The sequence below is a fragment of the Natrinema sp. 1APR25-10V2 genome, from assembly GCF_031626495.1.
Lineage (GTDB): Archaea > Halobacteriota > Halobacteria > Halobacteriales > Natrialbaceae > Natrinema.
On the sequence record NZ_JAMQOJ010000004.1, the window covers coordinates 450,396 to 563,287 of the forward strand.

The window sequence follows — 112,892 nt, forward strand, 5'->3', positions numbered from 1 at the left end:
CGACGACGGGCAACCGCGACGTCATCGTCGAGGAGCACTTCGAGGAGATGGGGGACGGCGTCTTGCTCGCCAACGCGGGCCACTTCGACATCGAGATCGACCTCGAGGCGTTAGACGACCTCGCGGTCGACCGCTACGAGGCCCGCGACGGCGTCGAGGCCTACGAACTCGCGGACGGCCGCCGTCTCAACGTCATCGCCGAGGGTCGACTGGTCAACCTCGCCGCGCCCGTCTCGCTGGGCCATCCCGTCGAGGTCATGGATCAGTCGTTCGGTATTCAGGCCGTCTGCGTGCGCGAGATGCTAGAAAACGGCGACGCGTACGACGCGGGCGTCCACGACGTTCCCGACGAACTCGACAAAGAGATCGCCGAGATCAAACTCGAGGCCGAAGGCGTCGACTTCGACTCGCTGACGGACACCCAGCGCGACTACATGGGAAGCTGGGATCACGGGACCTGAATCCGTCGCCGTCGTTCACTCCTCGGGCTCTCTCTCCGCTGCCGATTCGACGACGAAGACGAGACTGCCGTCGTCGAGGCCGCCGAGCCGAAGTCGGACCGGGAACGACTCGCCGGTCGTCCGGCGGGCGGTACAGCCCCCGGTCCACTGCCAGCCGTCCGCGACGGTCGGGAGCGCCGCCGACTCGAGGCGGGCGACCGTTTCGTCGGTGAACAGCGCCTGCCAGGGCGTGCCGGGGAGGTCGCCGCGGTCCGCACCGAACTGCATCGCGAACGGACGGCTCGCGAACTGGAGTTCGCCGTCGGGGTCGACGATCGCGACCGCACCGCCGGCGAACTCGAGGCCGGCGAGCGACCGTCGCGACAGCACGGCCAGCCGACGGTGCTCGACGAGGTCTCGAACGCGGCTGGCGAGTCGATCGGGTGTCACGTCTCGCTGGACGATGGCGGCCCACTCGTACGACTGTACTGCGCTCGCGAGATCCGGGGTTCGCTCGTCGACGAGGGTGACGACCGGGAGGTCGGGGGCGTCGCTTCTGATCGTCTCGAGCAGGTCGTCGACCGCCGCGTGGGTGTCCCTGGTTTTGCCGTCGCCGCCGTCGCCGACGATCGCGTGCAGTGAGACCACGAGACAGTCGAACTCGTCGAATCGGCGCCCTGCATCCGGGAGCGCCGTCGCCGTCTCGAGAACGAAGTCACTCGGTCCGTCGTCGAACGCGGTTTCGAACCGGTCGCGTCGCTGCTCGTCGGCGACGAGTAACAGCCGCATTTCCGTCGTCGGGTTTCGATCGGTCGGCGTCGGGGCTGACGGTGGAATCAGCATTGGTGTCATAGTTGAGGTCCGTCGAGCCGATCGTGTGCCGGCCGAACTGGCCGGACGGGCCGGCGGCTCGCGGGTATCGAACGCATCGTAGCGGGCGGTTCACGATCCCGACCGTCACTCCATGACATGGACCGTTCCATCGATCGCGACGGTCCCGTCGCTTCGAACCTCGACTAGCGAGCCGTGGTAGCCGAATTCGACGCGAACGTCGGCACTCGAGTGAGACTGGAAGAGCTGGTCGAGTGCCTCGGGGTCGACTGCGTGGTACAGCGGGTCGAGTTCGTGTGGGTCGGTGCCGGTCGCGGCTGCGATCGCTTCGACGACGCGGAGACTGATAGAATCGTTCTGATAATCCAATGTCGTGCTGGTCATTCTGGTTCGTGCTACGGTGGCCGGTGGTATCCGCCTACCCGTTATATGCGTAATTTCACCGGCGAACCGACACTACATGTATAGTGCCCCGACGAATCGAGGCGCGCTCGTCGTCATCGGATACGCGTCTCGAGGCGTGAGGCCTCTGCATTCGGCCGACGATTCGTCCGTCTGCGCCTCGAGCGGAGGCCGTCCCGGTCGTACCTGTCAGTGAATCGTACCCTCTATTCAGGAAAGTAACCGCACAAATCATTGCGCGTCGTCGTCTACGGCGGTGTATGGTTGCCGCCGTGATTCAGATCGGGACACGCGTGGACGTCTGGACGGTGACGTTCGCGATACTGCTCGGAGCGGTCGGTATAGCGGTCGGCATCGGCGTCGGGACGCCCGTTTCGGGTCTCGGCGGTGTGGAACCGGGTGCGAGTCCAGGACCGGGGCTGCTCTTGCTGGGGCTCGCCGCCCGAAGCGGATCGGACCGGACGAGCGATATCGAACGACTCACCGACGACCTCCGCCAGTTCGTGGCACGGATCGACCGCGACGCGACGCCGGCGGACGACGACGCCGACGAACCGACCGACTTCACGATCGAACGTGACGACGAGATCGGCCGTCTCTCCGAGGTGGTCGACGAGTTGACGGAGGCGGTCCGCGAGCGCGAACGGCGACGCACGGAGAGCGAGCAGTACCGCCAGGAACTGTACCGGATCACTTCCGGAACCGACTCGCAGGGCGACGAGAAGATCCGTCGACTACTCGAGCTCGGCTGTGAGCGCCTGGGACTCGAGACGGGAATCGTCTCCCGGATCGACGAATCGGCCGACCGGTACGAGGTCGAAACGGCCGTCGGTCGCGAGGCGGAACTGGAAGGGGCGGAACTGGATCTCTCACAGATCTACTGCCAGGAAACGATCACCTCCGACGATATACTGGGGATCTACGACGCGAGGGAAACTGGGTGGGACGACCATCCCGCCGCTGACGAACTGGGCTTCTACTGTTACGTCGGCGGGAAGATCATCGTCGAGGGCGAACTCTACGGGACGCTCTGCTTTCTGAACCGAGAACCCCGCTCGGAGCCGTTCACGCCAGCTGAAACGTCGTTCGTAGATCTGATGTCGCGCTGGCTGAGCCAGTCGTTCGAACGGCGCAGATACGTCCGGACGATCCAAGAGCGCGAGCGCCGTCTCGAGCGTGCCCAGGCGTTCACCGACGACATGCTCGACGCCGTCGACGACGTCGTCTATCTCCTCGACGAGGACGGCGACCTCCGGCGGTGGAACGAGAGCCTCTGTGAGGTGACGGAGTATACGGACGAGGAAATCGAGTCGATGCACGCGCTGGACTTTTTCGACGAATCGGACCACGACCTGATCACGGACGCGATCGCGGAGGTGTTCGACGAGGGGGATGCACGCGTCGAAGTGGCCCTGCGGACGAAATCGGGCGACCGGATCCCCTACGAGTTCGTCGCGTCGTCGCTCGAGAATCCAGTGGGGGAGGAGATCATCGCCGGCGTCGGCCGTGACGTCAGCAAACAGAAGTCGAAGGAACGCCATCTCGAGCGGTACAAGGAGTTCACGAACGACGTGCTGGACGCCCTCGACGACGTGTTCTACATCCTCGACGAGGACGGCGACCTCCGGCGGTGGAACAGGAGCCTCTGCGAGGTGACGGGGTATTCGGACGAGGAAGTCGAGTCGATGCACGCGCTTGACTTCTTCGACGAGCAGAACCAGGGTGCGATCCGCGACTCGATCGAGGAGGCGTTCGAAACCGGCGAAACGCGCGTCGAAGCCGATCTGCGGACGAAGTCCGGCGATCGGATCTCCTACGAGTTCATCGCATCGGTGCTCGAGGCACCCGACGGCCGGCCGGTCGAGGTCGGTATCGGCCGAGACATCACCGAACGCAAGGAGCACGAGGCCCGCCTCGAGCAGACGACGCATATGCTCGAGCAGTCCCAGCGGTTGGCCAACGTCGGCGCCTGGGTGCTCGACGTGTCCGAAGAACCGTACGAACCCAGGTGGACCGCCGAAGTCCGCCGGATTCACGGGCTCGAACCCGACGAGGACGTCGCCCTCGATCAGTCGCTCGAGTTCTACCATCCCGACGACCGCCCGCGGATCCGCGAGGCGATCCAGCGCGCGATCGAGGACGGCGAGCCGTACGACCTCGAACTCCGCATCGTCACGGACGACGACGAACTGCGATGGGTCAGGACGATCGGCGAACCGGTCTATGCGGAGGGGACGGGATCGGACGACGGCGAAGTCGTCAGACTCCGGGGCTCGTTCCAGGATATCACTGACCGCAAGGAGCGGGAACGCGAACTCGAGCGCTACGAGACGATTATTCAGGCGCTGGACGAACTGGTGTACACGCTGGACGCGGAGGGGGAGTTCCGCTTCGTGAACGACGCGATCACGTCGATCGTCGGCTACGACCCGGACGATCTCGTCGGCGAACACGTCTCGACGGTGATGGCTCCGGAGGATCTCGAGACCGCTCAGGATCGGATCCGCGATCTACTCCGGGCTGACGAGGTCTCACAGACGTTCGAAATGGACATAGAGACCGTCGACGGCGACGTGATCGACGCGGAGAATCACATGGCGCTGTTGCCGATGTCCGACGGCGAGTTCGCCGGGACGGCGGGCGTCATCCGCGACATCTCAGAGCGCAAGGAACGCGAGCGCCGGCTGGAGACGACGAGCGCGCGGCTCGAGGCGCTCTTCGAGAACTCGCCCGACATGATCAACGTGCTCGATACGGGGGGGACGATCGTCGACGCTAACAAGCGGCTCGCCGACGAACTGGGCTATCCCGCGGACGAGCTGATCGGCACGAAAATATGGGAGCACGACCGTCTGGTCGACGCGGCCGACGTCCTGACTCAACTCGAGGAGATGTCGGTCGGCGAACGACAGAAGTTCGAAGGGGAATACCAGCGCCGCGATGGCTCCACGTTCCCCGTCGAAGTCCACCTGATCCGCATCGATCTCGAGGACGAGAATCGGTTTATCGCGATCAGCCGCGACATCACGGAACGGAAGGAACGCGAGCGGGATCTCCGGGAGACGAAACGCCGCCTCGAACTCGCACTCGAGGGGACCAACACGGGCGTCTGGGAGTGGGATCTGGAGACCGATCGGGTCGACTGGAACGAGACGTTCGAGGAACTGTTGGGTATCGAGCCGGGGACGTTCGGCGGAACGTTCGACGCCTTCGAGCGGCGCGTCCATCCGGACGACGTGGCCCGCGTCAAAGAGGAGGTCACTCGAGCGATCGAGAACGACGAGCTGTTTCAGACCGAGTTCAGGCTCCGACACGAGGACGGGGGCTGGATCTGGGTCGGCTCCCGCGGTCGGGTCGTCCACGATGAGGACGGGCACGAGCGCATGGTCGGGATCAACAACGACATCACCCAGCGAAAGGAGCACGAACGCGAACTCGAGCGGACGACGGAACTGCTGGAGCAGGCCGAGCGGCTCGCGGGAATCGGCGGCTGGGAACTCGACACGAGCGCCGACCCACCGAACGTGACCCTGACGGACGGGCTTCGCCGGCTCTACGAGCTGCCGCCCGACGTCGAGGTCGGTCCGGATCTGGCGTCGTCGTTCCCCCATCCGGACGACGAAGCGATGATTCTCGAAACCGTCGACGCGGCGCTCGAGGAGGGGGAAAGCTACGAGATAGAACACCGAATGCAGACGGCCGAGGGCAACGAGCGCTGGGTTCGGTCGATCGGCGAACCGATCTATCGGAAAGGCCGAGACCGGTCCGCTGCTGATCGCACTGACCGCGACGATCCCGCCGCCAGCGACCGGGAGTCGCCCCCGTCTGGCGAGGATATCGTCGGCGTCCGGGGAACGATTCAAGACGCTACCGAGAGAAAGAAACGCGAGTTGGCTCTCGAGGCGCTCCACAGCGCCGCGCGCGAGCTGCTCGGCACCGAGAGCGAACGGGAGGTCGCGGAACTGGTCGTCGAGACGGCAGACGACATCCTCGAGGCGTCGGGGATGGCCGTCTATCGCCTCGATCCCGCCGTCAATCGGCTCGAGTCCGTCGCGTCCACCGACGCGTTCGCGTCGCTCTGTGACGGAATGCCGTCCGTCGCCGTCGGCGACGGGGACTCCGCCCTCTGGAACGCGTACCTGACGGGTGACGCGACGGTCGTCGACGATCCCGCGTCGTTCGATCGCTCGCGGATCTTCGGGGCGGCCGTCGAGAGCGGTGTCGTCGTCCCGATCGGCGATCACGGCGTCTTCGTCGTTGCCTCGTCCACCGGCTCGATCGACGCCGAGGCCCGGCGACTGATCGAGACGCTCGTCGCCACGACCGAGGCCGCGTTCGACCGCCTCGAGAGCGAGGCCAGCCTCCGCGAGCGCGAGGCGGAACTCGAGGAGCGAAACCGACGGCTCAACCGTCAGATGGCGATCACCCAGCTCATCAGGCGGATCGACCAGTCGCTCATCGGGGCCGACAGCCGCGAGGAGATCGAGCGGACCGTCTGCGAACGGCTGCTCGAGGCCGACGCCGTCACGTTCGCGTGGATCGGCGACCTCGACACTACCGGCACGCGAATCGAGCCCCGCGCCTGGGCCGGCTCGAGACAGGAGTATCTGGACGACGTGTCGCTGTCGTACGACGCGGCGGGCGAACCGGCCGTCCGAACCGCCCGAACCGAGACGCCGACCGTCGTCTCGAACGTCGTCGAGGGATTACAGGACGAGGACTGGCGGCGACACGCCCTCGACCGCGGATTCCAGTCGGTCATCAGCGTCCCGCTGTCGTACGCCGAGTACTCCTACGGCGTGCTCACGGTGTACGCCGACGAGCCGGACGCGTTCGAGGACCTCGAGCGGACGGTCGTGACGGAACTCGGCGAGGGGATCGCGAACGCGATCACCGCCGTCAAAACGCGGGAGGCGCTCCACGCCGAGACGCTGCTCGAGCTCACCCTCCGAATCGAAGACTCGGACGATCTGCTCGCCCGCATCGCGTCGATGACGGGTGCCGACGTCGAGTACGCGGGGCTCGGGACCCACGCCGGCGACGAGACACTGCTGTTCTTCGAGACCAGCGGCGTCCCGGCCGACGACGTCAGAACGGCTCTCGAGGAGATCGTCTCTGTCGTGGACTACAGACTCATCGGCGACGCCGACGACGACTGCCGATTCGAGGCGACCGTCACCGGCGACGTCATCGCGTCGCACCTGGTCCGCCACGGCGGCAGTCCGCGCTCGATGCGCGCCGACGCGACCGGGACGGAGGTCACCGTCGACGTTCCCACCGGGACCGACGTCCGCGAGTTCGTCGACATGCTTCGGGAGCGGTACGCGTCGGTCGAACTGCAGGCCCGTCGGCACGTCGAACGGTCGATGCAGACGCGCCAGGAACTCGTGACGGCGCTGTTTGCCTCGTTGACCGATCGCCAGCGCGAGGTGTTGCGGACGGCCTACTTCGCCGGCTTCTTCGACTGGCCCCGCGGGAGCACCGGCGAGGAGATCGCCGACATGCTCGAGGTGAGCCAGCCGACGGTCAACCGCCACCTGCGGATCGGCCAGCAGCGGCTGCTGGCGCAGTTGTTCGAGGGCGAGTCCCTCGCCGCCGGAGAGTAAGCGGGTTACGGTCGCGCTGCCTCTCGTCTCGACCGCGCGCCGGAGCGTGCCTCGAGAGGAACGCACAAGGACGTGGTTCCCGTAGGGCGCTGCATGGCGACGACCTCGCAGCAACGAGAGGACGGTCCGATTCGGTCGACGCTCGTCGCGGTCGGGCTGGCGGCGTTCGGTATTCTCGCCAGTCAGTTCACCGTTCTTCCCGCCCTGCTGCTCGATCCGACAGTCATTACGTCACCGCTCGATGCATCGATCGCGAGCCGAACGCTGTTGCTGACCCTGAATTTCGTCGGCTTCGTACTCGCCGGCGCGATCTATCTCGCCGTGACCGAGCGCGGACGGTCGTACGTCGATCTCCGATTGCCGACGAAACGGGGCTGGCTGTACATCATCGCGGGCGTTCTCGGAAGCTTCGTCTTCTACGTCCTCGTCAGCCTGGTCGTTCAGTTGCTCTCCCTGCCGTCCGCGGAGAACACGGTCACGAGCTATATCGGCGACGATCAGACGATGATCCTCGTCATGATCGGAATCGTCTTCTTCTTCAACGCGCCGGCCGAGGAGTTTCTCTTCCGAAACATCGTCCAGAAGCGGCTCTACGATGCCTTCTCTCGAGGGCAGGCGGTCGTCATCGCCAGCGCCATCTTCGCTCTGATCCACGTCGTCTCGTACGCGGTCTCCCAGTCGCTGCTCGCGACCGTCGTCCCGGTCGTAGTCGTTTTCGGCGGCTCGCTCATCTTCGGATACCTCTACGCGAAAACCGACAACCTCTTCGTTCCGATCGCCGCCCACGCCGCCTTCAACGCCATCCAGTTCGGTATCCTCTACATCGCTCTCGAGTACGACCTCGAGACGGCTGAACCCACCACGTCGCTGCTGGTCGACCTCGCGGCAACCGTCCCGCTGTAGCCACGCCGGACGACCGCCGCGCTGGAGCCACGCCGGCCGGTCACGGTCGCCGCGTCGTCCGGTTATTTATTATCGCCGGCCGGTGAGGAAGGGGTATGTCCCAGGCGAAGGGCGACCGCCGCGAACGCGAACTCGTCAACGCGCTCGACGAGGCCGGCTTCGCGGTGATGCGTGCGCCCGCCAGCGGCTCCGCGACCGAACGCGAACTCCCCGACGTGCTGGCCGGCGACGGCGAGCAGTTCTACGCGATCGAGGCGAAATCGAGCTCCGGCGATCCGATCTATCTCACCGGCGAGGAGGTCGAGGCGCTGATCTACTTCGCGCAGAACTTCGGCGCGAAACCCCGGATCGGGGTCCGCTTCGACCGCGAGGACTGGTACTTCTTCCACCCCGGCGATCTCTACGTCACCGATGGGGGCAACTACCGCGTCAAGAAGGAGACGGCGCTCGCCGACGGCACCGACTTCGCCGAGTTCACCGGCCGCTCCGAGAAGGTCACCCTCGAGGAGGCCGCGGCCGCCGACGGCGGCGACGATGGCCCCGACGAGGACACCCTCCGCGTGCTCAACGCCGTCGAACAGGGCGTGATGGACGTCGACGAGGCCGCGGAGTTGCTCGAGTGACCTCGCTCCGGCCGTCGAGTGACCGGCGGCCCAACTAGTTGGGTCTGAACGGTATCCGTTTGGCTGGCTGTGTGTTTCCCGTGACCGATTCGACTGCGATCTCCCGAGGAACAGCGGTCTGCGAGGACTGCGGATCGGTATTCGCGGCTCGGATCTGGCCGGACGGTCGGATTCGACCGATCGGCTCGCCGAAGAACTGTCCCTGCGGGGCGACCGACTTCCGTCGACTCTCGTGAGTACGATCCCTCAAGGGTCGGCTCTCGCCGGGATCAGTCGTCAGCCGTGGCCGTTGCCGCGATGTCGTCCGGATCGACCGGCGCGTGGTGGACGATCGGCTCGAACGCCTCGAGGACGGATCGGTCGCCTCCCGTGATCCCCCGCGCCTCCCGATCCTCGAGTTCGGTCGCGACGAACCGCCGCGCGACCATCGCCGTCCGGCCGTCGCCGTCCTCGAGGTCGGCCTGTGCCTCCGCGAGCAACAGCGCGGCGGTGAACACCTCGAAGCAGTAGTGAGCGAGGCGCTTGGCCGAGAGCTGGACGTAGTCGGCGTCCTCGTCGGCCAGCGTCAGCAGCGCCCCGGTCAGGTCCTCGTACTCGGCGGCGACGGTTTCGGCCGCGTCTGCGAGCGCGGGGTGGGTGACGGCCTCGAGGCGCTCCTCGATCGCCGCCATGAACGGTTCGTGGGCCTCCTCGCGCTCGAGGGCGCGGACGGCGTCGAGCGACAGGACGTTCTCGGTCCCCTCCCAGATCGGCAACACCTGCGCGTCACGGAGCAAGCGATTGGTGACGAAGTCGTCGACGTAGCCGTTTCCGCCTTGGATCTCCATGGCGTATGAGGCGGTGTCGACGGCCATCCGGCCCGTTCGGAGCTTGGCGATCGGGGTCAGCAGCCGCAGCAGTCGGTACTCGTCGTCGATCTCGTCGCCTGCGTCCCCGTCCCGTCGCGCTCGCTCGCGCTCGGAGAACAGTCGGCCGACCTCGTGGACGTACGCCGTCGCGGCCTCGTAGTCGACGGTCATGTCGACGAGGTCTTCACGCATCAGCGGGAACTCGTCGATCGTCTTCCCGAAGGCTTCGCGGGTGGCGGCCTGTATATTGCTCTCGAGCAGGGCCCGGCCCATGACGCCACAGGAAGCCGCAGCGTTCGCGAGTCGCTCGAGATTGAGCATCTCCGTCATCTGCTTGAAGCCGGCCTCTTGCTCGCCGACGAGGTACGCCTTCGTATCGTCGAACTCGACCTCGCCGGTCGGGACGGCGATGGTGCCAAGTTTGTCCTTCAGCCGCCGGTACAGTTGATCGTTGAGCGCGTCCCCCGGCGGCGGTCCCTCGAACGCGCGCCGGTCGCCCTTGGTCAGGACGCCCTCGTCGGGATCGCCGTGCGGGACCAGGAACATCGAGAGCCCGTCGGTCCCCGCCGGCGCGTCCTCGGTCCGGGCGAGCGCGAGGGTCCCCTCGGCGTCGATGTTGGAACAGAACCACTTCTCGCCGGTGAGCCGCCAGCGGCTGGCCTCCTCGTCGTACCGCGCCGTCGTCTCGTTGGCCCCCACGTCGCTGCCGCCTTGCTCTTCGGTGAGGAACATCGCGCCCTCGATCAGGTCGTCGTAGTCCCGGCTGACCAGCGCCCGGTAGTAGGGCTCGAGGTCGCCGTCGTCGAAGCGCTCGAGGACCAGCGCCGAGCCGGCGGTCATCGCGACGGGGCAGCCGAAGCCGGCGTCGGCGTAACACAGCAGCTGTAGCGTCGCGAGGAAGTGGCTGATCGGCATCGGCTCGTCGCGGCCGGGCGGGGCCTCGAACGCGTCGGCCACGATGCCCGCCTCGTAGACCAGTTCGTCGTTTTCGAGCTGCTCGGTGGGGTACCGGACGAAGTTCTGCACGTCGCCGTACTTGTCGTAGGTCTCGAGTTCCGGCCCGTGGTCGTCGACGTAGTCCGCGTTGTCGGCGACGGTGTGGCCGATCAGTTCGCCGAACTCCTCGAGCCGCGGTTCGGCCCACTCGAATTCGCCGGCATCGTACACCCGGCGCAGCTCTCGCTGGAGCGTACGGTCGAGCTCCCAGTAGTTCACGTGTCGACCCTCCTCGAACGCGCCGTAATCGATGCCCGTGCTCATGGCTCGCTAGTCGATACCAGCACACAAGAAAACGGGCGATAGCAATGGGACGTGCGTTGCAAACGGTTGTCGCCCTCGATCCGGCGGTACCCTTCGGTTGGTTCCGTCCCGCTCACCTCGTCGGAGCGCTCGCATCAGCCTCGCGCCGCGCGCTCGCGGCTCGTTCCTCACCGCTCGTCACGCCGCGGCGCTCGCATCAGCCTCGCGCCGCGCGCTCGAGGCGCGTCCGCGGGAAGACGTAGACCCGCAGTGACGAGGGGACGACGCCGTTCCGAGCGACCCTGGCGTGCGGGTAGATCGCGCCGACGACGGGTACGTCGGCGTCGTAGCCCTCGTTCGTCTCGTACTCGGCGACCGTGGTGTCGGCCGCGCCGATCTCGACGGCGTCGGCACGCAGCTCCGAGACGTCGACGACGGTGAGCCGGTCGCCGGTCTCGCGGTCGACGGCGGCGTCGCCCGGGCGGAGCGCGTGGGCCTCGCAGTAGAACGGCTCGCTCTCGTCTTCGTCGACGAAGATCGTCTCGCCACAGTCGTGACAGTCGACGGCGACCTCGCCCGGCGGTGGGGTCCGCCCTTCGGTGATCTCGATCGCGACTCGACGGATGTGCTTGCAGCGCGCCTCGCGGAAGACGTGATCCGGACAGGTACAGCGGCCGCTCTCGAGATCGACGAGGTAGGTGTGGTCGCTCGCGGATTCGACCTCGTAGAGACCATCGCCCAGCGGCAACACCGACATCGGTTCGGTGCGGGCGCGACGCGATCGCTCCGTGAGGTGATCGGATGACGGTACTGGAAGCGGTGCTTTCGGTGACGCTGTTGTTTTCATGGGTGCGTCGAAGTGAACTCGCTGGTCGGCTGGCTATTCGACGTGGATAGGGGCTCGAACGAAATAACGGGCCTGCTTGCGTGCTCAGGGCCGCTGTTTATACGATTTCTTCGAGCGATCACCGACGAGAGGCCGCCGCTCGCCGGCCGAGGCCCCCTTCGAAGCGCTTTTCACCCGGCCGCCGAAACCGATCGGACAATGCTCGATCGCGAACAGCTTATCGAAATCGGCGTCTCCATCGCTGCCGTCGCCCTGATGGTGGCGGCGATGCTCGGCGTCGCCTCCACCTACGGAACTGCCGACAGCACGCTCTCGGTCGCAGGTGGCTGGATGCTCGTCTGGGTCATCGTCGGCTTCATCGTCTTGCTCACCGCGATCGGGATCGGACTGGCCTACATGCTGAACGATCCCGACGACGGCCTCGAGGCCAGCGACGACTCCGACCCGAACGGAGCGTTCTGAGGCCGGCGGTACGCTTTTGCAGTCGGGAGATTGACATCAAATATGGCGGATACCGATGGGACCACTGACGGGTCGTCTCGATCGTCACGGTGGCGGATCGCCGTCCCGATCGTCCTCGGGGTGCTCTGTATCCCGGTACTCCTCGGGCCGGCGTCTCTCGTCGCCGAACCGGACCACGCGTTCCTCGCACTGGTCGGAGTCTGCGGGCTGGCGACCGCGCTCCTGTGGCGACGAGCCGGAACCGACGGCCGGGCCGACGAGAGCGAGGCCGCCGACGGATCGACGGTCTGGAACGCGATTCCCTCCCGGCAGTACGACGGTCGACACGCCGAAGCCGGCGGCATCACTCGCGCCGAGCAGGAACGCGCGTTACGGGACATTCGGCAGCAGGCCGACGAACTGGTCGCGGAGCGACGGGAGTAACTCGGTCAGTCGCCGCTCGCGGCCTCGCTTTCGCCGTCGTCGGTTCGCTCTCGCCAGTCCTCGAGATCGTCGTCGTCGGCGTCGTCGATCCGCTCCTCGTAGTACGCCATCGGGTGGGGAATGCGCTCGCAGAGGTCGTCTTTGTTGACGCAGTCGCCGTAGGACTGCATCGTCGCACACGAGGGCGGCGAGTACTCCGTCGGTGAGCTCTCGCCGCGGATGTGGTCGGTCTGGTAGCGGGTCATCTCCTCGCCGAACGCGGAGTTCACGCGGTAGAGGTCGACGATCTCGTCGGTCGTCATCCCGATGCTCGCGAGGAACGCGGTGATCGCGAACCGCGAGTGGTGGGGCAAGTGCTCTCCCTTCTGAATTTGATCGAGCAGCGCCTTCATACACGGCGGGAACAGATCCGGGACGACGGTGTCGATCTCTCGAGTGAGGTCGAGGTCGGCCAGCACCTCGCGGATCTCGGCGGCGTCGTCCTCGAGCGCGGTCGCGATGGCGTCGGGGACCTCGAAGGGGAGACCGTCCTCGATGCGGCCGCGGATCGCCTCCCGGACGAGCGCGAGCAGTTCGTCCTCGTCGACGGGCACCTCGCCCGCCGAGAGCGGCCGGTTCACGAGCCGCCACTCGTCGTCCCACAGGTCTTCGGCCAACGGCAGGTAGGTGCCGACGTCGATCCGGTAGCCGTCGCCGTCTTCGCGGATCGCTCCTTGCAGGTCGAACTCGGCGAGCAAGTCCGCGAGCTCGAGCCCCGTCGACTCGACGCTCTTGAGTTCGGTCGTATCCGCCATGTCGGCGGTGAACCTGTCGTAGGCCGTCTCGGCCTCGGCGCGGGCGTACTTGCGGACGAGCACCTGCTCTTCGACCATCGAGACGAGGACGCGAGCGACGGGATAGGAGAGCAATTCGATCCTCGCCTCACGGTGTGGCTCGCCGGTTTCCCCCGCCTCGAGCGCGGTAATAACGCGTTGGCGCGCGCGGTCGACGACCGCCCGGTCCTGCTCGACGACGGTCGCTAGATCGACCGCCTCCGTCGCGACGGACTCGCGGGCGGCCTCGAGAAACGGGTACCGGGCGTGGCGTCGCTGCATCGGTAAAACGATTTTACTCCGGCGGGATAAACACGCTGGTTCCTCTAATCGTTCTTTATCAAAGATCGTCCGTCTCGACGATCGGATGCGAGAATCCGTTCTCACGGTCGCTGCGTTGTTCGGCGCTTGCGGCGGCGGTAATACGGTATTACCAGCGGCCGGCGGCGGGTCGGTCGCGGTCGCCGGCCGGCCGGCGTCGACTGCGTCCGCCTCGAGGATCGATTTCAAGGGCGTTCGACACGTCACGTCGAGTATGCCACAGGCGACGAGAGACGGTGTGTCGATCTACTACGAGCGCGAGGGTGGCGACGGCGACGGGTCAGCCCCGGTCGTCTTCGTCCAGGGGCTGGGATTCGGACGATGGATGTGGCGGTGGCAACGCGAGGCCGTCGCTCCCGGGTACGAGGTCGTCGCTCCCGACAATCGGGGGACCGGCCGTTCCGACGTCGGTCTTCCCCCGCTGGTGCCGCGGCTGCCGGGGACGCTCCGTGCGCTGATCGTCCTGAAACTCGCCGGCTACTCGATCGGCGGGTTGGCGGCCGACCTCGAGGCCGTCCTCGAGAACGCGGGGATCTACGACGCCCACATCGTCGGTGCGAGCATGGGTGGGATGATCGCCCAGCGGTACGCGCTCGAGTACACCCGGACGAAGTCGCTGACGCTGCTCTGTACGAGCCACGGCGGCCCTGACGCGGCTCCGGTTCCCGACGAGACGCAGGAACACATGTTCGAGACGCCTGACGGCGCGAACGAGCGGGAGACGCTCCGCCACCGCATGCGGCCCGCCTTCAACGAGCGGTTCACCAACCGGAACCCCCACCTGATAGATCAGATCCTCGAGTGGCGACTCGAGCAGGACGCCGACGACCCCGGCCGCGAGGCTCAGGCAGCGGCCGTCCAGAACTTCGACGTGAGCGACCGTCTCGACGGCCTCCGCGTGCCGACGCTGATCCTCCACGGGACGAACGATCAGGTCGTTCCCGTAGAGAACGCGCGACTGCTCGAGGAGAAGATCACGGACAGCCGCCTCGAACTCGTGGAGGGCGGCTCTCATCTCTTTTTCATCGAGGACGACGAGTACGTCAACGAGCGGCTCCTCGAGTTCCTCGACGAACAGGACTAGGAGCGATGCTCGACGCGGCGGCCGCGTCGGTGTCGAGCGACACGGAGCCGTTAGCTGGCCGCGGCGGCGTCCCGAATCCGGATCTGGCCGTCGCTTCGGACGCCGATGTCGAGCCCTTCGTAGCTGAACCAGATCAGGTGCGTTCCGTTCGTACCGGCCCGTTGGGCGTGGTCGACCAGGGAGTTGAGCGCGTCCGGATCGACGATGTCGTACAGCGGCGACAGCTCATCCGTCTCGGCCTCGAGAACCGCGGCGACCGCTGTGACGACGGCCTCGCTCGGCTGCTCGTCTGCGGGGTCGAACGTCGTGACGTATCTGTGCTCGCGCGACGCAGGTTCGTCCGGTGAATCGCTCGTGGAGGGCATGCGCTACCGCAGGGGTAGCAGTCCGGTAGCCGCTGCCCTGTTCATATCCTCCTTTTAAACGACGAGAACGAGGCCGTCGAACCGAATCCGCCCCAGACCGGCCAGTCAGTCGCTCTGAATGCGCGGCGCGAGCATGTAAGTGACCTGTCCCTGTCCCTCCGCGAAGCCGAAGTAGATCTTGACGGGGAACTCCTCACCGAGGTCGAGCGTGACCTCGGTATCCTTGGGGATCGCTTTGTTCATGTCCTTGAGATAATCCAGCGAGAACAGCGAGTGCGCGGGGCCGACCTGCAGATCGATCAGATCTTCCTGGGTGAGCTCGAGGTGGACGTCGTCGGTGTCGCCCTCCGCGTTGACGTAGAAGTACTCCTCGGTCTCGTCGACGCCCAGCGCGATGTGGTCGGAGACCATATCGGCGGCCGTCACCGATCGGTTGACGTCTTTCCCTTCGAGGACGACCTCTGCGGGCAGGTCGAGGTCTGGGATGTCGGGCTCCTGGCGGATCGAATCGGGGTCGATGAGCGCGAGCGTGTACTCGAGGCCGTCGATCTGGATGTGGAGCTTGCGGGTCTCCTCGTCTAACTCGAGCTGGACGAGCTGGCCGGACTCGGCCATGCCGGCGATGTCTTCCAGCCGCGAGAGGTCGACGCCGATCAGCCCGCCGTCAGCTTCGTAGGACTCGAACGCAGCCGCATCGAGCGAGAGGTCGACCATCCCGACGTTCGCGGGGTCGACGGCCCGGATCTCCAGTCCGTCTTCCTCGAGGTGGATCTTGCACTCGTCGACCAGCACGCTCACCGAATCGAGCGCGCTGGTGAGCGTTTCGGCGCTCACGATGGCCTTGAACATATAGGTCGCCGTACGGACGGTTGCCATAAAAAGCCACCCTTTACGCGCGAGCGAATGCCGTGTCACTCCAACCCACGAACCGCGTGGCGCCGGTCAGCGGTGAACGACACGTGTCTCCTCCTCGAACCGCTATCTGGCCCGGATGTGTCAAGGGGGTGGACATCGGTTTTCAGTGCCTACTACAACTGAGCGCACTTCTCCACGCCGAGTACCCCGAGTTACTCCTCCAGTTCTCGAAGCTTCTTCTGCACCCGCGCGTAGACTTTCGGGTGGAGATTCATTCCCTCGTCCACGAGATCGTACAGGACGTCGGTCGCCTCGTCGGCCGTCACGTCGCCCTCCTTCGTGCACTTGAGCAACAGCGTCGTCACCCACCAGCACTCGACACCGTGACTCCGGGCGACCTCGATCAACCCCTTGTCGTTGGCGAGGAGGATCGCCTCGTTATCCTCTGCGAGTAGGATCACCGACGCCTCGGTCTCCGCTATCCCCTCCATAGACGCCACCTCGGCGGCTCCGTCCGGCGTTTCGTGAGTGGTCACGTCTTCCAGGAACTCGTCGAGCGCAGCGGTGCCACGCTTGCCCTCGATGAGGACTTCCTCCCGAACATCTGCGGTCGTCCGAATATCGTCGAAGGCGGTCGAGACGAGGTCGAGTCGGCCGACCCAAGCGAGCGGAATCAGCGCGGAGGAATCAACGACGACCATCAGATTCGGTTGAGGTCACGTTCGAGGTCGTCGGTCGTGTACCCGACGTCGATACCCTCCTCGGCGGCGAGGGTCAGCATCTCCACGTACGAGACGTCCGCCAGTTCGGCCGCCTTCCGGAGCGTAATGGAGTGGTCTCGGAGCTGTTCGAGCGCCCGTTCCGTGCGCCAGTCGTCGAGCCCCTGTCGGATCAGTCGTCGGAGCACCTCCGATCGATCTGCACTCATTTCTGCTTCGAGTTCGGCGAGCGCCTCCTCGTCGTCCTCTGGGATACGTGTAGTGACTGTCTTCATCATTACGATCGGGTACGTTACGATACAGGATAGATGTAACGGAAGGGTGTATCGGACGGCGTCGTCGCCCACCACGACCGTACCATCGTCCCTCGATTGCTGTTGTTCATCGGGACAGACGACACGCGTCAAACAGCCGGCGAACTGATCTTCGAGGTGTACGCCGAGCGGGCGGAGTTGGTGTCGTTGTCACCATCCGATGTACCTTTCCGGGTCGACGGCTTCTTCCCTTGTATGAACGCAGATCCATCGGCGATCTCTGGGCTGGACGTAGCACGGCATTTGGTGAGGTAAGCATGGCAGGCAAAGACCACTACTACAACAAGGCCAAGCAGGAGGGCTATCGCTCTCGAGCGGCCTACAAGCTCAAACAGCTCGACGACCTCGAGAACGTCCTCGACCGAGGCGATACGGTCGTCGACCTCGGGGCCGCGCCCGGCGGCTGGCTCGAGGTCGCCGCCGAGGAGGTCGGCCCGCAGGGGCACGTGATCGGCGTCGACTTCCAGCGGATCAAGGACTTCGACGACCACGACAACGTCGAGACGCTCCGCGGGGACATGACCGAGGAGCGGACCCGCGATCGGGTCATCGACGCCGCCGGCGGCTCCGTCGACGCGGTCGTCTCGGACATGGCACCCAACATGTCCGGCGAGTACTCGCTCGATCAGGCCCGCTCGCTCCATCTGGCGCGGCAGGCCTTCGAGACCGCCCTCGAGCTACTCGACAGCGGCGGCGACTTCGTCGTGAAGGTCTTCGAAGGGCCGGACGTCGACGAGTTCCGGGCCGACGTCGAGGAGGAGTTCCAGTACGTCCGTGCGACCTCGCCGAAGGCCAGCCGCGACGAGTCCTCCGAGGTCTACTTCATCGGGAAGGGACGGCTCACTGCGCCGGTACGGCCGGGCGACGAACTCGTGGTCGAGATCGAAGACGTGGGGAGCGAGGGCGACGGCATCGCCTCGGTCGACGGCTACCGGCTGTTCGTTCCGGGAGCCGAGGTCGGCGAGACCGTGACGGTCCGCGTCGAGGACGTGAAACCGAACTTCGGCTTCGCCCAGCGACTCGAGCGGGACTGACCGGTTCTCCTCACTCTTCGTTCTCGAGGCGGTCGTGGCGCTCGTCGATCTCGTCTAGGATGTCCAGCGTCTTGCGGATCGAGGCGCGGATCGCGTCGCTGCGGTTGACGAACTTGCCGTCGTCGCCGACGTGGTCATCGAGGTCCTCGAGGAGCTCCTGCGGGATTTCGACGCTGATCTTTGGCATCGGTTAGGTAGCCGTTCGCACGTCCCTGACTTAAGGGTAGCTGGTCGGACAGTTCCCCGAGCGGGTCTCGAGATACCGACAGCCAGGATGGTGCCCTCAGCGGCGGCGTGTACCCACCGCGTATTCGTCGAGCAGTCGTGACGAAAAACGTCGTGATGTGGCCGTTACGGCCCGTCCGATTCCGCCAGAGTGACGTGTGCCTCGCTGTCTACCGTTACGACGTGTCCGGCGTATTCGAAGACGAGCGTGCCGCGCGACTCTTTGCCTTCGAACAGCGTATCTAACGCCAACGGGTCGATAGCTTCGAACAGCGGCGGACAGTCGACGGGGTCGATATCCATCGCGTTCGCGACGGCTCCGACGATTCGAAGACTGAGTAAGGACTCGTCCGCGAACGTCGCCCGATCGCGCTTCGAAGCGTGATTATTCCCGTTCACTTTTTCACCTCCTCAAATCGAGTACGCGCTCGACGGGGATAGCGTCGCTTCCCAACTAGTGCGTGTCTCGTCGCTCGGTGTTTCACCGCTCCGACTGCGAACCGCGGTCCCGTCGGCCGGGAGGGCGCGAATCGGCGGAACGCGCTATCGACCAGTCGTTTCCGGATCGCGCCGACGCGACCTCCGTCGACTCGTGAAGCGTCGGCGTTCTCACTTCGCCGCGGCGTCCTCGGCGTCGGGTTGCGCCGTCGAGCCCCCGCCACCGCCGAACAGTCGGCCGCCGGCGGTAAGGACGTAGAGGACGGCCAGCCCGATCAGATAGGTGATCGAGATCGGGATGGCAAAGAGCAACATCATGAGGATGCCCTCGGGGCTGAAGAAGGCCGCCAGGGCGAAGATCGCGACGACGACCGGCCGCCAGCGCTCGAGCATCATGCGGTAACTGATGATGCCGCCGACGTGGAACAGCGCCATCGTGACGACGATGTTCAGCAGGAAGCCGATGCCGACGGTCGTGAAGATCACGAGCCAGAAGAAGCTCTTGATCCGGTAGGAGATCTCCATCCCGTTGGTGAGCGCGTCCGAGACCAGATACGAGATGATCGACGGCGCGACCCAGAAGAATCCGAGGTAGGTCCCGACGGCGAAGCCGACGAGCAGGCCGCCGGCCCAGACGACGAACGTCCGCCGGTCGCCGTAGACCAGGCCGCGCTCCTTGGCCGCCGGCCAGGCGTAGAACAGCACTAGCGGGAGGGTGGCGATGAGGCCGACGAGCGCGCTCACCTTCGCTTCGAAGATGAGCACCTCGACCGGGTGCAGGGCGACGACGATGTCCATCTCCTGGACGAGTTCGGCGAGGGGGGCGTTCGGATCGACCTCTCCATCGACGACCTGTACCAGCACGTCGCGAGGAACCCTGTCGAGGAAGAGTCTGAGGATCTTCCCGAGGCCGTCGGAGTAGAGCCAGAAGAAGGTGCTGCCCATGACGATCATGAACAGTCCCACGATGCGGAACACCTTCGAGGTGAGACTGTTGAAGATAAAGGCGATGTCGTAGGCGTAGCCGCCGATGTCGTCCTCGGTCGTCTCGTCCTCGGTGAACGGATCGAGCATCCCGGCGGCGGTGTTCGCGAAGAGGTTCTCGTCACCGCCGGCGGCGCCCCCTGTGCCGCTCGCTGCGGCGTTTGCCGCTCCGCCCGCGGCCGAGCCGCCGCTCTCGGCCCCTTCCTCGAGTGCGTCGAACCGATCGAGGATGGCCTGCGCCTTCTCCCGGTCGTCGTCGTACATCGCCTGCCGGGAGTACTCGAGGGCCTGGTCTTCGCTCATGCTCAGGAAGACCTGCGTCGACACGTCGTCGATGTCCTCGGCCTCGAGCGTCTCCCAGTCGACGTCTTCGTGGGTGTCGGCGCGCCGAATGTCGTCTTCACGCGGATAGACTGGCCCCTGAAGGACTCGGATCGTGTACCCGAGGAGAATGACGAACCCGGCGACGAGGCTGACGATGGTCCCGACCGCAATCGCGCCGGCGAGGCCGTGGGTGTCCGCCGTCGTCTCGAGTCCGAGCGGTTCCGCGGGTCGGATCAGTTCGGGGAACGCGGGGAAGACCGCCTGGTGCAAGTAGTCGAACGCGCCCTGCTCGACGGCGACGGTGGCCGCGGCCGCGATGATAGCCAGAACACCGGCGAACTGGAGGAGGCGACGCTTGACGTGGGCCGTCCCCGACCCCTCGGATTTCGCCGCGCCGCGCCGTCGGGCGTTGGAGACGACCTTGGCCAGCCCGAGGCTGAAGACGTAGAGGACGACCATCGGCGTCGCCCACATGACCTGCGTGAACGGGTCCGGCGGCGAGAAGACGGCCCCGAAGACCACGATCCCGACGACGGCGTGTCGCCACTTGTCGCGGAACGTCTCGTACGGAACGATCTCCGTGTAGGAGAGCACGCCCATGATCAACGGCAGTTGGGCGGCGAGCCCGAACGACAGCGTCAGCAGCGCCATGAACTCGGTGAACTCGGTGATGCCGAAGCTGGGTTTGATCCCGGCGCTGACGGCGTTGCCCGCGAGGAAATCGAACGCGAAGGGGAAGAAGACGTTGTACGCGTAGATGACGCCCAACGAGAACAGCGATAGCGCCATCACCACGAAGCCGGCGATGTACCCCTTCGAGACCGGAACGACGCTGTCGTAGCCGCGCCGACGGATCGATTTCCGCGTGAAAAAGAGCAGGGCGGGGATCGCGACGATGGCACCGGTTATCATCCCGATCTTCGCCTGCAAGAGGATCACCTCGAACGGCGTTCGGGTGATCACGTCGGTCGAGCCGGCGAGATCGCTGCCCATCTGCGACGTCGCGGTCGCCTCGAGGAAGTCCCAGACGACAACGCGAAGCGCGTAAAAGGAGCCGACGAACCCGATGAGGAAGACGATGAACACCTTCTGGAGGTGCTGCTGGACACCCGAGAGGAGCGTGCCGATCGTTTCCCGGCCGCTGTTGATAGTGCGGGCGGTGTCCTCGTCGAGGGCAGAACTCATTGGGTTGGGGTAACTGACATCCAGTTATCAACCTTTCGAGTGGATACGGATGGTGAGGGTCGATCGAACGGCCTTCTCACTCTCTTCGGGTGGTCGTAAGAAAAAGGCCTATAACCGGTGGCCTATCACTAACCCCTAGATGTCGGACGAGCCGGCCGATGGACGCGACGTCGAGGGTCCCGACGAGCCACAGGACACCCCTGACGAGCGACAGCCAGCGCCCGACGACGACGCCGGTCACGATCCTGGTCTCGACGGGCCCGACCACCTTACTGAGGCCGAGCGCGAGGACTTCCCGAACCTCGAGACCGACGGTGAGGGCGTCGTCGGCGACCGACACGACCCCGAGCCGACGTATCCCGACCCCGACGACGACATCGGCGGTATCTCGACGCCGCCGGACGACGAGGAGATGCCGCTGGCCGACCACATCGAGGAGATGGTCCTCCGGCTGGCGGTCGTCCTCCTGTTCGGGGCCGGCGGGACGGCGATCGGCCTGCTGTGGGCGTCCGACGCCATCGAGTTCGTCTGGTTCAACGTCTTCCCCTACGCCGAGGGCGAGGTGCCGCCGCCGCACGTCTACCACCCCCTCGAGCTCTGGCTGACCCGGATCAAGATCTCGTCGCTGCTAGGAATCATGATCGCGCTGCCGGCGTTCGTCTACGAGTGCTATCTGTTCATGCGGCCGGGGCTGTACCCCAACGAGCGCAAGTACTACCTCGCGGCCGTGCCGACGAGCGTCGTGCTGGCGGCGATCGGGATGGTGTTCTCTTACATCCTCGTTCTGCCGGTTCTGTTCAGGTACTTCACCTACTACGCCGAGGAGAGCGCCCAGATCGCGTACGCGCTCGGCGAGACGTTCAACCTGATCATCACCCTGACGGGCTTTCTCGCGATCGTCTTCCAGATTCCGCTCTTTATCATGCTGGCGATCATGATGGGCGTGACGACCCGCCGCTGGCTCGCCCAGAAGCGACTGTACTTCTGGGCGGCGTTCGCCGGACTGGCGTTCATGTTCGCGTTCGATCCGACGGGGATGGCCCCGGTCATCGTCGCGGTCACGATGATCCTGCTGTTCGAAGGGACGCTGCTGATCCTGAAGTGGGTCGGCGTCGACTAGACCGGCTCGAGTCACGGTCCGTCTGCGCTTCCCACGTGTTCTCCCGCGGGCAGGGGTATCGCTCGTCAGCCCGTGGACGTTCGGTCGGTCGTTCCAGCCGGACCACCGCCGCATACTGTCCTTATATTCTCCCTATCCGTTCACATATTGCCGAGCCCGGCCGATTTGACGAAGAAAACCAACGGTTCGTAAACGATCACCGTTTTGTAGTTGCATATGTTCTCCTGAAACGTGAATATCTGAATGATGGTGTGGGAAACCTCTCCGATGGGTGTGATTGTAAATCACATTGCCTCGCTCGCACCGATTCCGTGGGGTGGGAGCCGTGACTGATCTCGTGCCGACCACGTGTATGCGGTGTGCAGTCGGCTGCGGCCACGTCCAGCAGGCCCCCGAGCGAGGCTACGGCCTCGAGACCGTCCGCGGCGACGCCGCCCATCCGGTCAATCAGGGACTGGCCTGTCAGCGCGGCGTCAGCGAGACCGCCGACCCCGACGGCGAGTGGCTGACCCGGCCGCTCGTGCGCAAGGACGGCGATCTCGTCCCGACGACGATGGAGTCGGCCCTCGAGCGCGCCGCGGAGGGACTCGGCACCGCACTCGAAGCCGGCGGCGACGCCGTCGCCGTGCTGGGCAGCGGCCAGCAGACCAACGAGGCGGCCTACGCACTGGGCAAACTCGCCCGCGGTGGCTTCGGGACCCGGTACTACGACGCCAACACGACGCTGTGTATGGCGAGCGCGGTGACGGCCTACTACGACGCCTTCGGCAGCGACGCGCCGCCACCGACGTACGACGACATTCCCGACGCCGAGAGCCACGTCGTCTGGGGAGCGAACCCGGCGGCGGCTCATCCGGTCATGTTTCGCTGGGTCCGCCAATCCGCGGACGACGACGATTCGGAACTGATCGTCGTCGACCCCGTCCACAGCGAGACCGCGGCGGTCGCTGACCACCACGTTCCACTCGAGCCCGGCGGCGACCTCGCGCTCGCCCGGGCGGTCCTCGCTCGCGTCGTCGAGACGGACCGCGTCGACGAGGACTTCGTCGCCGAGGCGACGACCGGCTTCGCCGAACTCCGCGCGGAACTGCCCGACGCCGCCGAGGCCGCCGAGATGGCCGGCGTTTCGATAGCCGACGTCGACAAACTCGCCGCCGCGCTCGAGGATCCCACCCTGCTGTACTGGGGGATGGGGATCAACCAGAGCGTCAACGGAACCGCGGCCGCTGGCGCGCTGATCGATCTCTGTCTCGCGACCGGCAATCTCCGGCCGGGCTCGGGGCCGTTCTCGCTGACCGGCCAGGCCAACTCGATGGGGACCCGCGTCTGTTCCTCGAAGGGTTCCTGGCCCGGTCACCGCCCGTTCGCCGATCCCGACCACCGCCGCGAGGTCGCCGAGACGTGGGACGTTCCCGTCTCGCGGTTCCCCGACGATCCGGGACCGGGACCGGTCGGCATCGTCGACGCGATCGGCGACGAGGTCGAGGCCGTCTACGCCGTCGCGACGAACCCCGTCGCGGGTATGCCGGACGCGACGAGCGTTCGCGAGAAACTCGACGACGCGTTCCTCGTCGTGCAGGATGCCTTCCGCAGCGAGACGGTCGAGTACGCCGACGTCGTCCTCCCCGCCGCGACCTGGGGCGAGTCCGAGGGGACGACGACCAACATGGAACGAACGATCTCGCGGGTCCGCGCCGCCACGGAGACGCCCAGTGGCGTCCGCACGGACCTCGAGCTGATCGACGACCTCGCCGACCGGCTCGTCCCCGACCTGTTCGACGAGCGGCCGGAGCCGGCAGCCGTCTTCGACGAGTTCGCCGCGTTGACCGCCGGCACCCCTGCGGACTGCTCTGGGATCAGCTACGAGCGCCTCGAGGCCGAGCGCGCGGTCCGCTGGCCGGCACCCGAACCGGACGTGTCGGCGGGGTACCGGTACTACGACGCCGAGAGCGCCGATCGCGACGCGGCTGACCGCGAGTCGACCATTGCCGGGCCGACCGACGAATCGTGGTCGTTCCCGACCGGCTCCGGCCGTGCGCGGTTCTCGAGCGGCGAGGCCCGCCCGCTCCCGGAGCCGACCGACGAGTCCTACCCGCTGACGCTGACGACCGCGCGCCGTCCGGACGCGTACAACACCGGCGTGCGAACGCGCGAGGACGAACCGCCGACGGCGCGAGTCAGCCCCGCGACGGCGGCCGCACTCGCGGACGAACTCGAGGGTCCCGCCGACGGTGGGGAGAGCGACGAGGACGCCACCTACGGCCGAGTGGTCTCCCGACGGGCGTCGGTCACCGTCCGCATCGAAACCGACGAGGCGATCCCCGACGGGGTCGTCTGGCTCCCGATTCACCACCCCGACGTCAACGATCTCACGCTGCCCGACGTCGATCCCCGCTCGAACGAACCCAACTTCAAGCAGTGTGCGGTCCGTCTCGAGCCGCCGCGAGAACGGGACGTGGGCGCGGTCGCGGAAGTCAGCGCTTGACCGTCTCTGCCTGCCGATACGACGAGCGACGGCACACCCCTGATTCGCGTGCCGACGTCCGTTCGTTCGTCACGAGGTCTCCCTTCCCTCTCAACTCCTATAGAGTGCGATTATCGACGAAACTGCTGCGAAAAGCGTCAAACCGGCGACGACGTTCTTTCCATCTCGAAACGCGGAGGCATCCAGCAGAACGAACGCAATCACCGTCAGACCCGTGCTCGTCGCCGTTTTCCCTCGTTTGCGGTATACGTAGAGGCCCGAAAACGCCACCACCAGCGACACCAGTAGGAACAGGCCGCTCGCATCTGTGAACGGCTGTCCGAGTGATTCGTTCGCCATCCGGCCTCCATTTCAGCCAACAGATCAATCTATCTATCGCTTCTTCCGTGAAACCATCCGGTTTCGGCCGTCGCTCGAGCCACTTTCGCCTCGAGCGTGTTTGTATTCGCTAGTTCTCCACCCTCTCACGAGCGACATACGTCCTAATATAGATCATATCTCATTGGAGATGCCACGCCTGAGTCCGAACGCGGAGAAAAAACAGATGATTGTCAACGATTACTGTTAAATAGTTTAGAACCATGTCCATGAAACGTGAATTACGACATGTTTGGAGAGGGAAATCGGATATTGGAGTCCGATCGTTCGGTCGGAGGGGTAAGCGACGATGGCGCATAAGAAAGAGGAACTCAAGGAGGGCTGTTACGGCGACGACGTCCGCAAGCACCTCCTCGAGTTCGCGGAAAACGGCGGCTACGAGGCGATTCCCGAGGACGAACGCGAGAAGTGGTTCACCCGGTTCAAGTTCTGGGGGCTGTTCCACCAGCGCTCGGGCCAGGAATCGTACTTCATGATGCGGTTGACCAACGCCAGCGGCATCCTCGAGCCAGACCAGTTACGGACCATCGGCGAGGTCGCTCGCGACTACGCCAAGGGCCCCGTCGAGAACCCAGAGTTCGGCAACGGCTGGATCGATCTGACGACCCGTCAATCGGTCCAACTGCACTGGATCAAACTCGAGGACGTCCCCGAGATCTGGGAGCAACTCGAGTCGGTCGGCGTCCACTCGCGCTCGTCTGGCGGCGACACGATGCGTAACATCTCGGGCTGTCCGCTCCACGGGAAAGCCGAGGAGTTCGTCGAGTCCGGGCCCCTGCTCGAGCGCTTCGAAGAGGAACTGCGAAAAGACGACGCGCTGGCGAACATGCCCCGGAAGTTCAACATCAGCGTCTCGGGCTGTACGGTCGGCTGCGCCCAGGACTCGATCAACGACATCGGGTTCGAGCCGGCGACCAAGGAGCTAGACGGCGAGGAAGTCCGCGGATTCAACGTGCGTATCGGCGGCGGGCTCGGCGGTCGCCAGCCCCGCGCGGCGACCCCGCTGGACGTCTTCGTCCGGCCCGAGAACGCATACGAGGTCGGCCGTGGTTTCGTCGAACTCTACCACGACTACGGGAACCGTCAGAACCGCTCGAAGAACCGTGCGCGGTTCTTCGCCGAGGACTGGGGCATGGAGAAGATCCGCGAGACCCTGCAGGACGAGTACGTCGACTTCGAGATGCACACGGCGGGCGAGGATTTCCGGTCGAAGTACACCTACAACGCCGGCCGCCCCGTCGAGGACGGCCAGCACGATCACGTCGGCGTCGGCGATCAGAAAGACGGTCGGAACTACGTCGGCCTGAGCGTCCCGGTCGGCCGCCTGCCCGCCGAAGACGCGATCGAGCTGGCCGACCACGCCGACGAGTACGGCTCGGGCGAGGTTCGGCTCACCCGCCGCCAGAACCCCGTTATCGTCGACGTCGGCGACGACGACCTCGAGGACCTGCTCGCCGAGCCGGTACTCGAGGAGTACCCGCCGGAACCGAGCCCGTTCGAGCGCGGCGCGATGGCCTGCACCGGCACCGAGTTCTGCTCGATCGCGCTGACCGAGACGAAAGGGCGGATGGCGCGCATGCTGCGCTGGCTCAACAGGAACGTCGAACTGCCCGACGACGTGGGGAAGATCAAGATGCATTATTCGGGCTGTACGGCCGACTGCGGGCAGGCGATGACCGCCGACATCGGCTTACAGGGGATGCGCGCCCGGAAGAACGGCGAGATGGTCGAGGCCTTCGACATCGGCGTCGGCGGCGGCGTCGGCGAGAACCCGTCGTTCATCGACTGGATCCAGCAGCGCGTCCCGGCCGACGAGGCTCCCGGCGCGATCCGAAGCTTGCTCGAGGCCTACGCGGCCCATCGTGCGGACGGGCAGACGTTCCGCCAGTGGGTCGAGGCGACGGCCGAAGAACAGCTCGTCGAGTTCTGTGAGCCCGAGGAGACGGACTTCGACGCGCCGTACATGGACGACGCCAAGCAGTCGTGGTACCCGTTCGCGGAGAGCGAGTCCGCGGCGGCCGCGACGGGCGAGGAATCCGCGGCTCCGTCGGACGACTGAGTCGAGTCGACCCGCTCGTCGGCAGGTCGGCCGATTACCCGCGCACTACTTATCAACTCGCGGAACGTACAGTCGCCTATGCCGGAAGAAGTACTCTTCAAATCCGAGAGCGAGCACAGCCGATCCGAGATCGCGTCGCTGCTCCGACGCGTCGCGGACAATCTGGACGACGGCGAGGCGATCACCCTCAAATCCGGCTCCGAATCGGTGACGCTCGAGCCGCCTGCGCGCCCCACCTTCGAAGTCAAAGCCGAGCGCGAGGGGCCGACGGACGCGCCCGGCGAACTCAGCGTCGAGTTCGAACTCGAGTGGGACGAGGCCGGCGGGGACGGCGGCGACGGCGGGAGTCTGGAAATCGAGTGAGTCAGCGGTGGTCGCGGGTCCGTTCGTAGGCGTAGTCGAGCGCGTCCTCGAGCGAGCCCGGACCGTCGTAGCTGGCCGAAAAGAGGTCCATGAACTCGGTGGCGATCCGCTCACAGCGTTCGAACGTCAGGACGGTTCTGACCGGCATCGTCTCGGAGAGATCCAGCCCGGGATAACTCGTCGCCGTCAGCGTGTACCCCGGGTGATCCTCGCCGTCGAGCGAGGCCGGGGCGACCTTCAGCCGGAGATCGCCCGACTCGTGTACGTACGTTCGATACTCCATCTCCCGGTCCGTGTTCGCCGGGGTGTAGGTCCGACACTCTTCGGTGTTCCACTCGAGCGGCACGTCGGCGTCCATCGGTCACTGATACCAACCCAAGCGCTACGTTCGTATCGCAATGCGCAATATTACCGGACGATGGTGCAGAAATACGAACAACGACAAATCCGCTCCACGAAATGCGATTATATTTTCCATGAACAGTCACCGAAAGGCGTGAAACGCGGACGAACGGCGAATACTGTTCCGAATGGCGGGTAGGTCTTCGCTCACGCCGTCGATCGCCGCTGATTCTTCGGCTCAGCCGTCGCTCGAGGATTCGACGTTCGGTGGCCGCGAGTCGAGCGAACGAGCGGGCCGACGACCGACCCAACGGGGAGGGAGGAGGCTTTTGATCGAAACTGAGCGGGATCGAAGATCCCGCGAGGTCCAAAAGAGCGCTTCGCGCTCTTTTGAAGATTTTGCCGAGGGCCGCCGAAGGCGGCCCGCAGAGCAAAATTTCGTTGTTAGTCGTCGCTCGAGGACTCGGCGTTGTCTGTCGCACTCTCGGGGCTGACGCTGCCGGTCCGGTAGCCGTGGAGGTCGAGCGTGACGTGGTCGAAACCGAGTTTCGAGAGTTCGTCCCGGACCGTCTCGACGAACTCGCGTTCCAGCGCGCGCTCCAGTTCGTCGGGCGAGACCTCGATGCGGGCGAGGCCGTCGTGGTCGCGGACGCGGAACTGGTCGAACCCCCACTGGCGCAGCAGGGCCTCGGCGCGCTCGATTCGGCCGAGTCGATCTTCGGTGACCTCGAGGCCGGTCGGGATCCGCGAGGAGAGGCAGGCCATCGAGGGTTTGTCGGCGACCGAGAGGTCGTAGTGCTCGGCGATCGCCCTGACCTCCGCTTTCGTGATGTCGTGGGCCAACAGCGGCGAGTGAACGTCCAGTTCGTCGACCGCCTGCAGGCCGGGCCGGTGGCCTGCGCCCGGATCGTCGGCGTTGGTTCCGTCACAGACCGTGCTAATTCCGAGGTTGCGGGCGGTCTCTCTCATCTCGCCGAGCCGCATCGTCCGGCAGTGGTAGCAGCGATCGTCGTCGTTCTCGACGAACGCGTCGCTCTCGAGTTCGGAGAAGGAGACGATTTCGTGACGGATCCCGATCTCGCTCGCGACCCGCCTGGCGTCCTCGAGTTCGGCTTCGGGCAGGGTCTCGCTCTTCGCGGTGCAGGCGACCGCGTCGTCGCCGAGCGCGTCGTGGGCGAGCGCGGCCACGGCGCTCGAGTCGACCCCGCCGGAGAAGGCGACGAGGACTCCGTCGCGGGCCGCCAGATCGTCGCGGGCGGCCTCGAGTTTCGCCTCGACCGTTGTCATGGCCCGTGGTTCGAACCGGACGGGCAAAAGCACGTTGCGTCGCGTCGTCGCCGATCTTCGCCCGTCCGTCGGCGGCTTCCGTACCGTCGGCTCGTTACTCCCGTGGCCGGATGACCAGTTTCCCGACCAGGTCCCGGGCCTCCATATCACGGACCGCAGACGCGGTCTCCGCGAGCGAGTACTGCTCCCCGACGACCGGCTCGAGACGGCCGTCGGCGACGAAGCCGACGAGGCGCTCGAGGTCGGACTGGGTGCCGAGCGTGCTGCCGAGGATGCGCTTGTGCCCGAAGTAGAGGTCGCGTGCGTCGAACTCGGGGTACTGGCCGGCCGTCCGGCCGCAGATGACCATCGCGCCGTCCGTCCGCAGGACCGCCGCGCCGACGCGGGTGTAGGGGCCGCCGAGGTGGTTGATCGTCGCGTCGACGTCGCCGATCTCTTCGACGGCCGCCCGCATCTCGTCGGGGTCGGCGGTGTGGATCGCGTGGTCGAGTCCCTCGCGTTCGACGCGCTCGAGCTTCGCCGCGGACGACGAGGTGCCGATCGTTTCGGCTCCCATGAGGTCGGCGAGCTGTACCGCAGCGATACCGACGCCGCCGGTCGCGCCGGGGACGAAGACGCGATCGCCCGCCGACACGTCGCCGCGCTGGAGCATCCGGTAGGCGGTCACGTAGGCGATGGGAAGCGCGGCGGCATCGACGGCTGAGACCGAGTCTGGCAGGTGAACGAGTCGGCTCGCGTCGACGAGCGCCCGTTCGGCGAACGCGCCGTCGTAGCTGTCGTAGTTCTCGCACCTGTTCTCGGGGCCATCCCGACATGGCCGACACTCGCCGCAGGTCAGGAGCGGGCAGAGGACGACGCGGTCCCCCTCGGCGACGTTCGAGACGCCGTCGCCGGTCTCCGCGACGGTGCCGGCGAGGTCCCCGCCCGGGACGAACGGCAGGTCCGCCTCCGAAAGCCGACCGTCCTCGAGCTTCCAGAGATCGCGGTGGTTGAGCGAGGCTGCCTCGACGCGGACGACGGCCTCGCCGCGTCCGGGCGTCGGATCGGGACGGTGCGCCACGTCGATCGCGGACGGCTCCTCGAGACTGGTCGCGGCTGCGACGCGCATACGCCGGCTATCGCAGTACGCGATCATAGCTCTGATCCTCGCGGCTGGCTCGAGCGCGATTGCGCCGCTGGCTTGCCGTCACACCCCCGCTCGGACGAGTGCCGTAATCCGCGCGCCGGGCGGTTAAGGTCGTGCCTATAGTAGGGTATTCGAGACCACTATGGCCGTATCTGACCATCTGTCGCGGTTGCGCTCGATCACCGAGACGGAGGGACACACCGAAGACGTCGATGAACGCTCGCGCGGGGAGCACGTCGCCGACGCAGTGTTACGCGGGATTCAGGGCGGGTTCGTCGCGACGCTGATCATGACTGCCTTCCGGCTCCCGATCCTGCGCTCGCTGCCCCCGTCGGCGAACTTCTGGTCGCAGTACGTCGCCGGCGGCGATCCCGGGGAGCACACGATCCCCGGTCTCGCGTTGCACCTGCTCTACGGAATCGGCTCCGGCGTTCTCTTCGGGGTATTGTTTTCCCTCTACGACGCCGGTCGATCCATCGAGCCCGAACAGCGGGGGCTCGTCTGGGGCTCGGTCTACGGGATGGTCCTGTCGGCCGTCGGCGTCCAGGTCGTGTTGAACGGACTGCTCGATATCCGTCTCGATGCCGACGAACTCGCGCTCTTCCACGCTGGCCACCTCGTCTACGGGCTCTCGCTGGGCGCCTGGGTCGGCTCGCGAACGGAAGGCACCGACGACCCCGAGCGGGAGTACGAATACCGAGGCGGTAACTGAGCTACGACCGCGCCAGGTCCGCGACGTCTTCCTCGAGTCGGCTCGCGTACTCGAGTCGCAGGTCGCGGGCGTCGGCTTCCGTCACGTACTGGCGGCCGTCGATCCGGGCCGCGATCGGGTGGTAGTCCCCGACCGAGAATCCCATCCGCTCTAAGTAGCCCGCAACGGCGGGTGACTCGAGGCCGTCGTGGATCGCCGACTCGGCGAGGTCGCAGACGGTCTCGAACGCGGGGAGGGCGATCCCTTCCTCGGTGGCGTGGCCGGGACGGGCGGTCGGACCGTCCCTGTCGGCCGGTGAATCGCTGGCGGTCGCAGCGCCAGCGCCCCCGTCGTCGCCACTGCCGTCTCGGCTCCGTCGGCTGACGCTCTCGCCGTCGATCCGAACGGTGGTTTCGGGGAGCCGTTCCATCACCGTCCGGAGGTCCTCGGCCAACCGAAGCAGTTGACTGGGTAACGCGGCGTCCGGCGAGCGCCACTCGACGGTGGGCATCGAATCGCGCAGTCGGACGGGCGTCCAGACCACGTCGTCGGGCGAGAAGTGTTCGTCGACCGCCGCGCCGTCGACACCCGCGTCGACGGCCGCCGCTTTGAACTCCTCGTAGCGGTGCTCGAGTCGTCGGTGCCACTCGCCGACGTTGTCGACGTAGCGCCAGAGCTGGCCGTGTTTCGGGAATTCCTCGTAGCTCTTTTTCCGGTAGCAGTACGCCCGGGCCCCGTTGGCGATCCGTTCGCCCTGAAAGTACGGCGAGGAGTTGACCAGCGCGAGCGCCGGATCGAGCGCGATGAGCGTGTTGAGCTGGTCCGTCACGTTGCGCTTCTCGATGTGGACGTGCGTTCCGGCGCAGTACTTCGCGTAGTCGAAGTTCGACCCGACCGCTGCCTTCTGTATGCGGCCCCCTTCGTCGGGCCGCCGGTCGATCGCGCCGCCGTTGATCGGCGTCCCGAACGGGACGAGGTGTTTGTCTCTCTCCGCCGCTCTCGAGAGGACCTCCTCGAGTTCTCCCACGAGCGCCGTCCGAAGTTCCGGGATCGTCTCGCAGGGCGGCGTCTTCACTTCGAACAACGGTTCGACGAACTCCCGTTCGGTTCGGCTCGATACGTCCGCGAGCGGCCCCGGTTCGGTGAGGTTGCCGTCGCTATCGACGACCCAGTACTCGACTTCGATGCTCGTGTTCATGCTCGAGATCCCGCGTTCCTGCCAGTCGGCCCTGCAGGGGGCGTTGGTTCCGCCGACTCGATTCCGCTCGATCGATCGGCTCGAGTCCCTGATTATCGTGTGGTGGTTGGTCAACTCTCCTGATATGAGCGTCCCCTGCAGCCGCCTGCCGTTCTCCTTACGCGTCGCTTGGCTCGAAGCGCGTTCGGCGCTTCGGCCCCTTCGTTTCGTCTCCACCGACGTGAGCGTCACGAGCACTGTCGTGAGGGACAGACGGGTCGGCCCGGTAGAACGACTGCTGAGACCGCACCCCTTCGTCGGTGTCGCATGGGCCGTCACCGCGGTCGCTGTATCGGGGCCGGTACACACGGCGTCCTCGGTGACGCCGTTGCGAACCACCAACTCGAGTCCGTTTACCCTACTGGTGACAATCGTTCGATCGCCCGCCGTACCCGACGACGCCTCCCTCGAATCGTCTCCGTTCCGCGGTCGCTGCTCTCGCAAGGGAGGGACCGATTGTACGACGGACCGTACGACCGATCATGGGAAACTACGAGGTACACGAACCCGAGTACTCGGGTACCACGACTGACGAATGGGACGAACCGCGACTCGAGGACTTCGACACCGACGATCTGGGTGAGGTCGCGGACCACTTCCTCCTCTCTGCGTCGGGGTTCCCGCCGGAGAATTTCACGGACCTGAAACTCCCCGTGGTCGATCCCGACGGCGATCTCAACAGGAACGCCCTGCAGACGGCGAAGAGCGGCGGTCACGGCGTCGGTGCGATCGACGACCTCGACGAGGACGAGCGAGCGGAGATCGAGGACCTGATCGACGACCTCGCGAACGAGCACTTCGAGGACGCGGATTTCGGCGACTGAGTAGCGGGCGATCGGTCGCAACGGAATGCCACGGGCCGCGCGAGCGCGATCGTCGCCGCCGGCCCGACGCGTTCACTCCGGCTCGAAGCCGCCGACGAGGTACTCGAGCCCGAACAGCGCGACCGCACCCACGACCGCCCACGCGGCGGTCAGCGTGATCGTTTCCGTCGTCCACGCGTGCGTCTGGCCGATGTTGGTGAGCGGGGCGGGGGTCGAGCCGGCGACGAGGCTGACGAGAAAGACGAACGTCAGCTCGCGGCGGCGTGCCATCGCTGCGCGGACGACGCGGGCGATAGAGAGCAGTCCGACGACGCCGCCGGCGACGAACAGCACGACGGTCGTTCCCGGATCGACGACGGCCGCGAGCGAGCCGCCGCCGAGCAGGTCGCCGATGGCGCGGACGAACGCGCTCAGCTCCGAGGACAGGAAGACGTACTGGCCGAGCAGGATCAGGATGAGCGAGCCGGAGATCCCCGGCAGAATCATCGCGCTGACCGCGATCGCGCCGGCGACGACGATCACGGCCGGGCCGCTCCCGGGCAGCGTGACGAGGTCGGCGGCGACGAGTAACGCGAGCCCGGCACCCGAGATCGCGGTCACGGCGTGTCCGGGCGTGGTGAACGTGAGGTTTCGACCGAGCGTAATCGCCGAAGCGGCGATCAGTCCCGTGAAGAAACCGAACATCGCGACCGGGTGGGACTTCGCCAGCGACGAGACGATATCGGCGATGAGCACGACCGCGGTGGCCATACCGACGCCGAGCGGGAGGAGAAACCCGAGATCCAGCTCGAGCAGCGCCTCCCGGGCCCGCGGCCGACGTTCCGTCCGGTAGCCGCCGAGGATGTCGACCGCTCGCTGGGGCGTAAACGCCGTGACGGCGGCGATCAGCCGTCCGTAGAAGCCAAGCAGGAGCGCGACGGTACCGCCGGAGACGCCGGGGAGAGCGTCGGCGGTCCCCATGCAGAGCCCGTAGCCGTAGGCCCGGAGCAGCTGGAGGCGGTCGACGACCACGTCGGTGCTGTTATACTCCATTCGTTCGGTTTCGGCGTTCCCGGCGCGGGTCCTGGATCGACAGCGTGCGATGCCACCGCCTCGCGTCCGACGGATCGGGCCGCCGTGTCGGCTGCATGCTCGACTGGGCGACGCGCGGCCGTATAAAAGTGCATACCGTCGTCACCGCGTGCTACCACTGTGCACTGTCGGCCGTCTCGCTGCCGGGCCTCTCTCGAGACGGCACCACGATTCCGAGCCGAATGCTCAGGCCGGTCGCCCCATCGTGTACAGGAACATCGGCGTCTGGCCGGCCGCCTCCGGTGTGAAGAAGTCCGAAACGACGTCGTCGTAGAACGTCAGCCCGGTCCCGCCGAGGTCGCGGTGGGCGTAGGTCCCCAGATACAGCCGGCCGGCCGTCAGCGCCGCCTCGAGCTGGGCCACGGGGTAGCCGCGGTCGCCCAACGTGTCGACGACTGCCTCGAGATCAGCCAGGAAGTAGACGCAGACCGCCGCATCGGCGGCCAGCCGCTGGTCCAGCGCGAGGTGGCCCGCCTCGTCTCGGAACTCGCCGGCCCGCAGCCGCTCGAATTCGCCCGCGGCCGGATGGTAGCGGTAGGTCCCGGCCTCGAGTCCCTCGACGCCGTTGACGACGAGATAGGGGTCGACGAACGACAGCGGCGGGGCGTCGTCGCTGCGAACGTCCATCGGCACCCCGCGGACGGCGCGGTCGAGCACCGTCGACAGTTTTCGAACGCTGATCGAATCGCGCTCGTACTCGCGACAGGAGCCGCGCCGGCGGATCGTCCGGTGGAGCGGGCGGCTCGAGGCCGTCACCGGATCGACCGGATCGAGCGCGATTCGCTCGCCGTCGCCGGGATCGCGGGTGCCGATCGGTCCCGCCGGCCGTCCGGACCGCCAGGCGTCGGCTTCGGTCCCGCTCTCGAGGGTACCGGCGACCCACGCCTCGCGGAGCAGCGGGGATTCCTTCTCGTTCGGCGAGAGCGGCGCGGTGTCGGGATCGATCGGGTCGATGTCGGCGGAGACGGTATCGGATTCGGAAACCGGATCGCCCGCGCCGATCGGGACGATCTCGAGCGGCGCTTCGCGCGCGGGCTCGACGCCGAGCAGATCGGCGACCGGCCGATCCGCGAAGCCGGTGACGACCTCGGCGCGGTGCTCGAGCGCGTGGGCGACCGCCAGCAGGTTCGCGAGCGTCGTCCCGGAGTCCCAGAAGGCGTGGCGGAACGTCCGGTCGCCGTACTTCCAGGCGTTGCGCCACCACGTCGAGGTCGTCGCGATCGACAGCGGCGCGTCGGCGACGCCCGCGTGCCCGCTGGCGCTCGCGAGGACTCCCCGGTAGTCCCCGTCGCGGAGGACATCGAGCGAGAGCGTTCGCGGATCGAAGTGGTAGACGCCGGCCGGGAGGTCGGTCCCGCCGTTTGTCTCACCGCCCTCGAGGTCCCCGCAGACGACGTACAGATCGACGTGGTAGAGCGCGCCGGTGGTCGCCGCCGCCCGGAACAGTAGGGAACGACCGCGGCGGGTGATCTCCGTGGTGACGCCCGCGGCGTAGTAACAGAGCGTCGTAACGGTCTCGAGATCGAGGCGGCCGTCTCGAGTTGAACCGCCGTCGGGCGTCGGCTCGGCGATGGCCGCGAGCGCGGGTTGCTGGGGCGGTCGGATCCGCTCCGCGAGCGGTCTCACGGACAGATCCGTGTACTCCTTGTACGGCGTCGGCTTGTTGTCGAAATTCAGCCCGTGACTCCCCTCGCGGACGCTTCTGGGGGAGTGTTTCGTCCGGTCGTGGTACTCGAGGGCTCCGACTGGCATGCGCTGGACTACCACACCGATTCCGAAAAACCGGGCGGGAGCTTTTTCTCGCTCCGGTCTGTTACGCCGCTCGAGAACATGGACCTCGAGTCGATCCCGGGCGTCGGCGAGAAGACGGCCCGAGCGCTGGCCGAACTCGACGATCCCGAGCGCGCGCTCCGGGCGGGCGACGTGGCGGCGATCGCGACCGCGCCGGGGATCTCTCAGGGCCGGGCCGCCCGCATCGCGCGGGGAGCGATCCGGCTCGAGCACGACGATCCCGGCGGTTTCCTCGCGACCGACCGCGCCCGCGAGGTCTACCGGCAGGTGCTCGGCCTGCTCCAGGAGCGGACCGTCACCGACTACGCCGCCCAGCGACTCGAGACGATCTACCCGAGCCCGAAGCGCTCGCGCATCGAGGAGGTGCAGGCCTTCGCGGCCGAGGCCATAGAGCGCGAGCCGAGTCCCGAGGTGGTCGAGGCGCTCGAGGGGGTCGAACCCCTCCGCGAGCCCGGCGACGTGACGGTCCGCGAGCGCTGTCTGGCGACGACCGACGCCGAGCGCTACTCCGAAGCGCGCGAAGCGATCCCGGAACTCTCGGTCGAGATCGTCGAGGACGCGCAGGGGCTGGCCGAACTCGCGCGGGGCTACTCGACGGTAATCGCCCTCGACGAGTCCTTCGCCGGCGTCACCCTCGAGGGCGACGTGCAGGTCCGCCCCGACGCGCTCGAGAACCCGGCCGAGGTCGTCCCCGAGCGCCCGCTGGCCTTCTTCGCGCGCAACCGGGACCGCTTGCGAGCGGCCGTCGCGGTCCACCGGGCAGCCGATCTCGAGCCGCCATGCGATCTCGCGGCGCTCGAGGACGGCCTCTCGCGGCTGTCCGAGGACGGCACCGTCGCGGGCGACGACGAACTCGATCGGCTGACGACGGCGGTCGACGACCTCGACGCGGCGGCGGGCACCGCGGAGAACGTCGCCAACGACCGGCTCCGGGAGGCGATCCGCGAGCAGGACGTGACGATCGAGGGCGCGGATCTGCTCTCGCTGGTCGAGCGCGGGGCCGGCGTCGATTCCCTGCTCTCGCGGGAACTCGCCGACGAGTATGCGGCGGCGGTCGAGGCCGCCCGCGACCACCTCGTCGATGCGCTCGACCTGGATCAGGGCGAGGCCGAGATCGCGAGACGGGCCTTCGGCGACGAGCCGACGTTTCCGGTCGAACGCGACGAGGACGCGGTCGGTCGACTGCGCGAGGAGCTGACCGCGGCCAAGGAGCGCCGCGCCGGCCGCCTCAAACGCGACCTCGCCGCCGACCTCGCCGACCAGCGGGAGGGTGCCCGCCAGCTGGTTCGGGACGCTCTCGAGTTGGACGTCGAACTCGCGGTTGCCCGGTTCGCACGCGAGTTCGAGTGTACGATGCCGGAGTTCGCAGATTCCACGGCCGAGGTGGGGTTCGACATCGAGAGCGGTCGCTCGCCGCTGCTCGACGAACCGCTCGAGGCGATCGACCCCGTCGACTACGCCGTCTCGGGGGTCGCCTTGCTCTCCGGGGTCAACAGCGGCGGGAAGACCTCCATGCTCGATCTGGTCGCGAGCGTGGTCGTGCTGGCCCACATGGGGCTGCCCGTCCCCGCCGAGCGGGTTCGACTCCGCCGATTCGACGATCTACACTACCACGCGAAGACTCAGGGGACGCTGGACGCGGGCGCGTTCGAGTCGACGGTCCGCGAGTTCGCCGACCTCGCACAGGGCGGTGAAGGCTCGCTGGTGCTGGTCGACGAACTCGAGAGCATCACCGAGCCCGGGGCGTCGGCGAAGATCATCGCCGGAATTCTGGAGGCGCTGTCGGACAACGGCGCAACGGCGGTGTTCGTCTCGCACCTCGCGGGCGAGATCCGGGAGATGGCCGACTTCGACGTGACCGTCGACGGCATCGAGGCCGTGGGACTGGTCGACGGCGAACTCGAGGTAAATCGCTCGCCGGTCAAGGACCACTTAGCGCGGTCGACGCCGGAGCTGATCGTCGAGAAACTGGCGGACGAATCGCGGGCGACGGCGACGAACGGGGGAGCGCCGTCGGCGAGCGATGGCGAGCCCGAACCGCTCTTTTACGATCGCCTGCTCGAGAAGTTCGAGTAGCGCCCGCGTCGCTCTCCGTCGTCTCTCGCCGCTCTTCGCTTCGGGTGCGCACCCGTCTCCTATCCGAGACGCCGCTCGGGTCGAGGGACCGCAAACGCCGGGGCCGCCGTCGCCCGGGTCACGGTCCCTCGACTGGATGCGAACTGGACTCGAGCACGTCGAGCGCCCGCTCGAAGGCGGCGTCGACGTCCCCGAACTCGCCTTCGTGTGTCCACTCCCCGTCGGGGGTGGCGGTGTAGACGTCGAATCCGCCGCCGCGGTACTCGTGGGACTCGACGTACAGTTCTTCGTCGACCGCGTCGCCGTCGACGAGGAGCCAGACGCCGAGTTCCTTCCCGCCCTCGAGGTCGCGTCGTCGTTTCCAGCGCATGGCCCGCGCTACTACCCCCGGCGATCTATAACCCAACGGGGTCCCCCCGGCACTGGCAGGACAGGTGGTCGGCGTGACTCCGCTCTCGCCGACCCCGCCGACGGGACGCGCCGATCGCCCGATTCGCGAGCGCTACGTCGACGCCGGCCAGCGGCCGAGGACGTCCAGTTGGTGAGCGAGATAGACGAGTTCCGCGGCCGCGATCTGTTCGTGGCGCGCCTCCGCCCACGTTCGCAGCCGTTCCGCGTCGAGCGTTCCGTCGGCTTCGAGCGCGGATTCGATGGTATCGACGATGTGGTGGAGAAAGTACGCCTCGTCCGCCGCGTATCCGTCGTCGTTCGGCCGGACGACCCAGTCCGAGCCGCCCGCCGCGACGACGCGACCGCCCGTCTCCGGAATCGCGGTGAGCAGGCGGCGGCCGGCCTCGCTGTCGCCGGTTTCGCCGTCGACCTTCTCGGTCGCGTCCATACGGCGGTGGAACCGGCGTTCGATGCGCTCGTCGAGTTCGGCGTCGATCGGCGGTACCAGCGACGTCACCCCGTCGAACGTGATGGGGAAGTAGGCGATTCCCCCCGGTCGCAGCCCGTTGACGACCGCCTCGAGCGCCGTTCGAACGTCCGTGAGATCGAGGAACGCCTGGGCGACGACGGCGTCGTACGTCGACTCGCCGTCCGCAAGGTGGGCGAGCGCGTCTTCGGCGCGGAACTCGACCTCGAACGCCGCCCCGTCGCGGTCCACGCGCATCGACCCGTCCGACCCGGCCGGCTCGCGGCTCGAGCCCCTCGGGCGGTCGGCGATACCGTCCGATGCGGCCTCGACGAGGGCCGGATCGACGTCGATGGCCGTGTATCGAACCTCCGTGTCGACGGTCCACTCGAGAATCGTTTCGATCATCGCGCCCGTCCCGGTCCCGATCTCGCAGAGTTCGACCGGCTCGTCGAACCCCTCGAGCGCGCGACGGAACGCGGCCGCGACGCGTCGGTTTCGGGCGCGCCGGTCGACGGATCGCTTGGCGTCGAGGTATCGGCGAAACGAGTAACGATCGGGCTCGATCACGCTTCTATCGTCCCCTCGACCCGCGGCGTGTTAAAGTCCAGCCGTCACGGGAACGGCCCCGCGATTTTCCTCATCCCGGTCGCGAACGTCTCGACGCGGTCGACGGCGTCGGCCCAGGTGGGGTGGGCGTCGTAGGCGTCTCGGGCGGCGACTCCCATCTCGGCGAGGCGTTCGCGATCGGTCGCGAACGAGCCCACCGCCTCGGCGACGGTTCGCGGCTCGCCCGGCGGAACCAACCGTCCCGTTTTCCCATCGGTCACGACCTCGCGGGCGCCGCCGGCCGCCGAGGCGAGCGCCGGCAGTCCGAACCCCATTCCCTCGAGGTAGACGATGCCGAACCCCTCGTAGTTGGACGGAACTGCGAGGAGATGTCCCTCCCGAAGGGTCGACGACAGCGCGTCGTCGGAGAGTCGGCCCGCGAACGTCACCGACCGTTCGACGCTCAACGCGCTGACCAGCCGATCGATCCGACGGACGTACTCCCGATCGACCGTCGGGTCGCCGACGACGGTCAGCGACCACTCGTCGGCCGGCAGGGCGGCCAGCCCGCGGAGCAAGGTGTGGAGCCCCTTTCGCTCGACGAGCGTCCCCACGAAAACGACTCGAAGCGGTCCCGGCTCGCGAGCGCGCGAGCGAATCCGCTCGCGCGTAACGCCCGGATCGACGTGGTCGCCGCCGGGCGGCGCGACGACGCTCGGCTTCGGATCGACGAGCCCTTCGACGGTCTCTCGAGTGGGGTCGCTGTTGTAGACGAACGCGTCGACCGTCTCGAGGTAGCGGCGCTCGATCGCTCGGACGAGTGCGTTGCGCCAGGTCGACCGTGACTCCCGACACCGGAGGTGGTGGACGATGGAGACCACCGGCACGTCGTCGTCGCGCCGGCGGTTATGTCGGACGAGCGATGGGTGGCAGAGTTCGTCCTGCAACAGCACGTCGACGTCGAGGGCGGTCAGATCGGCGGCGACCTCCGGGGAGAGGTTATCGAGCAGGTTCGTCCCGTACCCGTCTCTCGGTATCGGGACGACCGTCACCTCGTGGCCCCGGTCGCGGAGCCCCGCGACGATCCGCCGGTCGTAGCGGTAGCCGCCGGACGTGCGTCCGAGGCCGTCGTACACGACTAACCCCAGCCGCATCGGATCAGACCGTCGCGGCGTAGGAGGCGGCCGCCGTGTCCTCCTCCCACGTCGTAACCTCGATCGCGTCGAGTCGGTCCGTCTCGATTCCGTCGACGACTCGCTCTGCGAAGAATCGCGAGAAGTGCTCCACGCTCGGATTGAGTCCCTCGAATTCGGGGAGTTCATTGAGCGTCGCCCCTCGGTATCGGTCCGCCAGCTCGTCGACGACCGCCTCGAGGTCGTCGATGTCGACGAGGTAGCCGTACTCTCCGAGCTGCTCGCCTTCCACTTGGACCTCCACCGTCAAATGGTGGGCGTGGAGATCGCCTTCCGGCCCGGGATCGGGGACCGTAAGCCAGTGTCGGGTGATCAGGTCGCGGGTGACTGTCACCGTGTACATACCCCTCAGACCACGCATGCGCACTAAAGCCTGGGGTGCGAACCGTCCGGACCGGCGGGCGACGGCGGAACGGTCTCGACTCCGGTCAGTACGTCAATAGCACCTGAACCGTCTCGTTCGGTCGATCGTCCAGCATCGCGTACGCCTCCGGAGCGTCCGCGATCGGAGTTCGGTGGGTCGTCAGGCGATCGGTCTCGACGTCCTCGAGGCGCCGCCACGCGGTCGCCAGCCGACGCGCCACGGTCCAGCGTCCGCGCCGGGCCGGTGCGATAGTACTCACCTGGCTGCTGATCAGGCGGATTCGGCTCCGGTGGAACCGCCCGTCGAGCGACAGGTCTGCCGTCTTGGTTCCGTACCACGACCCGACGACGATTCGGCCACCGTACCCGGTCGCGTCGACGGCAGCGTCGAGCGCTGCCGGGTCACCCGAGAGTTCGTACGTGAGATCCGCCCGACGCGGGCGCGTCTCCCCGCCGCTCCGCCCGGACGGCGACTCCGGCCGTTCGGTCGGCTGTGTCCGTCCTCCGATCACCGCGGCCGGGTCCACGTCATCGGGATCGAGACTCCGATCGGCTCCGAACGCCTCCGAGAGCCGTCGTCGCTTCTCGTAGCAGTCCACGGTCACGAGCGAGGAAAGCGGCGTCTCGGCCAGCAGTGTCGTCGTCAACAGCCCGACGATTCCCTGACCGAACACGACCGCTCGCTCGCCGATGCGGGGCTCCCCGTCGAGGATCAGATTGACTGCCGTTTCGACGTTCGGGAGAAACGCCGCCGCTTCGGGCGAAACGTCGTCCGGTACGACGCTCACCTCGTCTCTCCCGATGACGAACTCGCTGGCGTGGGGGTGGAACGCGAGCACCGTCTCGCCGCGCCACGCCGGGTCGACGTCCACGCCGACGGCGGTCACCGTTCCGACGACCGCGTAGCCGTACGGGAACGGGTAGGAGAACGATCCGGAGAGCGATTCCAGCGCCTCGTCCGCGGCTATCTCCGGGTTCATTTCGCCACGGTAGAGCAACAGCTCCGTCCCGGAGCTGATGGCCGATACCGTCGCGGACACTTTGAGTTCCTCCGGACCGGGGTCGGCCACCGCCGTCTCCCGGACCTCGACCTGACGGGGTCCCGTGAAGTACACCGACTGAGCCGTCATCGTGTTACGCCCTCCTCGCGCTCTCGTCGGTGCCGATCTCGACGCGCGTTCCGCACTCCCGGCAGCGCTCGAGAGCCTCCTTTGCCGTCATTCCGGCGTCGCCGGCCGTCCGATCGCGGCCGACGCCGACTTTGAGTTCGATCCCCTCGGCCGCGGCGACGTGATCGATCGCCTCGTCGAACGCCGCCCGGTCGAGTCCCGCGGTCACCGAGATGATGTTGTCGCCGCCGATGAAAAACGACAGCGAGTCGTGCGCGTCGTACATGTGCTCGAGAAGCGCCGTATAGCCCCGGTCGATGCGACGGAACACCTCGAACGCGTTGAACTCGTCGGTGTATCGCTCGGTCGCGTCGTTTACGTCGAAGTGGGCGATCTGGACTGTCCCCTCGTCGCACGGCGGATCGCTGCGCAGGATTTCGGTTCGAGAGCCGTCCTGAGCGCTCCCGGCAGCCTGGAGGTTCGACGTCGCCTCGCCGACCGCCTCACGCGGCGAGGCCCCCGTTGCGACACCGAGGCTGACCGTGACGGGATAGCGGTTTCGGACGGTGTCTTGAATACGACGGTGTGCCTCCAGGTCGAGGCCGTTCGTGATGGCGATCATGTTGTCGTACCGCGTCGCGAACACGTAGCCGTCGTGGTGAGCGACGACCTGCGCGATATCCGCGTACAGTTGGGACTGTAGCATCTGCAGGTCGGCCTCTCGTTTCGGTGACGGCGTCACCGTCCACGGCCCGTAGTTGTCGATTTGGATGACCGTGACCTGTGTTTCGATCGAAGTCACCTCCCTCCGTACCATGTCTAACGGTATAATTCGTGGGTGCTGGCCGACGTCGACTCCGTCGGACCGTACCCGCTCGAGACCGCCCGCGTCCCCGTCCGCAGATATATGCCATCCGGTACCATAGTTACCGGTCGGAGGACCGGCTCGTGTCACGAACGCACGCCGCGAGTGCCACCGAACGGCCCGAGACTCTCGGCGTCGGAGCGGCGGATGCTGAACGGATCCCCGAGGAGCGCGTGCTCCGCCAGTGGCTCGCGCGGGAGGCCGACGGCGGTGCGGCGGACGTCGATCCCGGGTCGATCCCGTCGAACGCGTCGGCGGTACTCGACGCGCTCCTCTCGGCGAAACCGGGCGCGGCGGCGTTCGTCTACCGCGAGCGCCCGATCCGATGGTATCGGCTCGCGCTCGAGAGAGAACGGTTCCTCGAGCTCCGACCGGTGGACGGGCCGGAGGATCTCCTGTGGCGTGGCGCCTCCACGGACGGCACCCTGTTCGGCGTGGCCGAGCGCGTTCGCGAGGAGGGGTTCGGCCCGCTCGAGTCGGCGGGAATCGACTCCGACGCGGTCAAGCGGTACCGCAACGACCTCGAATCGGGTACGCGGTTCGACCCGCTGATCGTCCGGACCAGACGCGGCGCGACCCCCTGGTTCGTCGCCGACGGGAATCACCGGGCGACGGCGGCCGCGCTGCGGTTCCTCGAAACCGGCCGATACGAACCCGTACCGGCCTACGTCGCCGTGACCGCGAACCCGGTCTTCGGACCGATGATCGACCGACTCCGGGGTCTGACGCGGCGGTTAATCGGGCGAACGATCGGGCACCGAGGCGATCGCGAGCCGTGACCTCGGCCGCGAGCGGTGGTCGCGCCGCCGACCGGCGCTGAGTCGATCGGACCGCGGGAATGCAAGTGCGAAGCTTTTGCTCGCTCCGAGGGTGTGTTATTACATGGCATACCAATTCTCGTGTCCGCGGAACGGCTGTTCCTTCGAACTCCGCTGTGATTCCGGTCAGGAGGCGGCGCGGCTCGCGCGGGCCCACGCCCGCGTCTCACACCGCGACCGCATCGCTCCGGCGGATCTCGACCGCTGGCTCGAGCGGATCGAGGCCGCCTGACCCGACTCGCAAGGCTTGCAGGTCGGCTAGCCGCCGTGCCACTCGAGGATCTTCTTGTGTCCCCACTTCTCCTCGTCGTCGCCGGTGTCGGTGATCGCGGCGAGTGAGTCCGCCTCGCGCTCCTCGAGGAAAGCGGCGAGTTCGTCGACGTAGTCCGCGATCGCGGCGAGCGTCTCGTCGTTCTGGAGTGCGAACGACTCTTTCAGGGAATCCGGCATCCCGTCGGGTGCGACGTACGTGTCCGTTCGAGCGTAGTCGCCGACGCCCCGCAGGGTCTCCGGCGAGAGTTCGGCGAACTGCTCGAGCATGAAGTCCGGAACGGCGTTCGGCGGTGTCGGCGTCGTCATCGTTATCGCCTGAATCAATTTAATGAATATTAACTATTGTGACTGTGGCACACAGTAACGTGATGTTTCCCGACGGAGCGTGATATCGCGCCACCGAACCATTAAGACGCTGGGGAAGCAGGGTGAAAGTGATGGCAGACGACCCCGACGGGGGGATGTTGTCGTGGGACGAATCCGTGTTCAAAAACGAGCACGTCTTCGAAATCGACTACGTTCCCGAGACGTTCAAGCACCGCGAGGGCCAGACCCAGAGCCTGACGTACGCGCTGCGCCCGGCGGTGCGGGGGTCGCGACCGTTGAACGTCATGGTCCGGGGGCCGCCGGGTACCGGGAAGACGACGGCGATCCAGAAACTGTTCGACGAGGTGGGGGCCCAGACGAGCGACGTGCGGACGATTCGGGTCAACTGTCAGGTCAACGCGACCCGGTATTCGGTGTTCTCCCGGCTATTCGAGGGCACGTTCGACTACGAACCGCCCTCTTCGGGCATCTCGTTCAAGAAGCTGTTCGGCCAGATCGCCGAGAAGCTCGTCGAGGAGGACAAAGTGCTCGTCGTCGCCCTGGACGACGTCAACTACCTCTTCTACGAGAACGAGGCCAGCGATACGCTGTACTCACTACTGCGGGCCCACGAGGAGTACCCCGGCGCGAAGATCGGCGTCGTCGTCGTCTCCTCCGATCCCGCACTGGACGTGATCGACGAACTCGATTCGCGGGTTCAGAGCGTCTTCCGCCCGGAAGACGTCTACTTCCCCGTCTACGATCAGCCGGAGATCGTCGACATCCTCGCCGAGCGAGTCGAGCGCGGCTTCCACGACGGCGTCATCTCGCGGGACACCCTCGAGTACGTCGCCGAACTCACCGCCGACAGCGGTGACCTCCGGGTCGGTATCGACCTGCTACGGCGGGCCGGGCTCAACGCCGAGATGCGGGCCAGCCGCACCGTCGAGCGCCGGGACGTCGAGGAGGCGTACGAGAAGTCGAAGTACATCAACCTCTCGCGGTCGCTCTCGGGACTGACCGACACCGAGCGGGCCTTGCTCGAGGTGATCGCCGAGCACGACGGCGAGCAGGCCGGCGAGGTCTACGAGGTCTTCCACGACCGGACCGATCTGGGCTACACGCGCTACTCCGAGATCGTCAACAAACTCGACCAGTTGGGTCTGATCGACGCCGACTACGCCGACGTCGACGGGCGAGGGCGCTCGCGCTCGCTCTCGCTGTCCTACGAGAAAGAAGCGGTGTTAGACCGGCTCGAGTGACCGCGCCGCTGGACGATACCGGTCTGCTGGATACCCGCGCTGAGCATGTACATCGCGACGATCGTTACCGTCGCGGTGTTGGCAAAACCCGAGATCGCCGCCCGGTGGCCCACGCCGGTCAGCGGCTCGAGTGCCGCCAGCGAGACGATGATTCCGATCGCGGTCACGTCGTTTGGAATGAGTTCCGAAACGAACAGCACGAGGGCGACGGCGATGAGTCCGAATACCACCAGTGCACCGGTGGGAAGCTCCGTCCCGATCATCGGCCGTCCTCGGCGAGTCCCTCGTCGCTCATACTCTTGTTTCTGTGAGCTATTGCCAAATTCATGTTTCGGCATGTCTCCGATCGGCCAGTCGCTCTCGAGGGATGACTACCGGTTCGCCCCGATCGGCCAGTGGATATATGAAGGTGGGGTTCCTCGCCGCTGGCAAGTGGGGGAACTGCCGGACTGAAGCGGCTGATCGTTCGATCGACCGTGCCTCTCGTAGTAGTTATTTCTTACATCTGATACGATACAGAACATACTATTTTCATTAGATGTAGTGATAACCCGACGACGGCATCGGGATATTGAGACATCTCGGGAAAATATTTCTCCATATCGACGATACTCATTAACGATGTTCAATAGATATTACCGCCAATAGGGGCTCACACACCGTTTAATCGTTCAAAGCAATCAAATATTTGGTATGTATATCAGAGGATTAATTATGGATGATGAATGATTGAGGCCGTATGACAGAATATGGGTTGAACCGACGGCGGTTCATGAAGGTGGGGACTGCCCTTGGTATGGCGGGGGCGCTTCCGGTGAACTCCGTAGCGGCTTCGGAATCCACACCGGAACTCGAGAAGTTCGTTCAGCCGATGCCGATCCCGGAGGTCCGGGAGCCGGACGGCTGGTGGCGTGGTGGGGACTACTACGAGATTTCGATGGAGGAGGTCGAGAAGAAGGTCCATCCGGACCTGCCGCCGACGACGATGTGGGGCTTCGACGGACAGGTTCCCGGGCCGGTCATCAAGTCACACCGCTACGAGCGGATCAACGTCCGGTACGATAACAGCGACCTCCCGGATGAGCACATCTTCGAGGTCGACGATATGATCCACGGGACGTCCACGGAGGACTACGACGGCTACGACGGGCCCGTGCCGGACGTCCGTACGTCGATTCACCAGCACGGCCTCAACGTCGAGCGCTCGAGCGACGGACAGGCCCGCGCGTGGAACGCCCCCGACGGGACGAAAGGTCCGCAGTTCGCCAAACACGTCCACGAACTGCCCAACCGCCAGGAGCGGATGACCTCGACCTACCACGATCACGCCCTCGGCGTCAGCCGCCTCAACAACTACGCCGGCCTGCACGGCTTCTACGTCATCGAGGGCTGGGAAGAGAAGCGACTGGACCTTCCGCGCGGCGAGTACGACGTGCCGATCATGCTCGAGGACCGCTCGTTCGAGGCGGACGGCTCGCTCCACTACCCCGACTCGTTCGTCGCGAATTTCGCGGGCGATACCGCGTTCATCAACGGCGCGGTGTGGCCGTACATGGAGGTCGAACCTCGACGCTACCGGTTCCGACTGGTCAACCACTCGAACGGCCGCACGTTCGCCCTCGCGCTGGAAACCGAGGACGGCCACGACGCTCCGGCGATGCACCAGATCGCGCCCGGCCACGGGTTCCTCGAAGACGTCGTCTCCATCGGTCACGAGGGCGACCTCGAGTCGTTGATCATCTCGCCGTACGAGCGCGCCGAGGTCATCGTCGACTTCTCGGAGTACGCCGGCGAGACGCTCACCATGACCAACGACGCCGCGTTCCCGTATGCGGGGCCCGACGACGGTCACGACGACGACGGCCACGGTGGCGGCATTGAAGGGATGGACGGCGACGGCGGCAAGGATATGGGCGGCGACGAGCACTTCCCCGAGATTCCGGAGCTCATGCAGTTCCGCGTCGCGGACTCCGTCAGCGAGCCCGATCGCAGCGCCGAGCCGACCGAGCTGGACCTGCCGGGCTGGTCCGGGCCCAACAAAAACGCCGTCAAAGAGACGCGCCAGATGACGCTGGGCATGCGGATGAAGATGAACGAGCCCGACCTTCACGTCCTCAATGGCACGGCCTCCTTCGAGGACGGCGACTACGCCCAGCCCCAGCTCGGGACGACCGAGATCTGGGAACTCGAGAACACCGGCCACCACTCGCATCCGATCCACCTCCACCTCGTCAACTTCGAGATCATCGGCCGCGGGTCGGACGGGACCCACGAGCCCGCACCCAACGAGCGCGGGCCGAAGGACATCGTCCGCGTCGACCCGGGCGAAACCGCCCGTATCCTCGTGAAGTTCGAGAACTACACCGGCAAGTACCCGTGGCACTGCCACGTCCTCGAGCACGAGGAACACGCGATGATGAGCCAGTTCGAGGTCGTCCGCGGGAACGGCCGTGGGAAGGGACGCGACCGGGACCGTGGCCGACGTGATCGGGATCGCGGAGACCGAGACCGTGATCGAGGAGAACGGGACCGAGACCGTGGCTGGCGCGACCGGGATCGCGGGGAACGGGACCGGGACCGCGGAAACGGCTGGGGCCGCGACGATGAAGACGACGATGACGACTGGGGCTGGTAACAGCCGCCCCTTCCTGACGCGTCGGTAGCCGTCTGGATCTCCCTTTCTGTCCCGAAGTCACGGATCGCTTCAGGCTTGGTCGATACCTTTGCGGTATTCCTCGACCGACTCGATCGCCGACTCGACCTTGTCTTCGGTGTCACCGTCTGTCTGCTCGCGGACCTGCCGGAGCGTATTGAGCCGTTCGTCTAGAAGGGCGTGATCCGGTTCGGGATCGCCCATCGCGTAGTCGGCGAACGCGTCCGTCGTCTCGCGAATGTCCTCGCGAACGTCGTCGCTGTCGGCCGATTTCGCCGCCTGCTCGAGGTCGTCACGGGCCCGCTGGAGGTGCTCCGTCATGGGCGGACCGACGACAAGCCGAGTCATAACGGTTGGGCGAGCAGTGGCCACGTTCGATCTCGGTCCGGCGCGCCGAGGCGTCGGATCGCCCGGGGCGGTGGACGGGGTTCTACCCACCTCTTACAGCCTTCAGCGTGGAATACGGGTCCCCTTCCAACGGCAGGGCGGGGATACGAGAGGCGCTCGCGAGGGAAACGTCGGGACTACCCGGGATACTAACTGGCAGCTTTTTTCCGACTCAGCCCTCCGTCTCGGTCGCACCATGCCAGTATCACGACGAACGGCCCTGAAAACGATGGGCGTTGCGGGCGGACTGACTGCGGCAAGCGGCGCCGTGCTTGCCAGCGGTGAACACGAAGACGACGAGCGCTCGACCGACGAGAAATCGAAAGACGCGGGCGGTGCGGCCGTCCGGGTCGCCCACTTCTCACCGGACGCGCCGAACGTCGACGTTTACGTCAACGGCGAGCGCGTGCTCGCAGACGTCGCCTACGGCGACGTCTCGCCGTATCTCGAGCTCAAGCCGGGGACCTACACGGTGACGATCACGGCCGCAGGCGATCCCGAGACGGTCGCGTTCGAGGGCGAGGTGACGTTTGGCCCCGCGTTCTACACCGTCGCAGCGATCGGCGAACTCGGGGCGGAGACCTTCCAGCCGGCAGTCCTGGTCGACGCGGGCTCGGCGCTCGTTCGGCTCGTCCACGCCTCGCCGGACGCTCCGGCAGTCGACGTTTACGCCGACGACGAACTCGTCTTCGAGAACGTCGCGTTCACAGATTCGACCGACTACGTTCCGGTCCCGGCCGGCGCACGAACCGTCTCCGTCCGACCGGCCGGCGGCGACGAGACCGTGGCCTCCTTCGACGTGACACTCGAGCGGGGCACCGCCTACACCGCGTACGCGATCGGCTATCTCTCGCCGCCGAACGAGGGCGACCCCGCGTTTACCGTCCAGCCGACGGTCGACGGGCCGATGGCCGACGCCACGACGGACGACCACGACTCCGCGTAGTAGCGGAACACGACGGAGACCGGCGTCCCGTCGGTATCGCCTCGGCTCGTCGGTCGCTCGTCGCCTCCCTTCTCCGCCGCATCGTGTCGTCGTCGAGCGGCCGCCTCGGAGACCGACCGCTCGAGGACGTCGGTCTCCCGCTTCGGTCACCACACATGCGAGCGCGTAAAGTGGCTCGAGCCCGTGACTCCGCTAATGAGTGACGCGCAAGGTCCCCTTCAGCCGGACCGTCCGGACGTCGATCGCTCGTTCGAGGTCGACGCCCCCTTCGAGCCCGCGGGCGACCAGCCCGAGGCGATCGAGCAGCTGGCCGACGGCTTCCGATCGGGGATGGACAAACAGACCCTGCTGGGCGTGACCGGCTCGGGGAAGACCAACACCGTCTCGTGGGTGGTCGAAGAGATCGAGAAGCCGACGCTGGTCATCGCCCACAACAAGACGCTGGCGGCCCAGCTCTACGAGGAGTTCCGGAACCTGTTCCCGGACAACGCCGTCGAGTACTTCGTCTCCTACTACGACTACTACCAGCCCGAGGCCTACGTCGAGCAGACCGACACCTACATCGACAAGGACGCCTCGATCAACGACGAGATCGACCGTCTGCGCCACTCCGCGACCCGTTCGCTGCTGACCCGCGAGGACGTCATCGTCGTCGCCTCGGTGTCGGCGATCTACGGCCTCGGCGACCCGCGTAACTACGTCGACATGTCGCTGCGACTCGAGGTCGGCGAGGAGATCGGCCGCGACGAACTGCTGGCCCAACTCGTGGACCTGAACTACGAGCGCAACGACGTCGACTTCACGCAGGGCACCTTTCGGGTCCGGGGCGACACCATCGAGATCTACCCGATGTACGGCCGCTACGCCGTCCGGGTCGAGCTCTGGGGCGACGAGATCGACCGCATGGTCAAGGTCGACCCCCTCGAGGGCGAAACCCAGGGCGAACAACAGGCCGTCCTCGTCCACCCCGCGGAGCACTATTCGATCCCCGAGACGACGCTCGAGGAGGCGATGGACGAGATTCGCGACGATCTCGACTCCCGCATCTCCTATTTCGAGCGGAAGGGCGACCTGATCGCCGCCCAGCGCATCGAGGAGCGGACGACGTTCGACCTCGAGATGATGCAGGAGACGGGCTACTGTTCGGGGATCGAGAACTACTCCGTCTACCTCTCCGATCGGGAGTCGGGCGAAGCGCCGTACACCTTGCTCGACTACTTCCCCGACGACTTCCTCACCGTGGTCGACGAGTCCCACGTCACCCTCCCCCAGATCCGGGGCCAGTACGCCGGCGACAAGTCCCGAAAGGACTCGCTGGTCGAGAACGGCTTCCGGCTCCCCACGGCCTACGACAATCGGCCGCTGACCTTCGAGGAGTTCGAGGAGAAGACCGACCAGACGCTGTACGTCTCGGCGACGCCGGGTGACTACGAGCGCGAGGAGAGCGACCGGATCGTCGAACAGATCGTTCGCCCGACTCACCTCGTCGACCCGAAGGTCGAGGTCTCGGACGCGACTGGGCAGGTCGACGACCTGATGGATCGCATCGACGAGCGCATCGAGCGCGACGAGCGCACCCTCGTGACGACGCTGACGAAGCGGATGGCCGAGGACCTCACGGAGTACCTCGAGGAATCGGGCGTCGACGTGGCCTACATGCACGACGAGACCGACACCCTGGAACGACACGAGATCATCCGCTCCCTTCGATTAGGAGAGATCGACGTGCTCGTCGGGATCAACCTTCTGCGGGAGGGTCTGGACATCCCCGAGGTCTCGCTCGTGGCGATTTTGGACGCCGACCAGGAGGGATTCCTGCGCTCCGAGACCACGCTCGTCCAGACGATGGGGCGGGCCGCGCGAAACGTCAACGGCGAGGTCGTCCTCTACGCCGACGAACCATCGAACGCGATGGAGTCCGCGATCGAGGAGACCCAGCGCCGCCGCGAGATCCAGCAGGAGTTCAACGAGGAACACGGCTACGAACCGACCACGATCGAGAAGGAGGTCGGCGAGACGAACCTTCCGGGGAGCAAGACCGACACCACCGAGGTCTCGGGGCGGGAACTCGAGGACGAAGACGACGCCGCGCGGTACATCGACGAACTCGAGGAGCGGATGCAGGAGGCCGCCAGCAACCTCGAGTTCGAACTGGCCGCCGACATTCGTGACCGGATTCGGGAGGTGCGCGAGGAGTTCGACCTCGACGGTGGCGAGGACGAGGGGATCGCGCCGCCGGCCGAGGAGTTCTAGCCGTCCGGCCTTCGGGGCTCTGTTGTGTCCCGACCCGACGATTACTCGCGCTCGAGGCTTCCCGGAGCGACGGGACAGCCACAGGGTGAGGCGGTGCCGACGCCAGGGGCGGCGACGGTCACGACCCAGACGGGGCGACCGCAGCGGGGGCAGTCGGGAACCGACCACGCCTCGTCGCCCGATTTGCCGGTCGGTTCGGCGACGATGACGATCGGCGCCGCGTCACCGTTGTCGTCGGTCATCGGTCCCTCCGTGAATCGCGCGGGCGGTCCCGGCGATCGGATGCTGTCGCTGGTCGCTCGAGTTGATCCCACCGGTGCGGGACGTTTATATTCCGCTAGAAAGTACGCAATCATGGATTTGAATCCCTCGTGGGGATTGGAAGCCAGTCTCGGGTGTTCCGACCATCCGGGGCGTTTTGACGGTCGCCCCAACCGTTCGTGCGTTCGGAGACCGGCTTCCGGTTGAATGTTGGATCACTAAAACTTATGACTATTGGTAAACGGGTGGAAATATAGTCGGTGGCTCGAGTAACGAGGACACCTACCCTCAGTACTTGCTGTAATCCTCAGTGGAACTTTTATCCGGATGATGGAGATGGGTGGAGGGTGGGGTACAATCGTAGCTCGGCTACCACCGAACGGTTCTCACAGCACGCCGAACCTGAACTCCGCCATCCCGAACACGGGCCCCACAGCAGGTTGAGCGCGACGCCGACGACCACGGCGGGCAGGAAGTTGTAGACCGTCGCGACGATGGCGGCTTTGGCGTCGACGGCCAGCAGCGGGAACAGGGCGTCGCCGTCCTGAGCGATCGCGTTGGCGGTCAGCGCCGAGAAGGGCAGACCGCTGGCGTCGGCCCGACGACTCGAGCGGTCGCGGAGACGCGTCTCGCTGTCGGACCGAAGACCGCAAAACGGAGACCGAGCCGCGTCGCTACTCGTGGTCGTCGCGCAAGTGTTCGATCGCGTGGAGTTCCACCACGGGAACGATCTTCGCGATGGTGAGGAAGAACAGACAGACCATCCCGATCGTGCCGAGGATCGAGGCGATCTCGATCAGGCTCGGCACGTAGACGCCCGGAACAGCCGCGTAGATGTCGAAGGTGGGGTGGAGGAATCCTTCGACGACGAACAGCACCTTCTCGAGGATCGTCGCGGTGAGGACGGCGAGGCCGGCGACGACGGCCCGTCGCTTGGTGAACAGCGTCGGCCGGATCGACTGGGCGAAGATGTACGCCAGCGTGACGAAGACCAGCGACATCGAGGTGAGGTAGATGGGATTGGTGGCTCTCGCCAGGGCCGCGACGGTCAGGTCGATCGGCGCCTTGAACAGGCCGGTGATGTTCTGCTGAAGCTGGAGCCATAGGAAGAGCAGACAGAAGAACCCGAGCCACAGCAGTAGTCCGCGGAAGATGTCGTCCGTGAAGATGTGATCCCAGTCGTAGGCGTATCGGAACGCGTACGCGAGGATGATCACGCCGCTGATGGCGGAGGTCAACGCGATGGTGAGGAACTGCGGCCCCTGCACGCCGCCGAACCAGGTCGGATAGTTCGGCAGCACGGCGAACAGCCACGGAATGACGCCGCCGTGGAGCAACAGCGGGGCCATGATGATGATCGCCAGCGCGAGCCACCAGACCATCCGATCGACGATCCGGTCTTCCGTCTCGGTGTAGCCGATCGTCATCATCCGGTAGAGCGGATCGAGCCGATCCGGCAACTGATCGCGCAGTCGGGTCACGTCGTAGCGCAGCGTTAGCCCGAGGTAGGTCGCCGTCAGCACGAAGTAGGCCGTGATGACCGTCACGTCCCACACCAGCGGCGAGCCGTGGATCGTGATGTGGTAGTGACCGATGACGCTCGTGACCATCCGGTCCGGTCGGCCGAGGTGAACGATGATGTAGAACCCCGCCGCGGAGAGGCCACTGAGGGTCAGCATTTCGGCGAGGCGTGCGACCGGCATGTACCGATCCATCCCCAGGAGTCGAACGGCGGCCGAGAGGATGATCCCGCCGTGGGCGATGCCGACCCACCAGATGAACGCGCCGATGTAGATCCCCCACGTGACGCCGCCGCCGCTCCCCCAGTCACCCAACGCGGTGACGACCAGCCCTTCCTGCAGCTGGTAGGCCCAGCCCACGAGGAACGCGAGCAGCGCCAACCCGGCGACCGCGACCATAATGAAATACGTTTTCGAGGTCGTTCCGATCGGCCGCAGAATATCGGCCTCACTCGGCGTTTTCGTCCCCATTGTGATACCCTAAGACACGCAACCGACCCCCTTTCCTCCGTGCGGTGCATTTGCAAGCCCAAGGTGGTCCCCTGTACGCACGGGACATGCGAAATCGACGCACGCGGCGAGTACTCGTTATAGCTCGAGCGTGTAGACCACTTCTCGGCGCTGTTCGCCGCCGATCTCGACCTCGTCTTCGTCGGTCGGCTCGAAGCCGTGCGTCTCGTAGAACTCCCGGCCGCTCTCGTTGGAGGCGAGATCGATCGCGCGCATCCGCTTCATGTTGAAATCCCGCAGGTCCTCGCGAAGCCGCTCGTAGAGGGCGGTCCCGATCCCCTCGTTCTGGTGGTCCGGATGGACGGACATTCGGAGTACGTCGCCTTCCTCCGCCGTGACGACGCCATGGGTGAAGCCGACGATTTCGCCGTCGTCTACTTCCGCGACGATGAACGCAGTGCCGGGTTTCGACAGCGCCGTCTCGAGGGCCTCGTCGCCGTACCACTCGTCGATCGTTTCGTCGATGGTTTCGGCGTCGAGTTCGTCGTAGGTGTCGTGCCACGTCTCGCGGGCAACGGCTCTGATCTGCTCGCGGTCGTCGCGAGTGGCTGGTCGGATCTCCATACGGGACACTACGACAGGGAGTACCAAAGTGGTATCACCTCACTGTGTTAGGGGCGCCGTAGCCGGGGTGCGTATCGGGCCTCGCGGTCGAATGACATGCCGCACGAACCGGTTCCGACGCGGGGGACCGCCGTCCATGTAGTAACAACTGAACCGATGTACACACCGATCGCACAGTCCGCGGGTCTCGCGCTCGCTGCTCGCTCCGAACCGCACTTTCGTCGTGCGATCGGGTGTGCAGTGACGGTCAGACTATAGCTCGAGCGTGTAGACTGCCTCGGGGTAGTACTCGCCGTCGATCTCGACCTCGCCCTCGTCGGTCTGCTCGAAGCCGAGTCCTTCGTAGAAGGCGCGGCTGGCGTCGTTGAACGCGAAGTCGAACGACCGAACTCGCTCGGCCTCGTGGGATTCGATCTCCGCCATCAGTCGCTCGTGGAGTCGAGAGCCGATCCCCTCTCCCTGATGGTCCGGATGGACGTACATCCGGAGGATGTCTGCCGTCTCGCCCTGGACGACCGCGTGCGTGAAGCCGACGAGGTTACCGTCCTCCTCCGCGACGAGGACGACGGTTCCGGGAGCCTCGAGCGGCATCGAGTCGTCGGTGTACCAGTTGTCGACCGTCCGGTCGATCATGTCGTCCTCGAGTTCGTCGTAGGTGTCGTGCCACGTCGCGCGGGCGACCTCCGTGATGGGATCGAAGTCGTCGGCCGTCGCGGGTCGAACGTTCATACCTCGTACTTGTGAGGTAGGGCTTAAATAACTCGCTGACACGAGGGCGACAGTCAGCCTCGAACTCCTCGCTCGAGCCCGTGAGTACGTCATTCGACGATCCGGCGCGGCTCACTCGCGAACGTCGAACCCTCGGTCGCGGAGCAGGTCCGGTACCCGGTCGCGGTGATCGCCCTGGAGTTCGATTCGCCGGTCGTCGACCGTCCCACCGGTCCCCAGCGAACTCTTGAGTTCCGACGCGGTCGATTCGATCTCCGATTTCGGCAGGTCGAACCCCTCGATGATCGTCACCGGCTTGTCGTAGCGCCGACTTTCGGTTCGTAGCGACAGCACTTGCTGTGAGGTCTCGAGGTCGCCCTGGCTGTCCAGTTCGTCGAGCAAGTCGTCGAGGTCGTCGTCTGCCATATCCTCACATGTATCGTGCGCGGGGATAGCCCTGACCTTGCGCTCGCAACGCGCTCGACTTCACGGGACCGACGCTACCCGCCGCAGTCAGAGCCGCGATTTGATCGTCTCGGCGGTCTTCTCGCCGATTCCCTCGACGCTCCGGAGGTCCTCGAGGCTCGCCTCGCGGACGTTCTCGACGCTTCCGAACCGCCCGAGGAGTCGCTTTCGAGTCTCGGGGCCGACCCCCTGCACGTCGTCTAGCACCGTCTTGACCTCGTCGCGGACGGTCTGGTGGTACTGGACGGCGAAGCGGTGGGCTTCGTCGCGCACCCGCTGGAGGAGGTGGAGGTGGGGCGCGTCGCTGGGCCACGAGAACTCCCGATCCGGGGTGATCACGCGCTCCTCGGCTTTCGCCAGCGCGACTGCCGGCACGTCCCAGCCGACCGCGGCGAGCGCGTCACGGGCCGCCTCGAGCTGCCCCGCGCCGCCGTCGATCAACAGCAGATCGGGGTCGGGCCGGTCGTCGCGGCCCTCGACGGCGCGGCGGGCGCGCCACTCGAGCAGCGCGCGCATGTTGTCGTAGTCGTCGTTCTGGTCGGTGAGCTTCTTCCGCCGGTAATCGGCCTTCTCGGCGCTGCCGTCGACGAATGTCACGTCGCTGCCGACCGCCGACTTCCCCTGCGCGTGGCTCACGTCGAAGCCCTCGATTCGGTTCGCAGCATCGATCTCGAGGGCGTCGGCGAGCATGCCGCACTCGTCGCGCCGGCCGACGTTTCGCCGGGCGTTTTTCAGCGCCAGATCGACGAGCTTGGCCTCCCGGCCCGCGCCCGGGACGCGGACCGAGACGCCCGCCGCCTCGAGCCAGGCCGCGACCTCCTCGTCGCCGTGGCGCTCGGGCAGGAGCAAGGCGTCGGGCAACTCGCGCTCGGCGTAGTACTGGACGATGAAGGCCGCGAGCACGCTCGGAACACCGTCCGTCTCTCGCGGAGAATCTCCGCTCGAGGATCGCGAGGAGCGTGGCTCCTCGCCCTCGCCCCCGCCGCCACCCGCGGAGCCGGGTGCCTCGAGCATGTGGCGGTCCCGGTCGACCAGCTTGCCGTCCTCGGCGCGCAGCCGGGCGACGGTCGCGTCCTCGCCCTCGACGGCGACCCCGAGGACGTCGACGGCCCGCTCGTCGCCGATCGACTGGACCGCCTCGCCGCCCTCGCCGTGGAACGCCTGCACGGTCTCGAGCCGATCGCGCAGGTTCGCCGCGCGCTCGAAGTTCTGCTCCTGTGACGCGGTCTCCATCGCCCGACACAGCGGGTCCGCGAGGATCCCCGTCTCGCCCTCGAGGAAGCGTTCGACGGCGGTCACGTCCTCGCGGTAGCTCTCGAGGTCGATCTCGCGGGTGCAGGGGGCGGTACAGAGCCCCATCTCGTAGTCCAGACACGGCCGGTCGCGGCCCGAATACTTGTGGTCCGAACAGCCGCGGACGCCGTAGGTCTCGCGGAGGGCCTTCACGACCGTCTCGACCTGTTTCTTGCTGGTGTAGGGGCCGAAGACGGTCGCGGACTCGTCGGGATCCCGCGTTACCTCGATCCGGGGCGCATCGTGGGCCGTCAGCTGGACCATCGGATACGACTTGTCGTCCTTGAGTCGGACGTTGTAGCGGGGCTGGTGGCGCTTGATCAGGTTCGCCTCGAGCAGCAAGGCCTGCGTCTCGGTGTCCGTGACGGCGATTTCGACCCCATCGGCGCGGTCGACCATCCGGCGGATCCGCGCGCTCCGGGGATCGGCGTAGGACCGCACCCGGTCGCGCAGGTCGACCGCCTTCCCGACGTAGAGGGTGGTATCGCCCTCCCGGAACTGGTAGACGCCGGGCTCTCGCGGCAACGATCCGGCCCGCTCGCGAACCCCGTCGGCGTTCATCGGCGGGCCTAGGGAGTCGGCGAATTTCAGCCTGACTCCTCGTCGCCGAGCCACTCCGACCCGGGTCGGTCGGTTCGCGCTCGTTCGTCGTTCGATCGTTCGCTCGTCGGCCGCTCACCGCCACCGCCGCCGCTCTCGACGGCGTCACTATCGACCCCGAGTGCCGATCCCGGCCGGATCGCGGCCTCGAGGTCGGCGGCTACGTCGGCTCCGCGATCGACCCCCGCCGCAGATAGCTCGATATCGCTGCCGCCGTTCACCCGAATGCGGAGTCGGCGCGAGCGCGAGCGGACGTAGCGGGCGACGAAGGCGACCGCGAGGACGAACGCGGCGACGCCGCCCGCCAGGATCCCCCAGTCGACCAGCAGGAGGGCAGTTTCGATCGCCGAGAACACGCCGTTGACGGCGTTCGTGACGGCGTCGACTCCCGGCAGGGAGGCCGCCGACTCGAAGTCGGCGTCCGGCGCGAACCCGGAGAAGTCGACGGATCGAGCCGTCTCGACGAGCGTGATGCCGACGACGGCCGCGACGAGCGCCCAGCAGAGTTGGCTCAGCCGCTGGGCCGTTTCGACGGTCACGGTCCCGACGTTCGGCCGCTCGACCTCGCGGAAGTTCCGGCCGCTCGCACTGGGGGTAAACACCAGCACGCGGCGGGTCGTCACGGCGACCGTCGCCCCCTCGAGGCCGACGCGTCGCTCGATGGTTTCCCCGTCGGCACACAGCTGGTCGATGTTCTCGCTCCACCGGTCGGCGCGGTCGGCTCGAGTCTTTCCCATCGGTTCTCGTCGTCGTCGATCCGACGCCGACCCTCAAGTACGACGGGGCTCGTTCGAGCGTGTAAGCTGTGCCTTCCGTCCTCGCACCGCCGAGCGAACGCGGTACATTCTCGGTCCTCGACCGCCAACCCGCTGCGCATGAGCGACTCGACGATTCGATGCTGGCTCGTCGAACGGGAACTTGGCGATCGAGACTTCGTGACGCTGGTCTACGCGACGCCGGACGGCTCGCGGTTCCAGCAGCGCCAGCGGTCTTCGACGGCGTTGCGAACTGGCCCTGCCGTCACCGCCGCAGTCGAGATCCCCGAGGACGAACTCGAGTCGGTCCCCGACGACGAGACCCGCGAGCGATACGCGACGGAGGTCGACCGGACCGCCGATCGATACGCGCCCGACGATCCGATATAGGCCTAGTCGTCAAACGACTGAAACGACGTGCGAGCACTCGAGCATACTGAAATCGATGCTTTCAGCCGCAATAGTGATGTCAAAAACCTTATCGGGGAACGCTGTGTCCATACGGACATGCCAGCTATCACAGTCGACAACCTGACCAAATCCTTCGGTCAGACCCTCGCGCTCGACGACCTCTCCTTCCAGGTCGAAGAGGGTGAGGTGTTCGGCTTCCTCGGTCCCAACGGTGCCGGCAAGTCGACGACGATCAACGTCGTCCTGGATTTCGCCCGCCCGACTGATGGTTCGGTCTCCGTCCTCGGCATGGACGCCCAGCGACAGAGTCGAGAGATCCGAAAGCGGACCGGCGTCCTCCCCGAAGGCGTCGAGACCTACGACCGGCTGACCGCCCGGCAACACCTCGAGTTCGCGATCGACTCGAAAAACGCCGACGACGATCCCGAGGCGCTGCTCGAGCGCGTCGGCCTCGAGGACGCAATCGACAGGAAAGCCGGCGGATTCTCGAAGGGGATGTCCCAGCGACTGATGCTCGCAATGGCGCTGGTCGGCGAGCCCGACCTGCTGATCCTCGACGAGCCCTCCACCGGTCTCGACCCCAACGGGGCCCGCGAGATGCGCGAACTCGTCCGCGAGGAGAACGAGCGGGGCGCGACCGTCTTCTTCTCGAGTCACATCATGGAGCAGGTCGAGGCGGTCTGCGACCGCGTCGGCATCCTCCGTGACGGCGAGATGGTCGCTGTCGACTCCGTCGAGGGACTGCGCGACTCCGTCGAGGGCGGCACGACGCTCCGGGTCACCGTCGACCGCCTCGACGACGACGCCCTCCAGGCAGTTCGCTCGCTACCTGACGTGACTCACGCGACCGTCGAGGGTCAGAACCCGCCGACGCTCGTCGCCGAAGTTACCGGCTCGAAGACCGCCGTCCTCTCGGCGCTCGAGGACCGCGGCATCGAGGTCCAGGACTTCGAGACGACCGAGGCATCGCTCGAGGACGTCTTCCAGTCGTACACGACCGACGCCGAGGAGGTGCACGCGCGATGAGCACCGAAACCGGTACCGCCGGGTCGGCCGGCGGCTCGACCTCGAGCTCGATCAACCTCGAGAGCGTTCGCGCGGTCGCGAAGAAGGACTTTCAGGACGCGGTTCGTTCGTGGCTGTTCTGGGGGTTGAGTATCTTCTTCTTCCTGCTGCTGGCCGCTATATCCGCTATCTTGGTTTTCGCGGATTTCAACGACTTCACGACGCTGGACTTCATTAGAAGGTTCAGTCAGGTAACCAAACTCGTCGTTCCGCTGATCGCGCTCGTGCTCGGCTGGAAGTCGATAGCCGGTGAGCGTGAGACGGGGAGTATCAAAGTCCTGCTGTCGCTGCCCCACTCCCGGAAAGACGTTCTTCTCGGCAAGCTGTTTGGTCGGTCGACAGTGCTCTCGCTGTCGTTGCTCATCGGCTCTCTGATCGGGATAATCGCCCTCGCGTTCGCCGTGACCGAGTTTTCTTTCCCCGACTACATCGCCTTCCTCCTGGTGACGATCCTGTACGGATTGGCATACGTGAGCATCGCCGTTTCGCTCTCGTCGCTGACCCGATCGACGACGATCGCCGGTGCGGCGATGTTCGGCGTCTTCGTCCTCTTCTATATCGTCTGGAACGCGATCCGGACCGCGCTCTCCATCCTGATGGCAATGGGGCACATCGAGGGCGTTACCTACACGGGAACGAACTTCGCGGGTCGAGAGCAAGAGATGATTCGGTTGCCCGATTGGGCGCTGTTCATCGATATGATCGATCCGGGGACCGCGTATCAGAACACGATCACGCTATTCAGTGACGTTTCGAACGGAGCGATCGGAACTACCTACCCCGAAGGTGCCTTCGTGGACGGGATCCCCTTCTATCTGCAGGACTGGTTCTCCCTCGTCATCCTGCTGTTCTGGATCGTCGTTCCGATGGTGGTCGCGCTCTTCCTGTTCGACCGCGGCGATATCTGATCGGGGACAGCATTCGAGCACCGGACCTCTTCCTTACAGTTCGGCTTCGTTTTCGTTGGGTATCCGTTTACATCACCGCCCGTAGTACGGCGTTCCGTGACCGATTGCATCTTCTACGGCGGGAAAGGTGGCGTCGGCAAGACGACCTGTGCGGCCGCGACGGGGCTCTCGCTTGCCGCCGCCGGCCGAGAGACGCTGGTCGTCTCGACCGACCCTGCCCACTCGCTGGCCGACTCCTTCGAGGCCGATCTCGGGTCGGAACCGACCGAACTCGAGCGTCCACCGTCGCTCGAGTCCGACGCCGACGCGGGCGACCTGTGGGCCGTCGAGATCGACCCCGAAGCGCGCAAGGAGCGCTACGAAAAACTAGCGCGGGCGCTGGCGGCCGACCTCCGGAGCGCCGGCATTAGACTCTCTGACGAGGAGATCGAGCGCTTTTTCGCCGCTGGTGCGCCGGCCGGGAGCGACGAGATCGCGGCGCTCGATCTGCTGGTCGAGTACGTCGACGCGGGGCGGTGGGACACCGTCGTCTTCGACACCGCCCCGACGGGCCACACCCTGCGGCTGTTCGACATGCCCGAGGCGATGGGACTGGCCCTCGAGACGGCCCAGTCGCTTCGCGGACAGGCGAGACGGATCGGAAACGCGGCCCGAACGGCGGTGTTCGGACCGATGTCGATGATGACCGGAAAGGACGACGAGGAGGAGAGCCTCGAGACGTTTCGGGCCCGCCTCGAGCGCGCTCGCGAGATCCTCACCGATCCCGGGCGCACCGAGTTTCGCGTCGTCCTGATTCCGGAGTCGATGGCGATTTCGGAGACGGAGCGACTCGTCGACCGGCTTCGCGAGGCCGGCGTCGCGGTCGATCGACTGGTCGTCAATCGGGTGCTCGAGGACCCCCACGAAGGCTGCCCGCGCTGTCGATCCCAGCAGGCGCGCCACGAGAAACGGCTGGCAGAAATTCGGGAGACGTTCCCCGATCTCGAGGTGGTGACGCTGCCGGATCTCGAGGGGGAGGTGCAGGGCCGCGAATCGCTCGCCGTGATCGCCGATCGACTGCCGACCTGAGCGTCGGCCAATTCCAGTGACCGTCGGCTTTATCATAGTGAAATGATAACAACTAGCTATGACGTCCGCGCTCGATAGAGCCTCCTCCCCCCTTCTCACGGCGATCGGTGTTGCCGTCGCGCTCGTCGCGTTCGTCGGCACGCAGTTTCTGGGCTGGGAGTGGGGATCGGGACGACTCGTTCCGACGATCGTCGGCGTCGCTGCCGCCGCGATTGCCGTTTCCGTGTTCGTTACCCGTCGCGGTCTGCGGTGAATCGGTTCACGCCTAAAAAATCTATATACTGACACTAGCCACGAAGCTTATACGCGTTTCCCGGCTGTTCGAACCCGTAGCTGGCACGCTACTGATCCACGTGAGACTCCTCGAGAAGTACCTGGAACGGCTGAACCGGACGAAATCGCCACAGCGGATTTATCGGTGTTCGAACTGCGGTTGTACCTACGGGTCCAACGACGGGACCTGTCAGGAGTGCTGGAACGAACGACTCGTTCGGATCGAGTAGGGGCCCCGGGCGGTCCCCGATCCGTCCGCTCCGCGCTATTCGAGGTCGATCCCGTTCTCCTCGAGCAGCGCCTGGAACTCGTTCCCGTCGAGGATCGGCACGTCGTTGTCCTCGGCGTCGCTCCGCTTCGTCGCACCCGGATTCCCGCCGGCGACGAGGTAGTCCGTGTTCCCCGAGACGCTGCTCGTCGCGTTCGCGCCGTGAGTTTCGACGAGGTCCTGAGCCTCGCCTCTGGTCAGCCCCTCGAGCGAGCCGGTGAAGACGAAGGTGAGCCCCGCGAGTTCGTCGCCGCCGGGCTCGACGTCGGCCTCCTGTGGCGAGACGTGCTCGAGCACGTCGTCGACGACGGCGGTGTTGGCCTCGCTCGCGAAGAACTCGTGGATCGTCTCGGCGACGGTCTCGCCGATCTCGTCGACGCCCTCGAGGCGATCGGGCTCGTCCTCGGCGGCCTCCCGGAACGCCGCGAAGGTACCGAACTCCCGGGCGAGCTCGCGGGCCGTCGTCGGGCCGACGTGGGGGATGCCCAGCGCCGAGACGAAGTCCGGAAGCGGCGGCTCGCGGCTGGCCTCGATTTCGGCCAGGAGGTTCTCGGCGCTGGTCTCGCCCCAGCCCTCGAGGTCGGTCAGCTCGTCCGCGTCGAGTTCGTAGAGGTCCGCGACCGTCTCGAGGAGCCCCGCGTCGACCAGCTGGCGGACGCTCTTCTCGCCCAGTCCCTCGAGGTCGAGACCGTCGTCGCCCGCGTAGTACTCGATCGATCGGCGGAGCTGTGCGTCACAGCCCAGTCCGCCGGTACAGAACGCGATGGGGCCGTCGCGCTCGACGGGGCTGTCGCAGACGGGGCAGGTGTCGGGTAGTTCGTAGTGGCCCTCGCTCCCCTTCTCGACGACCTCTTCGACGTAGGGGATCACGTCGCCCGCCCGCTGAACGCGGACCGTGTCGCCGATATTGACGTTCTTCTCGGCGATCTCCTCGGGGTTGTGCAGGCTCGCGCGCGAGACGGTGACGCCGCCGACGTCGACCGGCTCGAGCAGGGCGACGGGGGTCAGCCGCCCCGTCCGACCGACCTGAACCGCTACGTCGGCGATCCGCGTGATCTCCGCGCGGGCGGGAAACTTGTAGGCGAACGCCCAGCGGTCGTGGCGGGCCGTCCGGCCGAGTTCCTCGCGCGCGTCGCGCGAGTCGACCTTGATCACGACGCCGTCGATCTCGTAGTCCAGGTCGTCGCGGGCCTCGAGCATGCGGTCGCGGTAGTCGATCGCGTCCGCGATGTTCTCGACCACTTCGATGCGATCGTTCGTCCGCAGGCCGAACTCGGGGAAGCGCTCGAGTTCCGCGCGATGGCTGTCCTCGAGTTCGCTGGCCTCGAGCACGTCGAAGAAGAAGACGTCGAGCGGGCGCTCGGCGACGACCGAGGGGTCGAGCTGGCGGATCGTCCCTGCGGTCGCGTTCCGTGGGTTGGCGAAGGCCTCCTGGCCGCGCTCGATGCGCTCGCGGTTGTGTTCCTGAAAGGCGTCTTTCGGCATGTAGACCTCGCCCCGCACCGCGAGGAAGTCGGGGTAGTCGCCGTGGAGTCGCTGGGGCACGGAGCCGATGGTGCGGGCGTTGGCCGTTACGTCGTCGCCCTCCCGGCCGTCACCGCGGGTGACCGCGCGCTCGAGCGATCCGTCCTCGTAGACGAACTCCATCGAGACGCCGTCGAATTTGGGTTCGCAGACGTAGTCGACGTCGCCGACCTCCCGTTGCACGCGATCGCCGAACTCCCGGACGTCCTCGGCGTCGCCGCTCTGGTCGATCGAGAGCATCGGCGCAACGTGTTCGACCGTCTCGAACTCCTCGAGCGGTTCGCCGCCGACGGCCCGCGTCGGGCTGTCGGGATGGGTGAGGTCGAAGGCGTCTTCGAGGTCGCGCAGCCGGGCGAAGAGCGCGTCGTACGTGCGATCGGCGATCAACGGCTCGCTCTCGACGTAGTACCGGCGATCGTGCTCGCGGATCGCCTCGCGGAGCAGTTCGACCTGCCGCTCGGCCTCGCTCTCCGAGAGCTCCTCGACCGGTTCGAAGTCGGTCGGCGGATCCCGGAGATAGGGATTTTCTTCGTCCTCGTCGGCGACAGACATTGCTCGAGGGTTGCCGCCCGCCCCCCGTTAACGTTACTGACCGCAGACCCGTCGGTCCGCCACGCCTCGCCTCGCTTCGAGACGGCTCATTTCCAGGGGTTGTCCACCAGTTCTGTGTGCACGCTCGAGCCGACCGCGATCCGACAGTCGGCCCGCGGGGAGGCGATACACAGGAGCACGTAGCCGGCCGCCCGATGTCGGTCCTTCAGCGCCCGCGAGAGACGGCAGTAGGCCACGGCGTCGTCGACGGCACGCGCGTCGATGGCTCCGTCGGCGTCACACTCCCCGTCCGGCCGCGCCTCTTCGACCTCGAGCAGCCGTCCGGAACAGGTCCCGCAGGCGCCCGTCCGGCAGCCGTACGGGAGCACGGCCCCGTCGCACTCGGCGGCCCCGAGGATCGTTTCGTCCTCGTCGACCTCGAGGGTCAGCGTCCGGCCGTCGGGCCACTCGAGGGTCACGTCGTGGCTCGTCATCCGTTCGGGTGGTCACTGCCAGACGTCGCTCGTGCAGTCGCCGTCTGGCCACCGGATCTCGTGGGCGCGGGCCGGTCCCGCCGGGCACTCGCCCCAGTCGACCAGGAAGTCTTCGTCGAGCTCGAGGGTGCCCTTCCGGGGATCGACGTCGGCTTTCAGCATCACCGAGCCCCGCTCGCCTTCCTCGGGATAGAACTGCTCGTCCCACGAGGAAAACAGCGAGGTGGTCCAGTAGAGGCGCTCGCCGTCCAGCGAGAGCTGGATCATCTGCGGGCCGGCGCTCAGTTCGCGACCCTGGATCTCCCGAACCTCGCCGAAGGTGCCGCCGACCGAGAGCGAGTCGGCCCGTCGCGGGTCCGAAGGGTCCGAGATGTCGTACATCCAGACCTCGCCGTGGAGCCAGTTCGACCCGAACAGGTACCGATCGTCCATCGAAATCAGGATGTCCGTCGTGAGCCCGGGGACGGGCATGTCCCAGTCCTCGTGCTCGCGGGCCTCGAAGTCGATGACCTTCTCGGCGCGGTATCTCCCTTCGCCGTCGGCCGCGCTGTCGTCTCGCCAGAAGTGGAAGATGTTCGACGAGAGCGCGGCCCCGACGAACCCGTGGGTCGATTCCGGCGTGTGGAGGAAGCGCACCTCGAGCGGGATCTGCCCCTCCTCGCCGAGGTCGATCGTCTGCTCGACTGTGCCCGCTTCCCAGTCCCAGAAGTGGATTTTCCGGCCGTAGTTGCCCGCCTCGACGTCGTCGAGGTCAAAGCCCGGATAGTAGGTCTTCGGTGCGGCCCACTCGCTCGAGACCATCACGTTCTGGCGGGGCTGGTACCAGTAGTCGTAGTTCATCTCGATCTCGCCCGGCGGCTCCCACCGCCCCTCGATCTCGAAGTCCTCGTTCAGCTCGAGGAAGCCGCCCGGCAGCTCGCCGTCGGCGTCGCCGAGCATGCTGATCAGGATCTCCCCGTCCGGAATGCAGTGGACGGTGTGCGGAGCCGAGAGGTCGTACTCGTAGACCTCCTCGGGTTCGATCACCTCGACGAGCTCGGGGTTCCGCCGATCTTTCGCGTCGATCACGTGGATCCGCGAGGAGCGCTGCCCGGGGACGATCAGGTGTCGTCGCTCCAGCCCCTCGACGTGACACGACGAGGAGCAGGCGTTCCACCCGAAATGGTGGAGTTCGTCCCCGCGGTTCGGCAGTTCGATGCGGTCGACGATTTCGCAGTAGGTGTCCGAATCGGGATCGAGGTCGACGACTGCGACGAAGTCCGGCGCGTCGACGTCGGTGCCGACGTAGAGGCTCATCACGTAGGCCAGCTTTTCCCGACCGCCCTCCTCGATGGCCGCCTGCGGCGTCGCGTAGCCGGGTCCCTCGTGGTCGTGGTGGTGCTCGTGGCCGTGGTCTGGTTCGACGTCGTCTGGTGTGCTAGCGTCACTCATGGAACTCCCGACCACGGACGGGTAAATAAATCTGGTCGGGGGTGCGCGAGAAGCGGGACGAAATCTAGGCCCAGGGACTATCGCCGACTTCGGCCCGGACCCGCGGGCCGACCTCGATGCGGCAGTCGGCTCGCGGATGGGCGATACAGAGCAGCACGTAGCCGTCCGCCTGTTCCGGGTCGGTCAGCGCCGCCGGCGGCCGCCGATAGGTGAACGCGACCGCCGCGTCGAGCGGCGCTTCCGTCCCGCTCGCGTCAGCGGGGGCCTCCTCGTCCTCGAGCCCGATCAGCCGACCGACGCAGGTGATACAGGTCCCCTTCCGGCAGTCGTAGGGGAGCCGAGCGCCGGCCCGCTGGGCCGACTCGAGCACCGTCTCGTCCTCGGCGACCTCGATCGTCTGCGTCGAGCCGTCGGGCCACTCGAGAGTTACGTCGTGGCGCGTCATCGGTTGCCCGTCGCCGTTGTCACCGGCTCGTGATCGTCTACGCTGTTCATAGCCGGTGTTGGGCTCGAGCGGGGAAAAAGAGTGGACCTGACCGCTCGCGCGGGCGCTCCCGTCCGGGGTCGATCGAACGATACCCAGTATTTACCCACGTCCGACCCGTAGACGCGGCCAGATGGGACAGGGAACGGAGTTCGGACTGGTCGACTTAGAGGAGGTCGAGACTCCCGGCGACGAGTGGGAGGAGATCGACGTCTCGGATACCGAAGCGGACAAGATCGCCCGCAAGCGCGACCGTGAGTTCGAACAGTTCGAGGAGCGCATCAAGGACGCCGACCAGTTCAAGGTCGAGCAGTCGGTGTTCGACGACGCGACGTTCGCTGCGCTGTACAAACTCGTCCAGGACGGCTACGTCGAGGCCTTCGGCGGGCCGCTCTCGACGGGCAAGGAAGCGAACGTCTACCACGCGCTGGGCGACGACCGCGAGGTCGCGGTCAAGATCTACCGGATCAACGCCTCGAACTTCCGGCAGATGCGCGACTACCTCGAGGGTGACCCACGGTTCGAGGGGCTCGGCGGCAAGAAGAAAGACGTCGTCCTCGCCTGGACCAAAAAGGAACTGGCGAACTTAGAGCGGGCCAAACAGGCCGGTGTGCGGGTGCCCGAACCGATCGCGACCGAGCGCAACGTGCTCGTCATGGAGTACATCGGCAACGAGGACGGCCGCGCGAAACGCCTCGGCGAGGTCCAGATCGAGAACCCGCAAACCGCCTACGAGGTCATGCGCGAGTACATGCGCCGGCTCTACTCGGCCGGCCTGATCCACGGCGATCTGAGCGAGTACAACGTCGTGTTCGACGAGGGGCAACTCGTGTTCATCGACCTCGGGCAGGCCGTCACCGTCCACCACCCCAACAGCCGCGACTTTCTCGAGCGAGACTGCCGGAACGTCGCCTCGTTTTTCTCTCGCCAGGGACTGGACGTGGCCGAGGAGGACCTCCTCGAGTTCGTCACGAGCCCGGAGCCGGACCCCTCGCGGGACTGAGTGGGCATACGACCGTTCCGAAACGCGCCTTTCGACGGTGAGTCGACGGCGTCGGCGAGAGCTGCCTCGATCGACGCCTGCGTGCCACCGGTCACGGTGACGAGGAACACCGGTCGCTCGCCGTGGTTGAACTGTAACTCGAGGCCGAGCGTCGCTTCCGGCACGGCGGTCGCGACGCCGACGAGCGGCAGGTGTTCGCACAGGATATCGAATTCGGCCACGAGACCCATACTCGGACGTACTCGGTGCCGAAAATATACCGTTCGAATTCGGGAACGTCGTTGCGGTTCCCGCTGACCGAAGCGGTGTCGGCCCGCCGTGAACTCCGCTGGGGGCCGCCGATCGGCCCAACGTTCTTTATCGTTCCCATCACGTACTCGAGTATGAATATCGGCATCGTTTCCGACACGCACGACAACGCCGACGCGACCGAACGCGCGACCGAGATCTTCCGGGAGGAAGGCGTCGAGGTCGTCATTCACTGCGGCGACTTCGTCGCGCCGCTGATCGTCCCCTACTTCGACGACTTCGAACTCCACGGCGTCCTCGGGAACAACGACGGAGACGCGGCAAATCTGCAAGGGGCGTTCGACTCGCTCGGCGGCGAGAGCCAGCTGCACGGCCGGTTCGCCGACCTCGAGTTCGACGGGCTCTCGATCGCCGTCCTCCACGGCGAGAGCAAAGCGGAGGTCGAGGCGATCGCCGCCGGCGAGACGTACGATTTCGTCTGCTACGGACACCACCACCAGCGCGATCTCTCGGAGGACGGCCGGACGACCGTCGTCAATCCGGGCGCACACTTCCTGACGAAATCAGCGGACGATCGGACCGTGGCGATTCTCGATACGCACACGGAGTCCGTACAGTTTCGGCCGGTTCGCGAGTAAGCGCCGTCTTCCGGTTCGATCGCATCGCAACTCGAGACGGCCACGCGTGTCGGTGTCACGACTCACCCCGTGCTCGCGGACCAAGCGCTTAACCTCGCCCAGCCAGTAGCGGACTGTATGCAGCACGTGAAGATTCCGCAGGACCGCATCGGCGTTCTCATCGGCGAAGGAGGCGAGACGATGCGCGAGATCGAGGCGGAAGCCGAAGTACGACTCGACATCGACTCGGAGAACGGCTCCGTCGCCGTCGAGACCGTCGGCGACCCCGTCTTGGGGCTCAAGGCACCCGAAATCGTCCGGGCTATCGGCCGCGGCTTCGCGCCCGAGGACGCCATGCGGCTGCTCGACGACGACATGATGTTGTTCGACGTCGTCGACATCGACGCCGCCGCGCGCAACAAAAACGACATGAAACGCAAGAAGGGACGGCTCATCGGCGAGGGCGGCCGCACCCGGGAACTGATGGAGGAACTGACGGGAGCCGACGTCGTCATCTACGGCTCGACGCTCGGCATCATCGGCGCGCCCCAGGAGGTCGACGCCGTCCGCAGCGCCGCCGAGATGCTCCTCGATGGTGCGCCACACGGCGCGGTGTACTCGTTCCTCGAGGAGAAACACAACGAGATGAAACATCAGGGGATGGAGTACCACCGGTTCCCCGGCGGCCAGTCCTGACCGCCCCGCCTCCTCGTCGCCGCTTTCTCTCGGCTCGTCGTCTCGCCGAATCCTTCCCACGCTTTGGTATAAATACCCACTCACCGACGGGATCGAAAACACCGGACGGGGGTGTGATCGAGCGGTTCTATCTGCCGGATAACAAAAGAGTTATATAGAATAGCAAACAATCTCTCGTTTGACTATGGCTCAACAGATGGGCAACCAGCCCCTCATCGTGCTTTCGGAGGACAGCCAGCGGACCTCCGGCAAAGACGCGCAGTCGATGAACGTACAGGCCGGCAAGGCCGTCGCCGAATCGGTTCGGACGACGCTCGGCCCGAAGGGGATGGACAAGATGCTCGTCGACTCCTCGGGTAACGTCATCGTCACGAACGACGGTGTCACGCTGCTCTCGGAGATGGAGATCGACCACCCCGCGGCCGACATGATCGTCGAAGTCGCCGAAACACAGGAAGACGAGGTCGGCGACGGCACCACGAGTGCCGTCGTCGTCGCCGGCGAACTCCTCAGTCAGGCCGAGGACCTCCTCGACCAGGACATCCACGCGACCACCCTCGCTCAGGGGTACCGCGAGGCCGCCGAAGAGGCCACCGAGGCCCTCGAGGAGATCGCCATCGACGTTGCCGAGGACGACACGGAGATCTTGGAGCAGATCGCCGCGACGGCGATGACCGGCAAGGGCGCGGAGAACGCCAAGGACCTGCTCTCCGGACTCGTCGTCGAGGCCGTCCAGACGGTCGCCGACGACGACGGCGTCGACACGGACAACATCAAAGTCGAGAAGGTCGTCGGCGGCTCGATCGAGAACTCCGAGCTCGTCGAGGGCGTCATCGTCGACAAGGAGCGCGTCTCCGAGAACATGCCCTACTTCGCCGAGGACGCCAACATCGCGATCATCGACGGCGACCTCGAGATCAAGGAGACCGAGATCGACGCCGAGGTCAACGTCACCGACCCCGACCAGCTCGAGCAGTTCCTCGAGCAGGAAGAGGCCCAGCTGCGCGAGATGGCCGAGACGATCGCCGACGTCGGCGCCGACGCCGTCTTCGTCGACGGCGGCATCGACGACATGGCCCAGCACTACCTCGCCCAGGAGGGCATTATCGCGGTCCGCCGCGTCAAGTCCAGCGACCAGTCCCAGCTGGCCCGCTCGACCGGCGCGACGCCCGTCTCGACGGTCGACGACCTCTCCGAGGACGACCTCGGCTTCGCCGGTAGCGTCGCCCAGAAGGAGATCGCCGGCGACCAGCGCATCTTCGTCGAGGACGTCGACGACGCGCAGGCCGTCACCCTGATCCTCCGCGGCGGCACCGAACACGTCATCGACGAGGTGGACCGCGCCATCGAGGACTCGCTCGGCGTCGTCCGAACGACCATCGAGGACGGCAAGGTGCTCGCCGGCGGCGGCGCACCCGAGATCGACGTCTCGCTCGCGCTTCGCGACTACGCCGACTCCGTCGGCGGCCGCGAACAGCTCGCCGTCGAGGCCTTCGCCGACGCGCTCGAGGTCATCCCGCGCACGCTGGCCGAGAACGCGGGCCTCGACCCCATCGACTCGCTCGTCGAACTCCGCAGTGCCCACGACGGCGGCGACACGGCCGCTGGCCTCGACGCCTACACCGGCGACACCATCGACATGGAATCCGAGGGCGTCTACGAGCCGCTGCGCGTCAAGACCCAGGCCATCGAATCCGCCACCGAGGCGGCCGTCATGCTGCTGCGCATCGACGACGTCATCGCCGCGGGCGACCTCGCGGTCTCCCACGACGACGATGACGAGGACATGCCCGCCGGCGGCCCCGGTGGCATGGGCGGCGGCATGGGCGGTATGGGCGGTGGCATGGGCGGCATGATGTAGGACTAAATTTTGCTCTGCGGGCCGCCGAAGGCGGCCCTCGGCAAAATTTAGTTTAAAAGCCTCCTCCCTCCGTTCGCTCGTTGCTCGCGGCGAAGCCGCTCGCTTTCGCGGCACTACGTCCCGCGCTCTCGCTCACATCGGTCGTCGGCCCGCTCGGGCCTGCGGCCCTCGCGGTGACGACGGAGGGCCCCGTTCGAACCGCTTTCCGAAGTCGGCCCCATATTCTCACTTTGCCGTTCCGTCGTAGTTCTCGAACCCGGCAGTGCAGTTCACACTCTGCGTTTCGTCCCCTCGTCCGACGTAGCCGTGATTCTGATTCCCTCTCCAAGCCTCGAGCAACCGCTCGTTCGCGGGGCGTACAGCGCAATCCTCATGTTTGGTTCGCTACAACTGGTGTCCGTGACGAACGACGCCGACAGAAAACGCGACGTGGCGACCGCCTTCAGCGCCGCGACGGACGGCTATCGGGACGGGGCCGTGCTCAAGGAAGGTGACGACCTCGAGCGGCTCGTCGACTGGTGTTCCGATGCGACCCGTGCGCTCGACGTGGCGACCGGTGCCGGACACGTCGCCGGCGGCCTCGTCGATGCTGGCGTCTCGAGGGTCGTCGCCGCGGATCTCTCCCCGGAGATGGTTCGGACGGCGACGACCGAGTATCCCCGCGTCGAGGGCGTGGCGGTCGACGCCGAACGGCTGCCGTTCGCTGCGAATCAGTTCGACGCGGTCACCTGTCGCTTCGCCGCCCATCACTTTCCAGACCCCGAGGCCTTCCTCGCGGAGGTCGAACGCGTTCTCGCCCCGGGCGGCGTCTTCGCGCTCGAGGACCTCTGCGTTCCCGACGACCCCGAACTGGCCGCGTACGTCAACCGACTCGAGCGACTCCGCGATCCGGGCCACGTCGAGACCTATTCCTCGTCCCAGTGGCGCGGCTGGCTCGAGGCCGCGGGACTGACCGTCGACGCGGTTCAGGAGACGAGTCGCCGACTCGAGGTCGACGCGTGGCTCGACCGCATGGACGTACCGGCCGACCGCCGACGGGAGATCAGGGCGTCGCTGGCGGATGCGCCGGCGGCGCTCGAGGATGCGTTCGAGTTCGAGTACGAGACCGACGGTGACGGCGATGGGCAGCGACTGACTTCGTATCGAACGGGCGTATCGCTGTTCCGGGCGACGGCCTGACGGTGCCGGCGTCTCCCTGAGAGCGATACTGACGGTTAAGTAGCGTCCCGCGATAGTCGCTCGTATGAAGACGCTGCTCCTAGAAAGCGACGAGGTCGACGACCACGCGCAACTGGCGGACGTCATCGACGCCGTCGAGGCGGCCTTCGCCGCCTTCGAGCGCGGGGACACACAGATGCCCGCCAAGTCCTACATCGACCTCCCGCAGTACAACGGCGACTTCCGGTCGATGCCCGCCTACCTCCATGTGGGCGAGTGGGACGCCGCCGGACTGAAATGGGTCAACGTCCACCCGGACAACCCCGCCGACCACGACCTGCCGACCGTACTGGGGACGATGATCTACTCCGATCCCGAGACCGCGTTCCCGCTCGCGATCATGGACGGCACGACGCTCACGATGAAACGCACCGGGGCAGCGGCGGCCGTCGCCACCGATTACCTCGCCGTCGAAGACGCCTCGAGTCTGGGCCTCGTCGGGGCCGGCGTCCAGTCCTATACGCAACTCGAGGCGATCAGCGAGGTCCGGCCGATCGAAGAGGTCGTCGTCTCGGATCCCGACGACGACCGCGTCCGGCGGTTCGTCGAGGCCTTCGAGGACCGGTTCGACGTCCGCGGCGGCTCGATTTCCGAGGCGGGGCACTGCGACGTGCTCTCGACCGTGACCCCTGTCGAGGAGCCGATCGTGGGACTCGAGGCCGTCGGCGACCGCACGCACGTCAACGCCATCGGGGCCGACGCCGAGGGGAAACACGAACTCGAGGACGCGCTGCTCGAGGCGGCGACCACCGTCATCGACGACCACGAGCAGTGTACTCACTCGGGCGAGATCAACGTCCCCTACCGGGCGGGGACGCTGACGGACGCGGACATCCACGGGGAAATCGGCGAACTCGTCGTCGGGACGAAAGAAGGACGAACCGCCGAGACGGGGATCACCGTCTTCGACTCGACGGGGCTCGCGATCCAGGACGTAGCGGCCGCGCGTGTAGTCTACGAGCGGGCGTCGGCCGCTGGTGCGGGGTACGAGTTCGACATGGTCGGCGTCGGCGATCCGTCGTAACCGAGACCGTCGATCCGGACGCGGGCGCGTCGCGCGCTCGGGGGCGGGCGGTTCCGCGACCCCGATTCGCGACCGGGTCCGCGAGTGCGGGTGGTCGTTCGTGGGAGGGAACGTTTTCTACCCGTTGCTCGTCTTCTGAGACAGCATGGACCACGTCCGGACGCTCGAATGCACGCTCTGTGGCGAGACGTACGATCCCGAGCAGGTCGTCTACACCTGTTCGAACCATCCCGGCGTCCGGGGGATTCTCGAGGTGCGGTACGACTACGATGTCGTGCGGGACCGCTTCGACGAGCCCCTCGACGGGAACATTCCGGATCAGTGGAAGTATCGGGCGTTCCTCCCGGTCGATGCGGACGCGGAGCCGGTGACGCTGCAGGAAGGCGGAACGGATCTCTACGACGCGCCGCGGCTCGGCGACGAACTAGGAGTCCACGTGCGCGTGAAAGACGACGGCCGCAATCCGACGGGCGTCCTGAAAGACCGCGCGACCAGTGTGTCGGTGACGAAGGCCGCTCACGCCGGACGTGACGTCGTGACGTGCGCCTCGACGGGCAACGCCGCGGCGTCGCTGGCGGGCTACGCCGCTCGCGGTGGCCTCGATTGTCGGATCTTCGTCCCCGGCGACGCGCCCGAAGAGAAGTTGGCGCAGCCGCTCGTCTACGGTGCCGACGTCCTCGCCGTCGACGGGAGCTACGACGAAGCCTACGACCTCAGTATGGCAGTCACCGAGGCGTTCGGCTGGTACAATCGCAACGCCGCGGTCAATCCGTTTCAGGTCGAGGGGAAGCGAACCGTCGGGCACGAACTCGCCGAGCAAACGCGCGGCGACGTACCGGACTGGCTCGTGTTCTCGATGGGCGACGGCTGTACGATCTACGGCGGCTGGAAGGGGTTTCGCGAGTTCCACGACCTCGGATTCGTCGACGAACTGCCGAAGATGCTCGGCGTTCAGGCCGAGGGAGCGAGCGCCGTCCACGACGCCTTCCACGACCACGATTCGACCGACGAGGTCGCGAGCACGCTCGCCGACAGCATCGCGGTCGGTCGGCCGCTCAACACGGTGAAGGCGGTGAAAGCGCTGCACGAAAGCGGTGGCACGTCCGTCCTCGTCAGCGACGAGGCGATCCTCCGCGCGGAGAAGACGCTCGGAAGCACGGAGGGGATCTACGCCGAACCCGCCGGCGCGACGCCGGTCGCGGGAATCCGTAAAGCGCGCTCCGAGGGGATCATCGATGCCGACGAGTCGGTGCTGGCCGTCGTCACCGGCTACGGGCTGAAAGACACGAAAAGCGCCATACAGGCCGCCGCAAGCGCCGTGGAGATCGCACCGGAGATCGACGAGGTCACCCGACGGTACGATCCGGCCGAGTGACGGTCCGCTGCTCGAACCGGCGACGATAGCGAGGCCTCCCACGATGATCCCGCGATCGCCGGGTAATCACTCGACCCGTCTGTCTCCCTCGTTACCGGTCCACCGACTTCAGCACCTTCATTTCTTGGCTTCCCGGGAAACGAACGCCCCCGTCGATGCCGTTCTTCGAGTCGAACTCGACGGCGAACTCTCCTCGCGTCGGCGAGAGCAGTGATCTCCCGTATCGGAGTCGCGCCTGTTTGTCGTTCTCCAGCCGCGATCCGTTTGCAGGTCGCCCGTGACTCACCCGCGGGACAGTCGCCGCGGAATCGAGCCAGTCATCGACATTTCGTCGACGTAGTGGAACACCGGTTCGCCGGCCGGCGTCGGCAGACCGTTGGCCTCGAGCATCGTATTCTCGTGGATCGTCGCGACTGCCGGCTGGAGCGGCCACGGGTCGTGTGCGAGTTCGCCGGTCAGGACGTCGCTCGCGGTCGGCGCGTAGATCCGTCGGCGAGCGGTGAGCCAGTACGCGAGCGAGTTCGGCTCGGCGGTGAACACGTCGCCGTCGGGACGGTAGGTCGCTGCGAACCGGGCGGGTGTCTCGCCGTCCGAGCGTCGTCGCTCGCTCGAGAAAGCGACGTGGTTCTCTTCGGTCGCGCCGACTCGCATGGTCGCGTCGTAGACCGGCAGCCCGGCCGTCCGGCTCAGGGTCGTCGCGACCAGCGAACTGCCGACGTCGATGCTGAAGAAAAACAGGCCCGGCTCGTCCCGATAGCGAACGTACGTCCGGACGGCGAGTTCGGGAAACGCCAGTCTGGTAATCGACGGCGTCCCGCGGATCCCGACGTTCGTGAGTACGAACGGGAGTACGCTCAGCCAGGCGTGTCCGTCTCGAGTCTCGAGGTTCAACTGACCCGGAACGTGTGGTCGAAGCTCGTCGGGATCGACCGGCCAGTGAGCAAACAATCCGTCGCGCCACGTCATCGAGGCGATGTGTGGTGTTTTCGACGCCGACCCCCCCGCGAATCTCCATCGAAACGGATCCGTACGTTGTGCGTTCATCCTCAGAACCAACAGGTACTGTGGACACCCCTACGACGTACTGACGTATAAATCAGATAGCCAGCTGTCAGATCCGGTGGTTGTCGGTTGTCTGCCACGATCGCGCGCTCGCAGCAGGGAGTGACGACCGCTGTCAGTCGGCCGGATCGACGGCTGGATCGTCGGACTTCTCGAGAGTGACGCCGCCCGAGCCGTCGTCGCCCGATCCGCTCGATTGGAGCTGCTCGATTACCTGGTCGGTGGCATCGGTCGCACGGAGCACCAACACCCCGAACCCGACGCGGGTGAGAACGTCGATGTAGACGCCCAGGAAGACCCCGCTGAACGCGTCGAGCAACCCCAGGTTCTGCCGCGAGGCGATGCCGAGGACCAGATAGAACACCCAGATCAGGATGAGCAGGTTCCTGAGCTTTCCGTAGAGGAGGACGCGCTCGCCGCCTTGCTTGCCGGACCGTTTCGTGACCGGTCCCACCATCAGATAGATGAGCACGACGAGGCTCGCGAGCGTCACGAGGGTGCTCACCGAATCCAGCGGCGGCTCGAGGAAGTAGCCGACGACCGTCGCTCCAATCCAGCCCAGACCGAAGACGAACATCGCGACCTGTTGTCGTCTGCTCGCGCCGGCGACGAGGCCGGCGATGGCGATCATGACCGGCGTCGTGATGAAGTAGTCGACGTAGCGGCTCATCGGCATCGGTTGGCCGTTGGCCGCCGTGGCGGTCAACAGCTCCGCCGACATCCCGAAGTAGCCGAGCGCGAGCGTCCCGCAGATGATCGGCACCGGGAGGTAGTACCGGCGCTTGCCCGTCGGCATTCGACTGACCCAGACGAGGAACCCGACGGTCGCAGCCACCAGCACGTAGAAGGCATACCGGTAGAGCTGGAGTTCGGGGATCATCGGCGCTCACCCCCCTGTCCGGCTGCGGCCGCAGTCGGATCCGCCGCCCCCGAAACGGAGAACTCGTCGACGGCGTCGGCGAGAGCCGCCGCCCGCTCGTCGAGCCGCGTCGCTTCGGCCGACACGTCGCTGATCGTCGCGGTCGTCTCCTCGGCCGCCGCGGCGACCTGCTGGGCCTGCGAGGTCGTCTCGTCGGCGACGCTCGCGACGTCCTGGACGATCGTCGCCAGCTCCTCGGCGGAACCGGCCTGTTCGTCGGTCGCCTGGTCGATCTCCTCGACGCCGGCGGCCACTTGTTCGATCTCCGTCGCGATCCGGTCTAACTTCAGTGAGAGGTCGTCGACCCGGCCGGTCGCGGAGCCGATCGTCGCTTCTGCTTCCTGAATCTGCGTTGCGCTTTCGGTCGCCCGCTGTTGGATCGATTCGATCATGGTCTCGACGTCATCGACTGCCGCCTGCGTCTGTGCTGCGAGTTCCTTGACTTCGTCGGCGACGGCCTGGAACCCGCCGCTCTCGCTCGAGGCGCTCTCCGATCGCGCGGACTCGATGGCCGCGTTCAGTGCGAGCATGTTCGTCTGGCCGGCGATCTCGTCGATCAGCTCGACGATTTCCTGGATCTGTTCGGCCTCCTGATCGAGCGATCGGATGGTCTCGGCGACGGCTTCCGTCTGGTCGCTGGCCGCGTGCATCTCCGCGGTCGTCTCCTCGACCTCCTGCCGGCCTTCGGTCGCCAGTGCGTCGACCTGATTGGACTGCTCTGCGATGTTGCTCGTCGCGGCCGCGACCTCCTCGACGGTCGCGGACATCTCCTTGACTTCGGTCGTCGCCACCGTGAGGTCCTCGGCCTGTTTCGCGGACCCGTCCGAAATCTCTTGCACCGAGGAGCTGACCTCCTGGCTCGCCCGACGGATCTCGTCGGAGCTGGTCTGGACTTCGGTGCTCGTCCGGGCGACCTCGGCGGAGATCGTCTTGACCTGAGCGACCGCCGACTCGAGGTCGGCGATCATTTCGTTGAACGCCTCGGCGATCGAGACCATCGCCTCGTGGTCCGTCTCCGGCTCGAGGCGCTGCTCCAAGTCGCCGTCAGCGCACGCCGCCATGACGTCGCTGTAGCGTTCGGCCTCGGCCTCGAGCTCTCGGTTGCGCTGCTCGGTCCGCTGCTGGGCCTCGCGGGCGCGCTCGCGTTGGTCCTCCAGATCGGACAGCGTCTCTTTGAGCGAGTCGCGCATCGAAGCGAACGACGTGTAGAGGATACCGACCTCGTCCATCCGATCGGTCTCGAGATCGACCTCGAGATCGCCGTTCCCCATCCGTTCGGCCTTGTTCGCGAGCCGACGGAGGCTCAGCGAGATGTTGCCGCCGAGGACGACCCCGACGAGTCCGAGATGGAGGAAGAAGACCAGCAGCATCGCAATCACCGACGCCGACGCGGTGTTTTGCGGCGCGTAGACAGCCGCTTCGGTGTCGTAGGTCGTAACCGTCAGCGACGTCTCGCCGACGTCGATCGGTGCCGCCGTCGCCGCATACTCCGTGTCGGTTCCATCGGGGGTCCCGGTCACGACGCCCTCGTTGGACGGCGAGGCGGCGGCGAGGACGGCAGCGTCGCCGACCGACGCTTCGTCGCCGACCGCTGCGATCGTCCCACCGTCGGCGTCGGTGACGATCGTTCGTGCGCCCTCCGTCTCGAGAACTGACGCGAACGCGTCGACGGGGGTGGAGACGGCTACGTACCGCTGGCCACCGCCGTCGCGCTCGACGCTCGTGACGAACGAGAGGACCGAATCGTTAGTCGCTAAACCCTGATGGGCAGTACTCGGCCCGTTCGTCGCCCCGTCGACCCCGGCCGTCTCGAAGAAGTTCTCCCCGGTTGCTCCGTCGTCGCTGCTCGCGAGAACGGTCCCATCTTCGCCTATGTAGTGTATCGCTGCGATCCGCCCCTCGCGAGCGGATCGAGTCGTCGCGAGTTCGGTTTCGATTTCGTCGGTCGTCCCGCTCTGGAGGGTCGGGTCTGCGGCGAGGCCAGCCGCTGTCTCGCCGGTCGTTTCGAGCCAGACCGCGGCGACGTCGCTGCGGTCGTCGGTCCGGTCGCTGAAGTGATCCGCTGCGGCCGGGCCGACCGAACCCGAGACGTGACCGAGAAAGAGCGCGCCGACGAGGAGCGTCATCACCGCGACTAATACGAAAATCAATCCGATCTTTACACTGTACGTTTCTCTGAGCCGATCAGGGATAGTGTCCTCGAGTGCCATATTGTCACATTGTTCGAGCAACGCAGTGCTGCTCTCTACCTTCCCAATTGCTGTTTCCCCCTCCCCATTGAATGTATCGGTCGAATTGATTGTTTGGTGAGTCAGTCATTCATTATCTCTTTTGAATGTCGGATACAGCCAGTCACGGACCGATATAATTCTATGGAAAATTATATGAGATAAACAGAAATTCAGTTTTAGCATAATGGTAACGGGCTGACTTCGCTGCCAACGGAATACGACGGAATTCGGCGATGAAAACGACTATCTCGATCGTTGTGAGAGCTGAAACAGTACGTGAAAATGGTATGGACGGTGTGTCGACGACGAGTCGAGCGCTGCAAACGTCTCAATCGTCGATTTCGATCGCCGGCCGGCCGGGTTCGGCGTTCGCAAGCACGTCCGCCTCGGCCTCGTCGGCGCGAACGACGTGCACCGGCGCTTCGAACTCGCGTTCGATCAACCACGCTGCCGACTCGAGCGCGGCGTGCTCCTCGTCGGGGTCGAGCGTCATCGACAGCGCCTCGCGCTCGGCCTGCAGGTCTTGCCCGTAGTCGGCCGCGGCGTCGCCCTGTTCGCGGATGTGGGCTTCCCCCATCAGTTCGCCAATCAGGTTGTCAGCGTCGCTCTCGATCGCGATCTCGAGGGCGTCGTACTTCCAGTCGGGGGCGACGACGACGTCGATCCGCTGGGGGTCCTCGATGCCGGCCACCTCGACGATGTCGCGGATGTCCTCGCGCGTGTTCTCGACCAGCCGGCGACGCTTGGCGACTCGGTCGCGGTCGATCTCGGCGGTCGGCCACTCGGCCTCGGCGACGAAGCCGTCGCCACCGAGCTCGTCGTACAGCTCCTCGGCCAGGTGGGGTGCGACCGGTGCGAGCAGGCGGACGACGGTCGACAGCCCGCGCTCGTAGGTCTCGGCGTGTGGCTCGGTGTAGTCGGCGTACTGCCGCAGCGTCCGGACAAGGTCTTGCGTCTCGCGCAGCGCCTTGTTGAACGTCAGGTCGTCGTACTCCTCGCTGGCAATGGCGATCGCCGCGTCGATCTCCGCGTCGACGTAGCTCGCGATCGCGTCGTCGTCGCCGGCCGGTTCGTCCGTCACGTAGTTCTCGACCATTCCCTTCAGTCGGTCGAGGAAGGCGTACGTCGAACGGACACCCTCCTCGCTCCAGTCGAAGTCGCGTTCGGGCTGGGCGGCCTGCATCATGAACAGCCGCGCGGTGTCGGCCCCGTACTCCTCGACGATCCGCTGGGGTGAGACGACGTTGCCCTTCGACTTGGACATCTTCTCGCCCTCGAGTTGGACCATCCCCTGGGCGAGCAGGTTGGTGAACGGTTCGCGGTGCTCGAGCCCCTCGTGGTCGGCCAGCACCTTCGTGAAGAACCGGGAGTAGAGCAGGTGCATCACGGCGTGTTCGATGCCGCCGACGTACTGGTCGACGGGCATCCAGTCGTTGGCCCGCTCGCGGTCGAACGGGGCGTCCTCGAGACCCGGCGAGACGTACCGCAGGAAGTACCACGAGGAGTCGACGAAGGTGTCCATCGTGTCGGTCTCGCGGGTCGCGTCGCCGCCACACTCCGGACAGCTCGTCTGCTTCCACTCCTCGGCCGCATCGAGGGGGTTGCCGGTCGTGTTGATGAACTCGGGGAGCTCGACGGGCAGGTCCTCCGCGGGGACCGTCACGGGGCCACAGTCGTCACAGTGGACGACCGGGATCGGGGTCCCCCAGTAGCGCTGCCGGGAGATGCCCCAGTCGCGGAGCTGGTACTGCGTGGCTTCTTCGGCGCTCTCGATGTCCTGGGTCAGCCGTTCGCGGGCCGTTTCGCTGTCGAGGCCGCTGTACTCGCCGCAGTTGATCAGGACGCCGTCGTCGGTGAACGCTGCCTCGTCCACGTCGGGCGCTTCGGGCTCCTCGCCGTCCTCGGGTTCGGGAGCGATGACCGGCTCGATGTCGATATCGTGCTTTTCGGCGAACGCGTGGTCGCGCTCGTCGTGGCCGGGAACGGCCATCAACGCGCCCGTCCCGACGTCCGAGAGGACGAAGTCGGCGACGTAGACCGGGATCTCGTCGCCCGTCGCGGGATTCGTGGCGGTTAGGTCCGTCTCGACCCCGTTGGGTTCGTCACCGTCGGGGTCGGCCTCGTGATGGACGAACTCGTGGATCTCGTCGTCTTCTTCGGCCAACTGCTCGCTGATCGGATGATCCGGTGCGAGTGCGAAGAACGTCGCGCCGTAGATGGTGTCGAGGCGGGTGGTGAACGCAGTCACAGCGCCGTACTCCCGCGGCTCGCTCTCCTCGCCGCGTCCGTTCGAGGCGTCACGCGCCTCGCCGATCTCGAAGTCGACTTCACTACCGTACTGGCGGCCGATCCAGTTGCGCTGCATCTGGCGCACCGAGTTGGGCCACCCCTCGAGGTCGTCGATGGCCTCGAGCAGTTCGTCGGCGTACTCGGTGATCTTCAGGAACCACTGGTCGAGTTCACGCTGTTCGACGGGCGTGTCACAGCGCCAGCAGAGTTCGGCCTCGCCCTCGACCTGTTCGTCGGCCAGCACGGTCTCGCAGTTTGGACACCAGTTGACGTCGGCGTCGCGGCGCTCGACCAGCCCTTCCTCGTAGAAGCGCTCGAAGAGCCACTGGTTCCACTGGTAGTATTCGGGCGTGCAGGTGGTGACTTCCCGGTCCCAGTCGTAGCCAAAGCCCATCGCCTCCATCTGCCCCTTCATCGTCTCGATGCAGTCGAACGTCCAGTCCCGCGGGTTCGTGTCGCGCTCCTTGGCCGCGTTCTCGGCGGGGAGCCCGAACGCGTCCCACCCCATCGGATGGAGGACGTCGTCGCCCTGCATCCGTCGGTAGCGGGCGTACGCGTCCGTGATCGTGTAGTTTCGGACGTGCCCCATGTGGAGCTTGCCCGACGGGTACGGGTACATCCCGAGGACGTACGTCGGATCGTCGACGCCGTCGGGCGTTCGATAGGCGTTCGACTCGTCCCACGCCTCCTGCCACCGTCGTTCGACCGCCGCGTGGTCGTATCCCGCGTCGCTCATTTGCTTATATACCTCTAGACGGGGACGCCGCCCTATACCTTTCCATACACTAGCCCGCCGGGCCGACGCCCCCGCCGTGAGGGAACGCGTCCGATCGCTCGCCGCCCGACGATGCCGGTAGCCGAGCGTTTTTATCCCCGGCTTGTCCCATCTCGGGCCATGGTAGCTAACGCCACCGTCTTCGTAACTGGCGCGAGTCAGGGACTGGGCCGCGAAATTGCCGTCGCGTTCGCAAACGAGGGGGCGAACGTCGTCCTCGCGGCCAGAAGCGACGGTATCTACGAGACCGCGGAGGAAATCGGTGCGCCCGATCGAACGCTGGCCGTCGAGACCGACGTGACCGACCCCGAATCGGTCGCCGACGCGATCGACGAAACGGTCGCGACATTCGGCGGGCTGGACTGTCTCGTGAACAACGCCGGGATCGCCGGGCCCACCGCGCCCCTCGAGGAGACGACCGACGACGAGTGGCTCGAGACCCTCGACGTCAACGTCGTCGGCGTCGCCCGCGTCACTCGTGAGGCGGCTCCCCACCTTCGCGAATCAGAGCGGGGGAGCGTCGTCAACATCTCCTCGATCGGCGGCAAGCGGCCGTACGCCAACCGGACGCCCTACGCCGCCTCGAAGATGGGTCTGATCGGCGTGACCCGCGCGATGGCCGCGGAGTTCGGCGACGACGGCATCACCGTCAACGCGATCTGTCCCGGTCCGGTCGAGGGTGATCGCATCCGAGGCGTCTTCGAGCGACAGGCCGAGGAGGCGGGCGTCCCCGTCGAGGCGGTCGAGGGGGACGTCCTCGAGAGTCTCATGATCGACGATCTGGTCCCGCCCGAGGAGGTCGCGGAACTGGCCGTCCACCTCGCGAGTTCGGACTCGAGACACGTCACGGGACAGGACATCAACGTCTCGTCGGGCGGCGCCTGGTACTGACCGGGACGGACCGAGACCCCCCTCAGCGGACGCCGAGTATCGCGACGAGCACGCCGAGCGCGATGAACACACCGCCGACCGCCTTTTGCATGCGGATTCTCGAGCGCAACTGATCCTCCTGCGTCTCGAGCGTGTCGGTCGCGATCACCAGCGGCGTCTCGTCGGTGCCCCGGAGGACGTAGCCGTCGGCCGTCTCGGTCAGTCCCCCGCGAACGACCAGTTCGTCCCCGTCCCGGATGACTGTTCTCTGGTATTTGTCGGGCATGGTGGTCTTCCTGCCGACGCTGATCGTGACCTCCACATCGCTCAGGGCACCGCCCTCGCCGGCCAGTCCCGTCCGCTCGAGGAAGCGATTGACCGGGTCGAGATCGCCGAGATAGGCCTCCGTTTCCGGCTCGCCGAGAAACGACTGCGACGAGTCGAAGGGGTCGTCCACGTCGGCCGCGAGCGCCGCGGTGTCGACGCCGACGCGGTCCCAGCCGTGGTCGACGTCGAACTCGCCGACCGCGAGCTCGCCGTCTACCGTCCGCCATCGACTGCCGTTCCCCGTCCCCTCCTTCCGGCGGAGCCGCCACGCCCAGAGGGCGGCCGAATCGTCCCCGTTCGACTCGGGTCCGGTTCGCTCCGGCGACGCCGGTTCGACGACGGAGACCGGGCCCCTGACCGTCACTACTTCTCCCGGCTCGAGACGGCCCTCAGCCGGTGATTCGAGTTCGTCGATCGTCGTCTGCTGACCGCGGAGCCCGTCGACTCCGGAGAGTACAATCGCACCGAGCACCACGAAGCCTGCCGCGACGACGAGGGCAAACAGCTGGACCATGAACGAGTATGTGTAATCGAAACATAATAAATACCTGAGACCTTCCGGTTTCGATGTCCCCTGGTCAGCGGCCGACTATCGCTATCGCTCGTCGCGCGCCGGTCGCGTCTCGGCCGGCGATTCAGCGGCCGATAGCGAATCGCTGATTCGGACGGGGGCTCGAGCGTCGCCCTCAGCGACGTCGTTATTCGATGTCGATGTGCCGTGTCTCGTCGCTGTCCGATTCCTTCGGTAGTCGAACCGTCAGTACGCCGTTCTCGAAGCCCGCGGCGACGGCCTCCTCGTCGACCGGCTCCGGAAGACGGATCCGGCGGCTCGCCGACGTTTTCGTCCGCTCGCGTCGGAGATACCGCCCGTCGGCGTGTTGCTCTTCGTCCGTTCGGTTGGCCTCGAGGCGCAACGACCCCTCCGAGAGCGTCAGGTCGATGTCGTCGGTCTCGTAGCCCGGTAGGTCGGCGGTGACGACGTACTCGTCGCCCGTGTCGGCGACGTCGATCGGGACCGATCCGGGAACCTGGAGTCCGCCGGCGGTCATTCCCTCCTCGACTTGTCGACTGACACGGTCGAGCATCTCCTCGATATCGCTGAACGGATTGCGTCGCATAGCAGCGTGTAGGTTCCCGAAGGGGATAAATTCTGCCCGCAGTGTAACGACAGAAGGGGCCGTCACTCGGGGAGGGTCACGAGGCCGTCGTCGAGTGCGTCCAGCAGGACATCCCGCGCATGCCCGTCGGGGTCGACGCCCTCGTAGACCGCCTTCACCTCGCCGTCGGCCAGCAGGAACGTCGTCCGCGCGGTCTTCCCGTCCCGGAGTTCGACGCCGAACGCGTCGGCAATTTCCGCGTCGGGATCTGCGAGCAGATCGAACTCGAGACCCTCGGACTCGCAAAACGAACGGTGAGAGTCGACGTCGTCGGTCGAGACGCCGTAGACGTCGACGCCGGCGTCCCGATAGGTTTCGCGCTCGCGCTGGAACTGGTTGGCTTCGACGGTACAGCCTGGGGTATCGTCCTTCGGGTAGAAGTAGAGGACGGTCGGCTCCTCGAACTCGAGGCTGACCTCCTCGCCGTCCTGGTTCGGTGCGGTCACGGTCGGCGCGTCGTCGCCGGCATCGAGTGACATACTCGCCGTACCGCGGGACGCGGAAAACAGTTTTTGGTCCGACGTTGCGCCCCGCGCCGGCTCGAGAGAGCGCTCGGCCGACGACCGTCGGGCGGTTTCGAGTATCTGTTCCAGACTTACAGCGCGTGCGGAGAGTCAGTACGCATTATAGAAGTGCCGTGGTAGCCGAAAGCGCAGTAAGACGCAGTGTGTCCGGGTTGGGGTAGTGGCTATCCTTCAACCTGTGCAGGCTGAGACGCGTAGTTCGATTCTCGCACCCGGACCTTCCGTAGCGCAAACGGGCGGGGAGGGCGTTTCCCCTGATCGCAAGTGAAATCTAGATCGGTTCCGGTCTGCGCCGACACATCGGTCGTGTTATGGTGATTCTTCTGCGTACCTGATCGCATGGAAGAGATCGTGCTCCACACTGGTACAGAACACCCGGACCTCCTGTGGGTCCTCGGACCGGCACTGCTGACGTTCGTCGCGGGGCTCGGACTCGGCGCGGCCGCCTACGCCGACCGGATCAAATCGTGGTTCCGTCCCGAACACGAAACGACGCGCGACTGAGCGCTCTCGGCCGTCCCGCTCGTGCCGTCCCGGCGGTTAGCTGACGACGTGTTCGATGTCGTACGATCCCAGCCGCCGGACCCAGCCGTTCTCCGCGAGTTCCTCGAGTGTCTCGATCGCCTCCTGCGTTCGCGATTCGTAGAGGCCGGCCTCGAAGTCGACGTGGAAGACGTAATCGCCCAACCGCTGCCCGCTCGGACGCGACTCGACGCGGGTCAGGTTGATGTCGCGATCCGCGAAGGGTTCGAGCAACTCGAGCAGCAGGCCGGGGTAGTTCGAGTTCGGGTAGACCACGAGCGAGGTCTTGCCGCCGCCCGTCGAGCGCTCGTCGGCGGGCGCGATCGCGAAGAAGCGCGTCGCGTTCGAGTCCTGATCCTGGATGTCCTCGGCCAGCACCTCGAGATCGTCCTCGCCGCCGAGGGCCGGATGGCCGATGCCCGCGACCGACGGGTCGTCCTGTGCGAACTCGACGCCCTGGGCCGTGCTCGCGACCGCCTCGAGCGTCGCGTCGGGGTACTCGCGCTCGAGATAGGTGCGACACTGCGCCAGCGCCTGCGAGTGACTGGCGACGGTGTCGAACTCCGGCCCCTGGGCGAGGAGGGCGTGTCTGATCGGGGTGACGATCTCGCGGACGACCGCGACGTCGTAGTCCGCGAGCGCGTCGAGACTCTCGGTAACGCTGCCTTCGATGCTGTTCTCGATGGGGATGACGCCCCGGTCGTACTCGCCGCTCGCGACGGCGTCGACGATCGCCGTGACCGACTGCCGGAAGTCGATCTCGCCGTCGTCGGCGATGGCACTCGTCGCTCTGTGGGAGTAGGTTCCTTCGGGACCGAGCGTGACTGCAGCCATTGTCCGCCGATAGCAGGCTACGGGTCAAAAGACCGTCGGGTTTCGCGGGACGCGGTGTCTGTACGTCGAGCGTCGGTCGGCAGCCGTCAGTCGTCGGTCGGTAGTCCGGCTCCGGACTCGCTCGAGGCGAGGAAGCCGTCGTCGGTCGCGCGGGCCGCGACGTGGGGCTGGAACACCCACGCGCAGAGCAGGGCGATGGGGATCATCGTCGCCGCGACGACGGAGTAACCGGTGTGGAGCGTCGGCATCAGCGGGGCGGCGTAGACGAGCGGGTAGACGATCCCGCCGACGGTGCCGACGCCGCCGACGACGCCGGCGACGCTCCCCGAACTGTTGGGGAACATCGCGGGCACCTGGGCGAAGATCGCCCCCTCGGCGAACGCACAGCTCATTCCGACGACGAAGCCGGCCCCGACGGCCAACAACACCTCACCGGTCAGCCCCGCGAGGCTCATTCCGATCATCGCGAGGACGATGCCACACAGCGTTACGAACGTCCACTGCTCGCGGTATCGCCCCGTGAAGATCGGCAAGATGTCCCTCTCGTTGCGAGCGAGCCGGTCGCTCATGTAGCCGCCGATCGGACGCAGCAGGCCGGCCGCGACCGAGAACGTCGCTGCGAACGTGCTCGCCAGCACGAGGTTGTTCGTGTTGAATCCCTCGCGGTAGTAGGTCGCCAGCCAGCCGTTCATCGAGAGCTCGAGGCCGAAGCTCATCACGTACGCGAGCGCGAGGACGACGGTCCCGTAGCGGGTGGCGGTGTGAATCCACTGTTTGAACGTGGCGCTCTCGGCGGTCGCCTGCCGGCGCTCCTCGGACTTGGCGGCCTCGCCGATGGAGTAGTAGACGATCGCGAGCAGGATCGAGACGATTCCGGTGTAGAAGAACGCGGCTCGCCAGTTGGTCTCGAACAGCGGCCCGCTCCACCCCTCTCCGAACACGCGCGGGAGAACGAGCGCGCCACCTGCAGCGCCGGCGTTACCGACGCCGGCGTAGATCCCTTCGGCGGTGCCCAGTTGCTCTTCGTCGAACCACTCGGAAACGTGCTGAATTCCGATAACGAAGGTAATCCCCGCCGTCGCGACGATCAGCCGCTCGACGAAGAAGACGGCGTAGGACTGGGCAAACGCCGACGCCACCGAGAAGACGCCGACGTAGGTGAGCACGATGGCAAACACCGTCGGCGCGCCCCACCGGTCGGAGAGCCAGCCGGTCAGGATTCGACCGAACGGCGCGAGCCAGATCGCCGCGCTCGCGAGGATCCCTATCTCGGCGAGCGACAGCCCGAACTCCTCGGCCATCGGCCCGGTAAACGGGGCAAAGGAGAACCAGATCAGGAACGAGAAGTTGAACCCGATCGTCGCCAGTATCAACGTCCGCCACTTGGTCATCTTGATCACGCCTGCTCACCCCCATTGAGTCCGCTTGTCGGACATGCGACTTTTTGTCCCAAAACCGGATTAGCAGATACGAACGTTTGGAAAAACATATTCTTATGGGAACTTATCCCCACTACACTGCTGATTATTTCGACGTACTTCCACATGATTCACTCAGGTGGTGTCGCGATTCCCGTATAAGCCTAATTATTAGCTGCCTCCACACTCTGGGGTAGCATCCTCACAAATACGTCCAGTATTATGCGCCTTATCTCTCGACCGAACGTTCGATTTGCGACTCTTATGCGCTGAATGTAAAATCAAAGCCAGCGGCCGTCGTCGTTTGTCCGACTCGGTCGTCGACGGGCTCTCGTGACCCGTTCGCGACGGCGAATCGGGCTCGAGGGCTACTCGTCGGTACGCAGTATCGCGCCCTGGTGCTCGACCGACACCCTACCCGACCGATCGCGGTCCGGAGAAAGCGACCGCGACTTACTCGTCCAGATGTTCGATTCCCTTCTTCGAGACGTTCGCTTCCGTGATCTCGTCCGGCATCCAGTCCGGCTTGTCGCTCGGTGCGGTCTCCTCCCAGGCCCAGCCGTCGTAGATGTGAACCTTGTCGGTCCCCTTCTCTCGGAGCTTGAGCTCGACGCGTTCCGCCTCGTCCTCGCTCGAGCCGGGCTCGAGCCGTCTGGCCGCCTTGAGCGCCGCCTGCCGGGGCGTGTTCCCCGAGAAGACGCTCGATTCGTCACCGCCCGATTCGCGCAGCGCAAAGTTTCGTTTACCGTCTTCGCGTACCATGATTTTCGCCTCCGTGTCAATTCAACGCACGGTCCGACATAAAGATATCCCCGCAAATCGACCGACTGCGTCGGTATATTTAAGTATGTTGCGGACGCCATTTCCCCGCAGTATTTGCATCCAGCATCTGTTCTCCGCATCGTACCCGTCGATCGATGATCGTGAACCGAGCGTAGCTGGTGTGGCGTCGAAAACACTTAAGTATATCCTACGGCGAAGTTCGGGATAGAATCCCGCGATGGTACGGAAAAAGAAGCTGAGTCCAAGCGGTGCGAAAGACGAAGACGGTAACTACCACAACGTCCACCTCAACCTCCACGAGGATGAACTCGCAGTCGCGGGCATGGATATCGGCGACGAGGTCTTCGTCCGAGTCCGGGACGGGAAAATAATCATCCAGAAGGCCGACGAAGACGACGTCGAACACGAGTTCTAACAACGAAATTTTGCGCTGCGTTCTGAGCAAACGGGAGCGTTATTAGCGCTCCCGTTTGCTCGTCACTCGGCAAAATTTCGATTAAAAGCACTCCTCCCTCCGTTTCGGGCGCATAGCGCCCTCCACATCGGTCGTCGGCCCGCTCGCTCGTTTCACTCGCTCGCGGAACAGTGCGCTGGATCCCTACCGCACCAGCAGGCCGGGTGTGAGAAAAACCGCTTCTCCTCAGCGCAGCGCCTCGAGGTCGAACTCGAACGCCGAAACCGGCACCTCGAGGTCGTGTTCGACGAGGACCTTCGGGTGGACCTCGCCGATCACGCCCACTTCCTCGCCGTCGATGACGACCGCCGCCGTTCGACCCGAAATGAAGGTCGGGTGGTCGGTCGGCGGCGTCTCGAGGTCCGCGTCGAAGTTGCGGGCCAGCGCCTGAAGGCGCGCCTTGGCGTCCTCGTAGCCCGCGTCGTGGTGGGCGAGGACGGCCCCGACGCGCCGTCCCTCCGCGACGCCCGTGTTCTCCGAGTCGTCGACCTCGGCTGCGAAGCCGATCTCGGCGAGGTTCTGCGGGTACGCCCGGTGGGTGTTTCGCTCGAGGACCATCAGCAGCGACGGCATGACCCACGTCCGCAGCATGGTGAAGTCCTCGCTGTAGGGCTCTTTGATGGTCGCGGGCTCGCCCGCGCCGTAGGCGTCGTCACCGGCCGAGATATCGAGCCGGTCGTAGTTCTCCTCCTCGCTGATCATGTGGAAGTTCAGCAGGTCCTCGAAGCCCAGTCCGACGAGCCCCTCGCGGACGGCGCGCTCGAGCCGGGAGCGCTCGTGGCGGCCGCCGACGGTCCCCACGTCGGGGTAGCGCGGCTCGAGGTCGTTGAACCCGTAGGCGCGCCCGAGGTCGTCGATGATATCCAGCGGGTGGAGCACGTCGACGCGGTAGGGCGGGATCGTCACTTCGTAGACGAGATCGCCGTCCTCGTTTTCGTCCCTCTCGGCCTCGAGTCCCGAGCGCTCGGCGAGATCGATCACTTCCTCGGGGTCGAGCCCGATGCCGAGGATGGTCTCGATGCGGTCGTGGGCGACCGTCTTCGTCTTCATCGAGAGGTCGGGGCGGACGACCTCGCGTCCGCCGGACTGCGTCTGGCTCCCGTTCGAGTCCGCGTTCGCGGACTCGCTGTCGGGATATTCGACCCGTACTTCCTCGATGGTGGCCCCGCGGGCCGAGAGCGCGTAGCAGACGATGTTCAGCATCTTGTCGATCGTCCACTGGTCGGTGCCGGTCATCTCGACGAACAGATCCCGCGAGTCCGTCGAGACCTCGGTGCGACGGCCGTTGATCACCGGCGGGAACGAGAACAGCCCGAGATCGTCGTATATCGCCGGATACCGCTCGTACCCGCTGACGAGGTCGGCATAGGTCTGGCCGGTCTGGTGGTCCTCGAGCACTTCCGCGGGCGTCATCTCCGCGTCCGCGTCGAGGGGGACGAACCGGTCCTCGTCGGGCTCGACGCCGACGTACCGGATGATCGGGTTCCCTTCGGTCGCGGGACTGCCCTTCAACATCGTCAGGTCGTGGATCCCGATCGCGCCCTTGGCGCGCTTGCGCCCCATCGTCGCGTGGAGCTTCTCCTGCAGCTGGATGAGCGAGTCCAGCCCGTCCTCGTCTAAGTCCACGTCGCGGATCACTGCGCCCGTGACGTACGGCCGTTCGTCGGGGACCGACTCGTCGACCTCGATGGTCCAGTCGGCGTCGTTCGGCGAGGGAACGTGGATCCCACGCGCGTCGCCGTACTGGTAGCGCAGCGAGCGGGCGACTCCCTCCACGGAGAGCCGGTCGAGCCGGTCGGGCGCGAACTCGAGTTCGAAGGTTCCCTCTTCGGTGCGCCCCTCGAACTCGAGGCCGAGTCCGAACAGATCGTCTTTCAGCTCCTCGTCACCCTTCTCCTCGTGGCCGGTCAGTTCGCGCAGTTCGTCGGGATCGATGTCGACCGTGGGCATCAGTAGGTCACCTCCGTCTCGCGTAGCAGTTCCAGGTCACACAGCGTCCCGTGAATGTCCCGGATGTCCTCGAAGCCGTACATCAGCATGAGGAGTCGCTCTAAGGCGAGCCCCCAGGCCATGACGTCACAGTCGACGCCAAGCGGCTCGAGCATCTCCTCGCGGAAGATCCCCGAGTTGCCGATCTCGACGAGTTCGCCGGTCGTCGGGTGGGTGCCGAACAGCTCGAAGCTCGGCTCCGTGTAGGGGTTGTAGTGGGGCTTGAACTCGATGTCCGTGATGCCGAACTGGGCGTAGAACTCCTCAAAGGTGCCCATCAGGTCCCGCACCGAGAGGTCCTCGGCCATCACCCAGCCCTCGATCTGGAAGAACTCGAGCAGGTGCGTCGGGTCGAGCGTATCGTTCCGATACACCTTCTCGACGCTGAAGTAACGCTGGGGCGGCTCGAGGTCGCCGATCTCTTCGCCGGAGAGGTACCGCGTCGACAGCGAGGTCGTGTGGCCACGCAGCGCGAGCGCACGCGCGAAGTCCTCGTCCCACGGCGAGTGATACCCCTCGCCGTCCGGGCCGACGCCTTCCTTGTGGGCGCGCTCGACGCGCTCGACGAGGTCCGCGGGGAACTCGTCGATGTGCGTGGGGTTCTCGAGGGCGAACCGGTCCCAGTGGGTCCGCGCCGGGTGGTCCTGTGGCATGAACAGGCAGTCGTTGATCCAGAAGTCCGCGTCGACGTGGGGGCCTTCCATCTCCTGGAAGCCCATCCCGACGAGGACGTCCTTGACCCGTTCGGCGGTCTGGCGCAGGATGTGGACCTTGCCGCCGTCGAAGCGCTCGGCGTCGGCCTCGACGTTGTACTCGGCGAACTCGACGTCCTGCCAGTCGCCGCTGGTGAGCAGTTCGGGCGTGACCTCGCCGACCGTTTCGGCGGTGTCGATCCCCGCCATCAGCTCCGTGACGGCGCGCTCGGTCAGGATCACTTCGCGGACCGTCGACTCGCGGCGATCGAGGAGGCCGCGGCGCTCTAGCTGCTCGAGCGTCTCCGAATCTACGTCGACGCTGTCGACCGGCGCGTCGTCGACGTCGGCCAGTTCGGCGAGCCCGTTTGCCTCCGCGTCGGCGTCGGGGTCCGCGTCCGGATCGGCCGTGAGCTCGCCGCTGTCGATGACGCCGTAGCCCTTGCGCGCGTAGTTCGAGAGCGCGATGTCGACCGCACCGCCCTCGAGTCCCGACGCACCGATGACCTGCCCCATCGAGACGGGGTCGGCGTCGGCTCCGGCTTCGAGGGCGGCCTCGTAGAGTCGGACCTCGGGGAGTCCGTCCGCGACGTACTCGCGCCCTTCGTCGGTGAGCGCGACCGTTTCGTCGACGCGTTCGCTGACGGCGACTAGCCCCTCGTCCTCGAGTTCGAAGACGGCCCCGGTGACGGTTTCGGGGGGGAGCTCGGTCGCCGCGGCGAGGGCGTCGACGGACGTTGCCTCGTCCGCACTCGCGGCCTCAAGGACCGCGACCTGTTGTTCGGGGAGTTGCATTCGCTTGTTCGTATGCCTGCGTGTCGGTCAGTTAGCGGTTCCGATACTGCCCGGGAGCAACTTCCCGGACGACGCTCGATCGGTCGGTTTCGCCGTGAGTGCCCGGTGTGGGCGCACACGGGTCCACCGGCCCGGGTTCACCGGGCGAAAAAGAACTCGAATCCCGTCTGCGTTCGCCGTGGCTGCCTCTTCGACGGGACACCGGCACGCGCGTGGGACTCGAGTGCCATACGGGGGACGACTCGCGGTCGACGCAAAAACCTTGCGGGTCGGTCCCACGGTATCCGTCAGGCCGGCTCCGCACTATCGGGTCGTCCGCGAACGGCCGCTAGCGGCCGAGAAAGTCGTCTCGGCCGGTTGGTTATGTCGGAAGGCTGTAACCCATACTTACATCAGTTTGAGATAGAGTTGGATTGAACGAAGGGCGACCACTAAACAATCGCTCTCGAAAGCTAACAAAACTATGGGACGAGAAAATCAAGCGCTCTCTACGGAGCGCACGACGACGGTACCCCTCCGCAGTACGTTGCTCGCTTGGCTCCCCGCCGGTGTGGAACGGTTCTGGAACGCACTGGTGTACAGTTCGGCGTATCTGTCGCTGATCGCGATGGCAGAGGTAGCCATCGTTTCGACGCTCCTCTCGCTGCCGCCGAGTCCGGCAGCGATCGTCGTTGGACTGGTCGTCTTCGCGATCTACGCTAACGACCGCCTCGCGGATGCCGACACCGATGCAGTATCGAACCCCAGACAGGCGGCCTTCGTCAAACGACACCGGGACGTACTCTACGTACTGGCGTCGGTCGCCTACGGTATCGCGGTCGCGCTCTCTGTGCTCGGTGGGCCGATCGCACTCGCGATAACTTTGTTTCCGGGAGCGCTCTGGGTCTGTTACGCGACGAACTGGATTCCCGGAACTGGGACGTACGTCAGACGGCTGAAAGACGTCTTCCTTCTCAATACGGTCGTGGTCGCGCTCGCGTGGGCCATAACGCTGACCTTCCTCCCGCTCGTGTTCGCCGGCGAGGCCGTCACGGGAGCGACACTGATCGTCTTCCTCTACTTCTTCCTTCGGGTGGTTACGAACACGGAGATTCCGAACGTCCGTGACGTCGAGGGCGACCGGGCGATCGGTGTGCTGACGATTCCGGTCGTGTTCGGCGTGGACCGAGCGCGTCAACTCCTTCTCGGCATCGATCTCTGTACGGGTGCACTGATCGTTTTTGCCGTCCGTACCGGATACTTCTCCCCGAAACCGGGGGTAGCACTGCTCGCCGGAATCGGCTACTCGGTCGGTGTAACCTCGCTGATCGGCCGGTACGAAAACGAACGACTGCTCGCGAAGATTGCCGAGTGTGAATATCTCGTCGTCTTCACTGTGCTTGCGTTCGTTGTACTGCTCCCCTGACTTAATATCAGGGAATTTCCCATTTTCGCAGCACCGGTACCCAGCATATTTAATATCTGCGGTGCTCATCCACTCTATATCGGTGCTTGCTTCCACTATCCTGTCGGGAATATTACTTTCGGCAATTGCTATCGGCGCGACCGCAGCGCTCCTCTCCTGGCGGGAGCGACCTGAGCCAGGCGCGGTCCCGCTCGTCGTGATGCTTGCCGGCCAGTGCTGGTGGTCCGCCCTCCTCATCTTCGATCTCGAGGCATCGACGCTCGGCGCGAAAATGTTCTGGGCGAATCTCAGGTGGATCGGTGTCGTCTCCGTTCCGATCGGTTGGATGCTCTTCTCGCTCGAGTACACCGGCCGAGATCAGTACGTTCGGCCCCGCTACGTCGCACTTCTCTCGGTCGTACCGCTGCTTACCGTCGTCTTCGCGCTTACCGGCAACCCCTTGCTGTACACGGACTCGGAGCTCGTCCGGAAAGGCGGCCTCCTCTTGTTGCGTCGGACGCCCGGTCCCTGGTTCTGGGTCATCACCGCCTACACGTACCTGCTCGGACTGCTCGGGTCCGTTCCGCTTCTCGAGCTGATTCGGAACGACTCGTTGCCGTTCAGGGGACAGAGCGCGGCGTTGCTCGTCGGCATTCTGGCACCGTGGGTGAGCAACATCTTCTTTCTCGCCGACGCCGTCCCGCTTCCGGGACTCGACCCCACACCGGTCGCGTTTTCGATCTCCGGCGTCGCCTACCTCGGCGCGCTGACGCGCTTTCAGCTGTTCGGCACGAGTCCGTCGCCGAACCCTCGGGCGCGTCGGCTACTCTTCGATCGGATGCCCGACGGTGCGATCGTGACCGACGGCCACAACAACGTCGTCGAAATCAACGAAACCGGCGCGGAACTTCTGGGGACGGTTCGCCGTCGTGCGCTCGGTAGACCGCTTCGGGAACTCGTTCCCGACGAGTCGCTGGTTCCGTCGGGCGAGTCGGGGGTAGAACACGGTCCGTTTCAGAGCCCCGGCGACGAGCGGCTCTACGACGTGACGGCAACTGCCGTAACCGATATCCACGATCGAACGATCGGTCACGTCATCACTTTTCACGACATCAGCGAACACGTCAGACAGCAACAGCGCCACGAAGTCCTGAATCGGGTCTTCCGTCACAACATCCGGACCGAAACGAACGTCATCAGCAGCTACGCCGAACTGCTCTCGAGCGCGGACGATCGAGGCGAGTCTGACGAGATCAACAGTGCCGACGAGATTATCGCGAGCGCCCACCGGATCGAAGAGCTGGCGAACAAAGCCCGCAAAATCATCTCGATCTTCGAGCGGGGACGCGAATCGACCGAGACCGTAGGGCTCGAGCCGCTTCTCGACGACAGCATCGAGACCGTTCGCGACGAGTACCCGGACGCCCACGTCGAGTGCGAATCGGCGGACGGGATCTACGTCGCCGGCGTTCTCGAACCCGTTTTCGACAACCTCATCGAAAACGGCGTCGAGCACAACCCGGATCCGGCCCCGACCGTTCGGATCAGCGTTCGGACCGACGACGACTGGGTTCGCGTCCGGATCGCGGACGACGGCCCGGGAATCGACGCTACCGAACGGTCGACGCTGGAACGCGGAACCGAAACGCCGCTGGACCACGGGAGTGGGCTCGGCCTCTGGCTGGCCAAGTGGGGCGCCGAGATCGCCGGCGGCTCGATAACCTTCGAAGCGAACGAACCGACGGGCTCGGTCGTTACCGTCGAAGTGCCGCTGTTGTCCCCGTCCGACACCGACGATGCACAGCCCGAGTCGAGCGAGATTACGCCGTAACCCTACCCGTTCGAGACGCGCGTCGGCTCGAGCGAGCCGGTATCGACCCACTCGAACCCGGATCGTTCGGCGGCGACCGTCGTGTCGGGGACTTCGACTGGGCCACATCCGTCGGCGAACTCGATGCGGACCTCGTCGGGCTCGGCGGCTGGCAACGTCGGCAGGAAGTCCTCGTCCTCGAGCAGCCCTCGAACGGAGACGGTGCCACCCGCATCGAGCGCCGCCCCGAGCGCACGGAACCGGTCCGCTTCGGACTGTCGCTCGAGGGTCGCCCCGAACGAGTCGTTCGTCACGCGGGCCGTCGAACCGGTTCCGGAGAGCGTTCCGAACTCCTCGGCGCTCGAACCGTCGCGCGGTCGGTCCCCCGCGTACTCGGTCGTCTCGTTTTCGGTCGTCTCGCTCCCCGTCGGCCGAATGTCGTCGGTGCGCGTTCTCGAAACGTCCGGCGTTCCGCGCAGTTCGAAGCCGTCGATCTCACTCGAGGGAGCCGACGTGGACGAGCCCGCCGTGTCGTCCGCGGGCGGTGTCGCGACCGCCGCGTCGCACGATCTTTCGTTGGACGCAGCGACATCCGGTTCGGCCCGCGCTGCGGGCTCCGCTTCGTCGATGAGCGACGTGACGGTCGTGCTCGACGTCGATCGCTGGGAGTCCGGCTCGAGCGCCCACGGCGGCCACGGGTCGCCGTCGTTGTCGATCCCGCCGTCGCTGTCGGTCGTCGCAGCGGGGACGTATGCCTCGAGACCGTGTTCGGGTAACAGCGGTCGATCGACGGCCTCGATTCGCGGGCCGTAGCGCTCGCGGAGCCGCTCGAGTTCGCTCGCCTCGACCAGCGCGGCCCGCCAGCGGTCGACGCCGGACGAGAGCAGGACGAATCGCGCGTCGGTTCCCGCGAGCACGTCCTCGGAGATCGCCCACAGGACGGCGGGGAGGTTGTCGGTACCGAGCGGCGTCTCGGGATACGAAACCGACCCCTCGCGGCAGCGGCCTCGCGGATCGGTCGCGGCGAGTTCGACACCATCGCGGGTGTGCGTGACGACGAGCGACCAGCCGATCGACTCGAAGACGGCGACGAGTTCGGACTCGAGGTCGCTCGCCGAGTAGCGGGCCGGACAGGCGAGACCGCGGTCGCTTCCCGTGATCGTTCGCCGCAGCACCGTCGTCCGGTCGACGCCCGCCGCGAGCGCGTCGGCGAGCGCCGCCTCGAGGCTGTCGCCGTCGGCGGGCTCTCGACCGATATCCGTCGGCGTGACGCCGAACGCACCGAGGACGGCGGCGGGAACCAGCAGGTCGTCGGTCGACTCGCGGTGGGACCGGGTCATCGATAGCTGCGGCTTCCACGAACGGCCGTATATATCTACGTCAGACGTGAAAACGTATGCCGCACTCACTCCGCAAAAACTGGGACTCGAGGCGTCAGCGACGCCGCGGCGACTCGAGTTCGATGTCCGTTCGCTCGAGGAGCGCTTCGACTTCCGCGCGTTTCTCCTGGTGTTCCTCGAGGAACTCCTTCATGAGCTGGGCGGCCTGCTCCTTGCAGTCGCCACAGAGGCGCTCGCCACCGACGCACTCGTCGTAGACGCGCTTGGCGAACTCGTCGTCGTCGCCGGACAGCAGGTAGGCGTAGAGTTCGTAGACCGGACACTCGTCGGCCCGGCCGCCCTTCTCGCGCTGTTCCTCGGCGGTCTCGCGGCCGCCGGTCGTCGCGGCTTTCACCTTGTCGTAGCCGTCCTCGGGGTCGTCGAGCAGCGAGATGTGGGAGGCTGGAATCGACGAGGACATCTTGCCGCCGGTCAGGCCGGTCATGAAGCGGTGGTAGATCGACGAGGGCGGCCGGAAGCCGTAGCCGCCGTTGTCGACCTCGGTCTCCCGGGCGAGTTCCTCGGCCTCGTCGCGGTCGACGTCGAAGGCGTCGACGTGGCTCTCGTAGACCCGCTTCTCGCCCTCGATGGCGTCGATTAGCGCGTCGAAGGCCTCCTCGGTGGCCCGCCGGTCGAAGAAGCGGGTTCGCGGCCGGACCGGTTCCATGCCGGCCTCCTCGAGCTTCGTCAGGACCGAGCTCAGCGTGTCGGCGTCCGCGTCGATTTCCGACAGCGGCGTCTCCTCTAGCGCCTCGGCGACGTGTACGCACCGCAGCGTCTCGTCGTCGAAGTCGGCCGGATCGAGCCGGTCGTAGAACTCGGCGACGAGTTCGCGCTCGTCGTCCTCGAGTTCGAAACTGGCGTAGGCCTCGCTCACCTTGAAGAAGCGCATCCGCTCGGCGAGGTCCCTGGCCAGCCGGACGTGGGGATCCTGGTCCGGGCCGACGGGGATGACCGTGGGTTTGGGTTCCTCGAGTTGCGGGTAGAGGATGTCGGCCATCTGGGTGACGACCGACTGCATGTGCGAGACGTCGGTCTCGCCGTCGAAGCCGTAGATCGCCTGTAGCTCCGAGAAGTTCGCCTCCGCGCCGAGTTCGAACGCCAGGTCCTGTAGCTCGCGGTTGGTCGACTGCCGGTAGAGCGTTCCCTCCTCGGGATCGAAGCCGAGCGCGAGCAGGGAGAGCAGGTAGTCCCGGGAGTGTTCGTCGATCTCCGCCCACGACATGCCGCGGGCCGAGTTGGCCTCGAGGTCGGCGATCAGCGCGTAGGCGTCGGCCCCCTGCTGCTGGTGCCAGATGATCTCGTCGAAGACCAGCTTGTGGCCGATGTGGGGGTCGCCGGTGGGCATGAATCCCGAGAGGACCGCCGCGGGCTCGTCGTTTCGCAGCGCCTCGGCGACCGGCCGGTAGTCGCGGTGGCCGAAGATGACGCCGCGGCGCATCAGGTAATGGGGGTTCGGCACCTCCTCGAGCACTTCGTCGAACTCCTCGATGCCGAACTCCTCGAACAGTTTGCGGTAGTCGGAGACGCTCGAGGAACCCCAGGGGTCGAGCGCCACGTCGTCAGCGCCTGCAGCCCCGCCGTCGGTGCGAAGCGCCGACGAGGATCGCTCGTCGCCATCAGTCAGCGGTTCCCCGGTGGTCGGTTCCCCTGACTCGGACTCCTCGAGTGGCTCGTCTCCGGTCATTAACTGTCTGTTGCCGCGCCAGCGCGCAAAAGCCTTCGGCTTCGCCGTCGCCGAAATCTTCGCTTCGGGCCGCGAGCGTTGATATCCCGTCGGCGCGAACCGAGAGACGATGTACGCCGAGCTATTCGGGACCGAACTGGCGATCGACGAGTCGCGGATCGACGCCGATCCGGCGACGATTCGCGAGCAAGTGGGGGAGTACGAGGCCGGTCAGCGGCGAGATTTCGATCTCGAGATCGCACTTCCCGACGGCTTTACCGGGGCCGTCATGCGGGCGATGACGGCGATTCCGGCGGGCGAAACGCGGACCTACGGGGAGATCGCGACGGAACTCGAGAGCGCGCCGATCGCGGTCGGGCAGGCCTGCGGCCGCAACCCGGTCCCTCTGATCGTTCCCTGTCACCGGATCGTCGGCGCCGACTCGCTCGTCGGCTATGGGGGTGGGCTCGAGTTGAAACGGCGACTGCTCGAACACGAGGGGGCGGCGATTCCGGGCGAACCGTAGCGGCTCGCTGCCCGAGCGGTCACCGCGCCGGACCTGTTATGGTCCCCCCGGCAGATGCAGTGAGCATGACCGAGTTTCCGATGCTGACGGACGGCGACGTCTACTCGCAGTTCGACTACGAACAGGTCGTCGATGCGATGCGAGACGCCTTCGCCGAACGCGCTGCGGGAACGCTCGAGGCCCCGCCGCGTTGGCGGGTCGACGCCGGCGAGGGTGACCTCGTCTTTACCGCCGGGTCGGCGACCGGGCCGGCGAACGCGACCGGCTTCCGCGTGTACACGACCCATCCCGGATCCGACGACGAGCTCACGGAGCTCGTGGCGATTTTCGACGCGACGACCGGCGCGTTCGAGGGCCTGCTCGTCGGCTACGCCGTCGGCGGTCTCCGGACCGGCGGCATCGGCGGCGTCGCGATCGACGCGCTCGCCCGCGAGGACAGCGAGACGCTCGGAATCCTCGGCTCGGGTTTCCAGGCTCGAGCGCAGGTCGGAGCGGCCTGTGCGGCCCGCGACTTCGCGGAGGTAGTGGTCTACAGCCCGACGGCCGAGAGCCGCGAGTCCTTCGCCGAGACCGCGGACGGCGAGGTCGAACCGCCGGTCCGCGCGGTCGACGACCCCGAACCGGTCGTCCGCGAGGCCGACGCGCTCGTCTGCGCGACGAACAGCGAGGAGCCCGTTTTCGACCCCGACTGGCTCGAGGCCGGCACCCACGTCACGACGATCGGCCCGCGGTTCGCAGACGCCCACGAACTCCCGCTGGCGGTCGTCGACCGGGCCGACGCGATCGCGACCGACTCGCTGCCGCAGGTCGACGCCTACGACCGGCCGTACGTCGCCTCGGGCGACGACCGCGAGCGGATGATCGAACTCGCGGGTGTGCTCGAGAATCCCGACCTCGGCCGGCAACACGCCGACGATGTCACGCTGTTCTGCTCGGTCGGGCTGGCCGGGACGGAGGTCGTGCTCGGACGGGAATTCCTCGAGCGGTTCGCGTAATCTTCCGGCAGAAGACGCCTGCTCGACTCACGCCGATCGATCGGCCGCCGCTCGCAACTCCTCGAGCCGGTCGACCGGCGCGACGTCGGCGAGAACGACCGTCGCGAAGACGGCGTCGCCGTCCGGGCGCGAGACGGTGCCACCGAGCGTCCGCGCTCCGCCAACGGCGTCCTCGAGCGTTCGCCGCGCGTCGGCGATCGCCTGCCGATCGAGCCAGGCCGGCGGCCCGCCGACGATCAGGTGCGCTCGCCCGGCTGCCTCGCGCTCGCACTCGAGCGTGAGTTTACCGTGAATGCCGTTCCGGGTGACGGTCTCGACGGCGCTGACTGCGCTGGTCCGCTCGACGGTCTGGTCCGACGAAAAGAGTCCGAGCCCGAACCGCGAGCCGCCCGTATCGACCGCCTGTTCTCCGTACCCGATCGTCACGATGTCGGTCGTGCTCCCCATGACGCGTCCGATATCGTCCGCGTCGATACCGCGTTCAGCGCCCTCGCTGTTCGAGTTCGCCGCGGCGAAGACGGCGGCGACCCGCGTGGCCAACTCCCGATTGCACCGATCGCGACCCTCGGCGATGCGCTCGCCGGTGCGAAGCCACCGCTCGTTGTCGAAACAGACGACGGCGTCCGCGCGTCCGTCGAGTCGCTCGAGCGCGTCGACGGCGTTGGCCGGGGCTCGCGGTCGCGGTGGCGTCTCCGGCGTGTCGGGATCGCCGTCCGAACCAGTCGTCGGCGAGCGGTGCTCGGTTCCAGCGGAGCCCACGTCGGCGGGTACGAACTCGCCGTCAGCCGGGAGCGTCCCGAGGACGTACACCGGCGCGTCGTACCGTCGTTGCAGCGTCGCGACCAGCGGGGGGACCGTCCCGCCGCCGGTCGTCCCGCCGAGGCCGACCGCGACGAGGATCGCGTCCGCGGCCGCCGGGGCCCCTCGATCGAGTACCTCGACGAGTTCGTCGGCGTGTTCCCGTCCGCACTCGAGGCCGCGTTCCAGATCGCCCTCGAGGCCGTCGTCGCCGTCCGGTCCGTACCGATATCGATGGGGGTCGGACACGTCGTCGAGGGCCGCCAGCGCGTCGCCGTCGGTATCGAACGCGAAGACGGCTTCGACGAACGAGTCGGTCGTCGGATCTGCAGCCCGAATCGCCGACGCGATCCGACAGCCCGCGCCGCCGACGCCGATCACCGCGAGTTGCATACCCCCATGCTCTCACGCCGCCCCTTTTATGTTTCCCTCAGGGGAGAGGATTCTAGTCGGCGGCGGTACGTATCTTCGTGGTACTCGCCTTCTCAGGGAGTCAGCCGCTCGAGCGACCACCAGTCGATCCCCTCGGCTCCGTCGGAGCCGCCGTCCACGAGCGCGAACACCATCGTCTTCCGGACGCCGTGGGCGAGCCGCACGTCGAGTGCGAGGTCGCGCGGTTCGAAGACGTAGTCGGCCGGATGTACGCGGACGAGCAGTTCGGAGTGGCCGAGATCGTCGACGGACGTTACGTCCGCGTAGGTCCGGAAGTCCGCGCCGAACTTGTACCCCGTCTTGGGGACGACCCCGCGCTCGCGCAGTTCCGTGTAGACCGTCAACCGGCGCTCGAACCGTTCTCCCTCGACCTCGCGACCCCGCTGGCGGACCGCGTCGGGCTCGAGCGCGATCGCCCCTCGCTCGGCGAGGTAGGTCGCCTCGAGCAGCGAACACTGCAGCGTCGGCTCGTCGTACTCCCGCCCCTCGAGGGGCTGGCCGTAGAAGGATTTCTCGTACAGTTCGAGCGGGGGCTCCCAGACGACGACCCGATCGGCCAGCAGGTCGGCCTCGCAGTTCTCGGGGAGGGCGGCCTCGCTTCTCGAGGTACCCGTCGGGTCCCGCCGGTCGACCTCGAAGTAGGTGATCTCGCTCTCCTCGTCGACGACCGCCAGCACGCCCTCGCGGAGTTCACCGACTGGCACGTCAGTTCGTTCGCCGATGACCCGCAGCGCGTAGGCGATCTCGCCGTCGCCGGGCCCTTTCCCGCGGGGGAACACCGCGAAGTCGGCTTCACCGCCCGGCGGCTCCGTGAGCCACGGCTCTGCGGCCGGCGAGAGATAGAAGCCGCGCTCGCGCAGATCCGCGTAGACGAGAAACCGGACTCCGAAATCTTCGCCTGGCTCGCGGGCCACGAACTCCCGGAATTCGAGCCGTTCACCGTCTCTACCGACGACCACCTCGAGGTCGCCCCGGTACAGCAAGTGGGCCGCCTCGACGGGCGCGAGGGCGATCTCGTTGCCGGAGAGCGGATAGCCGTACCCTCGCGAGTCGTGATACCGCTGGCGCGCGTCGCCGCCCACGCGGACGACGCCGTCGTCGAACCGCCCCTCGAGTGTCATAGCCGGCTGTTGGCCGGCCGGAACTAAGTGGCTGCGGATCGATTCCTCGTTTCGACTCACACCGCCGATCGGCTTCGGCGACGGTCCGCTGTAAACACCGCGAAAGCCCCTGGCGCGCCGGACTCCCACGACTCGCTGCGGTCCTCGTTCGCTCGCTCACTGCGGTCCTTGCGTCGTCGGGGTTCGCCCGGCGCGCCAGCCCCTTTCAGTCCCACCCACCGCAGCGGCGGCTGGTTGGGGTGCTGTCGCGGAGTGGGGGTGGGTCGACGGGAACGGTGGTCGGTTCAGTCGTCGGCCGTAGGTTCGGTCTCGAGCGCCCCCTCCAGTGCCCGGTCACACGTGGCATCGAGACAGCGGATCCCGCTTCCGGTCTCGAAGGTGGGGAGTCCACAGGCGCACTCGCCGTCGACGACGCCGGCGGGGACGGCGAAGCCGACCTCGCAGTCGGGGTAGTGTTCGCAGCCGGCGATGAGGCCGCCGCGCCGGAGAATTCGGAGGTCGCCGTCACAGTCCGGTTCGGGGCAGCCCCACTCGCGGTCGAAGGCCTGTTTGACCGCCGCGTCGAGGGACTCGCAGGCGCGGTCGAGGCAGACGTTGAACGCGAGGCCGCGCTCGACGCGCATTTTCGGGAGTCCGCAGTCGCAATCGCACTGGTCGTCGCGGATCGTCGCATCTGCAGGGACGCCGTACCGGTCGCCACAGGAGACGCAGGTGACGCCGCTCGAGCGCACGAGCGCGCCGCCGCAGTCCGGACAGTCGCCGACGGGCGTCCCCGCCGCGGAGGTCGGGTAGTGAGCGAACCCGTCCTGGTCGTGGGCGGCGATCCGCAGCGTCTGGGTGTCCTTCTTCGCGACGAGGGTAAAGTCGCCGGTGCGGTCGCTCGAGACGCTGTCGGCGCGGGTGAGCCACGCGACGGGCTGGTAGCCGTCGATATCGTGGACGAGGACGGTGTTGTCGGGTTTGACGATCGTCGTTACTCGGCCGCGGTACTCCGATCGGTCTGCGTCCTCGGCGATGACGGTGCAGTCGCCCGCGAGCACGCGGATCGCGTCGTCGATCATAGGGCCGTTGGCCGCGCTTTCGTACTTAAACCCGCGTCTCCCCGCCGGTGTCACACCCCCATCGGTGCGTGGTGCGATCAGTCGATACAGATGTACGTTCGGGTCGTCCCGACGCCCTCGAGCGGCCGGATCGCCGACGTCATCGTCTCGAGTACGTCGTGGGGCGTCTCGCCTTCCAGTTCGATTAGCACGTCGAAGTCGCCTGCGATGACGTGCGCGTCGACGACGCCCTCGACGTCTGCGAGTGCCTCGCACACCGCCTCGGACGTGCCGGTCGCGGCGTCGACCGTCGTATATGCGTACACCATTTCTCTACGCTTCGCTTCCGAGAGCCAAAAAACGGGTGTGCGGGCGGCCGGATCGGCGCTACCCGGATCGAGCCGGGTCGGCTGTCTCCGTCGCCGTCCCGTTCTCATCGCTCGTGTCGGGGCCGCCGCGTCGGTTCCCTCCGGCGATCGGGTCGCCCGGAGCGCGATCGCTCCCGACCGATCGGCCGACGTCGTCGCCAGCGACGGACCGAGCGATCGCCGCGGTCTCCGGTCCACCGAGCTCCCCGGCGCGGTCGCGTAGCGATCGGATCGACTCGAGATCGACGCCACGGTCGGCGAGCGCACGCTCGGGCAAGCCGGCCGCGGTACGCTCGAGCGCCGCGGCCTGCCGCTCGACGGCCCCGATCCGGGCGACGACCGTTGCGACCTCCGCACGGTAGCGCCCCTCGTCGATCTCGCCGGCCGCCCGGGATTCGTTCAGCGATTCGAGTCTGGCCTCGAGTCGCTCGAGGCGCGCATCGGTCGCTGCGAACTGATCGTCGACGATGGCCGCTCTGGTCTCGTTCGTCTCCGCGTTCGCGATTCTGACGCTGAAGGCCCGCTCCGAGAGATCGCCGCTGACGTCGGCGTTCTGGACGCCGACCGCGGCGGCGAACTGCGCGCCGGGTTCGATCGAGTCGTTCCCCGCGGCGTCGGTGTCGGCCTGCGCGGTTCCGCTCGAGACGACGCTCGCCGCGGCGAGGGGGACCGCGACCGCCGCGGCGACGAGCAACACTGCCAGCGTGATCGACGTGGTTCGGTTCATTGGTGGATTTCGTATTCGATTGCTGCCGTCTACGCGAGTCGATGACTTGGGTTCAGCGACGGTTGATCCGGTTCAACGCCGTTTTCGTTCCGTTTCCGTCGGGCGATTTCGCCGATTTGTACGCTTGTCGGCCCCGCCCGCCGAGTCGGTCCGCCGCGTCCGGGATCTCGCGTCATTCCGCTCCGTCACCGTCGGCGTCCGCGACGATTTCGTCGTCGGCCCCTGGCAGCGAGAGGACGTTCTCGCGGCCGAGTCGGAACGACTCGAGTTTCCCCTCATCGCGGAGCCCGCTGACGACCTTGCTGGTCTTCGCGTCGGTCCAGTCGAGCTCTTCGACGACCGCCTGCTGTTTCATCCGGCCGCCGCGCTCCCTGAGGAGACGGAGGACCTGCTCTTCGTTGCTGAGCAGCTCCGGGTCCGGCGAATCGGTCGCGGTAGCGTTCGGCGACTCGTCACCCGCCGTTGCGGACGGTGGTGAATCGGTCCCGGAGCGACCGGCTCGAGCCGACTCGGCCTCGGGAGCCGGCCCGGGATCTGGACCCCCGTCGTCGGTTCGTACGCGACGGGTGTAGTACCACCAGCCGCCGATGGCACCGCCGAACAGGACGACCGCGACGGCCGCGAGGGCTGCCGTCGGCAGCCCCGATCCCGCGGCGGTGACGACGACGCGGGGCTCGCCGGAGACGAAGTCCGTCTCGCCGCCGCGCCAGAGCACGGCTCGGTCGCGTTCCTCGTCAGGCTCCGGCGCGACCGACGTTCGCTCGTAGCCGTCGGGCCACGCGATCAGCAGCCGCGTCCCGTCGTCGAGGTAGATCCCCTCGAGCGCGTCGCCCGCGCGCAGTTCGTCGCCCTCGACGGCGGCGAACCCGTGCCAGCGGAAGGTGTACCTGACGACGCCGTACTCGCGCGCGAACGACTGTCGATCGGTTGCCACCGCGAAGCCGTCGACGGACATCTCGCGGCCCGTCGCGTTACTCGCCGTCGAGACCGTGTCTCGCATCCGGTCGGCGAACGCCTGCGTGTGATTCCCCGGATCGTCCCGAATGTCGTCTCGCAACGACTCGAACGCCGTCGCGCTCTCGTTGTCGTCGAGACGCATCCAGAACTCGACCGACCACTCGGCGGTCCCGTTCGGCCGGAGCGAGACGTCCATCCGAACCTCGTCGGCGTCGATCTGCTCTCCCTGGAGCGTGAACGGGCTCGCTTGGGTCCGTTCGGTCTCGGACGAAAGCGGTTCGGCTGCGGCCGCGATCGGCCCCGCGCCGACGAGAAGTGCCGCGACGACTGCGACCGTGACGCCGACGCGAACGTTCATATCGCCCGATGCTCGTGCCGTCGCTTAAACCACACGAAACGCTCGATCCGTGACCGTTCGTTGTCAGTAACGACTGTCCGACCCGACGGTCGAAAAATCCGGTCCGCAGTGCGAGAAGCGTTAGCGGAGGTTTCGGGTAGAAACGCCAGCGGGACTACGTCAGGCGCCCGGCACGCCCAGTGCCGAGACCGAGCCGATACCGACCAACTCGAGGGCCGCGAGGACGACGACCGCGGCCGCCCAGGCGGCGACGCCAACCCCGGTCGACCGCAGCCAGCCGAGGTCGTAGCGCCATTTGACGACCGCGACCCAGGCGACGATCGCCAGCAGCCCCCCGATCAGCGGCACCGACTCGAGGAGCGCCCAGGCCAGTGCGGCGAGTAGCGCGGTCACTACCGCGTGGCCGTAGTCGCGGGCGTCCGCGACGATGTGGGTACCGGCGTGGAGGGCCACGCCACCGATCAGCAGGCTCACGGCGAACGCGAGCAGCCGGTCCTCGAGACCGATCGTCGCCGGCGGAGCGAATGGGGGCATGGGATGAGTTAGCTAGTGGGTCGCCTATTCGTCGGTCGATTCGGTGTCGTCGTCGCTGGTGTCGTTGTCGCTGGTGTCGTCGTCGCTGGTGTCGTCGTCGCTGGTATCGTCGGCATTCTCTTCGTCACCGTCGGCCGGCGTCACGTCGCTGATCGCGTCGCCGAGCGATCCGTCGAGGGTCCCGCTCAGGAACGACGAGATACGGTCGTGGATTTCGGAGACGTGGTCGGGGACCTGATCAGGGAGGTCGACGTTCGGCCCCTGTCCGTTCCGGTCGTCAGCACCGGTGTCAGCGGCGGCTCCGTTCTCGCTTCGGTCGTCGCGTTCGTCCGCGGACTGTGCGCGTTCGTTCGCGGGCTGTTCGTCCGTGCTGTCCGCGTCCGTATCCACGGACACGGGAGCGTTGCCGGGTGCCGCAGCGGCGAACCCGGTGATCATGAGCAATGCGGCGAGTGCAACCGCGATGAGGGTCGTTCGTTTCATAGCTCGCAGTCGTTTCTCGGTGGTCCGATGGCCTTGAAGGGGTGCTGTCGTGAACGCGCTTTTCCACCGTTTGAACTCGTTTGACGGACGTTTTCGCCCGTTTGTGGCCCGTTCAACGCAGATCAACCGAGGCTGAGTCGGCGACGCCCGGTCGCATCCGACTCGAGTCACGTCGACGGCTCGGGCGGGCCGACTGACGAGTCGCCGCGGACGATCACAGCCCGATGGCTGGCGTCGGCTGCCCGAGACGCAACGGACTTGCCCGCCGCCGGCAACCATCACATATGATCGATACGACCGCCGAAATCGTGCTGTTCGACGGCTTCGACGAACTCGACGCCATCGGCCCCTACGAGGTCCTCGAGAACGGGGCCCAGGCCGGTGCATCGCTCGAGACGCGGCTGGTGACCCTGGCGCAGACCGATCTCGTGACGGCCAGTCACGACCTCCGGGTCGAACCGAACGGGACGCTGGGCCGGCCGGACCTGCTCGTGGTCCCCGGCGGCGGCTGGACTACCGAGGGCGGCGTCCGGGCGGTCGTCGAGGACGGCGCGCTCCCCGAGACCGTCCGCGAGCGGTACGACGACGGGACGACGATCGCCTCGGTCTGTACCGGCGCGATGGTGCTCTCCGAGGCGGGGATTCTCGCGGACCGTCCCGCGACCACACACGCCGTCGCGCGGGACGATCTCGAGGCCGCCGGGGCGGACCTGATCGACGGGCGCGTCGTCGACGACGGCGACGTCCTCACCGCCGGCGGGGTCACGTCGGGGATCGATCTGGCGCTGTGGTTCCTCGAGCGCGAGTTCGGCCCGGACGTGGCGGAAACGGTCGCGACCGAGATGGAATACGAGCGCCGCGGCCGGGTCGTCGCGTAATCGTCGGTCGTGCCAAACGGCTATACGCGGCCGTCGAATAGCCCGACGCACATGACTGCTGTGCTGTTCGATATGGACGGCGTACTGGTCAACAGCGAGGACTTCTGGGTCGACTTCGAGCGCGAGGAGCTCTTCCCGGCGGCCGTCCCCGACGAGGACGTCGATCTCGCCGAGACGAGCGGGATGAACTTCCGCGAGATCTACGACTACCTCGAGGAGGAGTACGGAACCGAGATTTCCCGCGAGGAGTGGATCCGGCGGTTCAACGAGGCCGCCAAGGAGATCTACACCGAGCGAGCCGACGCGCTCGAGGGACTCCACGATCTGCTGGCCGAACTCGAGAACCGCGGAGTTCCGACGGCGCTCGTCTCCTCGTCGCCCCACGACTGGATCGGGATGGTCGTAGAGCGGTTCGACCTCGAGGGCGACTTCGATCGGGTCATCAGCGCTGACGACATCGACGCGGCGAGCAAGCCGGCCCCCGACGTCTTCGAGTACGCAGCCGACGAACTCGGCGTTGCTCCCGAGGAGTGCGTGGTCGTCGAGGATTCCGAAAACGGGATCGAGGCGGGCGCTCGAGCGGGCGCGATCGTCGTCGCCTACCGGATCGAGGCCCACGGCGACATCGATCGCTCGTCGGCGGACGAGATCGTGGATTCGCCGGCAGCGCTTCGAGACGCCGTGCTCGAGTTGGTCGAACGGGCGTAACGGGCCGTTTTCGCCGCTACCGAACGTTGACCGTCCGGCTCCCCTCGATCGGCAGCAGCGGCTCCTCGGGGAAGGCCACGCTGACGGTGAACTCGAGTTCGTCGGCGTCGGCACCGAAGACGCCGACCGGGAGGGTCTCGGCGTCGCGAAGGTAGGTATTCGTGCTCGTCATCTCGACGCCGTTGACGGTCACACGAATCCCGGCGCGGGCCGGCTCCCCGACGTTTCGGACCGTGACGTCGCAGACTTCGTTCTCGCCCGTTGCGATCGAATCGGGGAACCGCCCCCACTCGAGGTCGATCGAGGGCAGCGACTGGGCCCCCTCGTAGACGCGCTCGGCGACGCCCTCGGAGAGTCCGGCGTCGACGAGTCCCGTGACGCCCGCGCCGACGACGTCGCCGGGGGTCGACAGCCCTTCTTTGGCGAGCTTGCTCGCCCGACCCGGTCCGACGCCGTCGATGGCCGTCAGCCCGACCGCGTCCTCGGCGACGCCGTTCTCGATGCGGGCCTCGACCCGGCGCGCGAGGTTCGCGGCGTGGGGGCCGACGAAGCGATCGAGGAAGGCCCCGAGCGCCGAGAGGAGCCGCGTCGCGTTTCGTCGGATGACCCAGGCGTCGCTGCGCAGTTCGGCCGGCGTCGAGCCGCTGGCCGCGCCGCGGAGGATCGCGAGCACCTTCCGCTGGCCTGCCTCGAGGCCCTCCGTGTTCTCGCCGACCAGCACCGCGTTGACCGCCTCGCGCTCGTCCTGCCGGGCCGAGACCGAGTCGAACTCCTCGGCGGTCGCGACCGCCTCGAGGATGTCGCCGGCCGTGAGTTCGTCGCCTCCCTCCCCCACGCGGTCGCACAGTGCTGCGAAGCGGGCCGCGGTGTCGAGCCGCAGATAGTACTTGGAGGTCAGGACGCCCCGCGGCGTGGCCTCGATCGAGAGGTCCGCGCCGGTCTCGACGAATCCGCGCTCGACCAGCCCCTCGAGGCAGTCCCGGACCCGCTGGCGCAGGTTCGGGAAGTCGTAGTCGTCGGGCTTCGACTGACCGCGAACGTAGTAGAAGGTCGTCTCGAGCCAGTCCATCACGTCATCGAGATCGGTGATCGTCCCCATCGCGATCTCGGCGTTGAGGTGGGTCTCGAGGCTCTCGGCGAGTCGGGACTCGATCTCCTTGCCGTCGCGAAGCAGCCGGCGGTACTTGTCGGCCTCGGCGGAATCGCAGACGACCCAGCCGTAGCCGACGTCGTCGTAGCCCGGCCGGCCGGCGCGGCCGAGCATCTGGAGCACGTCGAGCGGGCTCATGTCGACCTCGCCCTCGAGCGGGTCGTGAAGCTTCGTATCGCGAATTACCACACAGCGGGCGGGCAGGTTGACTCCCCACGCCAGCGTCGAGGTCGAAAAGAGGAGTTCGACGTGGCCCGCTTTGAACCACTCCTCGACGAGATCGCGGTCGTTCTTCGAGAGGCCGGCGTGGTGGAACGCGACGCCGTCTAACACCGAATTCCGGAGCGTGTCGTTCTCGAGTTCCTTCGATTCGGTGTGAAAATCGTAATCGCCGCGTGCGCCCATCGGGATGTCCCGTTCGGCGATCTCGTCGCGGGCCTTCTTCGCGGCTCGGACGGTGTCCTGCCGGGAGGAGACGAACACCAGCGACTGGCCGTCCTCGCGGAGGTGGGGTTCCGCGAGGTCGAGCGCCCGATACAGGCGACGGTACTTGTCCGCGAACGAGTTCTCGCCGTGCGTGTAAGTCTTGACGCCCGCGTTGAGTTCGACGGGGCGGTACTCCTCGCCGAACTCGAAGGTGTTCTCCGCCGGGGCGTCGAGCCACGCCGCCACGTCGTCGACATTGGGCATCGTGGCCGACAGCGCGACGATGCGGGGCTCACAGAGCCGCCGCAGGCGGGAGATCGTCACCTCGAGCACCGAGCCACGGCGGTCGGCGTCGAGCAGGTGGACCTCGTCGATGACGCAGACGTCGATGTCGGTGACGAAGTCGTACCGGCGCGAGTCGTGTTTCCGGGTCGCCGAGTCGAGTTTCTCGGGGGTCATCACGAGGATGTCCGCCCGGCGCGCGCGCCGCGGGTTCAGGTCGCGCTCGCCGGTGACGACGTAGACCGAATAATCCAGACTCTCGAAGCGGTCCCAGTCGTCTTCCTTCTCGTTGGTCAGCGCTCGCATCGGGGCGATAAACAGCGCCGTCCCGCCGTCGGACAGCGTCTTGCAGATCGCGAGCTCCGCGAGCGCGGTCTTCCCCGAGGCCGTCGGCGCGCTCGCGACCACGTTCTCGTCGGTCTCGAGCAGTGCGGGCAGTGCCTCGCGTTGCATCCGGTTGAACTCCTCGAAGGCAAAAGCGTCGGCGAATTCGGGGAGAACCTCGGCGACCTCCATCACACGGAAACGGGGGGTGCCGGGTCAAAGGCGTTTCCTTCGAGCCTCGGCGCGTACGTCGCGCGGTCGCCGACCGCGCTTACCGCGCACTCACCGTGTCGCGACCGCGAGGACCGCGCCGGCGGTGGCGAACACGAGCGGGTACAGCACGCCACCGAGGACGATAGCGGGGAGTAGCTCCGGGCCGGTCGAGGTGGTCGCTTCGATCCCGAACGCGGACCCGCTGGCGCTGGCCTCCGCGACGAGCGCACCGAGGCCCACGACCGCACCGTAGCCGACCGCCACCGGTGCGCCGACGATGACGGCTTCGCCGAGGTCGGTCGCGTTCCACCGGACGGCCAGCAAGCCGCCGGCTGCGACCAGGACGAGCGGCGGGAGCACGTACAGCAGGCCCGCACCAGCGCTGTCCGACTGGGCGATGAGGTCGAGGGTTCTCGTCCCGCCGAGCGAGCCGACCTGGCTGCTGGCCTGGATGTCGACCAGGTGTGCCTCGTAAAAATACCAGGCGACCCCCTTCCACGTCGCGACGTCGTCACCGAAGGCGTCGCGGACCTCGCCGCTGACGAGCAGGTAGGTCACGAGGTAGCCGACCACGGCGGCGAGGACGCCGGCCCCCGCGCTCGCCGCGAGACTCGAGCGACGCGTTACCGGGACACGATCCGACGCGGACAGGTTCGAAGCCATTGTATTGGTCCCGGATCACACTTTATCTAATGTGTCTTGTGGTCTGTCCGTATTCTTTTCAGGCGGCTGGCTTATCGGGTGCGACGCTCTCGAGCTGGTCGCTGAGACGACTGCTCGCTCGTTCTGGCTGGGGGACGCGTTCGAAGGTTAGCTCCGGATCGCCCGATCCGGCGGTGTAGACGGTCAGATCGCCGTACCCCAGCAGGCGACCGATCCCGCTCTGGCTGAGGCTGGTGTTCTGGACGCGCTCGAGTCGAAACTGGGTGACGTCTCTCGAGACGATCCCTCGCTTCTTGTAGAGCTCCGAGGAGGTGATGACGTAGCGGGTGTTCGTCCAGACGAGGTAGCGACCGACCGCGACGGCCGCGCCCACCACCGCGACGAGGACGCCCAGCAGCGTCAAGAGGCCGACGCCGTCGGTGGCGCTCCAGCCGGCGACGAGCATCCCGGCGAGCGCGATTCCGACCCCGACCGGTAGCTCGCTACCCATCGTGATTGGATGGGGGCGGCTCTCCCAGACGACGCTCTCGTCGTCGCCGATATGGAACCAGTCGGGCGTCGAGCCGAGTGCCATCGGCCCCGCCTATTCCGTACCCGTCTGTAAAGCTATCGGGGTAAGGGGGTGGTTACCTCCGGTCTCGCGGAGAGTCAGGCGTATTGACGGTGACCTTGACCGCCTCGCCGTGGAGCCGACGGGTCGACTGCGAGGCGAGGTAATCGGACGGCTCCGACCGACACGGTTTTTCACTGCTCGGTCCGATACACGACTATGAGCCGCGCCCGAAAGCCCGACTGGCTGAAGAGTCGGCCGCCGTCGGGGCAGGAGTTCGCCGGCATCCGCGAGACGCTGCGCGAGCACGACCTCCACACCGTCTGTGAGGAAGCC

105 protein-coding genes and 4 pseudogenes (2 of these 109 cut by a window edge) are annotated in these 112,892 nt (G+C 66.4%); 43 read left to right on the plus strand and 66 right to left on the minus strand.

Annotated elements, in window-relative coordinates; translation table 11 throughout:
- Positions 1-461 carry the 3' end of an adenosylhomocysteinase gene (locus NDO75_RS15205; RefSeq protein ID WP_310907389.1) on the plus strand. The gene continues 829 nt to the left of window position 1, outside the view, so 461 of the gene's 1,290 nt are visible here — the last part of the coding sequence; the start codon falls outside the window, past its left edge; its stop codon occupies positions 459-461.
- 15 nt (positions 462-476) lie between these two features.
- On the opposite strand, the gene NDO75_RS15210 is transcribed toward NDO75_RS15205, so the two are convergent.
- Both NDO75_RS15210 and NDO75_RS15215 read right to left on the minus strand, forming a co-directional pair.
- A complete protein-coding gene (locus NDO75_RS15210) occupies positions 477-1,292 on the minus strand; it encodes a PAS domain-containing protein (protein WP_310907391.1) in 816 nt (271 codons plus the stop codon).
- 105 nt (positions 1,293-1,397) lie between these two features.
- A complete protein-coding gene (locus tag NDO75_RS15215) occupies positions 1,398-1,655 on the minus strand; it encodes a HalOD1 output domain-containing protein (RefSeq protein ID WP_310907392.1) in 258 nt (85 codons plus the stop codon).
- Positions 1,656-1,933: 278 nt separating this feature from the next.
- Between NDO75_RS15215 and NDO75_RS15220 the strand changes: the two genes are divergently transcribed.
- From NDO75_RS15220 to hjc, 3 genes are all read left to right on the plus strand, one after another.
- A complete protein-coding gene (locus tag NDO75_RS15220; RefSeq protein WP_310907394.1) occupies positions 1,934-7,279 on the plus strand; it encodes a PAS domain S-box protein in 5,346 nt (1,781 codons plus the stop codon).
- A gap of 93 nt (positions 7,280-7,372) precedes the next feature.
- The gene (locus NDO75_RS15225; RefSeq protein WP_310907395.1) at positions 7,373-8,182 is read left to right on the plus strand and encodes a type II CAAX endopeptidase family protein; all 810 of its coding nucleotides are present in this window, start codon (positions 7,373-7,375) and stop codon (positions 8,180-8,182) included.
- Between the two features lie 95 nt (positions 8,183-8,277).
- Positions 8,278-8,805: a Holliday junction resolvase Hjc gene (gene hjc, locus NDO75_RS15230; RefSeq protein WP_310907396.1), complete on the plus strand. Its 528-nt coding sequence runs from the start codon at positions 8,278-8,280 to the stop codon at positions 8,803-8,805.
- A 269-nt stretch (positions 8,806-9,074) separates the two neighbouring features.
- On the opposite strand, the gene NDO75_RS15235 is transcribed toward hjc, so the two are convergent.
- The gene (locus tag NDO75_RS15235; protein WP_310907397.1) at positions 9,075-10,913 is read right to left on the minus strand and encodes an acyl-CoA dehydrogenase family protein; all 1,839 of its coding nucleotides are present in this window, start codon (positions 10,911-10,913) and stop codon (positions 9,075-9,077) included.
- Positions 10,914-11,109: 196 nt separating this feature from the next.
- Entirely contained in the window at positions 11,110-11,739 is a 630-nt protein-coding gene (locus NDO75_RS15240; protein ID WP_310907398.1) for an SWIM zinc finger family protein, read from the minus strand.
- Between the two features lie 198 nt (positions 11,740-11,937).
- On the opposite strand from NDO75_RS15240, the gene NDO75_RS15245 reads away from it, so the two are divergent.
- Positions 11,938-12,201: a hypothetical protein gene (locus tag NDO75_RS15245; protein ID WP_310907399.1), complete on the plus strand. Its 264-nt coding sequence runs from the start codon at positions 11,938-11,940 to the stop codon at positions 12,199-12,201.
- A gap of 42 nt (positions 12,202-12,243) precedes the next feature.
- The gene (locus NDO75_RS15250) at positions 12,244-12,624 is read left to right on the plus strand and encodes a hypothetical protein (RefSeq protein ID WP_310907400.1); all 381 of its coding nucleotides are present in this window, start codon (positions 12,244-12,246) and stop codon (positions 12,622-12,624) included.
- A 5-nt stretch (positions 12,625-12,629) separates the two neighbouring features.
- Here NDO75_RS15250 and priL read toward each other — a convergent pair whose 3' ends face one another.
- Positions 12,630-13,718, minus strand: a complete 1,089-nt coding sequence (gene priL / locus NDO75_RS15255; protein ID WP_310907402.1) for a DNA primase regulatory subunit PriL — start codon at positions 13,716-13,718, stop codon at positions 12,630-12,632.
- A gap of 253 nt (positions 13,719-13,971) precedes the next feature.
- On the opposite strand from priL, the gene NDO75_RS15260 reads away from it, so the two are divergent.
- Positions 13,972-14,841 (plus strand): alpha/beta hydrolase, encoded by an 870-nt coding sequence (locus NDO75_RS15260; RefSeq protein ID WP_310907543.1) that lies wholly within the window; start codon positions 13,972-13,974, stop codon positions 14,839-14,841.
- 50 nt (positions 14,842-14,891) lie between these two features.
- Here NDO75_RS15260 and NDO75_RS15265 read toward each other — a convergent pair whose 3' ends face one another.
- The 4 genes from NDO75_RS15265 to NDO75_RS15280 form a co-directional block, all read right to left on the minus strand.
- Positions 14,892-15,206 (minus strand): HalOD1 output domain-containing protein, encoded by a 315-nt coding sequence (locus NDO75_RS15265; protein WP_310907403.1) that lies wholly within the window; start codon positions 15,204-15,206, stop codon positions 14,892-14,894.
- A gap of 105 nt (positions 15,207-15,311) precedes the next feature.
- Positions 15,312-16,055: a DNA polymerase sliding clamp gene (locus NDO75_RS15270; protein WP_310907544.1), complete on the minus strand. Its 744-nt coding sequence runs from the start codon at positions 16,053-16,055 to the stop codon at positions 15,312-15,314.
- A gap of 218 nt (positions 16,056-16,273) precedes the next feature.
- Positions 16,274-16,762: a hypothetical protein gene (locus tag NDO75_RS15275; protein ID WP_310907405.1), complete on the minus strand. Its 489-nt coding sequence runs from the start codon at positions 16,760-16,762 to the stop codon at positions 16,274-16,276.
- Positions 16,762-17,058, minus strand: a complete 297-nt coding sequence (locus NDO75_RS15280) for a UPF0175 family protein (RefSeq protein WP_310907407.1) — start codon at positions 17,056-17,058, stop codon at positions 16,762-16,764. The genes NDO75_RS15275 and NDO75_RS15280 overlap by 1 nt, the downstream gene beginning before the upstream one ends.
- A 293-nt stretch (positions 17,059-17,351) precedes the next feature.
- Between NDO75_RS15280 and NDO75_RS15285 the strand changes: the two genes are divergently transcribed.
- Positions 17,352-18,128 carry a 23S rRNA (uridine(2552)-2'-O)-methyltransferase gene (locus NDO75_RS15285; RefSeq protein WP_310907409.1) on the plus strand — a complete coding sequence of 259 codons (777 nt, stop codon included), beginning with the start codon at positions 17,352-17,354 and terminating at the stop codon, positions 18,126-18,128.
- Between the two features lie 10 nt (positions 18,129-18,138).
- Here NDO75_RS15285 and NDO75_RS15290 read toward each other — a convergent pair whose 3' ends face one another.
- From NDO75_RS15290 to NDO75_RS15300, 3 genes are all read right to left on the minus strand, one after another.
- On the minus strand, positions 18,139-18,315 hold the full coding sequence (locus NDO75_RS15290; RefSeq protein WP_310907410.1) for a ribbon-helix-helix protein, CopG family: 177 nt from the start codon (positions 18,313-18,315) through the stop codon (positions 18,139-18,141).
- Between the two features lie 164 nt (positions 18,316-18,479).
- Positions 18,480-18,752: a HalOD1 output domain-containing protein gene (locus NDO75_RS15295; RefSeq protein ID WP_310907411.1), complete on the minus strand. Its 273-nt coding sequence runs from the start codon at positions 18,750-18,752 to the stop codon at positions 18,480-18,482.
- A gap of 210 nt (positions 18,753-18,962) precedes the next feature.
- Positions 18,963-21,284, minus strand: coding sequence for a twin-arginine translocase subunit TatC (locus NDO75_RS15300; RefSeq protein WP_310907413.1), 2,322 nt, complete (start codon positions 21,282-21,284; stop codon positions 18,963-18,965).
- 139 nt (positions 21,285-21,423) lie between these two features.
- On the opposite strand from NDO75_RS15300, the gene NDO75_RS15305 reads away from it, so the two are divergent.
- Both NDO75_RS15305 and nasA read left to right on the plus strand, forming a co-directional pair.
- Positions 21,424-22,404: a twin-arginine translocase subunit TatC gene (locus NDO75_RS15305; RefSeq protein ID WP_310907414.1), complete on the plus strand. Its 981-nt coding sequence runs from the start codon at positions 21,424-21,426 to the stop codon at positions 22,402-22,404.
- Between the two features lie 352 nt (positions 22,405-22,756).
- Positions 22,757-24,889, plus strand: a complete 2,133-nt coding sequence (gene nasA, locus NDO75_RS15310) for an assimilatory nitrate reductase NasA (protein ID WP_310907545.1) — start codon at positions 22,757-22,759, stop codon at positions 24,887-24,889.
- Positions 24,890-24,979: 90 nt separating this feature from the next.
- On the opposite strand, the gene NDO75_RS15315 is transcribed toward nasA, so the two are convergent.
- The gene (locus tag NDO75_RS15315) at positions 24,980-25,228 is read right to left on the minus strand and encodes a hypothetical protein (RefSeq protein WP_310907416.1); all 249 of its coding nucleotides are present in this window, start codon (positions 25,226-25,228) and stop codon (positions 24,980-24,982) included.
- Positions 25,229-25,556: 328 nt separating this feature from the next.
- On the opposite strand from NDO75_RS15315, the gene NDO75_RS15320 reads away from it, so the two are divergent.
- Positions 25,557-27,326 (plus strand): ferredoxin--nitrite reductase, encoded by a 1,770-nt coding sequence (locus NDO75_RS15320; RefSeq protein WP_310907417.1) that lies wholly within the window; start codon positions 25,557-25,559, stop codon positions 27,324-27,326.
- Positions 27,327-27,404: 78 nt separating this feature from the next.
- Positions 27,405-27,689, plus strand: coding sequence for an amphi-Trp domain-containing protein (locus NDO75_RS15325; protein ID WP_310907419.1), 285 nt, complete (start codon positions 27,405-27,407; stop codon positions 27,687-27,689).
- A gap of 1 nt (position 27,690) precedes the next feature.
- Here NDO75_RS15325 and NDO75_RS15330 read toward each other — a convergent pair whose 3' ends face one another.
- The 3 genes from NDO75_RS15330 to NDO75_RS15340 all read right to left on the minus strand — a co-directional run bounded on the left by NDO75_RS15330 (position 27,691) and on the right by NDO75_RS15340 (position 30,426).
- A complete protein-coding gene (locus NDO75_RS15330; RefSeq protein ID WP_310907421.1) occupies positions 27,691-28,047 on the minus strand; it encodes a hypothetical protein in 357 nt (118 codons plus the stop codon).
- 428 nt (positions 28,048-28,475) lie between these two features.
- A complete protein-coding gene (larE, locus tag NDO75_RS15335; RefSeq protein WP_310907423.1) occupies positions 28,476-29,318 on the minus strand; it encodes an ATP-dependent sacrificial sulfur transferase LarE in 843 nt (280 codons plus the stop codon).
- A gap of 94 nt (positions 29,319-29,412) precedes the next feature.
- The gene (locus NDO75_RS15340; protein WP_310907424.1) at positions 29,413-30,426 is read right to left on the minus strand and encodes an alcohol dehydrogenase catalytic domain-containing protein; all 1,014 of its coding nucleotides are present in this window, start codon (positions 30,424-30,426) and stop codon (positions 29,413-29,415) included.
- A gap of 160 nt (positions 30,427-30,586) precedes the next feature.
- Between NDO75_RS15340 and NDO75_RS15345 the strand changes: the two genes are divergently transcribed.
- Positions 30,587-31,156, plus strand: a complete 570-nt coding sequence (locus NDO75_RS15345; protein ID WP_310907426.1) for a DUF6789 family protein — start codon at positions 30,587-30,589, stop codon at positions 31,154-31,156.
- 1 nt (position 31,157) lies between these two features.
- Here NDO75_RS15345 and NDO75_RS15350 read toward each other — a convergent pair whose 3' ends face one another.
- Entirely contained in the window at positions 31,158-32,333 is a 1,176-nt protein-coding gene (locus NDO75_RS15350; RefSeq protein ID WP_310907547.1) for a glutamate-cysteine ligase family protein, read from the minus strand.
- Between the two features lie 521 nt (positions 32,334-32,854).
- Here NDO75_RS15350 and NDO75_RS15355 point away from each other — a divergent pair.
- Positions 32,855-33,196: a hypothetical protein gene (locus tag NDO75_RS15355; protein ID WP_310907428.1), complete on the plus strand. Its 342-nt coding sequence runs from the start codon at positions 32,855-32,857 to the stop codon at positions 33,194-33,196.
- Between the two features lie 72 nt (positions 33,197-33,268).
- Here NDO75_RS15355 and NDO75_RS15360 read toward each other — a convergent pair whose 3' ends face one another.
- Together NDO75_RS15360 and NDO75_RS15365 are read right to left on the minus strand one after the other, a co-directional pair.
- Positions 33,269-34,228 carry a DUF368 domain-containing protein gene (locus NDO75_RS15360; protein ID WP_310907429.1) on the minus strand — a complete coding sequence of 320 codons (960 nt, stop codon included), beginning with the start codon at positions 34,226-34,228 and terminating at the stop codon, positions 33,269-33,271.
- A gap of 225 nt (positions 34,229-34,453) precedes the next feature.
- Entirely contained in the window at positions 34,454-36,019 is a 1,566-nt protein-coding gene (locus tag NDO75_RS15365; RefSeq protein ID WP_310907430.1) for a SagB/ThcOx family dehydrogenase, read from the minus strand.
- Between the two features lie 78 nt (positions 36,020-36,097).
- On the opposite strand from NDO75_RS15365, the gene NDO75_RS15370 reads away from it, so the two are divergent.
- Positions 36,098-38,134, plus strand: a complete 2,037-nt coding sequence (locus NDO75_RS15370; protein ID WP_310907548.1) for a helix-hairpin-helix domain-containing protein — start codon at positions 36,098-36,100, stop codon at positions 38,132-38,134.
- A gap of 118 nt (positions 38,135-38,252) precedes the next feature.
- On the opposite strand, the gene NDO75_RS15375 is transcribed toward NDO75_RS15370, so the two are convergent.
- From NDO75_RS15375 to NDO75_RS15400, 6 genes are all read right to left on the minus strand, one after another.
- Positions 38,253-38,504, minus strand: a complete 252-nt coding sequence (locus tag NDO75_RS15375) for a hypothetical protein (protein WP_310907431.1) — start codon at positions 38,502-38,504, stop codon at positions 38,253-38,255.
- Between the two features lie 132 nt (positions 38,505-38,636).
- Positions 38,637-39,560: a methyltransferase gene (locus NDO75_RS15380; protein ID WP_310907432.1), complete on the minus strand. Its 924-nt coding sequence runs from the start codon at positions 39,558-39,560 to the stop codon at positions 38,637-38,639.
- A gap of 44 nt (positions 39,561-39,604) precedes the next feature.
- Positions 39,605-40,693, minus strand: coding sequence for a glycosyltransferase family 4 protein (locus NDO75_RS15385; protein WP_310907433.1), 1,089 nt, complete (start codon positions 40,691-40,693; stop codon positions 39,605-39,607).
- A gap of 4 nt (positions 40,694-40,697) precedes the next feature.
- Positions 40,698-41,075, minus strand: a complete 378-nt coding sequence (locus NDO75_RS15390) for a 6-carboxytetrahydropterin synthase (RefSeq protein WP_310907434.1) — start codon at positions 41,073-41,075, stop codon at positions 40,698-40,700.
- 85 nt (positions 41,076-41,160) lie between these two features.
- Complete coding sequence (locus NDO75_RS15395; RefSeq protein ID WP_310907435.1) at positions 41,161-42,225, minus strand: zinc-binding alcohol dehydrogenase; 1,065 nt, start codon at positions 42,223-42,225, stop codon at positions 41,161-41,163.
- Positions 42,226-42,229: 4 nt separating this feature from the next.
- Positions 42,230-43,006: a GTP cyclohydrolase IIa gene (locus tag NDO75_RS15400; protein WP_310907436.1), complete on the minus strand. Its 777-nt coding sequence runs from the start codon at positions 43,004-43,006 to the stop codon at positions 42,230-42,232.
- Between the two features lie 146 nt (positions 43,007-43,152).
- On the opposite strand from NDO75_RS15400, the gene NDO75_RS15405 reads away from it, so the two are divergent.
- A complete protein-coding gene (locus NDO75_RS15405) occupies positions 43,153-43,848 on the plus strand; it encodes a hypothetical protein (RefSeq protein WP_310907438.1) in 696 nt (231 codons plus the stop codon).
- A gap of 103 nt (positions 43,849-43,951) precedes the next feature.
- Entirely contained in the window at positions 43,952-44,119 is a 168-nt protein-coding gene (locus tag NDO75_RS15410) for a hypothetical protein (protein WP_310907439.1), read from the plus strand.
- 26 nt (positions 44,120-44,145) lie between these two features.
- Here the strand turns inward: NDO75_RS15410 and NDO75_RS15415 are convergent, their stop codons facing one another.
- Positions 44,146-44,466: a hypothetical protein gene (locus NDO75_RS15415; RefSeq protein WP_310907441.1), complete on the minus strand. Its 321-nt coding sequence runs from the start codon at positions 44,464-44,466 to the stop codon at positions 44,146-44,148.
- A 131-nt stretch (positions 44,467-44,597) separates the two neighbouring features.
- Here NDO75_RS15415 and NDO75_RS15420 point away from each other — a divergent pair, with 131 nt between their 5' ends.
- The gene (locus NDO75_RS15420; protein ID WP_310907442.1) at positions 44,598-45,728 is read left to right on the plus strand and encodes an ORC1-type DNA replication protein; all 1,131 of its coding nucleotides are present in this window, start codon (positions 44,598-44,600) and stop codon (positions 45,726-45,728) included.
- Positions 45,729-45,733: 5 nt separating this feature from the next.
- On the opposite strand, the pseudogene NDO75_RS15425 reads toward NDO75_RS15420, so the two are convergent.
- Positions 45,734-45,991, minus strand: a pseudogene (locus tag NDO75_RS15425) (SLC13 family permease); the annotation flags it as partial.
- Positions 45,992-46,467: 476 nt separating this feature from the next.
- Between NDO75_RS15425 and NDO75_RS15430 the strand changes: the two are divergent.
- Positions 46,468-48,363 (plus strand): multicopper oxidase domain-containing protein, encoded by a 1,896-nt coding sequence (locus NDO75_RS15430; protein ID WP_310907444.1) that lies wholly within the window; start codon positions 46,468-46,470, stop codon positions 48,361-48,363.
- Between the two features lie 69 nt (positions 48,364-48,432).
- On the opposite strand, the gene NDO75_RS15435 is transcribed toward NDO75_RS15430, so the two are convergent.
- Positions 48,433-48,702, minus strand: coding sequence for a hypothetical protein (locus tag NDO75_RS15435; protein ID WP_310907445.1), 270 nt, complete (start codon positions 48,700-48,702; stop codon positions 48,433-48,435).
- Positions 48,703-48,997: 295 nt separating this feature from the next.
- On the opposite strand from NDO75_RS15435, the gene NDO75_RS15440 reads away from it, so the two are divergent.
- A complete protein-coding gene (locus tag NDO75_RS15440; protein WP_310907549.1) occupies positions 48,998-49,714 on the plus strand; it encodes a DUF4397 domain-containing protein in 717 nt (238 codons plus the stop codon).
- Positions 49,715-49,909: 195 nt separating this feature from the next.
- Positions 49,910-51,967 carry an excinuclease ABC subunit UvrB gene (gene uvrB, locus NDO75_RS15445; RefSeq protein WP_310907446.1) on the plus strand — a complete coding sequence of 686 codons (2,058 nt, stop codon included), beginning with the start codon at positions 49,910-49,912 and terminating at the stop codon, positions 51,965-51,967.
- 41 nt (positions 51,968-52,008) lie between these two features.
- Here the strand turns inward: uvrB and NDO75_RS15450 are convergent, their stop codons facing one another.
- From NDO75_RS15450 to NDO75_RS15485, 8 genes and pseudogenes are all read right to left on the minus strand, one after another.
- Positions 52,009-52,209 carry a hypothetical protein gene (locus NDO75_RS15450; RefSeq protein ID WP_310907447.1) on the minus strand — a complete coding sequence of 67 codons (201 nt, stop codon included), beginning with the start codon at positions 52,207-52,209 and terminating at the stop codon, positions 52,009-52,011.
- A 405-nt stretch (positions 52,210-52,614) separates the two neighbouring features.
- A pseudogene (locus NDO75_RS15455) lies at positions 52,615-52,814 on the minus strand (putative manganese transporter); the annotation flags it as partial.
- A gap of 88 nt (positions 52,815-52,902) precedes the next feature.
- Positions 52,903-54,219, minus strand: a complete 1,317-nt coding sequence (nrfD, locus tag NDO75_RS15460; protein WP_310907449.1) for an NrfD/PsrC family molybdoenzyme membrane anchor subunit — start codon at positions 54,217-54,219, stop codon at positions 52,903-52,905.
- A gap of 117 nt (positions 54,220-54,336) precedes the next feature.
- On the minus strand, positions 54,337-54,822 hold the full coding sequence (locus NDO75_RS15465; RefSeq protein WP_310907450.1) for a GNAT family N-acetyltransferase: 486 nt from the start codon (positions 54,820-54,822) through the stop codon (positions 54,337-54,339).
- A 252-nt stretch (positions 54,823-55,074) separates the two neighbouring features.
- Entirely contained in the window at positions 55,075-55,551 is a 477-nt protein-coding gene (locus tag NDO75_RS15470; RefSeq protein WP_310907451.1) for a GNAT family N-acetyltransferase, read from the minus strand.
- Positions 55,552-55,662: 111 nt separating this feature from the next.
- Positions 55,663-55,956 (minus strand): translation initiation factor, encoded by a 294-nt coding sequence (locus tag NDO75_RS15475; RefSeq protein ID WP_310907452.1) that lies wholly within the window; start codon positions 55,954-55,956, stop codon positions 55,663-55,665.
- Positions 55,957-56,043: 87 nt separating this feature from the next.
- Positions 56,044-57,849 (minus strand): excinuclease ABC subunit C, encoded by a 1,806-nt coding sequence (locus NDO75_RS15480; protein WP_310907453.1) that lies wholly within the window; start codon positions 57,847-57,849, stop codon positions 56,044-56,046.
- Between the two features lie 26 nt (positions 57,850-57,875).
- On the minus strand, positions 57,876-58,625 hold the full coding sequence (locus NDO75_RS15485; RefSeq protein ID WP_310907454.1) for a hypothetical protein: 750 nt from the start codon (positions 58,623-58,625) through the stop codon (positions 57,876-57,878).
- Positions 58,626-58,763: 138 nt separating this feature from the next.
- Between NDO75_RS15485 and NDO75_RS15490 the strand changes: the two genes are divergently transcribed.
- From NDO75_RS15490 to NDO75_RS15510, 5 genes are all read left to right on the plus strand, one after another.
- On the plus strand, positions 58,764-59,033 hold the full coding sequence (locus tag NDO75_RS15490; RefSeq protein WP_310907455.1) for a hypothetical protein: 270 nt from the start codon (positions 58,764-58,766) through the stop codon (positions 59,031-59,033).
- Positions 59,034-59,150: 117 nt separating this feature from the next.
- A complete protein-coding gene (locus NDO75_RS15495) occupies positions 59,151-60,080 on the plus strand; it encodes an ABC transporter ATP-binding protein (RefSeq protein ID WP_310907456.1) in 930 nt (309 codons plus the stop codon).
- Positions 60,077-61,027, plus strand: a complete 951-nt coding sequence (locus NDO75_RS15500) for an ABC transporter permease (protein WP_310907457.1) — start codon at positions 60,077-60,079, stop codon at positions 61,025-61,027. Before NDO75_RS15495 ends, NDO75_RS15500 begins: the two co-directional genes overlap by 4 nt.
- A gap of 96 nt (positions 61,028-61,123) precedes the next feature.
- Positions 61,124-62,095, plus strand: a complete 972-nt coding sequence (locus NDO75_RS15505; protein WP_310907458.1) for a TRC40/GET3/ArsA family transport-energizing ATPase — start codon at positions 61,124-61,126, stop codon at positions 62,093-62,095.
- A 58-nt stretch (positions 62,096-62,153) separates the two neighbouring features.
- Positions 62,154-62,348: a multidrug transporter gene (locus NDO75_RS15510; protein ID WP_310907460.1), complete on the plus strand. Its 195-nt coding sequence runs from the start codon at positions 62,154-62,156 to the stop codon at positions 62,346-62,348.
- A gap of 285 nt (positions 62,349-62,633) precedes the next feature.
- Here the strand turns inward: NDO75_RS15510 and ligA are convergent, their stop codons facing one another.
- From ligA to NDO75_RS15530, 4 genes are all read right to left on the minus strand, one after another.
- Positions 62,634-64,712, minus strand: coding sequence for an NAD-dependent DNA ligase LigA (ligA, locus tag NDO75_RS15515; RefSeq protein WP_310907462.1), 2,079 nt, complete (start codon positions 64,710-64,712; stop codon positions 62,634-62,636).
- 86 nt (positions 64,713-64,798) lie between these two features.
- Positions 64,799-65,185, minus strand: a complete 387-nt coding sequence (locus tag NDO75_RS15520) for a 2Fe-2S iron-sulfur cluster-binding protein (RefSeq protein ID WP_310907463.1) — start codon at positions 65,183-65,185, stop codon at positions 64,799-64,801.
- 12 nt (positions 65,186-65,197) lie between these two features.
- The gene (locus NDO75_RS15525) at positions 65,198-66,616 is read right to left on the minus strand and encodes a selenium-binding protein SBP56-related protein (protein WP_310907464.1); all 1,419 of its coding nucleotides are present in this window, start codon (positions 66,614-66,616) and stop codon (positions 65,198-65,200) included.
- 64 nt (positions 66,617-66,680) lie between these two features.
- Positions 66,681-67,061 (minus strand): 2Fe-2S iron-sulfur cluster-binding protein, encoded by a 381-nt coding sequence (locus NDO75_RS15530; RefSeq protein ID WP_310907465.1) that lies wholly within the window; start codon positions 67,059-67,061, stop codon positions 66,681-66,683.
- A gap of 172 nt (positions 67,062-67,233) precedes the next feature.
- Here NDO75_RS15530 and rio1 point away from each other — a divergent pair, with 172 nt between their 5' ends.
- Complete coding sequence (gene rio1, locus NDO75_RS15535) at positions 67,234-68,103, plus strand: serine/threonine-protein kinase Rio1 (RefSeq protein WP_310907467.1); 870 nt, start codon at positions 67,234-67,236, stop codon at positions 68,101-68,103.
- Positions 68,104-68,144: 41 nt separating this feature from the next.
- Here the strand turns inward: rio1 and NDO75_RS15540 are convergent.
- A pseudogene (locus tag NDO75_RS15540) lies at positions 68,145-68,333 on the minus strand (DNA-binding protein); the annotation flags it as partial.
- 153 nt (positions 68,334-68,486) lie between these two features.
- On the opposite strand from NDO75_RS15540, the gene NDO75_RS15545 reads away from it, so the two are divergent.
- From NDO75_RS15545 to thrC, 6 genes are all read left to right on the plus strand, one after another.
- Entirely contained in the window at positions 68,487-68,990 is a 504-nt protein-coding gene (locus NDO75_RS15545; RefSeq protein ID WP_310907469.1) for a metallophosphoesterase, read from the plus strand.
- Positions 68,991-69,107: 117 nt separating this feature from the next.
- A complete protein-coding gene (locus tag NDO75_RS15550; protein WP_310907470.1) occupies positions 69,108-69,665 on the plus strand; it encodes a KH domain-containing protein in 558 nt (185 codons plus the stop codon).
- A gap of 196 nt (positions 69,666-69,861) precedes the next feature.
- Positions 69,862-71,526, plus strand: a complete 1,665-nt coding sequence (thsA, locus tag NDO75_RS15555; RefSeq protein WP_310907550.1) for a thermosome subunit alpha — start codon at positions 69,862-69,864, stop codon at positions 71,524-71,526.
- Positions 71,527-71,925: 399 nt separating this feature from the next.
- Entirely contained in the window at positions 71,926-72,705 is a 780-nt protein-coding gene (locus NDO75_RS15560; RefSeq protein WP_310907471.1) for a class I SAM-dependent methyltransferase, read from the plus strand.
- 64 nt (positions 72,706-72,769) lie between these two features.
- Positions 72,770-73,768, plus strand: a complete 999-nt coding sequence (locus tag NDO75_RS15565) for an ornithine cyclodeaminase family protein (RefSeq protein WP_310907472.1) — start codon at positions 72,770-72,772, stop codon at positions 73,766-73,768.
- 145 nt (positions 73,769-73,913) lie between these two features.
- Positions 73,914-75,143 (plus strand): threonine synthase, encoded by a 1,230-nt coding sequence (gene thrC / locus NDO75_RS15570; RefSeq protein ID WP_310907473.1) that lies wholly within the window; start codon positions 73,914-73,916, stop codon positions 75,141-75,143.
- Positions 75,144-75,425: 282 nt separating this feature from the next.
- On the opposite strand, the gene NDO75_RS15575 is transcribed toward thrC, so the two are convergent.
- The 4 genes from NDO75_RS15575 to leuS all read right to left on the minus strand — a co-directional run bounded on the left by NDO75_RS15575 (position 75,426) and on the right by leuS (position 82,380).
- The gene (locus NDO75_RS15575; RefSeq protein ID WP_310907474.1) at positions 75,426-76,187 is read right to left on the minus strand and encodes a DUF2071 domain-containing protein; all 762 of its coding nucleotides are present in this window, start codon (positions 76,185-76,187) and stop codon (positions 75,426-75,428) included.
- Between the two features lie 133 nt (positions 76,188-76,320).
- On the minus strand, positions 76,321-77,085 hold the full coding sequence (locus NDO75_RS15580) for a bacteriorhodopsin (protein WP_310907475.1): 765 nt from the start codon (positions 77,083-77,085) through the stop codon (positions 76,321-76,323).
- Positions 77,082-79,250 (minus strand): methyl-accepting chemotaxis protein, encoded by a 2,169-nt coding sequence (locus tag NDO75_RS15585; RefSeq protein WP_310907477.1) that lies wholly within the window; start codon positions 79,248-79,250, stop codon positions 77,082-77,084. The genes NDO75_RS15580 and NDO75_RS15585 overlap by 4 nt, the downstream gene beginning before the upstream one ends.
- A 433-nt stretch (positions 79,251-79,683) precedes the next feature.
- On the minus strand, positions 79,684-82,380 hold the full coding sequence (leuS, locus tag NDO75_RS15590) for a leucine--tRNA ligase (protein ID WP_310907478.1): 2,697 nt from the start codon (positions 82,378-82,380) through the stop codon (positions 79,684-79,686).
- Positions 82,381-82,539: 159 nt separating this feature from the next.
- Here leuS and NDO75_RS15595 point away from each other — a divergent pair, with 159 nt between their 5' ends.
- The gene (locus NDO75_RS15595) at positions 82,540-83,310 is read left to right on the plus strand and encodes an SDR family oxidoreductase (protein WP_310907480.1); all 771 of its coding nucleotides are present in this window, start codon (positions 82,540-82,542) and stop codon (positions 83,308-83,310) included.
- A gap of 22 nt (positions 83,311-83,332) precedes the next feature.
- Here NDO75_RS15595 and NDO75_RS15600 read toward each other — a convergent pair whose 3' ends face one another.
- The 3 genes from NDO75_RS15600 to NDO75_RS15610 all read right to left on the minus strand — a co-directional run bounded on the left by NDO75_RS15600 (position 83,333) and on the right by NDO75_RS15610 (position 85,252).
- Positions 83,333-84,130, minus strand: a complete 798-nt coding sequence (locus NDO75_RS15600) for a hypothetical protein (protein ID WP_310907482.1) — start codon at positions 84,128-84,130, stop codon at positions 83,333-83,335.
- A gap of 184 nt (positions 84,131-84,314) precedes the next feature.
- Entirely contained in the window at positions 84,315-84,734 is a 420-nt protein-coding gene (locus NDO75_RS15605) for an Hsp20/alpha crystallin family protein (RefSeq protein WP_310907483.1), read from the minus strand.
- Between the two features lie 62 nt (positions 84,735-84,796).
- The gene (locus tag NDO75_RS15610) at positions 84,797-85,252 is read right to left on the minus strand and encodes a peroxiredoxin (protein ID WP_310907484.1); all 456 of its coding nucleotides are present in this window, start codon (positions 85,250-85,252) and stop codon (positions 84,797-84,799) included.
- A 384-nt stretch (positions 85,253-85,636) separates the two neighbouring features.
- On the opposite strand from NDO75_RS15610, the gene NDO75_RS15615 reads away from it, so the two are divergent.
- A complete protein-coding gene (locus tag NDO75_RS15615; protein ID WP_310907485.1) occupies positions 85,637-85,801 on the plus strand; it encodes a hypothetical protein in 165 nt (54 codons plus the stop codon).
- Positions 85,802-85,837: 36 nt separating this feature from the next.
- On the opposite strand, the gene pheA is transcribed toward NDO75_RS15615, so the two are convergent.
- The 3 genes from pheA to NDO75_RS15630 form a co-directional block, all read right to left on the minus strand.
- Positions 85,838-86,653 (minus strand): prephenate dehydratase, encoded by an 816-nt coding sequence (gene pheA, locus NDO75_RS15620; protein ID WP_310907487.1) that lies wholly within the window; start codon positions 86,651-86,653, stop codon positions 85,838-85,840.
- A gap of 86 nt (positions 86,654-86,739) precedes the next feature.
- Entirely contained in the window at positions 86,740-88,044 is a 1,305-nt protein-coding gene (locus tag NDO75_RS15625) for an MFS transporter (protein ID WP_345784906.1), read from the minus strand.
- Positions 88,045-88,524: 480 nt separating this feature from the next.
- Positions 88,525-88,833, minus strand: coding sequence for a non-histone chromosomal MC1 family protein (locus tag NDO75_RS15630; protein WP_310907490.1), 309 nt, complete (start codon positions 88,831-88,833; stop codon positions 88,525-88,527).
- Between the two features lie 238 nt (positions 88,834-89,071).
- On the opposite strand from NDO75_RS15630, the gene NDO75_RS15635 reads away from it, so the two are divergent.
- Positions 89,072-89,269, plus strand: a complete 198-nt coding sequence (locus NDO75_RS15635) for a hypothetical protein (protein ID WP_004215684.1) — start codon at positions 89,072-89,074, stop codon at positions 89,267-89,269.
- Between the two features lie 225 nt (positions 89,270-89,494).
- Here NDO75_RS15635 and pheT read toward each other — a convergent pair whose 3' ends face one another.
- On the minus strand, positions 89,495-91,258 hold the full coding sequence (gene pheT / locus NDO75_RS15640) for a phenylalanine--tRNA ligase subunit beta (RefSeq protein ID WP_310907494.1): 1,764 nt from the start codon (positions 91,256-91,258) through the stop codon (positions 89,495-89,497).
- Positions 91,258-92,784: a phenylalanine--tRNA ligase subunit alpha gene (locus tag NDO75_RS15645; protein WP_310907495.1), complete on the minus strand. Its 1,527-nt coding sequence runs from the start codon at positions 92,782-92,784 to the stop codon at positions 91,258-91,260. The genes pheT and NDO75_RS15645 overlap by 1 nt, the downstream gene beginning before the upstream one ends.
- A 463-nt stretch (positions 92,785-93,247) precedes the next feature.
- Between NDO75_RS15645 and NDO75_RS15650 the strand changes: the two genes are divergently transcribed.
- Both NDO75_RS15650 and NDO75_RS15655 read left to right on the plus strand, forming a co-directional pair.
- Positions 93,248-94,189, plus strand: a complete 942-nt coding sequence (locus NDO75_RS15650) for a UbiA family prenyltransferase (RefSeq protein ID WP_310907496.1) — start codon at positions 93,248-93,250, stop codon at positions 94,187-94,189.
- 82 nt (positions 94,190-94,271) lie between these two features.
- Positions 94,272-95,999 carry a histidine kinase N-terminal 7TM domain-containing protein gene (locus NDO75_RS15655; RefSeq protein WP_310907497.1) on the plus strand — a complete coding sequence of 576 codons (1,728 nt, stop codon included), beginning with the start codon at positions 94,272-94,274 and terminating at the stop codon, positions 95,997-95,999.
- Positions 96,000-96,001: 2 nt separating this feature from the next.
- Here the strand turns inward: NDO75_RS15655 and NDO75_RS15660 are convergent, their stop codons facing one another.
- Positions 96,002-97,318, minus strand: coding sequence for a hypothetical protein (locus NDO75_RS15660; protein WP_310907498.1), 1,317 nt, complete (start codon positions 97,316-97,318; stop codon positions 96,002-96,004).
- 94 nt (positions 97,319-97,412) lie between these two features.
- Complete coding sequence (locus tag NDO75_RS15665; RefSeq protein ID WP_310907499.1) at positions 97,413-99,044, minus strand: tryptophan--tRNA ligase; 1,632 nt, start codon at positions 99,042-99,044, stop codon at positions 97,413-97,415.
- A 109-nt stretch (positions 99,045-99,153) separates the two neighbouring features.
- On the opposite strand from NDO75_RS15665, the gene NDO75_RS15670 reads away from it, so the two are divergent.
- Both NDO75_RS15670 and NDO75_RS15675 read left to right on the plus strand, forming a co-directional pair.
- Entirely contained in the window at positions 99,154-99,549 is a 396-nt protein-coding gene (locus NDO75_RS15670; protein WP_310907501.1) for a methylated-DNA--[protein]-cysteine S-methyltransferase, read from the plus strand.
- 65 nt (positions 99,550-99,614) lie between these two features.
- A complete protein-coding gene (locus NDO75_RS15675; protein WP_310907503.1) occupies positions 99,615-100,544 on the plus strand; it encodes an ornithine cyclodeaminase family protein in 930 nt (309 codons plus the stop codon).
- 27 nt (positions 100,545-100,571) lie between these two features.
- On the opposite strand, the gene NDO75_RS15680 is transcribed toward NDO75_RS15675, so the two are convergent.
- From NDO75_RS15680 to NDO75_RS15715, 8 genes are all read right to left on the minus strand, one after another.
- Positions 100,572-101,735, minus strand: a complete 1,164-nt coding sequence (locus NDO75_RS15680) for a cell division protein FtsZ (RefSeq protein WP_310907505.1) — start codon at positions 101,733-101,735, stop codon at positions 100,572-100,574.
- Positions 101,736-101,827: 92 nt separating this feature from the next.
- The gene (gene endA, locus NDO75_RS15685; protein ID WP_310907507.1) at positions 101,828-102,895 is read right to left on the minus strand and encodes a tRNA-intron lyase; all 1,068 of its coding nucleotides are present in this window, start codon (positions 102,893-102,895) and stop codon (positions 101,828-101,830) included.
- 284 nt (positions 102,896-103,179) lie between these two features.
- Complete coding sequence (locus NDO75_RS15690; RefSeq protein WP_310907508.1) at positions 103,180-103,956, minus strand: DUF91 domain-containing protein; 777 nt, start codon at positions 103,954-103,956, stop codon at positions 103,180-103,182.
- Between the two features lie 77 nt (positions 103,957-104,033).
- Positions 104,034-104,264, minus strand: coding sequence for an Lrp/AsnC ligand binding domain-containing protein (locus NDO75_RS15695; protein WP_310907509.1), 231 nt, complete (start codon positions 104,262-104,264; stop codon positions 104,034-104,036).
- Positions 104,265-104,322: 58 nt separating this feature from the next.
- Positions 104,323-105,030: a hypothetical protein gene (locus NDO75_RS15700; protein WP_310907510.1), complete on the minus strand. Its 708-nt coding sequence runs from the start codon at positions 105,028-105,030 to the stop codon at positions 104,323-104,325.
- A gap of 172 nt (positions 105,031-105,202) precedes the next feature.
- Entirely contained in the window at positions 105,203-106,345 is a 1,143-nt protein-coding gene (locus NDO75_RS15705) for a hypothetical protein (protein ID WP_310907512.1), read from the minus strand.
- 159 nt (positions 106,346-106,504) lie between these two features.
- On the minus strand, positions 106,505-106,879 hold the full coding sequence (locus NDO75_RS15710; RefSeq protein ID WP_310907513.1) for a hypothetical protein: 375 nt from the start codon (positions 106,877-106,879) through the stop codon (positions 106,505-106,507).
- Between the two features lie 24 nt (positions 106,880-106,903).
- Positions 106,904-107,362, minus strand: coding sequence for a hypothetical protein (locus tag NDO75_RS15715; RefSeq protein ID WP_310907515.1), 459 nt, complete (start codon positions 107,360-107,362; stop codon positions 106,904-106,906).
- Positions 107,363-107,646: 284 nt separating this feature from the next.
- On the opposite strand from NDO75_RS15715, the gene NDO75_RS15720 reads away from it, so the two are divergent.
- Positions 107,647-108,240, plus strand: coding sequence for a DJ-1/PfpI family protein (locus NDO75_RS15720; protein WP_310907516.1), 594 nt, complete (start codon positions 107,647-107,649; stop codon positions 108,238-108,240).
- A 51-nt stretch (positions 108,241-108,291) separates the two neighbouring features.
- A complete protein-coding gene (locus tag NDO75_RS15725; RefSeq protein ID WP_310907517.1) occupies positions 108,292-108,948 on the plus strand; it encodes an HAD family phosphatase in 657 nt (218 codons plus the stop codon).
- A 16-nt stretch (positions 108,949-108,964) separates the two neighbouring features.
- Here NDO75_RS15725 and NDO75_RS15730 read toward each other — a convergent pair whose 3' ends face one another.
- From NDO75_RS15730 to NDO75_RS15740, 3 genes are all read right to left on the minus strand, one after another.
- Positions 108,965-111,322, minus strand: coding sequence for a DEAD/DEAH box helicase (locus NDO75_RS15730; protein ID WP_310907518.1), 2,358 nt, complete (start codon positions 111,320-111,322; stop codon positions 108,965-108,967).
- A gap of 90 nt (positions 111,323-111,412) precedes the next feature.
- Positions 111,413-112,006 (minus strand): hypothetical protein, encoded by a 594-nt coding sequence (locus tag NDO75_RS15735; RefSeq protein WP_310907519.1) that lies wholly within the window; start codon positions 112,004-112,006, stop codon positions 111,413-111,415.
- Between the two features lie 58 nt (positions 112,007-112,064).
- Positions 112,065-112,580 (minus strand): PH domain-containing protein, encoded by a 516-nt coding sequence (locus NDO75_RS15740; protein ID WP_310907521.1) that lies wholly within the window; start codon positions 112,578-112,580, stop codon positions 112,065-112,067.
- 183 nt (positions 112,581-112,763) lie between these two features.
- On the opposite strand from NDO75_RS15740, the pseudogene lipA reads away from it, so the two are divergent.
- Positions 112,764-112,892 (plus strand): annotated as a pseudogene (gene lipA, locus NDO75_RS15745) (lipoyl synthase); its annotated part runs 867 nt beyond the window's last position; the annotation flags it as partial.

Excerpts from the sequence above, each read along its gene's own strand:
- NDO75_RS15525 (WP_310907464.1), bottom strand. The coding sequence starts at position 66,616 with ATGAGTGACGCTAGCACACCAGACGACGTCGAACCAGACCACGGCCAC.
- uvrB (WP_310907446.1), top strand. The coding sequence starts at position 49,910 with ATGAGTGACGCGCAAGGTCCCCTTCAGCCGGACCGTCCGGACGTCGAT.
- NDO75_RS15660 (WP_310907498.1), bottom strand. The coding sequence starts at position 97,318 with ATGACCCGGTCCCACCGCGAGTCGACCGACGACCTGCTGGTTCCCGCC.
- NDO75_RS15670 (WP_310907501.1), top strand. The coding sequence starts at position 99,154 with ATGTACGCCGAGCTATTCGGGACCGAACTGGCGATCGACGAGTCGCGG.
- NDO75_RS15665 (WP_310907499.1), bottom strand. The coding sequence starts at position 99,044 with ATGACCGGAGACGAGCCACTCGAGGAGTCCGAGTCAGGGGAACCGACC.
- NDO75_RS15320 (WP_310907417.1), top strand. The coding sequence starts at position 25,557 with ATGGCGCATAAGAAAGAGGAACTCAAGGAGGGCTGTTACGGCGACGAC.
- NDO75_RS15280 (WP_310907407.1), bottom strand. The coding sequence starts at position 17,058 with ATGATGAAGACAGTCACTACACGTATCCCAGAGGACGACGAGGAGGCG.
- NDO75_RS15440 (WP_310907549.1), top strand. The coding sequence starts at position 48,998 with ATGGGCGTTGCGGGCGGACTGACTGCGGCAAGCGGCGCCGTGCTTGCC.
- nrfD (WP_310907449.1), bottom strand. The coding sequence starts at position 54,219 with ATGGGGACGAAAACGCCGAGTGAGGCCGATATTCTGCGGCCGATCGGA.
- NDO75_RS15355 (WP_310907428.1), top strand. The coding sequence starts at position 32,855 with ATGGGAAACTACGAGGTACACGAACCCGAGTACTCGGGTACCACGACT.
- NDO75_RS15275 (WP_310907405.1), bottom strand. The coding sequence starts at position 16,762 with ATGGTCGTCGTTGATTCCTCCGCGCTGATTCCGCTCGCTTGGGTCGGC.
- NDO75_RS15595 (WP_310907480.1), top strand. The coding sequence starts at position 82,540 with ATGGTAGCTAACGCCACCGTCTTCGTAACTGGCGCGAGTCAGGGACTG.
- NDO75_RS15420 (WP_310907442.1), top strand. The coding sequence starts at position 44,598 with ATGGCAGACGACCCCGACGGGGGGATGTTGTCGTGGGACGAATCCGTG.
- rio1 (WP_310907467.1), top strand. The coding sequence starts at position 67,234 with ATGGGACAGGGAACGGAGTTCGGACTGGTCGACTTAGAGGAGGTCGAG.
- NDO75_RS15210 (WP_310907391.1), bottom strand. The coding sequence starts at position 1,292 with ATGACACCAATGCTGATTCCACCGTCAGCCCCGACGCCGACCGATCGA.
- NDO75_RS15715 (WP_310907515.1), bottom strand. The coding sequence starts at position 107,362 with ATGAAACGAACGACCCTCATCGCGGTTGCACTCGCCGCATTGCTCATG.
- NDO75_RS15385 (WP_310907433.1), bottom strand. The coding sequence starts at position 40,693 with ATGCGGCTGGGGTTAGTCGTGTACGACGGCCTCGGACGCACGTCCGGC.
- NDO75_RS15265 (WP_310907403.1), bottom strand. The coding sequence starts at position 15,206 with ATGCCCTCCACGAGCGATTCACCGGACGAACCTGCGTCGCGCGAGCAC.
- NDO75_RS15290 (WP_310907410.1), bottom strand. The coding sequence starts at position 18,315 with ATGCCAAAGATCAGCGTCGAAATCCCGCAGGAGCTCCTCGAGGACCTC.
- NDO75_RS15675 (WP_310907503.1), top strand. The coding sequence starts at position 99,615 with ATGACCGAGTTTCCGATGCTGACGGACGGCGACGTCTACTCGCAGTTC.
- NDO75_RS15610 (WP_310907484.1), bottom strand. The coding sequence starts at position 85,252 with ATGTCACTCGATGCCGGCGACGACGCGCCGACCGTGACCGCACCGAAC.
- NDO75_RS15325 (WP_310907419.1), top strand. The coding sequence starts at position 27,405 with ATGCCGGAAGAAGTACTCTTCAAATCCGAGAGCGAGCACAGCCGATCC.
- NDO75_RS15585 (WP_310907477.1), bottom strand. The coding sequence starts at position 79,250 with ATGACGCTCCTCGTCGGCGCGCTCTTTCTCGGTCACGTCTCGGGTTCG.
- NDO75_RS15430 (WP_310907444.1), top strand. The coding sequence starts at position 46,468 with ATGACAGAATATGGGTTGAACCGACGGCGGTTCATGAAGGTGGGGACT.
- priL (WP_310907402.1), bottom strand. The coding sequence starts at position 13,718 with ATGCAGCGACGCCACGCCCGGTACCCGTTTCTCGAGGCCGCCCGCGAG.
- NDO75_RS15300 (WP_310907413.1), bottom strand. The coding sequence starts at position 21,284 with ATGAGTTCTGCCCTCGACGAGGACACCGCCCGCACTATCAACAGCGGC.
- NDO75_RS15215 (WP_310907392.1), bottom strand. The coding sequence starts at position 1,655 with ATGACCAGCACGACATTGGATTATCAGAACGATTCTATCAGTCTCCGC.
- NDO75_RS15530 (WP_310907465.1), bottom strand. The coding sequence starts at position 67,061 with ATGACGCGCCACGACGTAACTCTCGAGTGGCCCGACGGCTCGACGCAG.
- NDO75_RS15575 (WP_310907474.1), bottom strand. The coding sequence starts at position 76,187 with ATGAACGCACAACGTACGGATCCGTTTCGATGGAGATTCGCGGGGGGG.
- NDO75_RS15565 (WP_310907472.1), top strand. The coding sequence starts at position 72,770 with ATGAAGACGCTGCTCCTAGAAAGCGACGAGGTCGACGACCACGCGCAA.
- NDO75_RS15705 (WP_310907512.1), bottom strand. The coding sequence starts at position 106,345 with ATGAACGTTCGCGTCGGCGTCACGGTCGCAGTCGTCGCGGCACTTCTC.
- NDO75_RS15740 (WP_310907521.1), bottom strand. The coding sequence starts at position 112,580 with ATGGCACTCGGCTCGACGCCCGACTGGTTCCATATCGGCGACGACGAG.
- NDO75_RS15315 (WP_310907416.1), bottom strand. The coding sequence starts at position 25,228 with ATGGCGAACGAATCACTCGGACAGCCGTTCACAGATGCGAGCGGCCTG.
- NDO75_RS15635 (WP_004215684.1), top strand. The coding sequence starts at position 89,072 with ATGGTACGGAAAAAGAAGCTGAGTCCAAGCGGTGCGAAAGACGAAGAC.
- NDO75_RS15545 (WP_310907469.1), top strand. The coding sequence starts at position 68,487 with ATGAATATCGGCATCGTTTCCGACACGCACGACAACGCCGACGCGACC.
- NDO75_RS15605 (WP_310907483.1), bottom strand. The coding sequence starts at position 84,734 with ATGCGACGCAATCCGTTCAGCGATATCGAGGAGATGCTCGACCGTGTC.
- NDO75_RS15450 (WP_310907447.1), bottom strand. The coding sequence starts at position 52,209 with ATGACCGACGACAACGGTGACGCGGCGCCGATCGTCATCGTCGCCGAA.
- NDO75_RS15285 (WP_310907409.1), top strand. The coding sequence starts at position 17,352 with ATGGCAGGCAAAGACCACTACTACAACAAGGCCAAGCAGGAGGGCTAT.
- NDO75_RS15350 (WP_310907547.1), bottom strand. The coding sequence starts at position 32,333 with ATGAACACGAGCATCGAAGTCGAGTACTGGGTCGTCGATAGCGACGGC.
- thsA (WP_310907550.1), top strand. The coding sequence starts at position 69,862 with ATGGGCAACCAGCCCCTCATCGTGCTTTCGGAGGACAGCCAGCGGACC.
- NDO75_RS15700 (WP_310907510.1), bottom strand. The coding sequence starts at position 105,030 with ATGAACCGAACCACGTCGATCACGCTGGCAGTGTTGCTCGTCGCCGCG.
- hjc (WP_310907396.1), top strand. The coding sequence starts at position 8,278 with ATGTCCCAGGCGAAGGGCGACCGCCGCGAACGCGAACTCGTCAACGCG.
- NDO75_RS15360 (WP_310907429.1), bottom strand. The coding sequence starts at position 34,228 with ATGGAGTATAACAGCACCGACGTGGTCGTCGACCGCCTCCAGCTGCTC.
- NDO75_RS15470 (WP_310907451.1), bottom strand. The coding sequence starts at position 55,551 with ATGAACGTTCGACCCGCGACGGCCGACGACTTCGATCCCATCACGGAG.
- NDO75_RS15695 (WP_310907509.1), bottom strand. The coding sequence starts at position 104,264 with ATGGTGTACGCATATACGACGGTCGACGCCGCGACCGGCACGTCCGAG.
- NDO75_RS15240 (WP_310907398.1), bottom strand. The coding sequence starts at position 11,739 with ATGAAAACAACAGCGTCACCGAAAGCACCGCTTCCAGTACCGTCATCC.
- NDO75_RS15465 (WP_310907450.1), bottom strand. The coding sequence starts at position 54,822 with ATGGAGATCCGACCAGCCACTCGCGACGACCGCGAGCAGATCAGAGCC.
- ligA (WP_310907462.1), bottom strand. The coding sequence starts at position 64,712 with ATGTCTGTCGCCGACGAGGACGAAGAAAATCCCTATCTCCGGGATCCG.
- pheT (WP_310907494.1), bottom strand. The coding sequence starts at position 91,258 with ATGCCCACGGTCGACATCGATCCCGACGAACTGCGCGAACTGACCGGC.
- endA (WP_310907507.1), bottom strand. The coding sequence starts at position 102,895 with ATGACACTCGAGGGGCGGTTCGACGACGGCGTCGTCCGCGTGGGCGGC.
- NDO75_RS15375 (WP_310907431.1), bottom strand. The coding sequence starts at position 38,504 with ATGCGCTGGAAACGACGACGCGACCTCGAGGGCGGGAAGGAACTCGGC.
- NDO75_RS15485 (WP_310907454.1), bottom strand. The coding sequence starts at position 58,625 with ATGGGAAAGACTCGAGCCGACCGCGCCGACCGGTGGAGCGAGAACATC.
- NDO75_RS15735 (WP_310907519.1), bottom strand. The coding sequence starts at position 112,006 with ATGGCTTCGAACCTGTCCGCGTCGGATCGTGTCCCGGTAACGCGTCGC.
- NDO75_RS15365 (WP_310907430.1), bottom strand. The coding sequence starts at position 36,019 with ATGCCAGTCGGAGCCCTCGAGTACCACGACCGGACGAAACACTCCCCC.
- NDO75_RS15725 (WP_310907517.1), top strand. The coding sequence starts at position 108,292 with ATGACTGCTGTGCTGTTCGATATGGACGGCGTACTGGTCAACAGCGAG.
- NDO75_RS15630 (WP_310907490.1), bottom strand. The coding sequence starts at position 88,833 with ATGGTACGCGAAGACGGTAAACGAAACTTTGCGCTGCGCGAATCGGGC.
- NDO75_RS15270 (WP_310907544.1), bottom strand. The coding sequence starts at position 16,055 with ATGTTCAAGGCCATCGTGAGCGCCGAAACGCTCACCAGCGCGCTCGAT.
- pheA (WP_310907487.1), bottom strand. The coding sequence starts at position 86,653 with ATGGCTGCAGTCACGCTCGGTCCCGAAGGAACCTACTCCCACAGAGCG.
- NDO75_RS15395 (WP_310907435.1), bottom strand. The coding sequence starts at position 42,225 with ATGACGGCTCAGTCGGTGTACTTCACGGGACCCCGTCAGGTCGAGGTC.
- NDO75_RS15225 (WP_310907395.1), top strand. The coding sequence starts at position 7,373 with ATGGCGACGACCTCGCAGCAACGAGAGGACGGTCCGATTCGGTCGACG.
- NDO75_RS15625 (WP_345784906.1), bottom strand. The coding sequence starts at position 88,044 with ATGACCAAGTGGCGGACGTTGATACTGGCGACGATCGGGTTCAACTTC.
- NDO75_RS15410 (WP_310907439.1), top strand. The coding sequence starts at position 43,952 with ATGGCATACCAATTCTCGTGTCCGCGGAACGGCTGTTCCTTCGAACTC.
- NDO75_RS15345 (WP_310907426.1), top strand. The coding sequence starts at position 30,587 with ATGGCCGTATCTGACCATCTGTCGCGGTTGCGCTCGATCACCGAGACG.
- nasA (WP_310907545.1), top strand. The coding sequence starts at position 22,757 with ATGCGGTGTGCAGTCGGCTGCGGCCACGTCCAGCAGGCCCCCGAGCGA.
- NDO75_RS15260 (WP_310907543.1), top strand. The coding sequence starts at position 13,972 with ATGCCACAGGCGACGAGAGACGGTGTGTCGATCTACTACGAGCGCGAG.
- NDO75_RS15730 (WP_310907518.1), bottom strand. The coding sequence starts at position 111,322 with ATGGAGGTCGCCGAGGTTCTCCCCGAATTCGCCGACGCTTTTGCCTTC.
- NDO75_RS15720 (WP_310907516.1), top strand. The coding sequence starts at position 107,647 with ATGATCGATACGACCGCCGAAATCGTGCTGTTCGACGGCTTCGACGAA.
- NDO75_RS15490 (WP_310907455.1), top strand. The coding sequence starts at position 58,764 with ATGAGCGACTCGACGATTCGATGCTGGCTCGTCGAACGGGAACTTGGC.
- larE (WP_310907423.1), bottom strand. The coding sequence starts at position 29,318 with ATGACAACGGTCGAGGCGAAACTCGAGGCCGCCCGCGACGATCTGGCG.
- NDO75_RS15235 (WP_310907397.1), bottom strand. The coding sequence starts at position 10,913 with ATGAGCACGGGCATCGATTACGGCGCGTTCGAGGAGGGTCGACACGTG.
- NDO75_RS15615 (WP_310907485.1), top strand. The coding sequence starts at position 85,637 with ATGGAAGAGATCGTGCTCCACACTGGTACAGAACACCCGGACCTCCTG.
- NDO75_RS15390 (WP_310907434.1), bottom strand. The coding sequence starts at position 41,075 with ATGTACACGGTGACAGTCACCCGCGACCTGATCACCCGACACTGGCTT.
- leuS (WP_310907478.1), bottom strand. The coding sequence starts at position 82,380 with ATGAGCGACGCGGGATACGACCACGCGGCGGTCGAACGACGGTGGCAG.
- NDO75_RS15650 (WP_310907496.1), top strand. The coding sequence starts at position 93,248 with ATGGGACGAGAAAATCAAGCGCTCTCTACGGAGCGCACGACGACGGTA.
- NDO75_RS15500 (WP_310907457.1), top strand. The coding sequence starts at position 60,077 with ATGAGCACCGAAACCGGTACCGCCGGGTCGGCCGGCGGCTCGACCTCG.
- NDO75_RS15475 (WP_310907452.1), bottom strand. The coding sequence starts at position 55,956 with ATGGCAGACGACGACCTCGACGACTTGCTCGACGAACTGGACAGCCAG.
- NDO75_RS15645 (WP_310907495.1), bottom strand. The coding sequence starts at position 92,784 with ATGCAACTCCCCGAACAACAGGTCGCGGTCCTTGAGGCCGCGAGTGCG.
- thrC (WP_310907473.1), top strand. The coding sequence starts at position 73,914 with ATGGACCACGTCCGGACGCTCGAATGCACGCTCTGTGGCGAGACGTAC.
- NDO75_RS15415 (WP_310907441.1), bottom strand. The coding sequence starts at position 44,466 with ATGACGACGCCGACACCGCCGAACGCCGTTCCGGACTTCATGCTCGAG.
- NDO75_RS15690 (WP_310907508.1), bottom strand. The coding sequence starts at position 103,956 with ATGATCGACGACGCGATCCGCGTGCTCGCGGGCGACTGCACCGTCATC.
- NDO75_RS15600 (WP_310907482.1), bottom strand. The coding sequence starts at position 84,130 with ATGGTCCAGCTGTTTGCCCTCGTCGTCGCGGCAGGCTTCGTGGTGCTC.
- NDO75_RS15220 (WP_310907394.1), top strand. The coding sequence starts at position 1,934 with ATGGTTGCCGCCGTGATTCAGATCGGGACACGCGTGGACGTCTGGACG.
- NDO75_RS15245 (WP_310907399.1), top strand. The coding sequence starts at position 11,938 with ATGCTCGATCGCGAACAGCTTATCGAAATCGGCGTCTCCATCGCTGCC.
- NDO75_RS15710 (WP_310907513.1), bottom strand. The coding sequence starts at position 106,879 with ATGCCCCCATTCGCTCCGCCGGCGACGATCGGTCTCGAGGACCGGCTG.
- NDO75_RS15250 (WP_310907400.1), top strand. The coding sequence starts at position 12,244 with ATGGCGGATACCGATGGGACCACTGACGGGTCGTCTCGATCGTCACGG.
- NDO75_RS15370 (WP_310907548.1), top strand. The coding sequence starts at position 36,098 with ATGGACCTCGAGTCGATCCCGGGCGTCGGCGAGAAGACGGCCCGAGCG.
- NDO75_RS15495 (WP_310907456.1), top strand. The coding sequence starts at position 59,151 with ATGCCAGCTATCACAGTCGACAACCTGACCAAATCCTTCGGTCAGACC.
- NDO75_RS15480 (WP_310907453.1), bottom strand. The coding sequence starts at position 57,849 with ATGAACGCCGACGGGGTTCGCGAGCGGGCCGGATCGTTGCCGCGAGAG.
- NDO75_RS15435 (WP_310907445.1), bottom strand. The coding sequence starts at position 48,702 with ATGACGGAGCACCTCCAGCGGGCCCGTGACGACCTCGAGCAGGCGGCG.
- NDO75_RS15520 (WP_310907463.1), bottom strand. The coding sequence starts at position 65,185 with ATGACGAGCCACGACGTGACCCTCGAGTGGCCCGACGGCCGGACGCTG.
- NDO75_RS15340 (WP_310907424.1), bottom strand. The coding sequence starts at position 30,426 with ATGCGCGTCGCAGCCGCGACCAGTCTCGAGGAGCCGTCCGCGATCGAC.
- NDO75_RS15305 (WP_310907414.1), top strand. The coding sequence starts at position 21,424 with ATGTCGGACGAGCCGGCCGATGGACGCGACGTCGAGGGTCCCGACGAG.
- NDO75_RS15510 (WP_310907460.1), top strand. The coding sequence starts at position 62,154 with ATGACGTCCGCGCTCGATAGAGCCTCCTCCCCCCTTCTCACGGCGATC.
- NDO75_RS15330 (WP_310907421.1), bottom strand. The coding sequence starts at position 28,047 with ATGGACGCCGACGTGCCGCTCGAGTGGAACACCGAAGAGTGTCGGACC.
- NDO75_RS15680 (WP_310907505.1), bottom strand. The coding sequence starts at position 101,735 with ATGCAACTCGCGGTGATCGGCGTCGGCGGCGCGGGCTGTCGGATCGCG.
- NDO75_RS15580 (WP_310907475.1), bottom strand. The coding sequence starts at position 77,085 with ATGATCCCCGAACTCCAGCTCTACCGGTATGCCTTCTACGTGCTGGTG.
- NDO75_RS15550 (WP_310907470.1), top strand. The coding sequence starts at position 69,108 with ATGCAGCACGTGAAGATTCCGCAGGACCGCATCGGCGTTCTCATCGGC.